Below are 115,343 nucleotides of genomic sequence, written 5' to 3' on the forward strand. Positions count from 1 at the left end.
GGTGACTGGGCAATTGGCGGCAACCGGCTGGCCGCTGCCGACGTCCATGCGCTGCAACGCGGCGAAGCTGCCTGATTAATTACCCAAGGAGATCTATCATGCCCCTCGTAACTATCGATGTAATTAAAAACGTATTCACCCCAGACCAGAAGGAAGCCCTGATCGAGAAGGTCACGGAAGCCATGGTCGCGGTTGAAGGTGAAAACATGCGCCCCGTAACCTGGGTTCGTATCCAGGAATTCGAAGGCGGTGACTGGGCAATTGGCGGCAACCGGCTGGCCGCTGCCGACGTCCATGCGCTGCAACGCGGCGAAGCTGCCTGATTACCCAGGATTGTGTCGCAGGGATACCAGTACCAGCCCCAACAGGGGGGCGGTACTGGAGACCTGTCCGTCAATTTCCGGAGACTCCATCAACAAGGCCCTGAATAGCCGGCCAAGGCTGGTTCCCGTTATCGATCTACCGCTGTCGCGACCTGTTCGCGGCGCGCTTCAGCCTGTACCTCATCCATCACCCGCAGCAGGTTACCGCCCCAGAGCTTCGCTATGGCCGACTCGCTGTAGCCGCGTTCCAGCAGTTCGCGGGTGACTGCCGCGGTCTCCGAGGCATCGTTCCAACCGCTTACCCCGCCACCCCCATCAAAGTCAGAGGAAATCCCGACGTGATCCTCACCCAGCATTTTTACCAGGTAGTCGATGTGGTCGACAAAGTCCGCCACATCCACCGGCGGGGCGACCGGGTCGACCTCCTCATGAATGACCGGTTGCGCTTTGGCCCGCAGGGCGCGATAGCGATCCAGGTAGTCCGTGCGCTGCTCTGGCGTGAGGTCTTTCAACGCACTCCATTCGCGTAGTTCAAGGTCTTCCTCTGCGGCCAGCCGGGCGAGAACCTCCCTGGCTTTGGCCTCCCAGGCCGCGTTCTTGGCAGTGTTGAGATAGGAGCGGAAGGCCGTCGCCTGCACCACACCACCATTTTCCTTCACCGCCAGCAGTTCCTCGTCCGAGAGATTCCTGCTGACGTCGTTGAGGGCGCGCGCCGAGGAGTGCGAGGCAATCACTGGCGCCTTCGACAGCGCAATCGCCTGCAGATTCGCCTGTTTGGAGGGGTGGGAGATATCGATCATCATGCCCAGGCGGTTCATCTCCACGATCAGTTCCCGCCCCAGCGGCGACAGTCCGCCATGTAGCCACTGCCCGTCCGCTTCACCGGTGTTGGAGTCCGCAAACTGGCTGTGCCCGTTGTGCGACAGCGACATGTAGCGGGCGCCGCGCGCGTAGAACTCCCGCACCATGCTCACATCGGTACCCAGTGGATAGGCGTTTTCAACCCCGATCATGGCGACTTTGCGACCGCTGGCACTGATCTCCCGGGCCTCTGCCGCACTAGTGGCCAGGCCGATCCGCTCCGGCGCCAGTTCCTGGGTCAGGCGCTCGATGGCGGCGAACTTGGCCTGCGCGTTGTCCAGCGCCGCGGCATAGCCTTCCTCGGACAGTTCCCCCTGGGCGGTATAGACGATCAACCACACCACATCGAGCCCGCCCGCCTCCATTTTCGGCAGGTCGACCTGGGTGGTGAGCGACTGGGTATAGTTGCTCTGCTCGGTAAAATGATTGACGTCGATGTCAATGTGGGTATCGACGGTCAGCAGCCGCTCATGCAGGCTGGCGACCGCATCCCCGGCCTGTGCCGATACCGCATTGGCAAGGACCAAGGCAAGCAGAGGGGCCGCCAGGCGGCCCGGAGAGTAGTATCGTGCTTTCATGCGATTCCTGTAACGGTCGTTAAAAATCGAGGGTCAGTGTTGCCTGGAAGGTGCGCGGGCTGAGCGGCCGGAAATACGGCGAGCCCGCGTAGACAAAGGACAGAACCTCCTCGTCGGTCAGGTTGTCGACATTGAAGCGCAGGCTCGCCATATCCAGACCCAGCAGGGAACCGCTGACGTCGACGTAGGCGGAATACACCGTGTAGTCTTCCATCTGGTATTGCTCGGCATAGTCCGCGTAGCGCTCACCGGTGTATTTCACTGACAGGTTGGCTACCAGCCACTCGGTTGGCTCCCAGGTCACGCCACCGGTGAACAGCCACTCCGGACTGTCCGCGATCTGGCTGCCGGCGGGATTGTTGTCGAAACCGTCTTCCAGCTCGGCCTGGTTGTAGCTGAGGTTGGCATTCATGTAGAGCTTGTTGTTGAAGATCTCCGGCTGGAAGACGCCGGAAAGCTCGACACCCCAGGCTGTGGTTTCACCGGCATTGACATAAAACGTCTCCGGTTGCTGGGTGGCGGGGTTCAGCACATTGCCAGGCAGAAGCCGGTTATCAAAGGCGGTGTAGTACAGGGAAACGGCGCCATTGAAGGTTGGACGGTTGGTCCGGATACCAATTTCGTAGTTCTCGGCCTCTTCGCCGTCGGGCGCCTGTGTCGTGAAACTGGTGGCCGTCGAGAAAATGTCGTCCGCGCCCTTGGGCAGGGCGTATTGCTGCGACCATGAGGTAAACAGCTGATCGTGGTCGCTGAGGTTGTACACCGCGCCGATCATGGGCAGGAAGCCCTTCGAGTAATCCGCCTCTATTTGCTGCGGACCGTAGCCGGGCTGGCTATCGATCTCGTAGTCCGCATAGTCGCGGTAACCGTCCAGGCTGTAATCCACGTTCAGGCTCTTGAAACCCACTTGCAGGTTCAGGCGGTCATCCATCAGGAGAATACTGTCCTTCAGGTAGAACTGGGTGGTTTCCCGGACACTGGTGTAGTCGCGGCGGTAGTAGACGGTTTCGTCCCGGATCACCTTGCCGTCGGCACTGCCTTCGGTCTTGTTCAGGCGCTGCTGGGTGCGGTTATAGGTCTCGTCTTCATACCAGCCACCGAGGGACAGCACATGGTTGCCCACGCTCCACTCGAGCCCCGCCACAATGCCCTTGCGGTCGCCCCCGACCCCGGACAAGCCGTACTGCACGCCACGCGGATGCACAACGTCCAGCCCGGCGGCCGCCTGTTCCGTGTAGATACCCAGTGAGTTCGGGTAGCTGTCCGGCGAGACGCCGTAGCCATCCTTGTCCTCGTAGTAGGCCGTGCTCTTCAGGTAGAGACTGTCCATCAGGTCCGTATGGAAGGACAGCGAGTACAGCTTGTCATCCCGGACGTTGATCCGGTCCTCGTAGTAGGAGGTACAGTTTCCGCCGGTATAGATCGGCGTAAAGTCGGCCTCGTCGATAGCGCCATCGCCGTTGAAGTCATAAACAGCCGGCTGTGGATTGGCGCAGCCTTCGGGAATCGCCGGCAAATAGCCGTACTCGTAATTGTCCGCGAAGGTGGAAGCAGAACCCGAGGGCGAGTCATAGTCGAAGAATTCGTTGCTCACGTAGGTGGCCTGGATGAAGGTATCGCTGTCGAATTCGTAACGCGCCTTGCCCTCCCAGTGTTCGCGGTCGATGGTGCCCGGACCGCGCCACAGGTCGCTGTCGGTTTTGGAACGCGCCAGGTAGGCGCTGAAGCCACCGAGATCCCCCGTATCCAGTCGCAGGAAACTGCGTTCCAGGTTGTGGTCTCCCATGGTATAGGCGACCTTGGCGCCGAACTCCTCCGCCGGCTGTGTGGTGTTGTAGGACACCATCGGCCCCAGCGAGGCGTAGCTCGGCAGCGAGACATCCCCGGCACCGGGTGATGCGATAACCGACGCGAGGTTCTCGTTGTCCACATAGCGGAAAATCGGGCTGCCGCCAAAGGCGTCGGAGCGCCCCATCGGCACCCCATCCAGCACGAATCCGATCTGGTTGAGCTGGAAGGCGCGGACCTGGACCGAGTTGCCGAATTCATAAAGACCCAGTGCGCCATCGGTCTGCACGTTGAAGCCCGGCAGGCTCTCGAGCATTTTCAGGCCCGAGATGCCGGCTGGCGCCGACAACAGTTCTTCGCGGGTTACACCCACAGTATTGGCTGCCTGCCCCTCGCCGATCGCCAGGTCGGTCTGGGATATGCGACGGCCCGAGACAAGGACTTCCTCGAGGGTGGCCGCCTCGCCGGTTTGGTCCTGCGCCACCAGGGGCAGGGCATTGATGGTTGTGGCAATAGCTACGGCCATTGCCAGTTTCTTGCTGGAGGGAGTTATCACACCTGAATCCTCGGTCAATCCACTGGAATGCCGCGAATGCACTGAAAACTGGTTATTTTATGTTCGTTTTGAAGGGCTTACGCAACGTCGCCAAGAGCAGAGCAATATATATGCCAGCCTGCGAGCATCGCCGGCGGTATAACGCACCAGCGTTTTGTGACGCTGGTATTACAGCGTTGGTCACTGGTTTGAACCGGCCGCACAGTGGTGTATACCCCGGTGCGACAGTGTCAATTTTGGTGCATTCGCGAGGCAGGTGATGGCCATAGTGCACCGAATCCGTGTAGGCGGTGCATCGCCGAATGTCGCCGCTTCCAGCGAAAAATCGCTAATCCCGCCCTGGGGAGTCTGGCGATCGCGACTCCCTACCTCGCCCGGGCACAAGCCACACTTAGGTTATCTGGCCAGCAAGGGCCAATGTGGACAATTTTTAACCTCCGAGGTCCAGTATTCCCATGCACGGAGTGTTAAAAACTCTTCGTGAGCTGTCATATCTTTCGCGGCGAAATCCAACTAAATTAAGCGCCGATAAGTAATGGCAGGCAAAAAGCCCCTACTGGAAGAGACAAAAGGTCACCAGGACATGAATTCAATAAGCGAAATGACGATAACCGATCCCGCCATCGCCCGGGATCCATACGAATACTACGAGCACCTGCGCAGTGAAGACCCCGTTCACTACGACGAAAAGCTCGGCGCGTGGCTGGTAACCCGCTATAACGATATCGTCGCAGTCGCCCGTGACACCGAGCTGTTCTCCGACGAAATGCGGGTCTCGGACGCCATTCGCTCACCCTACCAGGACGAAGCCAACGACTATATCCGGAGCAAGGGCTACTACCTGCTGGATCCCTCAGACAGCTTCAAGGTGGATGGAGAGTTGCATAAACGGCGCCGCAAGCTGGTCGCCCATGCCTTTACCGCCCACGCGGTAGCTGCGATGGCTGACCGCGTGGCGGAATTGTGCCGCCAGCAGCTCGACACCTTCAGCGAGGGTGGCGAAGTAGACCTGCTCAGGCAATACGCGACGCCGGTACCACTGAATGTCATCTGTGACGCCCTGGGCCTGCCGCTTGACCGGACCGAAGACGTCAGCCGCGCAGCCTATTCCATGGTCGCGCGCGCCGGCACCGGCGCGACCCGCGAGGAAGCGTTCCAGCACGCCGACAACATCATGAAGCTGCAGGAGTTTGCCCGTGAGGCCATTGAAGTGCGGCGCAAGGAACCCCGCAGCGACCTCATTTCCCAGGTTGTACATTCCGGTGCTGACCAGCCTGCAGAGGAACAGCTGACCGAGCAGGAACTGATTTCCATCGTGTCGGTGTCCATTGCCGGTGGCGTCGATACCACGCGTAATTCCATTGCCTATGCACTCTACACCCTGGCAACCCGGCCGGAACTGCTAAAGCGACTGCAGGAGTCCGAGAACCAGGACAAGGATATCGCCGCCCTGTGTGAAGAAACCATGCGTTTCTACTCGGCAGTTCCCGCCCTGCCTCGCGTAACCACGCGGGATACCGAACTCGGCGGCAAGGCGATTCCCAAAAACTCCCTGGTCTTCCTGTGCTGGGCATCGGGCAACCGCGACCCCGAGCGCTTCGAAGATCCCGATGTATTCAACATCGACCGGCCTGCATCGGCCCAGCATCTCGGTTTCGGCACCGGGGTCCATATCTGCCTCGGCGCCATGCTCGCCCGCAACGAGATGAAGGCGGCCATCAAGCAGTTCGTCAATGCCGTGGAGTCCGTTGAACTGGCGGTTGCCGAAGACGACCTGGATTACAGCGAGAGCATCGTGATCCTGCGCGGCCTGAAAAGCCTGCCGGTGCGCCTGAAAATGAAAGCGCACTGAAGCCCTCCTAAGGCACCTGGAAAAAGGGCCGCCGGTTTACCGGTGGCCCTTTTTTGTGCGGGATGTAAGGGAAGTCAGGGACTGGCCAAGCGGCGAATATCTACCTGACCCCGCCCACGGCGGGCCCTGCTAACGGCTGCCTGCGCGGCCGGTCACTCCCACTCGATGGTCGCCGGCGGCTTGGAACTCACGTCATAGGTCACCCGCGAAACACCGGAAATCTCGTTGATAATCCGGTTGGAAACCTTTTCCAGCAACTCGTAGGGGAGATGCGCCCAGCGGGCGGTCATGAAGTCGACCGTTTCCACCGCGCGCAGTGCGATCACGTACTCGTAGCGACGGCCATCGCCGACCACGCCCACGGATTTGACCGGCAGGAAGACGGCGAAGGCCTGGCTGGTTTTCTCATACCAGCCGGCCGCGCGCAGTTCACTGATAAAAATGTCGTCGGCCAGGCGCAGCAGGTCGGCGAACTCCTTTTTGACCTCGCCGAGGATGCGCACACCGAGGCCGGGACCCGGGAAGGGGTGGCGGAACACCATGTCGTAGGGCAGGCCCAGTTCCAGGCCGATCTGGCGCACCTCGTCCTTGAACAGCTCGCGCAGGGGCTCCACCAGCTCAAAGCTCATGTCCTCCGGCAGGCCGCCGACGTTGTGGTGGGACTTGATCACGTGGGCCTTGCCGGTCTTGGCGCCGGCGGATTCGATAACGTCCGGGTAGATGGTGCCCTGGGCCAGCCACTTCACATCCTGGAGCTTTGCCGCCTCGTCGTCGAACACCTCGATGAAGGTATTGCCGATGATCTTGCGTTTCTGCTCGGGGTCGTTGACGCCGGTGAGCTTGCCGAGGAACAGGTCCTCGGCGTCGGCGCGGATGACTTTCACCCCCATGTTGCGGGCGAACATGTCCATCACCTGGTCGCCCTCGCGCAGGCGCAGCAGGCCGTTGTCCACGAACACACAGGTGAGCTGGTCGCCGATGGCCTTGTGCAGGAGAGCTGCCACCACCGAGGAGTCGACACCGCCGGAAAGGCCCAGAAGCACCTTGTCGCTGCCCACCGTCTCACGCACGCGAGCAATCGCGTCCTCGACGATATTGGCCGGAGTCCACAGCGCCTGGCAGCCACAGAGCTCGAGCACGAAGTGTTCGAAGATGCGCTTGCCCTGCAGGGTATGGGTGACTTCCGGGTGGAACTGGATGCCAAAGAAGGGCTTGTCCCGGTGGGCCATACCGGCGATGGGACAGGAATCAGTCTCGGCGATCAGCTCGAAGCTCTCCGGGAGCTCGACCACCTTGTCACCGTGGCTCATCCACACGTCCAGCAGGCCGGTGCCATCGGTGTCCAGGTGATCGCGGATGTCGTGGAGCAGGCCCGTGTTACTGACCTGGCGAATCTGCGCGTAGCCGAATTCGCTGACATCGGAGCCCTGCACCCGGCCGCCGAACTGCTCGGCCATGGTCTGCATGCCGTAGCAGATGCCCAGCACCGGCACCCCCAGCTCGAACACCAGTTCGGGGGCGCGCGGCGAATTCTCTGCTGCGACCGACTCGGGGCCGCCGGAGAGAATAACCCCCTGCGGCGCGTAGTCGCGGATTTCCTCGTCGCTCATGTCCCAGGCGCGAATCTCGCTGTAGACGCCGACCTCGCGTACCCGGCGGGCAATCAGCTGGGTGTACTGCGAACCGAAATCGAGGATGAGAATTTTCTGGGCGTGGATATTTGTGCTCATGGGTGGTCCTGTGGAGCAAAAAAGGGGTCAGAGCCCTTTTTCCTGTGTCTAGTTCGCTGCTTACACTGTGTCCGCAAAAAAGGGCTCTGACCCCTTTTTCCTTTTCGTTCAGCTGACCGGGTAGTTCGGCGCTTCCTTGGTAATCGCGACGTCGTGCACGTGGCTCTCGGACATACCCGCTGCAGTCACCCGCACGAACTCGGGCCGGGTGCGCATGGTCTCTATATCCGGGCTGCCGGTGTAGCCCATGGCTGCGCGCACGCCGCCCATCAACTGGTGGACGATGGCGGACAGCGGGCCCTTGTAAGGCACCCGTCCCTCGATACCCTCGGGTACCAGCTTTTCAGTACCGCGGCTGGCGTCCTGGAAGTAGCGATCCGAGGAGCCCATGTTCTGGGCCATGGCGCCGAGGCTGCCCATGCCGCGATAGGCCTTGTAGGTCCGCCCCTGGTACAGCTCCACCTCGCCGGGGGCCTCTTCGGTGCCGGCAAACATGCTGCCCATCATCACCGCGTGGGCGCCGGCGACCAGCGCCTTGGCGATATCGCCGGAGAAGCGGATACCGCCATCGGCAATCAGCGGCACACCGCTACCCTCGAGCGCCTTGGCGACATTGGCGACGGCGGAGATCTGCGGCACCCCGATGCCGGTGACGATACGCGTGGTGCAGATGGAACCGGGACCGATACCGACCTTGACCGCATCGGCGCCGGCTTCAAGCAGTGCAGTGGCCGCAGGTGCCGTGGCGATATTGCCGCCGATGACCTGCATGTCCGGGAAGGCCTGCTTGATGCGCTTGACCCGGGCAATCACGTTGCGGGAGTGGCCGTGGGCGGTATCGACCACCAGCACATCCACCCCGGCCTCGACCAGCGCAGCCACGCGGTCATCGGTATCCGGGCTGGTGCCCACGGAGGCGCCGACCCGCAACTGGCCGTGACTGTCCTTGCAGGCGTTGGGAAAGCTCTCCGCCTTGTCGAAGTCCTTCACGGTAATCATGCCGCGCAGGTCGAAATTGTCGTTCACCACCAGGATCTTCTCGATCCGGTGCTGGTGCAGCAGGCGCTGTACCTCCAGCGCGCTGGCGCCTTCCTTGACCGTTACCAGCTGGTCGCGCGGGGTCATGATGTCGGACACCAGCTTGCTGTGATCGGTCTCGAAGCGCAGGTCGCGACGGGTGACGATACCAACGAGATCACTGCCGTTGAGTACCGGCACGCCGGAAATCCCGTGGGAGGCAGTCAGCTCCAGCAGTTCGGCGATGGTGGCGGATTGCTGGATGGTGATCGGGTTCTTGACCACCCCGCTCTCGTACTTCTTGACCTTGCGGACCTGGTCGGCCTGTTCGTAGATGGTCATGCTCTTGTGAATGATGCCGATACCGCCTTCCTGGGCCATGGCAATGGCCAGGCGGGCCTCCGTGACGGTGTCCATGGCAGCGGACAGCAGCGGGATATTCAGCTCGATTTCACGGGTGAGGCGGGTCTTCAGCGAGACGTCGGTAGCCACCACCTCGGAGTATCCGGGCAACAGGAGGACATCGTCGAAGGTGAGGGCTTCCTCGGCTATACGCAACATGTGGCGATCTCCGGCTGGCAGGTTCAGGGTAAACGTGCAATTATAATTCTTTGGTCCACCCGCAGTAAATATAAGTTCCTGTGCACGATTCCCTCTCTCCAGGCCCCGATACCGCCACCCTCAGCGTCACCGAGCTCAATCGCAAGGTTCGCCTGCTCCTCGAGGGGCATTTCGACTTCGTCTGGGTGGAGGGGGAGATCAGCAATTTCGCCGCCCCCTCCTCCGGGCACTGGTACTTCTCCCTCAAGGACAGTGCCGCCCAGGTGCGCTGCGCCATGTTCCGCAACCGCAACCAGCGGGTGCGGTTCCGGCCGGCGAACGGCGACCATATCCGCCTGCGCTGCCGGGTCTCGCTCTACGAGGGCCGCGGCGAGTTCCAGCTCATCGCCGAGTACATGGAACAGGCCGGAGCCGGAGCCCTGCAGGCCGCCTTCGAGGCCCTGAAAACCCGGCTGCTGCAGGAGGGGCTGTTCGATCCGGCGCGCAAACAACCCCTGCCGGCCAGCGTTTCCCGGCTCGGCGTGATCACCTCGCCTACCGGCGCCGCCATTCACGACATCCTCACCGTGCTGAAACGGCGCAGCCCCGCCATCGAAGTCTATATCCTGCCGGTGGCGGTCCAGGGCGAGGGCGCGGCCGCCCAGATCGTCGCGGCCATCGAGCGCGCCAATCGCCTTGCCGCCAGCGGAGCAGTTCCCCTGGATGCGCTGATCGTCGGCCGCGGGGGCGGATCGCTGGAGGACCTGTGGGCCTTCAATGAGGAAATCGTCGCCCGGGCCATCGCCGCCAGCGCCCTGCCGATAGTCAGCGCGGTCGGCCACGAGGTGGATTTCAGTATTGCCGACATGGCCGCCGACCAGCGCGCGGCGACCCCCTCGGCGGCGGCCGAGATGCTGAGCCCGGACCAGCGCGAGCAACTCGCCCTGCTGGCGAAAATGGAGGCCGACCTGCGCCGCGCCGTGCAGCGCAAGCTGGCGGAGGCGCGCACCCGCCTCGACCACCTGCGCAGCCGCCTCAAACATCCCGGCGCCCGACTGCGCGAGCAGTCCCAGCGCCTCGACGAACTCGAGCAGCGTCTGATCCGCGCCCAGGGCAACCTGCTGGCCCGCAAGCGGGGCGAACTGGCCCTGCTGGAATCGCGCCTGCTGGCAAAATCGCCGGCACCGCGTATCCAGCAATGGCAACGCGACATGCAGCGCCTGCAGCAACGGATGGAAAGCGCAGTCCAGGTGCGCCTGCAGGGCGCGCGCCGGCAACTGGCCCACCTGGCCCAGATGCTGGACTCCCTCAGCCCCCTGAGCACCCTTTCAAGAGGCTACGCCATAGTGACAGACCAGTCCGGCAAGGTGTTGGCGGACGCGGCGCAGGTGGAGCCAGGCGATACAGTAGAGGCGCGACTTGCCCGCGGCAGCCTGCGGCTCAATGTGCTGGAGACGCGGCCGGCGGCGGAAGGGGAAGACAGGGAGTAAACGGCGACCGCGCGGCCGCCGCCGAAATCAGTACTTGGCGGGCAGCCGCGTGTTGATAATGATGTGCCGGCCCTCGAAGCGGATATACTCACCGATCGTCAGGTCCTTGAGGATACGCGCGACCATCTCGCGGGAGGCGCCGACGCGATCGGCGATGTCCTGCTGGGTGAGTTTTTCCGGGATGTACAGGGTGCCGTCACCGCGTTCCTCGGAGAGGTCCATCAGCACGTTGGCCACCCGGCCGTAGACATCCTGCAGCGCCAGGCTCTTCACGTCCGCGGTGAGCTTGCGCACCCGCTGGGCGAGGTTGCGCACCAGCTGCCGGGCGATATTGGGATGCTCGTCCAGCACGCGGTTGAAGTCTTCTTTGTAGATGATACAGAAACTGGACTTTTCCACGGTGCGCACGGAGGCGGAGCGGGTGGAGTCATCCAGTAGCGCCAGTTCGCCGAAGTAATCGCCGGCGCCCTGGGTGTTCATGATGAACTCCTTGCCGTTCTTGTCGGAGCAGTAGACCTTGACCTTGCCGCTCTCGATAATGAACAGGGAATCCGCTGGATCGTTTTCGTGGATCACCACGGTATTCTTTGGAAATGCACGACTGGTACTGCTGGCCGCCAGCGCTTCCAGCTCCTCTTGGTTGAGGCCCTGGAAGAGTTCTACTTGCTGCAACATCAACGCACCCGATCCTTTTTCTGATCCCTTTGGAACTCTGCCAGCAATAGTAACCCAAAGTTTCGCGGTTTCGCACCTTTGTGCGGGAAAATATGCCGGCGCCAGTTTTTTCATCGGCCCTATCGACCCTGTCGGGCAGCGCGAGTTCCCCGGGATCACAAGTGGCAACCTCCCTGGTGAACGCTCGCGCGCTGCCGTTTCCGCCACCCCTGCGGCGATCGCCTTGGCCTGCCGACAGCGGGAGTCCCCGCACAGGTGCCACGCGAGTGCATACCACTCCCAGCACGGTGCCGCTATACTCCCCGGATGCCCGCCGACGAAGGACAATCCGCGCCCGTGAGTTCCACTCCCTCAGCCAACATGGCCCTCTGGAGCGACCTGTTGCTGCGCGCCGTGGCCGAGTTGCGCGATGCCTACCTGCGCCACCAGGATGAACTGCAGGCGCTGGTGCAGGAGGATTTCGCCCAGCTCTTCGACAGCGCCCAGCGGCTGGACCAGATGTTGGCGGAGGAACCCCTCGACCGGCACGGACTGCGCAATGTGCTCTCCGCCCTGCTCGGTTACGGCGAGATGCTGCGCGAGGACATCGGCACCACGCAGCCGGAACTGGACGCCGCCCTCGCTCGCCTGCTGCGCGCCGCGCAGGCGGCCAACGAAGGGGAGAGCGAGGGCGAGGCGACCGACCAGGACAGTTCGCGACAGATCGCCAGTGAACCCGGCTTTATCCTCGCGGTAGACGACCTGCAGGAAAACCGGGAACTGGTAGCCCGCTACCTCTCGCGCTCGGGGCACATGGTGGTGACCGCCTCGGGGGGCGGCGAAGCCCTGCACACTCTCGAGCAGGCCGACGTGGACGTGGTGCTGCTGGACCTGATGATGCCGGACATGGACGGCCGCGAAGTGCTGCGCCGCATCAAGGAGCACCCGGACTGGCGCGCGACGCCGGTCATCGTCATTTCCGGCCGCCAGGACATGGAGGGTATCATCGAGTGTATCGAGGCGGGCGCCGACGACTACCTGTTCAAGCCCTTCAACCCGGTACTGCTGCAGGCCCGCATCAAGGCGGGGATCGAGCGCAAGCGCTGGCACGACCGCGAGGAACTCTACCGGCAACAACTGGAGCGCAACGAGAAATTCATCCGCGCGACCTTTGGCCGCTACCTCTCCGACGAAATCGTCACCGACATCCTGGAGCGCCCCGAGGGCCTCGAACTCGGCGGTGACCTGCGCCGGGTAACCATCATGATGGCGGATATCCGCGGCTTTACCACCATCGTCGAAAACCTCGCGCCCGACCAGGTGGTGACCCTGATCAACCGCTATCTCGCCGCCATGACCGACATCATCATGGCCCACCAGGGCACCATCGACGAGTTTATCGGCGACGCCATCCTCGCGGTTTTCGGCGCACCCCAGCATCGCGATGACGACGCCGACCGCGCGGCGCGCTGCGCACTGGCCATGCAGGCGGCCATGGCGGAGATCAACCGGCAGAATCGTGCCGATGGGCTTCCGGTGATCAGCACGGGCATCGCCCTCAATACCGGCGATGTCATTGCCGGCAATATCGGCTCCGAACGCCGCAGCAAGTACGGTTTCGTCGGCCACCCCATGAACGTGACCTCGCGCATCGAGGACGCCACCGCCGGCGGCGATATCCTCATCGCCGACAGCACTTTGGAAGCACTCGGCGATACCTACCACACCGAGGCAGTCGCGGAACCCCTGCGGGTCAAGGGGATCAACGAGGAACTGGTGGTACACCGCCTGCTGGGAGAAGAAACATGAGCAACGCGATCCTGCTGGTCGAGGACAACGAGCTCAACCGGGACATGCTGGTCCGGCGCCTCACCCGAGCCGGTATCGAGGTGATTACCGCGGGCAACGGCGAAGAGGCCCTCGAGCAGATGGTCGCGGAAAAGCCCGCCGTGGTACTGATGGACATGAACCTGCCAGTCATGGATGGCTGGACTGCCTGCCGCCGGGCCCGGGAGGACGAGCGTATCGCCCATATCCCGATTATCGCGCTCACCGCGCACGCCTCGGAGCCCGACCGCCAGGCCGCCCTGCAGGCCGGTTGCTGCGAATACGCCACCAAGCCAATCGACTTTCCCGGCCTACTGGCCAAGATAGCCAACCTGCGGGGAGATCTCTGAGAGCCTGGCTCTCCACCCGCGCCATGAGTTTACGCCGCCGCCTAACCCTCTCGCTGGTCACCATCCTGGTGCTGTTCGCGATCAACGTCGGCACCCACTTCTGGGGCAGCGTGGCGCGGAACGAGAGTATGGATTCCTACCGCAAGTCGGTGACCGCGGCGCAGCTGTCCACGGACATCGAACAGCTGCTCAACGACCAGCGGCAGACCATCCTCGTACTGTCGACGATTCGCGACAACACCGGTGACCAGCTGGACCCGGAGGAATACGCCCAGGCCAAGGGGCAGATCGAAGCCGCCCGCGCACTGATCGCCAAACTGGGCAACCTCAGCCGCAACGTCACCCGCCTGCACTACGAACGGCTGCAGGACGCCAGCACCACCTTGCTGGACCAGTGGGAAACCTTTTACGACAATTACAACGACCCGGAATTCAAGGCTGATGTCGACGACCCGCTGCCCTACCTGGAAGCGGCGCAGAAACTGAAGGAACTGGAACAGCACCAGGCCTTTATCGCGGTGCAGCGGGCCAACATCATCGACCGCACCATCGCCCTCACCGACCGCATCACCCTGCTCGGCTTCATCGCCTCTATCGTGCTCACCGCGATCCTCGGCTTCATTCTCGTACGCTACACCAACCAGTCACTGAAACGCCTGAAAAAAGGCGCCCAGCGACTGGGCAGCGGCGACCTCAGCTACCGCATCGACATCCTCGATGACACCGGTGAGCTCGGCGACCTGGCCAAGGCCTTCAACGAGATGTCGGACAAACTGCGCAATGCGATGTTCGAGGTCAGCCAGGCGCGGGATGCGGCGGACGAGGCCAGCGCGGCGAAGAGTATCTTCCTGGCCAACGTCTCCCACGAATTGCGCACACCGCTGAACGCGATCATCGGCTACTCGGAAATGCTCCACGACGAGTTGTCCGATCCCCACGAGATCGACCGCGAGCAGTTCCAGCAGGACCTGGAAAAGATCATCCGTTCCGGACGCCAGTTACTGGTGCTGATCAACGACATTCTCGACCTGTCGAAAATCGAGACCGGGAAGATGTCCCTGCACTGCGAGCACTTCTCCCCCGCCGAACTGCTGGAGGAGGCCTGTGACGTCATTGCGCCGCAGTTGCGCGAACGCAATAACACACTGGAAAAAAGCGACTTTTCCCAGCTGCCCGCACTCTACAACGACGCCAGCAAGTTCCGCCAGATTTTCACCAACCTGCTGAGCAACGCCTGCAAGTTCACCGAGGGTGGCACCATCTCGGTACAGGCGAAACCCCTGAAAAACCGCCCTGACTGGGTCGAGGTGGCGATCAGCGATACCGGGATCGGCATGAACCGGGAACAGCAGAGCCGCGTCTTCGACGCCTTTGTCCAGGCCGACGCCTCCACCAGCGCCAATTACGGCGGCACCGGGCTGGGCCTGGCGATCTGCCGGGATTTCTGCGAGTTGATGGGCGGGACTATCCGGGTACACAGCGTACCCGACGAGGGCTCCACCTTTACGGTGACACTCCCTTCTGACCCAGGGTCAGCTCACGCAGCCGTTTGATGGTTTCCTCGCGCTTGGCGAGGTCCGCGCGCAGCGCCTGGTTCTCCGTCTGCAATTCATCCACCCGCCGGGCATCGCCGAGGAAGTTTTGCAGCGCCTGGCGCATGAGCAGCACCTGGGGATGGGGATTCAATCCGCGCCAGTCCTGCTTGTCGAGGGATTGCAACGCGGTCCTGGCGCGCGCCAGGTTGCGCTCGGGATTGACCGCCAGCGCATCGATATAGGCCTGTGCAACCGCACTTTCCCATCGCGCGACCGGGGTATCTTCCAGGCGCTGGTAGCGCTGGAAGTACTGCCGCCCCTCGACGATATTGCCGGCGGCGAGCGCCGCCATGCCCTTTTCCAGGAAGGTGTAGTCAGCCGTACTGGACGGCAGCTGGGAGCAGTTGCAATCCGGACCCTGGTCCAGGTTGAGCTGGATGTCCGGCGTTGCCGCAGGCTCGGCACTCGCCGGGGACTCCGCCTGGGGCGCCTGGGCGCAGGCCTGCAGCAACAGCACGCAGGCCGCCAGACGACACCAATCAGGGATTCTCAGGGGCAAGGTCCGCTCCTCGCATTCAGGTCTAAAGGGATTCTAGCGCAATCGCCCCAAGGGCGGCATAGCGCCATACCCTGTTTAACAAAGCTTTACTCTGGACGCATATGCGGGAACAGCAGCACGTCGCGAATGGATGCTGAATCTGTGAGCAACATCACAAGTCGGTCGATACCGATGCCTTCGCCAACCGTCGGGGGCATGCCGTATTCCAGCGCGCGGATGTAATCCCCGTCGTAGTGCATGGCCTCTTCGTCGCCGGCATCCTTCTCCGCGACCTGGGCGCGGAAGCGCTCGGCCTGGTCCTCGGCGTCGTTGAGCTCGGAAAAGCCGTTGGCGATTTCGCGGCCACCGATAAAAAACTCGAAGCGTTCGGTGACGAAGGGGTCCGCATCGCTGCGCCGGGCCAGCGGCGACACCTCGGTCGGGTATTCCGTGATGAAGGTCGGCTGGTCCAGGCGGTGCTCGACGGTCTTCTCGAAAATCTCGATCTGCACCTTGCCCAGGCCCCAGCTGTCTTTCAGTTCGATTCCCAGTCCTTTGGCGATAGCGCGGGCAGCGGACTCGTCCGCGAGCTGGCCGGCGCTGATCTCCGGGTTGTATTGGAGGATGGCATCGAAGACCGACAGCCGCGCAAAGGGCTGCGAGAAGTCGTACTCGCTGCCCTGGTAATTCACTGTGGTGCCGCCCAGCACGGTGCTGGTGAGTTCCCGCAGCATGTCCTCGGTGAGGTCCATGGCATCGTGGAAACCGGCATAGGCCCAGTAGAATTCCAGCATGGTGAACTCGGGGTTGTGCCGGGTGGAGAGTCCTTCGTTGCGGAAGTTGCGGTTGATTTCGTAGACCCGCTCGAAACCGCCCACCACCAGCCGCTTGAGGTACAGTTCCGGCGCGATGCGCAGGTACATGTCGAGGTCCAGCGCGTTGTGGTGGGTGACGAAGGGCTTGGCCGCGGCGCCGCCGGGAATTACCTGCATCATGGGCGTTTCCACTTCCATGAAGGCACGCCGGTTCATGTAGTCACGAATGAAGGTGATGATGGCCGAGCGGGTACGGAACACGTCGCGGGACTCGGGGTTCACGATCAGGTCAACGTAGCGCTGGCGGTAGCGCATCTCCTGGTCGGCCAGGCCGTGGTACTTGTCGGGCAGCGGACGCAGTGCCTTGGTCAGCAGGCGCGCCTCGCGCATGTTGATGTAGAGGTCACCCTTGCCGGACTTGTGGATCGGGCCGCTGGCGGCGACGATGTCGCCGAGGTCCCAGCTCTTGATATCGGCGAGGGTCTCTTCGTCCAGGGCCTTGCGATCGACGTAGAGCTGGATGCTGTCCGAGCCGTCCTGGATCAGCAGGAAGGCGCCGCGATTGCGCACCAGGCGACCGGCAACGGCGTACTGCTTGTCCGCAGCTTCCAGGGCCTCCTTGTCCTCCTTGCCGTAACGCGCCTGCAGCTCGCCGGCTTCCGCGCTGCGGCGGAAGTCGTTGGGGAAGGCATTGCCGCGGTCGCGGATCGCCGCCAGCTTGCCGCGGCGCTCAGCAATCAGTTTGTTCTCGTCCCGGGCTTCGCCCGCTTCATGTTCGCTCATGGTCTCTCCTGGTTCGCCCCCGCGCGCGGGCTCCCGGTCTGTGGGGAGCTGCCGCGGGAACGATGCGCGCTCGGGGCGCGCTCCCTCCTGGCATGGTGTCGGCCCGCGCAAAGGGCCGCCGGCCGGCGGCACCTGCGGTTCAGGGCCGGTGATTACAAACCGCTTTTCAGCGAAGCTTCAATAAACAAGTCCAGGTCGCCATCCAGCACCGCCTGGCAGTTGCTGGTCTGGACACTGGTGCGCAGGTCCTTGATGCGCTGGTCATCCAGCACGTAGGAGCGGATCTGGCTACCCCAGCCGATGTCGGACTTGCTGTCCTCCATGGCCTGCTTTTCCGCGTTACGCTTGAGTATTTCCTGCTCGTAGAGCCGCGCCCGCAGCATCTTCCAGGCCTTGTCGCGGTTCTGGTGCTGGGAGCGCTCGCTCTGGCAGGCCACCACGATACCGGTTTCGATGTGGGTAAGGCGCACCGCCGAATCGGTCTTGTTGATGTGCTGGCCGCCGGCGCCGGAAGCCCGGTAGGTGTCTTCACGCACCTGGGACTTGTCGACCTCGATCTCGATGTTGTCGTCGATCTCCGGGGATACGAAGACCGAGCTGAAGGAGGTATGCCGGCGGTTGCCGGAGTCGAAGGGCGACTTGCGCACCAGGCGGTGCACGCCGGTTTCGGTGCGCAGCCAGCCGAAGGCGTACTCGCCCTGGAAGTGGATGGTCGCGCTCTTGATGCCGGCCACGTCGCCCGCGGAGGCTTCCTCCAGGGTGGTCTTGAAGCCGTGGGCCTCGCCCCAGCGCAGGTACATGCGCAGCAGCATCTCGGCCCAGTCCTGGGCCTCGGTACCACCGGAGCCGGCCTGGATGTCGAGGTAGGCGTTGTTGGGGTCGTTTTCGCCGCTGAACATGCGGCGGAACTCGAGTTGCTCCAGCTGTGCTACCAGCGACTGGATATCAGCGGCGATCTCCTCGACGGAGCCTTCATCGTCCTCGGCGGCGGCCATTTCCAGCAGGTCCGAGGCATCGGCGGCGCCGCTGTCGAGCTGCTCGATGGTGTGGACGACGCTCTCCAGCGAGGCGCGTTCACGGCCCAGTTCCTGGGCGCGTTCGGGGTTGTCCCAGACGCTGGGTTCGGCGAGTTCGAGCTCTACTTCGGCCAGTCGATCCTTGCGATTGGCGAAGTCAAAGATACCCCCTGAGCACGTCAGTACGCGCTTCGATGTCCTTCAGGGTCTGTACAAGGGGGTTGATCTCCAGCATGTCCGGGGGCTCGTGTGTAAATTCTGGGGCGCGCATTTTACCTTAGCGGGGGCTTTGGCTCTAGCCTCGATATTGGGCTTCCTGAACAGGTGGTTACATGCCACTTTACGCGAACATCACAACTCAGGCCTCGGCCCCGGAGCACGGCGCGCGACAGGATTTGCCCCGCCGGAACACGCCAAAAAGCGCACATCCCTGTGCAGGCTCGGTCGGCGACGTCCTGTCGCCTCACGGTTCCTGCGGGGCAAATCCTGTCGCACGCCCCCTACTTCATCGCGAGATTCAGGCTGGCAATCGCTCTGGGTGATCTACAGATACGAACACCAGTCGCTCCAGCTGCCAGGGTACAGGATCGCATCCTCCCTCCCCAACTGGACCAGGGAGAACAGGTTGACGCAGGCGGTGACCCCGGAGCCGCAATAGACGACAAGGTGTTCCGCCGTCAGGGTGTCGCCCCAGTGGGCGCGCAGGGCGGCTTCGTCCAGCAATTTTCCGGCGGGGTCGGTCACGCCCTGCCAGGGGTGGTTGACGGCGCCGGGGATATGTCCGGCGACCGGATCGATGGGCTCGATCTCTCCGCGGTAGCGCGCATTCTCCCGGGAGTCCACCAGTTGCGCGCCGGCGGCCAGCCGGCCGGGCAGGTCGGCGAAGTCGGCGCGCAGGCGGAAATCGGTGGGTGCAGGACTCTCAACCGGGCTGGCGGCGGGCGCCTCGCCCTGCTCGACGGCCCTGCCCGCGGCCTGCCAGGCTGCGAAGCCGCCGTTGAGCAGGCGCGGCTGGCGGTAGCCGAGGCTGCGCATCATCCACCACAGGCGGGCGGCGTAGGCGAAGCGGGAATCGTCGTAGGCGACCACCGGGGTGTCCGGGCCAATGCCCAGCTGTGCCAGGGTTGTGGCGAAAACCGCGGGGTCGGGCAGCGGGTGACGTCCGCCGTGGGTGCCGAGCGGGCCGGACAGGTCGCGGTTGAGGTGCAGGTAGCGGGCGCCGGGGATGTGCCCGGCCAGGTAGGCCCGCTGGCCGGCTTCGGGGTCGCCGAGATCGAATCGGCAATCGACTATGACGGCATCGTTATCCGACGCCAGTTCCTCTACCTCGATCACTGCATTAGCTGTCATGCTCCGCCCTCGTTCCCGGATAGGGGGATGCTAGTCGACCCGCGGAATTTTCACTAGACTTTCTCCTGCAGGGCTGGCCCCTGCCGGGGAAGGGTATCGACACAGCAGCGGCAAACCGCGGAGGGTTCCGGCATGGTCTCAAGCTCCCGCTCGAACAATCGCCTGGTCATCATCGCCCGGCCCAACCAGTCCCAGAGCTGGCGCGCCAACCTCTATGTCCTGCTGGCCCTCAGCGTACCCTGCCTGGGCGCCGGCATCGGCTTTACCCTGCTCGGGGCCTGGCCGATCCTGCCGCTGGCAGGCCTGGAAATGCTCGCCCTGGGCTCCGCCCTCTACTTCGTCCAGTGGAAGCTGCAGTACCGCCAGGTAATCACCTTCAGTGCGGACAAGGTGCAGATCGAGAAGGGCTACTATTACCCCCGCCGCAGCTGGCTGTTCCCGCGCAAATCGACCGGCCTCGCGGTCGAGTCGGAGCGCCACCCCTGGGATGGCCCGTCACTGGCGTTGCACGATGCCGAACAGCAGGTGCGGATCGGCGAGTTCCTCAGCCGGGAGGACGCGATGGCGCTGCTGGAGCTGTTGCGGGGAGAATTGCGAATCAACAGTCACGCACCCAGTCAATCCAGGAGCTTTTGACCTCCCCCAACTACCAATTAGTGCAATGCGGATCGAAGCTCCATAGTTATGGATTGGGTAGCGTGCAGGAGCCTTGCCCGCTGAAACCGTGAGGCGACAGGACGTCGCCGACCGAGCCTGCACATCGATGTGCGCTTTTTGGCGTGTTTCAGCGGGCAAGGCTCCTGCACGCTCAGACGCGAAAAGAACTATTTCAGCAAACAACGTGGCATTGGCACGTATTTCCCCGTATGCGCCGACCCCGGCAGTCCAGGGTCGACGCATACTCGAGTCCTGTGCGTAATTCACACTCCCTTGGCGACCCAAGTACCTACTGCTGTATAATTGAGGGCCTTCCCTCCCCCCAATCAGCAACATGACAGACTCTCAACGACAGAAAGTGGGTTTCATCAGCCTCGGCTGTCCCAAGGCCCTGGTGGATTCCGAGCGCATCCTCACCCAGCTCAAGATGGACGGCTACGAGATCGTGCCCAGCTACGAGGACGCGGAAGTCGTGGTGGTGAACACCTGCGGCTTCATCGACAGCGCCAAGCAGGAATCCCTGGACGCCATCGGCGAGGCGATGAGCGAGAACGGCCGGGTGATCGTCACCGGCTGCATGGGCAAGGGCGATGACGCCGCCTCCATTCGCGAGTTGCACCCCAAGGTGCTCTCGGTGACCGGCCCCGCGGCCTACGAGGAAGTGGTCGGCGCGGTTCACCAGTTCGTGCCGCCGAGGGCCACCCACGACCCCTTTGTCGACCTGGTGCCGCCCCAGGGTATCAAGCTGACCCCGCGCCACTACGCCTACCTGAAGATTTCCGAGGGCTGCAACCATCGCTGCAAGTTCTGCATCATCCCGGCCATGCGCGGTGACCTGGTCAGCCGCCCGATCGGTGAGGTGATGGACGAGGCGGAGCGCCTGGTGAAGGCCGGGGTGCGCGAGCTGCTGGTCATCTCCCAGGACACCAGCGCCTATGGCGTGGACCTGAAGTACCGCACCGGGTTCTGGCAGGGGCGGCCGCTGAAAACCCGCATGTACGAGCTGTGCGATGCGCTCGGCGAGTTCGGCATCTGGGTGCGCCTGCACTACGTCTACCCCTACCCCCATGTCGACGACATCATTCCGCTGATGGCGGAAGGCAAGATCCTGCCCTACCTGGACATCCCCTTCCAGCACGGCAGCCCCGAGGTTCTCAAGCGCATGAAGCGCCCCGCCGCGGCCGAGAAGTCCCTGGACCGCATCCGCGCGTGGCGGGATATCTGCCCGGACCTGACCCTGCGCAGCACCTTTATCGTCGGCTTCCCCGGCGAGACCGATGCCGAGTTCGAGATACTGCTCGATTTCATCCGCGAGGCCCGCCTCGACCGGGTCGGCTGCTTCCAGTATTCGCCGGTAAAAGGCGCCGCCGCCAACGACCTGCCGGACCACGTACCCGAAGAGCTCAAGCAGGAGCGCTGGGAACGCTTCATGGCCCTGCAACAGCAGATCAGCGCGGAGAAGCTGCAGGAGAAAATCGGCAAAACCATCGAGGTACTGATTGACTCGGTGGACGAGGAAGGCGCCATCGGTCGCTCCACGGCCGACGCCCCGGAAATCGACGGCAAGGTCTACCTCGACGGCGCCACCGACCTGCAGCCCGGCGATTTCGTCGAGGGCGAAGTGACCGGCGCCGACGAGTACGATCTCTGGGTCGGCTGAGCCGGCGGTGAACCTCCTGCTGTTCGAAGCCGGTGAACGGGACGGCGCCGGCCTGCTGCGCATCCGCGGGCCGCGCCTGGCCCACATCCGCGAGGTTCACGGCAAACAGGCGGGCGACCGCATCCGGGTCGGCGAAATCGGCGGTCTCATCGGCGAAGCCGACATTCTCGCCTGCGATGAGCGCGAGGCCGTGCTGGCGCCGCAATTGCAGTTCCCGCCGCCGGAAAAGCTGCCGGTGATACTCGTGCTGGCCCTGCCGCGGCCGAAAATGCTGCGCCGCGTCCTGCGCAGCGCGGCCGAAATGGGCGTGGCCGAACTGCACCTGGTCAACACCTGGCGGGTGGAAAAGAGCTACTGGCAGACGCCGGTACTGGCCCCGGCCACCCTGCGCGAGTACCTGCTACAGGGGCTGGAGCAGTCCCGCGACACTATGCTGCCTTCGGTTCACCTGCAGCGCCGCTTCAAGCCCTTTGTGGAAGACCAGCTCCCGGCGCTGCTGCAGGGGCGCCGCGGCATCGTCGCCCACCCCGGCAATCACCCGCCCTGCCCGCGCGGTATCGAGGGCGAGGCCCTGCTGGCCATCGGGCCGGAGGGCGGATTCATTCCCTACGAAATAGACCTGCTCGGGAAGGCCGGCTGCGAGGCCGTCAGCCTGGGCCCGCGCATCCTGCGCGTGGAAAACGCCGTTACCGCACTGCTGGCCCGGCTTTTCTGATCCCCCGCCCTTGCCGGGCAGTCAATCAGGGCTCAGGACAGTACGCCCCGGGGACAACTCACCCCGGTGCCGCCGAGGCCACAGTAGCCGCCGGGATTCTTGGCCAGGTATTGCTGGTGGTATTCCTCGGCATAGTAGAACGGCGGCGCGGGGACAATCTCGGTGGTAATCTCGCCAAATCCGGCTTCGGACAGGGCCAGCTGGAAGGCCTCCCTGGACGCTGCGGCCTGGGTTGCCTGCTCATCGCCAAAGGTATAGATACCCGAGCGGTACTGGGTCCCGAGGTCATTGCCCTGGCGCATGCCCTGGGTGGGGTCGTGCCCCTCCCAGAACACATTGAGCAACTCGGCATAGCTGATTTGCGCGGGGTCGAATACTACCTGCACGACTTCGTTGTGCCCGGTCATCCCGCTGCACACCTCCTGGTAGCTGGGGTTCGGGGTAAACCCCCCGGCGTAACCGGCGGCCGTAGTGAACACGCCCGGGAGCTGCCAGAATTTGCGTTCCACCCCCCAGAAACAGCCCATACCGAACATCGCGGTCTGCAACGACGCCGGAAACGGCCCGCGTAGGGGATTGCCGTTGACGAAATGGGTTGCCGGCACGGGCATTGCCTGCTCCCGTCCCGGCAGGGCATCCTGCTCACTGGGCATGAGGTGTTTTTTGCGGATATCGAACAGCGACATGGTGTTTTCTCCAGATGACAGGGGCCGAACGTTGCATTCGCACGCGGCTCGGATACAGTAGACAGCTCAGGGGCCGGGAATTCAAGAGTGCCCCGGCGCGCGGACCGAGCAGAATTTGGCCGCGGCGTTGAACGAACAGCGTCACAACGCTGTCACAGAGGAAAGCTAGGCTTTCCTCACTGGCGCCGGACAGTTGCGCCGCAAATGGAACAAGAAGGATATGACACTGAGAACAGAACAATTCAATGCAAGCGAACTGTGCAGCCGCAAACTCTGGCAATTGATCAGCAGCGAGGAGCGGGCGGCAATTTCCGCACAGGAACTGGAACAGGCCATCGACGAACTGGCCAACCGTCGCCACTATCTGGCGGAACTGGCGCAAATCGGTAAACTGGACGCTTTACGGAAACACTGAAGGCCGCCCCACCGCGGCGCCACGCAATGCCCAAGACCCCAGCGCGCCGATCCTCAAGTACAGAAATCACCCGCTTCCTGCAGAAAAGCAGGGCTATCACCCGTTTCCAGGCCGGCAAAGCGCGCCTGCTCTTCAGCCTCGACGCCACTGCCAGCCGCCAGCCCACCTGGGATCACGCCAGCCACCTGCAGCAGGAGATGTTTCGCGCGGTACAGGACAACAACGCCCTGAGCGTCCAGCTGTGCTACTACCGGGGTTTCGGCGAATTTCACGCCAGCCGCTGGACCGGCGATGCACAGGAAATCACCCGCGCCATGGCCCGGGTGCACTGCGAGGGGGGGCACACCCAGATCGAGCGACTACTGCGCCACGCCCTTGCCGAGCACGGCCAGGAGAAAATCCGCGCCCTGGTGTTTATTGGCGACGCCCTCGAGGAAAATCCCGACACACTGTGCCAGCTCGCCGGCCAGTGCGGCCTGCTGCAACTGCCCTTGTTCGTCTTCCAGGAGGGCCGGCAGCCGGCGGTGGAGCAATGCTTCCGCGCCCTGGCCAGGCTCAGCGGCGGCGCCTGGGCCAGCTTCGACCAGAGCAGCGCCGCCACCCTGGCCGCACTGCTGCGGGCCGTCGCCAGTTACGCCACCGGTGGCGTCGCCGCACTGGAGAAACAGGGCAACGAGAGTGCTAAACTGCTGCTGCAACAAATCAAGCACTGACTGAAGCACAGACTGACTTAAGCACAGGGAGCACCGTGCCCCGATTGATTCTTCTGGTGGCGATTGCCGCCGCACTGTACATCCTGATCCGCCGCGCGCAGGCCGCGCCTCCCCACAAGCGGCGTGGCGAGTACCTCAAGCTCGCACTCGGCATTACCGTGGGTGTGGTCGTGGTGCTCGCGCTGACGGGTAAAATGCACTGGATCGGCCTCGCCATTACCGGCCTGCTGGTGGCACTGCGCCAGCTGGCACCGGTCCTGATCCGCCTGTTTCCCATGCTCTCCCAGCGATTGGGGCAATCCGGCCCGCGCCCGGGGCAGACCTCCACCGTAGCGACCGAGCTGTTGCGCATGCAACTGGACCACGACAGCGGCGCGCTCAGCGGCGAAGTCCTGCAGGGGCATTTCCAGGGCTGGCGGCTGCAGGACATGAACCGCGAGCAACTCGATGAACTGCTCGACTGGTGCCGGGGCCAGGATGAGGATTCCGAGAACCTGCTCCTGAGCTACCTCGAACAGCGTTTCCCCGGCGCCGGCACCGGTGGGAACCGGAGCAACACCGACCCCTCATCCGGCGACATGAGCCGGGACGAAGCACTGGCCATCCTCGGCCTGGGCAAGGACGCGAGCGACGAGGACATCGTCAGCGCCCACCGGAAATTGATGCAGAAACTGCACCCGGACCGCGGCGGCAACGACTACCTTGCCGCCAAAATCAACCAGGCGAAGGACTTCCTGCTGGGTTGAACTGGCCCGAAATGGCCCCATTCACACTGTAACCCTATTTCGCCGCAGCGCGGCCCACGAGGAACTGTACGCACCATGAGCGATGTATATGTCATCCGCAATCAACACGGCCACTACTGGGGCAAGGCAAAGGAATGGGTGAGCGGCCAGGAGGCCAAAGCGGTACACCGCGCAAAGCACGAAGACGATGCCATCAACACCCTGTTCGAACTCTCCTCCAAGGACGTCGAGTTGCGCGGCAAGGTGGTCGCCGCCGAGCTGTCGGAAAGAGGCGAGCCGATTATCGAGTCCAGCCAGGTGCCCCTGCCCGGACTGGACGCTCCTGCGGAACCGGAGAGCGAGTCCGGGGTCGAAACCGCCGATCAATCCAACTGAGGCTCAAGCCCGATGCGCATCCTGTTATTCCTTGCCACCAACCTCGCGGTACTGGTACTCGCGGGCCTGGTGTTCAACCTGCTCGGCCTGGAGGGCATCCTCGCCGCCAACGGCGTGGACCTCAATCTCTCCTCCCTGCTGGTGTTCTGCGCCCTGTTTGGCTTCGGCGGCGCCTTTGTCTCGCTGTTCCTGTCGAAATGGATAGCCAAGCGCGGCACCGGCGCCTACGTAATCGAACAACCGCGCAACCGTACTGAACAGTGGCTGCTGCAGACCGTGGAGTCACTCTCTCGGGAGGCGGGCATCGGCATGCCGGAGGTGGCCATTTTCCCCTCCCAGGCCTCCAACGCCTTCGCCACGGGCTGGAATCGCAATGCCGCGCTGGTCGCCATCAGCGCGGGTATGCTCGAACGCTTCAGCGAAGATGAAATCCGCGCTGTCCTTGGCCACGAGATCGGCCACGTGGCGAATGGCGACATGGTGACCCTCACCCTGATCCAGGGCGTGGTGAACACCTTTGTCATGTTCCTCGCCCGCATCATCGGCCACACCGTGGACCGCGTGGTGTTCAAGACCGAGCGCGGTTACGGCATCGGCTATTACGTCGTCACCATCGTCGCCGAGCTGGTCCTCGGCTTCCTAGCCAGCATGCTGGTCTGCTGGTTCAGCCGGCGCAGGGAGTTTCGCGCCGACGAGGCCGGTGCTCGCCTCACCCGCCCCCAGCATATGATCGCCGCCCTCGACCGGCTGCGCCAGGAGCAGGCACTGCCCCAGGATCTGCCCGGCGAGCTGACTGCCTTTGGTATCAGCGAGCAGCTCAAGCAGGGGCTGTCCGCGCTGCTGCGCACCCACCCGCCGCTGGATGTCCGCATCCGCGCCCTGCAGCAGCTGGCCTGAGTAACGCGCAATGGGTGAGCGTTCACTACAACGCCGACTTCGTTGCTCCCTGCTGCTGGTTCTGCTGGGAGCACTTTTGCTGCCGCCGGCGGCAGGGGCGGTGGACTACCTGAGTTTCGCCACCGAGGACGAGGCCAACTCCACCGAGATCTTCAGCCGCGCCAGCCCTTCAGTGGTGTATGTCACCAACACGGCTCTGCGCCGGGTTCCGTTTACCCTCAACGTGCAGGAAATCCCCCGGGGCGCCGGCAGCGGTTTTATCTGGGATGACAGCGGCCTGGTGGTCACCAACTACCACGTGATCGCCGGCGCCGACCGGCTGATCGTTACCCTGGCGGACCGCAGCGACCACGATGCCCAGGTCATCGGTGTGGCGCCGGAAAAGGATCTCGCCGTCCTGAAGCTGCAGGACCCGCCGGAAGACCTGCAGCGCCTGCCGCTGGGGGATTCCTCGGAGCTGTCGGTCGGGCGCAAGGTGCTGGCCATCGGCAATCCCTTTGGCCTCGACACCACGCTGACCACCGGGGTCGTCAGCGCACTGGGACGGGAAATTCGCGCCCCCGGCGGGCGCACCATTCGCGGGGTCATCCAGACCGACGCCGCCATCAACCCCGGCAATTCGGGCGGCCCGCTACTCAATTCCCTCGGCCAGCTGGTCGGGGTCAACACAGCCATCTACAGTCCCTCCGGCGCCAGCGCCGGCATCGGCTTCGCCATCCCGGTGAACACGGTACAGGACGTGGTGCCCCAGCTGATTGCCTACGGCAAGGTGCTGCACCCGATCATCGGCGTGGAACTGGCGAGCGACAACTGGATCAAGCGCAACCGCATCGACGGCGTGCCCATCGTTCACGTCTATCCCGGCCTGCCCGCCGCGAATGCCGGCATGCAGGGCGCGCGCCAGGTATCGGCGCGCAAAATCGAACTCGGCGACGTCATTACCCACGTCGCCGGAGAGCGGGTTCACGATAGCGACGACTACTACTCCGCCCTGGAGCAGTTCAACCCGGGCGATACGGTGACCATAAAAACCCTGCGCGGGGATGAGGAAATCAGCTTCAAGGTGCGCCTGGTAGAATCGCAATAAGCGCCACGGTCGACGCTGGACGCGGCCCTCAGAACGAAGCCCCGGCGGACCCCACCGCAACCTCCTCGGCATCGAGTTTCTGCACGAAATCCGCGTAATGCCAGGGAGTCAGCAGGGCTTCCAGCTCTTCCGCGGGCACCGGCTTGCTGAACAGGTAGCCCTGGATGACATGTGCGCCGTTGCGGGTCAGGAAGAGGAACTGTTCGCGATCCTCCACCCCTTCCGCAACCGGCTTGAGTCCCAGGCTGCGCGCCAGGGCAATGATCCCCTTGACCAGGCTGGCGCCCTGGGGGCTGGCGACCGCATCGACAATAAAATTGCGGTCGATCTTCAGTTCGTCGAGGGGGAACTGGCTGAGGTAGCTCAGCGATGAATAGCCGGTACCAAAATCATCGATTGCGAGGCCGATCCCCATATCGCGCAACTCCCTGAGCGCCGCGATGGAGGTTGTCACGTCACTCATCAGCACGCCCTCGGTCACCTCCAGTTGCAGGGCTCCGGGGTTGATACCGGTTTCCTCCAGCACCTCCCGGATCATCTGCTGGAAATCCGGGGTGAACTGCAGGGCGGACACATTGACGGAAACCCGCGGCAACTTGATACCGCGGTCGGCGAAGGCCTTTACCTGGTGGCAGGCCCTGCGCACGACCATCTCGCCGATGTCGGTAATCAGCCCCATCTCCTCCGCCACCGGTATGAACATCTCCGGGGAAATCACCCCCAGGGTCTCGTCGGACCAGCGCACCAGCGCCTCCACACCGACCACCGAGCCGCTGTTGGTATCCACCTGCGGCTGGTAGTGCAGTTCCATGGCACCGCGCTCCACCGCCTTGCGCAACTCGTTTTCGAGGGTCAGGCGCTCGATACCGGTGTTCTCCATGGACTTGTCGTAGACCATGTAGTGATTGCGCCCGCGCCGCTTCGCCCGGTACATCGCGGTATCCGCGCAGCGCAGCAGGCCCTCGACGTCCTCGGCGTGCAGGGGCGCAACGGCGACGCCAACGCTACAGGTCACCACCAGTTCGTGGTTGTTGATCAGCAGCGGCCGCGAGAGCTCTTCCATCAGGCGCTCCGCCACCAACTTGGCCGACTCCAGGTCATCCACCTGGTTGAGCACGACGGTGAACTCGTCGCCGCCAATCCTCGAGACATCGATCTGCGCAGCCGGATCGACGTTATGGGCAACGATATCGCTGCTGCGGACGCAGCCGGTGAGCCGTTCGCCCACTTCGCGCAACAGCAGGTCGCCGGCGCTGTGCCCCAGCGAATCATTGATCCGCTTGAAATTGTCGAGGTCGAGGAACAACACCGCCAGCGACTGGTTGTTGCGCTGCATCAGCTTGAGCAACAGACCCAGCTGCTCGGTGAACAGGCGCCGGTTGGGCAGCGCGGTGAGGCCGTCGTAATAGGCGAGGTGATGCAGCCGGTTGCGGGCCCGGGTCACCTGCTGGACCGCGCGATTGAGTTCTTCATTGCGCTTGGACAACTGCGCATTGCGCTCCTCGACCTTCATGCTGAGCAGGTGATGGTCCGCGTCCATACGCTGCTTATAAGCACTCACACCGGTAATCACCCCGTTGAATATCTTGGCGATTTCCTGCACCTCGTCGCCGCCGCTGACCTTGACCGGTTCCTGCAGGCCACCGGACGCGATCCCGTCGGCAACCTCGGCCAGCAACGCTATCGGCGCGGTGATACGCCGGGTCAGCCACAGGCTCAGGCCCAGGGCTACGACAGCCACGCCCAGGCAGGCGAGGAACACCGCCAGCAGGCCCGGGAGGATTTCCAGTAACAGGGCGTGCTGGTTTACCGCGATCTGGATATAGCCGGTAACAAAACTGCTGTGATCGACGGCGCCGGACCGCGGCAGGAAGTCGCCGGCCTGCACCCCCCGGCTGACCGGGTTAACCGGCGAGGTCACCGGCAGTATGATCTGGATAAACCGGTCGCGACCGGCGATTGCGGAAAGCAGGCCGCTGCCGGTTTCCATCCCGTTGCGGTCCACGTTGACGATGCTGCGCTCGGTATCCGCGCTCTGTCCGCGCAGGCTGGAAAATGGCAGCAGACCGCCCGCCGCGGATTGCGGACGTACCAGCAGGCGATTGCGCTGGCTGTCGAAGAGCACGGAATAGCTGACAGCGGCCGCCGCATTCAGCCTGTCGAGCGTCGCGGCCAGCCCCTCGCGATCCTCGAACTGCAGGTACATGGGCAGTTCGCGGCTCTGCCGGACCTGGAAGACGAGTTGGTCGATCAGGCTGTCCCGGGCGACCCGGTAATCCCGAATGCCGGCCATGCCGCTGAGCAGCATGCTCATGCCGACAACCAGAACCACCACCAGTGTGTTTATCTTTCCTGCAATTGTCATAGCTGGCGTCCGGCCTTTCTGCGTTCACGCTCCGTCAACTGGAATTCAATCACAGAATACCGTGCGCAGGTCACGAAATCTCCACAATTGTCTGGTTTTCACTAGTGAAGACTCGGCTTGCTGTGCTTGAATTTCAGCAAGCAGAATTACAAACAGGCAGGGCACGCCAGGATGTCCGAATTTCAGATGACACACGTTGCACTGGTCGGTGCACGAATGGATGCGTTCACGGCGCTGGGTTACCACAGCCGCAGTGAACTGGCGTTGCGCCGTGCCCTGCCCAGGTACCCCGGCAAGCTTGCCGGCCTGAGTAAACCGGATCAACGCAAGTTATTGGCGAAAGACCTGCCTGTGTGGGTGCACAACGCGATCACCGACCCGGATTTCCCCGGGCGCGACCAACTGGTCATGCCGCTGCGGAGGTTTGAAGGTGAGTTGCGCGACAGTCGCGATAATGAAGTGATTGCAGCGGTGCTCAACGCCGGTTTTCGCAACCGCCCACTGGACCCGTTGAACCTGCCGGACAATATGCCACTGCGCCAGCGCTGCAGCATGTTGATGCATGTGGGACCCTGGCAGGAAGCCTATCGGCAACTGGAAGCGAAGCTGGTGGAAACCCTGCAGCAACGCCTGGATGAACTGGATCACTGGCTGGCGACTGCAGAGCCCGAGATAGACCCTGCTATCGCCGTCTGAATAGCGCCAGGAAAATACGCAACGGACTCAGTCCGCCGGACGGCGCTCGGCGCACTGGCCGCCGCTGACCATGCGCACGGTGCGCTGGCAGGTGTCCAGCCAGGGCAGCACCGTATCGGTTCTCAGGGCCCGCACAAAGCCACCCTCGCTGCGACAGGCAATGCTGGTCTTGTTGGGAGTCCAGTCACCCTCTTTCGGGCGCGGCTTGCGCTTGCTGTAGTACCAGATTCCCCGACGATCCTGCATCACGTAATTCGCTTCCGCGGGCAGGTAGATTTTTTTGCCCTCGATCACCGCGAATACTTCGATATCCCCACCGGGGTTTTCCCCGACAACCGCAGTTGGCGTAATCGTTAACATGACTGACTCCCCATATCCATTTTTCTGATCTTGTCGGCAGCAGCGGGTAATCCCTTATCCCTTCTTATCGCGCCCACTTCTCCGTCCCCTGGCCACTAATATCTGGCACTGGATTAGTTATATGCCGAGAAAGCCAATGCAGCAATGCCAAAAACGCCAAAATTTTGGTCGTTTTCACAAATATGGCAAATTTTGGTCAAATTTTTTCATTGAGGTCAGCACGCAAACTGGAATTTGGTTCACAGTTTGCCAATTTTTTGCATCCATTTTAAAAGGTTGGACAAAACCCGCGACAGAACTGTGCTGGGCTGCACACAAAACGGCCAACCGCGCGCCCCGACTGCGGGTGTTCGCGGGTTACCCGGGACTGGAAAGGAGGGCGTTTGGGGCCCCGGTTACCACACCGGGGCAGCCTAATTGCGGACGAGGTGAATGTGTGGCGGGGTATCCGGGTCAATTTCCAGCGGAACCAGCTCATCCGGCTTGCCCTGGGCGAGCAGTTCCGCGGCGTCCTCGACGGAAGTCATCAACATATGCAGCGAGATGGCGGCCCGGGACTGCGGGGTCGCAACGAGGTCATCCAGTGACAGGAGGTCTTTTTCGGCAATGAAGCCCAGCACTAACGCATTGGTCAGGTAGTCGCGAATAATCTGGCAACTGACCTGGTCCTGCAGGAACAGTTGGTAGGCCTCGTCGCCGAATACCCGGGTCAGGGTTTCAATATCGCCCGGCGACAGGGGATTGGCGGGAACCGGCGCAACCGACCCGAAAGCCGCTTCAATACGCTGTACGATGGTGTCGAGTTGCACGTGCACTCCCCGGTAGTGATTCAGTTCGCAGTCAGGCCGTAGCCCGTTCCGCAGTCCGGCAGGCAAAGGCCTGCAACGCCGGCAGGTCCGGCACCCCGTACAGCTCCCCGTCCAACTCAAAGGTCGCGAGGGCAAACTCGCTGCCATTGTCGGTCTCGACACAATCCGCAAAATCGATCCGGCGGACGCCGAGCCCTTCCCCGCGCAGTGCAACAGCCCAGTAGTCGGGTGACCGTTCGCGCAATCCGAGAAAGACTGCAACCAGGCCGGTCTGGCTCTTGGGATCGCGCCACTCCGCAGCGCCGGCTGACGCGAGATCCAGCACCGGCACCGACTGGCCGCGCCACTCGACCAGCGCCGGAACCCGGTTGTCCGCTGCCGGCACCGTCACCAGTTCTGCCAGGCAATTCTGTGGCACTGCCCAGCGCATGCCAGTGGCGACCGGCAACAAGACACACATCCGTTCAGTGGCCGGCATGTCTATTCCTGTTGCTCCAGTTCCAGTCGGTGCCCCGTGAGGTCATTGATCTGGCCGATCAGCATACGGAAATTGAAGGGCTTGCCCATGTAGCCATTGCAGCCTGCTTCCTCCGCCAGGGTGCGGTGCTTGATCCCCGTACGCGAGGTAATCATGATCACCGGCAAGTCACTGAAGCGCGGCGACTTGCGAATTTCGCGCAGGGCCTGAATACCGTCTTTCACCGGCATTTCAACGTCCATCAGGACGATGTCCGGCAGCCGCTCAGTAGTATTCAGCCAGTCGATGGCGACGGCGCCGTTTTCGGCGGTTGCTGTCTCCAGCCCCACGGTTTCCAGCTGGCTGGTGGCGACCATGCGCTGGGTACGTGAGTCATCCACCACCAGCGCCAGCAATTTCTCCTCGCGTGGCTGGTCGATGGCGATCACCGTGCCCTGCCCTTCGGCGACACTGCCGACCAGCACATTGAGGTCGAGTGCCACTACCGCTTCACCGTCGGCGGTGGTGGCGGCGCCGGCGACACCGGGAACGGCGGCGAACTGGGCGCCGAGGGTACGGATCACCAGTTCCAGCGCTTCTTCTACATCATCGACGGCAATCGCCATGCGCCGCTCCTCGCCGCCGGCAATCAGCACCGGGATGGTTCCCCGCCAGGCAGCCCGTTCCGGCAGGTTGCCGCACTTGCAGAGGGTGCCGAGGTAGGCGGGCTCACATTCCATGGCGGAAAGTCTCAGTGACACTCCCTGTTCCACGGCGTCAAAGAAGGCATCCACGGGCACCTCGTCGACTGCGATCAGGCCACCCAGGGGAATCGCGAAGTAGCTCTCCCCGGCCTTGACCAGCAACGCGCCATTAACCGCAACGTTGGTGGGTACCTTCAGGTGGAATGAGGTGCCCTTGCCAACTTCCGAGCTAATACGGATTTCACCGCCCATTTTCTGCAATTCGCTGGCGACGATATCCATGCCCACGCCACGGCCGGAAATCTGGCTGACCTCCGAGGCGGTGGAAAAGCCCTTGTGGAAAATCAGGTTCAGCGCCTCTTCGTCGGAAAGTGCATCGAGGTCACCTTCGACGCCCTTGCGACGCGCAGTTTCGCGGATTCGGGCCGGATCCATACCGCGCCCGTCGTCGGAGATCACGATGATCGAATCACCCCCGGATTTGCGCAGGTCCAGGGTAATCTGGCCAACGCTGGTCTTGCCGGCGGCCTGGCGTGTCGCCGCATCCTCTAGACCGTGGTCAAGGGCATTGCGCACCATGTGCTCGAGGATGGTCTGGCAGCGGGCGTAATCATCGCGGTCGAGGGTGCCCACTTCGTTGAGCACGCGGAAAGCCACTTCCTTGCCGAGGTCCGCGCTGACGGTGCGGACCAGGCGCCGCAGTCCCGGGGTCAGGCGCGACACTGGCACCACCCGCGCGGCGCGAATCGACGAACCGATCGACGAAATCACCGTGGCCTGCTGCTTGAGCAGCGCTTCAGACTGGCTGTTGTGCTTGCTGACCAGTTCGATCAGGTCGGCCAGGTCCTCAACCCCCTCGCGCAGGATATTCGCCGCCTCCTGGATTTCCGAATAGCGGTCCATTTCCAGGGCGTCGAGGTTCTCCGCCGACTGGCTGCCGCTGGAGGAAACATTGAACATCGCCCCGCTGGCAATATCGGCGATATGCGCGCGTACCGAGGTCAGGCGGGCCTGCAGCTCGGCGGTGGATCGCTTCGTCCGGCTGGCGCTCTGTGTGGTACGCACGCCGAGCTGTTGCGCCTGGTTGGTCAGGTTGAGCAGCAGGTCGAGCTTTTCCGAGGTAATTCGCACCGACTGCTGGGCGGCCAGCGCCCGCGCGCCCTCGTCGGCGAGCCGTTTGTCCTCTTCCCTGCGCCGCGCCTCCTCGGCACTTGGCGTCGGCAGCACGAACGCGGGCTCCGCCGGGAACCGATCCATGGGCTCTGCGGAGACCTCGGGGTCGCTTGCAGCGTTGGCGCTTTCCAGTTCTGGCGCGCTGTCCCCGGTGTGCGACCCTGGCGGAGCACCGGGCAGTTCATGCTCCACGTCTCGACGCTGTTCCTGCACAAAATCGATGCCGCGAATCGCGGCGTCGAGCCAGGCACCGACAATCCGGAAATACTCAGCGGAGGCCCCCTCCTCCGGACCCGGCAACTCCTCCAGCAGGGTCTCAAAGTTGTGGATCAGGGTGCCGTAAAAATGCAGGCCGACGCCCTTGGCGATACCCTTGACTGTGTGCAGAACGCGACCGACTTCCCGCTGGTGTTCCGCATTGGCCGGGTCGGACTCCCAGGCACTGATCGCATTCTCGAGTTTCTCCAGTTCGGTGGAGCCTTCCTCGATGAATGCGTCGAGAAATTCGGTAAAAATTTCACCGCCGCTGGGACTGCTGCAGGAAAAGCTGATGTCTGCGGGAATGCACCACGACCAATCCTCAGCCGACGCCGGCTCCCGGTTTTCAGCCACGGCGGGTTCAATCTCGTCGATCGAGAAAGCGTCCCCAGCGCCGATCCCCGGCAGCTCCTCGAACACGGGGGCGAAGGGGTCGGGATTGCCAAGCCCGTCGAAAATCGCATCGATTTCCTCGCTCCCCAGCTCCCACTCGGGTTCTCCGCTGGCATCCGCGAAGGCTCCCTCCAGCAAACTGTCGTTATCCAGCAGATCTTCCTCGAAGACCCGCGATTCGACCAGCCGCAGGCCACCCGGCACGGGCCGTGCCGCTTCCGCTGCCTGCCCCCCGTCTGTGACCAGGGCGTCCGTGAGCCCGTGCAGCGACTCCGCCATTTCCACTTCATCCTGCGCGCCCTCGGTCGGCAGGTCTTCGTGGAAAATTCGGTTGCACAGCCCACCGGACTGCTGGTCGCTCAAACGCAGGTAAATCGCCTCGACCTGTTGGGCATCGAGGTCCAACAATGCTTCCGGCATGACCGAGCAGACCTCTGCCACAGTGGCATAGCCCTCGCTACGGGCGGCAGCCATTTCCCCGGGGGTCCCGGCGATCGAAACCTCGGCCAGTACGGAATCGGCGGGACGTCCCATGGCCACCAACCGGGCAGACAGGGCGGTTTCCAGTTCGGTCATCAGTCCCGCCACCCGCGGCATCACCACGCTGTGCAGCGACGGTTCTTCCACCAGCTCGCGAAAATCCTCGTGGTAATCCCCGGGATCGGCCGCGCTGACCGGGGAATCGACCGTCGAAAAATCGATTTCCTCGATCTCCGGTGCGTGCTGCCCGGCTTCGCTGGCGCCCAGGAAATCCTCAAAACGGCCAACGCTGGCAACCGGCTCCGGCAGCTCAAACAACCCTGCCGGCAGGTCGGGTTCCCCAATAGCGGAGGCTTCTGCGGTGGCTTCCATCTCCGCGGCCAGCGCGGCGAGGTCGAGACCATCGAAATCAGCGGAATCCGTCGGGCTGTCATCCGCGGCAAGTGGCAATTCAGTCTCGGCCTCTGTGGACTGCAGAGGCTGCTCCGGCGCGAGGTCCGCCGCAGCGGCCTCGAAGCCATCCGCAGTCAGCTCAAGTCCCAGGTCTTCATCCAGTTCATCCGCTGCGACCGGCACGGCAGGTTCGTACGCTTCATCTTCCTGCGTTTCGGTGAGCTCGAGTTCAATCGGTTCGTCCCGGGTAAACTCCAGCGGCTCGAGTCCACTGTTCAACACCGACGTTTCGTCCAGCTCCAGGCCTTCGCCAGTTTCCCCGGCTACACTCTCAGCGAATGCTTCCCCGGCAATAAATCCGCTGTTGCCTTCCGGGACAGCTGTTGCTACCGCCAGCGGAATCTCTACTGCACTCGCGGTCAACGTGAATTCTATTGGCTCGTCCGCGGCCGCAACCGTGGGCGCAAGCTCAGCGGGTCCGCCCTGTACCTGCCCACCCAACGGCTCGGCCGGCGCTGCATCGGAGCCCGCCTGGCGCTTGACCCGCTTGACCACCAGGTACTGCTCGCCAATATCGTCTTCTTCCTCCAGCCCGAGAATGTCGCTACCTTCCTCTACATCCAGCAGGCCCTCTTCCATCTCCTCGAAACCGCGGGAAAACTCTACCGCCATGAGGGCTTCAACTTCGGCATCACTGAAGGCATCGAGGTCGCCATTGCCACCGCTGGCGCTGCTGCCCTCCTCGCCGAGTACGATCTCCTCGCCGACATAGGAAGACAGGTCGTCGGCATCGGCGCGGCCGCGAATCATGGGTCGCGCAGCGACTGCAGCCTCCTGTGCACTCAGGGAAAAGTCTGCCGCACCGGCACCGGCGACAATGAACACCCTTTCCTCGGGTTCATCCCGGTTCAGTTCCAGCAACCATTGCATGGTCGCTTCATGGGACTGTTCCTCAACGCCGGGAGTGGCGTAGCCGGAATCGCTGACGGCGCCGCTTTCCTGATCGTCGCTGGATGACTCTTTATTGGTCTGCACAATAGTTCTCCATGCGGAATGCTATTCAGCGCCCCAGTTCATCGGAAATTGCGCCGCCGGCGGAACCCTGGGAGCTCTCGTCAACCTGCGGCATACCGTCCGCGAGATCCCCGCCGGCACCCTCCGCCATGCGGAAGCAACGGTCTGTGAGTTCACGCACCCGGGTCACATCGAAGGCCGTCGCATCCTTGTAGGAGGCGATCAGGGCCGGCAGCGCGTCCACCACGTCCTGCAGCAGGTGCACCAGGGTATTGCCCGGATCGAGATCGCCATCGAGCACCCGGTCGAGCATATCCTGCGCCGCCCAGCCCAGCTCGCCGAGAATGTTCGCGCCCACTGCGCGCCCGTTGCCCTTGAAGGTGTGGAAGTGGCGACGGATCTCCCGCAGGGAAGCGCTGTCGCCGGTATTGGCAGCCCATTCCGGGGCGAGGCGGGTAATCTCCGCGACGATCTCTTCGGATTCCTCGAAGAACACCTCGCGAAACTCCACGGGTACTTCGGCATCCTCGACATAATTGCGCGGCTCGGACCAGTTGCCCTGGGCCACCTCCGCGCCGCTGGAGAGGCCTTTCGCCCGGTCCTCCAGCTCGGTCACCCGCTGCTCGGCAATCGCCAGCATGTGGGTGGTATCTTCCAGCGGATCGCTGATCGAGCGCTGCAGGTGCAGTTCCAGCTGGGCGAAGGCCTCGGCGAAGCAGCGGAAGGCGTCATCCTCGCGCACTTCGCCGGCCTTGCTGGCAGCGGCCAGCCAGCTGTGCAGCCGTTCGATGATCTGGCTCTCGCGCTCCATGCCAGCAAAACTCAGGGCGCCGGCGATTTCCGTCAGCAGGCCAAGCGACAGATCGATGGCCTTGCGGTCGGCAATGGTTTCCTGCTCGTTGAGGAAGTCCTTGGCCAGGTCGAACAGCAGGTCCAGGTCCGGATCACCGGCGTCTGCGTCGCGAACCGCCTTACGCAGCGCCTCGTAACCCTGGTCGGTCTTGTTGAGGTAGCGGTTGAGCGCAACCGTCAGGCGCAGCGTCGACTCCAGGTCATTGGGCTTGCGCGCCAGTGCACTGGCCAGCGACTTGCGGCGCAGGATCTGGTGCATGTAGTTCTCAACCAGCGCCATGTGGTTGAAGGTCGCGGTAACCACGCTCTCCCTCAACTCGAATTCACGGCTGGAAAAGGAGCTGGAAAGCCCGTGCTCGAGCTTGTGCTCGATATCCAGTTTCACATCGACAATGCCGCGAATAATGTCGTTGATCGCCTGGCCCTGCTGGTCCGGCGAATCCTTGTAGCCACCGGTGTAAACACGCTCGAGGCGGCCCTGGACCGTGTGCAGGGAATCCGCATGGGCGAACTGGCCCGCGGCTTCGAGTCGGCAGGTCGCGGCTTCAATGGCATCCAGCGACTTGCGGTTGACTTCCGCGCCGCCGCTGCGGGCGATTTCCTTGAGGTCCTGGGAGTTCAGTACTTCGACGGCGCTGTTCAGCTGTTCCAGTGCGGCGCTCAGCGCGGTCACCAGTGCATCCGTATGGATGAGGCCCCGGTTGGCTTCTTCCAGCGTGTTGTCGCTGATCGAGAAGGCCTCGCGAATCCGCGCGATATGCAGGGGCCGGGCCTTGCACGACGCGATATAGAACAGCATCTGCTGCTGCAGGGCGTCGTAGTCGACACCCGGGTCAACCACCGCCCCGTTTTCGCGGGCGTACTTGATCATGAAGGCGCCGGTCTTGAAGATCTGGGCGATACATTCGTCCGGCACGATAAGGCCACCGGCTACTCCCTCGCAGATACCGATCAGCGTCATCCAGTAGCGTTCGGGCAGTGTACCGGCCGACAGGTTCTGCATCCGCCGGGCCACGCGGGCCACGGTTTTCATGCTCTCGCCGACCTTCTTGCGGCGCAGGGCCAGTTTTACCATCTCGAGATACAGGGCCAGCATCACGTTGGCCTTGGTGCGCACCTCGTCATCCGGGGCAGGTGAAGCACCCTTGCTGATACCGGCTCCCTCGGGGATTTCCATGTTGAAAAAATAGGCGCGGGGACGGGGGCGCTCTCCCACCCAGCGGCGCAGGTCGTTGACATGCTGCTCCAGGCCCTGGCCGGTATCCGCACGGGCGTTCTGGGCATGGGCGAAATAGGCCGGCAGGACTTTCAGCGCCTGCATCAGGCCGCCCATGGTCAGTTTGCGGCGCTCGCCTTCCACCATGTCCTTGTACAGGCAATTCAGGCTGCGTTCCATTTCCAGGGTCAGCATTTCGCCCTTGCGCATGCCCAGGGCACGCAGGGTGGAAGTGATCTGGTGAACCGCCCACATACACTGGAGCAGTGGCCGCTTCTGTGTCGGGTCGTTACTGTATTCCACCAGCGACGCCTCGGCGTTTTCGGCCTGCTTGTTCATCAGGCCGACCACCCACTTGAGCGCTACGATGTCGGTTTTGCTCGCCACTGCATTTCCTCCGGTTTCAGATCACGCGGGAACGGTTGCACCGCCGTCTCCCTTCCAGGTTTTATTATGAAATTGCCCGCTTCTGTTCCTTGCCCACCGACTCGGAGATACCTCCCTCCCGGTATGCCTGGGTCGCCGCACGGAAAGATTCCAGGTCTTCCACATCCCCCGCCGGTTCACCGCTGCCATACGCCGCGTCCGCGTCAGTACGGAACTGCCCCATGCCACGCGCGGCCTCACGGATTGCTGCCTGCAGGGCGGTGACGCCACGCTGGGCGGATTCGTTGAGTTCGCTTATTTCGATATTGCGGTCGCGAATCTCCGCCATGGAACTGCTCATATGCAGCGCGTTGGCGGCGGAGCGGCCAGCCGCTTCATCGACGCCGGAAATGATCTGGCCGATCGCCGTGGACCCGGAGTTGATTTCCTCCAGCGATGAATCTAGGCGTTCGATATAGCCGAGAATCGTCACCACGGTACCTACCGTGGTCTCCATGCTGGAGAGGTTGTCCGCTGACATGTTCTGCAACATGCGCACCTCGGTAATAATCTTGCGTCCCTCTTCTTCCGCTTCGCGCAGCAGGTCGGCGATAGATTCCGCGATACCGAGGAAGGGCCGGCCGTATTCCCCGGCCTTTTCCGCCTCGATGCGCGTGTTGATCGCGACAACGGAAATCTTGGTGTTGAGGGTCTGGATATATTCCGCCGCTGCGGTGACCGACTGAATCAGTTCACTCTGGCGCTTGGCGGACTTCGAGGTTTCCTGTACCGACTCCCGCACCGCGGCAGAGGCCCGCGACATGTCCTTGGTCAACTCGTAACCCTGCGCCACTTTTCGGCAGTTGCGGTCGGAGGTTTCCGCCGCCTGCGCCGTCGCCGACTTGATACCTTCGCTGGTACGGACCATTTCGGTGGCGGTATCCGTGGACTCCACCACTGAGCGGGTCAGTTCGAGCCCTTTCTGCACCTGTGCCCGGGCACTGTTGCGGATCTCGCCGATGGAAGCAACCGCGGTTTCAAACGGCGTACGGGTTTCGCGCACCAGTTCACACTGGCGGCGCACGGCGGTGTTCAGGCTGCGGGCAATTTCGCCGGTAACCGGGTTTTCCTCGGAGGCAGTGACCGTTAGGTCACCGCGGGAAATACGCTCCAGCACCCCGTTGAGTTCCGCCATGCCGCCTGTTGCCAGGGAGGCACGGCGCTGGTAACCGAGGAACATCATCGCCAGCATGCACAGGGCCAGCAGGGCCGGAACCACGAACAGGATCAACAGGTTTCCGGTACCGTAGAGGCGGCCCGCCGCGGCGCTGTTGACGGCGCTCTGCAGGCCGGCGATCGCCGTGTTCAGGGCGATGCTGTTCTCATCGATACTGGCGCGCGCAGTGGCCGCCTGGCGCAGGTCGGCGGCGGCGGCGGCAATCCGGTCAACCGAATTGGCGATGGGCGAGAACAGGCGGTAGGCCTTGCTGAGCGATTCGATCGCGGCAGGATTGGCCACTTTCTGGATCCCGGTCAGCTCGTCGCCCCGGGTCAGGCCCTGGACGATACGGATAAAATCGGTGGTGTCGGAGCGGAATTCATCGGCGGCGACTTCGTTGCTGGCACTGCCGGCCAGGATGCGATCGATATTGCCGGCCATCCGCTCGAGCAGCCAGGGCGTCTTTTGCGCGGCAACCAGTGTTTCCGCAGAGGCGGAGCTCTTCTGCAGCATGGCAACCACGGTATTCAGCTCCTGCTGCATCGGCCGCACATTCGCCGCCAGATCACTGCGGATCCCCTGCAGGAAGACGGCGCGAGGCGCCGCGTCGGAAAGCGTCTGGACAGCGCGTTTTACCGGCTGCCAGTTCAGGTCAACCATGCTCAGCGCTTCGTTCAGTTCGGGAGAGTCGACGCTGGACAGGCGCTGCTCGAAAGCCGCCCCCTTGGCCTTCAATTCGGCAAAGGCCTGCTCCTCGCCGCTGGCGGTTCCGCGCGCGGCAATCGCGACCTCCCTGGCCAGTCCCGCCAGTTCGTCGGTGAGCGCGTTGTATTGGCCTTCCCTGCCCCCTTCCCGGTCGATCACGAGAAAGCCGTAGCCGATGACGGCGAAGCAGGCCAGTGCGCCGAGCGCAAACAACAGGTGTCGCAGCTTGGTAGCGTGCGCTTTTACCGGGCTAGTCATGTTTAACCACCTCATGTGTGATCGTTTCACTTTCCGCGGCATTGGCGAAGTCGCTGTCCGCCAGTAACCGCTCAATGTCGAGAATTGCCAGATTGCGCTCGCCGTCCACGAATCCACCCAGCGTGTAGGCGGCGAAGTCGGGGTCGACTGCCAGGGCCATATCGCGCGCCCCGACGGGGAATTTCAGGTCCCGCTCCAGGCCGCTAAGGGTCACGGCGAGGTAAAAACCGCGCTGCTTCAGCAGCATGCAATATTCCCGGGGGCGGCCCGCATAGGGCTTCTTGCGGAAAAAGACGTCCCCGCTGATCACCGGTATCGGTCCACCGAGGTGGGAACCGACGCCCTGGACCCAGGGTTTGGTGCCTGGAATCCGGGTAACTTTCGGGGTTTCGATGATTTCTTCCAGTTCGCCTTCGGCGACCAGCAGCGGAACCCCGGCAATACTCAGGCAGGTACCCACCCAGAGCTCGACTTGGAGGTCGCGCGCAGGCGCGGCCACAGCCCCGGCGTTGTAACGCCGCTCCAGTTCATCGAATGACTGCAGCAGGCGGGCGCTCATCTGCAGCCCCTCAGGCGACCTTGCGCTGTCGGGTGTGGTTGAAAATGAGCTGTCGCAGCACACTCTCCGGCGGAATCTTGGTCACGTGGGCGGTAGCGCCCCGGGCCTGGCCCTTGGCGATATCGAAAATTCCATCCGAGGACGACAGCATGACCACCGGCGTATCGCGGGTGTCCTCCGCGTTGCGGATCAGCGTACAGGTCTGGTAGCCGTCCAGCTCCGGCATGGTGATATCGAGGAATATCAGGTCCGGCTTGAACCGCCTCAGCAGGCCCAGGGCCTTGTACCCGTCCTCGGCACACTCCACTTCACAGCCCATCCCGCGAAGGGTGTGGGACATCATCATCCGGATAGTCTTGGCATCATCAACGATGGCAATTTTGACGCCGCTTATATCCATTTCCTGCTCTTGCTCACTCATGCTCGCCCTCAGTTCATGTCAGTATTCTGAGTCGGAATACCCCACGGTATCCTCGGACAGTATTTCGGGCGGCCCGAAGAGCAGCAACAAAAAACTGGAGTTTTCCCCAGAAAGCACACCCTTTTGTGACAGACACCTCATTGCGCCCCACCCAAACGGGTTGCAGGCGGCGAAACAGGCGCTTACTCGCTGGGGAACATGTAGTTTTTGAAAGGCTCGAGATGGCCCGGCTGGAAGTCCTGCAACTCGTAAATGTTGAATTTGTGCATCAGGGCGAGGCAGCGCTGGAAGGCCTTGTCAGCATCGTAGGAGGCCGGCGGGATGCCGTACTCATCGGTGACCTGGGCAAATATCAGGGAGGCGATTTCCCGCCGCACCTGGTCTTCCCGGTACATGGCATTGTTGACCGGCGAGGAGACCACCGGCGAGCCATAGATCAGGAAGGCTTCCCAGCGCCGGGCATCCTGAGCCTGGTCGAGCTGGGCGACCAGGAAGCGGACCATGTTGCGCAGGTCGCGCAGCGGGGGCAGCACATCCTTCTGCAGCCACTTGCGCACTTCGGCCTCGCGCCACTCGGGGTTGATGGCAATGATACCCAGCACCCGCCCCTCCATCAGCGATGGCGCGACCCCTGCCAGGTCCCAGAGCATGTTCAGCCGCGAGGAAAAACCCAGGCTGGTCGGGGCCGCGTCTTCCGCCAAAGCGGCAAATTCAGCCGCATGTTTTGCCACACTTCGCTCCGGGTTGTCGCCAGCCATGCTGTCCTCGTCAGTTGTCCTGCTGATACTGCTTCAGCCGTTTCTGGTAGGTGGGCGTGGAGACCCCCATGATCATGGCGCGCTCCGCGACGCTGAGCCCCTCACACTCCTGCAGGACCAGCGCCAACAGCGTATCCTCGGCCAGTTGTTGCGGCGACTGTGCCAGCGGCGGCGTATCCATGATCCACTGGCGCACCAGCTTCCGGGTATCCTGCCACAACATGCTGCCATCGCGCTCCGCCTGCCGTTCGCGCACCCGCGGCAACCAGCGGCCGATATTGCGCGGCCGGGTGTGCAGGAACTCGGCCACAGCGCGCGCGTCATCGCCGAAGCGGGAGCAACTGGCCTCGACGATCTCGTCGTCGAGCCACAATCCCAGGGGACGCAGCACGCCGGTGGCCAGCGACGTGGAGAGCGCCTCGCCCAGGGCCAGGCGCAGTTCGTCCTGGGAAGAGGGCACGTACTGGGGCTGCACCTTGCGCTTTTCCTGCAGCAGCTCGAGGAACGAGGGCTCGCGGCTGGCCGCGGCGCGGCCGTCCGGTGAAATACCGAGGTAGAGGCCGAGGTCCACCGGGGTCAGCCACTCCTTGTCGGTGCGGGTGAGCGCGTTGCAGATCAACTGGCGCATTTCGCTGATATTGCCCGGCCAGTCGTGCTCGCGCAGGGCGCGCTCCGCATCCGGCGTGAACCCGAGCATCCGCCGGTCGGTAGCGGCACTCTCCTGCTCCAGTATCTTGTGCGCCCAGCGCAATACGGCCCGGCGCCGCTCGCGCAGCGGCGGCACCAGGATGGGAAAGCCGGCAAACACACCGGCCAGGCGCTCGTCCAGGTCGCCGCGTTTCAGCAGTACCGCCGGCTCCGCAGGCAACAGGGCGATAAAGCGGTTGGGAGCGATATATTTGCTGCCACCCTGGTCGTCGCTGACCGTGCGGGTCGCCAGGATGCGGCCCAGCCGGGCCTGCAGGTCGACATGCAGCATCTGCAGGGACTTGAACACCAGCGTGCGTCCCTGGCCCTGCTGCAACTCCGCGATGATGCGCGCCCAGGCCTCCGACCGGTTGCGAAAGCTGCTGCAGTCAACCGGGATAAACTGGTTCGCCTCACCACCGGCTTCGTTGTGCACAATTCGCGCGACATACAGCTTCCCGGTACCCTGCTCGCCGATGACGGCCACCGGAATATCGACCCGCGAGAGAAACACCGCCTGGTCGATGGCGCCCTCCATGTTGTCCAGCACGTAGCCCTCAATACCCTTTTCCATTTCCCGCACGGGTATCGGGTGGTCGTCGGTTGCGGCTATCCGCAGGCTCGCGTGCAGGCGCGGACCGAGGAATTGTTGCGCCCCGGAACCGGGGCGGAAACCGGGCTCGGTGAGATGTTCATCCACCAGCAGGATCTGCCCCCAGACACGCTCGGCCTCGAGCAGGGGAAAAACGGCGAAGCCGGAATCCGCATAGGCCTGGCCCGGGTCCAGCGCCAGCTTCTCCAGCCGCCGCTGCGCGGCCTGCACGTCCCGGGGCGTTTTCCCGGGGCCGCTGACCCGCAGTTGCCCGGCGGCCCTGACTGCCGCCGCCAACACCTCGGGCGCGCCATCCGCCTGTAGCCGCAGGATCGCCACCGCCCGCAATCCGGGCTGGCTCAGGGTGTGCCGCAATACCGCCTCGGTGTATTCCGGGTCGCGCCTGAACGGCAGGTTGACCAGCGACTGCAGATAGCTGTGGGCGGTAGCGTCGATCACGCTGTCGCGAAAGGCGCCCGAGGCATTCAGGGAACGCGCCGCGAGGGCCTGGGGGTCCCAGGGGCTGGAGAAGCGGATGCGCTCCTCGCCGCCGGCCTGGGCCTGCAACAGGGCGGTATTGGCCGCCACCAGTGCCTCGAGGGCCGACTGCCCCTCCAGCCGCTGCGACAGGCCCACACAGGCCCGCGCGTACTGAGCGCCGCCGCCGCGCCCGCCCAGCCGCTGGTGCAGGTGGGACAGCAGGGCGCGACTGATATCCAGCGCCGCCTCCGGTTCGATGGCCCGCAGCACCACGGTGATTGTCGCCCCCTCCGGCAGGCCCAGCAGGTCCTCCTCGCGGAGTATCTGCTGCATACCACTGCGCAGGTCCATCATCAGTCGCTCGGTCTCGGCGGCGCCCCAGGAGGGACTGAACTCCAGCAGGTGGACACCGAGGACCGCGATGATGTCCTGCTCGCGGATATTCGACTCCAGGTCGGGTTCCAGCGGCAGGGCCAGTTCGCGCAGGAACAGCAGCACGGCGCGCCGCCCCTGCCAGTCCTGGGGTACCAGCATGCCGCCGACCACGCAGTCGCGTTCGCCGTCCCGGCCAATAATGGTGGGTGGAATCGGGGTGGCCACTTCCGCCGCCAGGGCCTGGCTAATGACCGCGGTGCCGTCGGCGGGTATGCCCAGGGCGTCGCGCCAGTCACGCTCCAGCAGGCCTTCGCTGGCGGACAGGGGCAGGCTGCCGAAGCTGTCCACCACGGTCCCGCTGGCCCGATCGATGACGAGCAGGCAGGTGTCGATATCCCGGTAGTGTTGATCAAGGCTGTGCACGGCTGAAGTATAGGGACAAGCAGTGTCTCGCTGTAAAGCAAAGACTGGAGATTCCGGCAGTGCACCGTTTGCAGGTCGGTGCTATTCTCGGCACAGGAACCTGACCAATGCACAGCATGTCGAAAAAGACCCTTTACTGGTGCCTGTTCGCAATTCTCCTGCTCGCGGTAGCGGTGATCCAGTTCATCCCCGCCGCAGGCGACCAGCCGCCCGGGGAGTCGCCTCCGCCGCCACAGTCTCCGCCCACCGACCTCCCCTCCCCGGCGCGTGGATAGCACACTCCTCACCCAGCTGATCGCCATTGGCTTCGCACTGCTGTACGTGGCGGCGATTTTCTGCGCCATCGAGGCCATACTGCAGGCCCGCACGCCACAGGGCGCGGTGGCCTGGACCATGTCACTGATTACCCTGCCGGCGGTCAGTGTGCCGCTGTACCTGGTATTCGGGCGCAGCCGCTTCGACGGCTACCAGGACAAGCGCGAGGAAGTCGAGCTGGAGTCACGCAATTTACTCCAGCGTGTCAGCGGCAGCGTCAGTGATCACCTGGTACCCCCGGGCGATGCTCCGCCGCTGTTCGCGAGCCTCGCCAACCTCGCGCGGATGCCCGCCACTACCGGCAATGCGGTGGAATTACTGGTGGACGGGCAGCGCACCTTCGACAGCATCCTCGCCGGCCTGGCACAGGCCCGCAAGTACATCCTGTTCCAGTTCTACATCATTCGCGACGACGGGCTCGGCCGGGATCTCGGCCGTATCCTGGCCGACAAGGCCCGCGAAGGCCTCAAGGTCTACCTGCTCTACGATGAGATTGGCAGCCGCGCGTTCTCCAAATCCCGCCTGTTGCGGCAACTACAGATGAGCGGTGTCCACGTCGCACCGTTCAATACCACCCAGGGCCACCGCAACCGCTTCCAGCTCAACTTCCGCAATCACCGCAAGGTCGTTGTGGTCGACGGCCAGACGGCCTGGGTGGGTGGCCACAATGTCGGTGACGAGTATCTGGGCAAGGACCCGCGCATCGGCCACTGGCGCGACACCCACCTGAAACTGAGCGGTCCCGGCGTTCTCGGCACCGAGCTGGCTTTCGCCACCGACTGGTTATGGGCAACCCGCAATCACCTGGAAATCGACTGGGATTTCAACGTCCAGGCGCAGGGCAATTGCGAAGTACTGGTTTTTCCCTCCGATCCGGCGAGCGAGTACGAGGAAGCGGCGCTGATGTTCCTGCAGATACTGGTGGCCGCGAAACGCCGTATCTGGATAACCACCCCCTATTTCGTACCCGACCGCGGCATCGTCGCCGCCCTGCAACTGGCGGCCCTCAACGGTGTGGACGTGCGAGTGCTGCTGCCGGATGAACCCGACGGCCCCATCGTGGGGCTGGCAAACTGGTCCTTCACCCGGGAGCTGCTGCCCGCCGGGGTAAAGATCTATCGCTACCGGGGGGGATTCCTGCACCAGAAGGTCGTGCTGATGGACGACCAGCTCGCCGCAGTGGGCACCGCCAATTTTGACAACCGCTCATTTCGGCTGAATTTTGAAATCACCCTGCTGGTCCACGACAAGCATCTGGTCGGGGAAGTGGAAGAGATGCTGGAGGCGGATTTCAAGCACGCCCGGGAAGTGGGTCCGGCGGACTTCAGTCACCGCTCGATCTGGTTCACCCTCGGCATGGCCGCCGCCCGCCTGCTCGCGCCGGTACTCTAGACCGGCGTCGCGCGCCTAGGTAATGCCCATCAAAAAGATCAGCAACAGCGCCGGTGGCACGACGAAACGCACCAGGGTACGCCACAGGGCAAAGCCCCCGGGACCGAGGGTTTTCAGCTCATCGCGACTGTCATCGCGATGCATTACCCAGCCGGCGAACAACGCGATCAACAGCCCGCCCAGCGGCAACAGCACCAGGTTGGAAAAGTCCTCCAGCAGGGCGTTGAAGTTGCGTCCGCCAACAGACAGTTCGCCGATGACGTTGTAGGACATCAGGCTGAGCACGCTGAGCAGCGCGATCGAGGACACCACGACCAGCGAGCTGTTGCGGCGGGCCATGCCGAATCGTTCCTCCACCCAGGCGTTGACGGTTTCTACCAGGCCCACCATCGAGGTAATCCCGGCGACGGACAGGATCACGAAGAAGACGACCGCGAACAGGTGCCCGCCCGGCATCTGGGCAAAGGCGACCGGCAGGGTCTGGAAGATCAGGCCGGGACCCGCGGCGGGATCGAGACCGAATTTGAACACTGCGGGAAATATCACCAGCCCCGCCAGCAAGGCGACGAAGGTGTCGGCAAGGACCACGATCAGCGCGGAACGGGCGATGGAGATGTCCTGGGGCAGGTAGGAACCGTAGGTCATCATCCCGCCCATGGCGACGCTGATGGAAAAGAAGGCCTGGCCAATGGCGGCGAGCACACTCTCCCAGCCGAGCTTGCTGAAATCGGGTGTGAACAACCAGCGTACCGCGTCGCCGAAACCGCCGGCGAAGTAATTGTAGACAGCAAGGCCCAGGAGCAGCAGCAACATGACCGGCATCATCACGCTCACTGCCCGCTCGATCCCCTTTTGCACGCCCGCGTGAATGATCACCCCGGTAATCGCCAACCCTACCAGGGTCCAGAACAGCATACCGGGGTTGTCCTGCAGGACGGCGCCGAAGGTGGCCTCGGCGGTGACGACATCCATCCCGGCGAAACCGGTCACCAGAGCCTTGAACAGGTACCAGAGGACCCAGCCGACCACCACGGCATAGACGATTTCAATGGTATAGGCAGCCAGCAAGCCCATCCCGCCGATGACCTTCCAGTTGCGGGAGCGCTGGGTGCGCGCGGCGACATTGGCGACCGCGGTGGGCGGGCTGGCCTGGCCGCGGCGCCCGATCATCAGCTCGGCCATCAGTACCGGCAGGCCGATGGCGAAGGCGCAGGCCAGGTAGACGAGAACGAAGGCGGCGCCGCCGTTCTCTCCGGTGATGTAGGGAAAACGCCAGATGTTGCCCAGCCCGACGGCGAAGCCGACCGAGGCCATGATGAATGCGAATCGCGAGGACCAGTGCTCCCCAACCGCTGCTACCATGCGCCGCTCTCCCCCTGAGTGTTGGCAGGCCCTGTATGATTATTGCGGGCTTTGCACGCAGTCTACAGGGGCTGTGTGGCCTGTTCCAGCCACGCGCGGTCCGCGCCCTGCAGCAGCGGGCCAATGGTGTCCCGCACCCGGGCGTGATAGCGGTTGAGCCAGGCGACTTCGTCGCCGCTCAGGAGGGACTCTGCCAGCAGGCGCCGGTCGAAGGGCACCAGGGTCAGCACCTCGAATCCGTAGACCGGGGTCTCCCCCACGGTGTCGCATTCGCGCACCACCACCAGGTTCTCGCAGCGGATGCCGAATTCGCCGTCGCGGTAGTAACCGGGCTCGTTGCTGACGATCATGCCGGGCGCCAGCGCGGTCGGGTTCCAGGCCCGGGCAATGCGCTGCGGCCCCTCGTGCACGCTGAGAAACGCGCCGACGCCGTGCCCGGTACCGTGGGCAAAGTCGTAACCGTGCTGCCACAGGAACTGCCTGGCCAGCGCATCGAGGTGGGTACCTGAAGTACCCGCGGGAAAGCGCGCCTGGTCGAGGGCGATATGCCCCTTCAGCACCAGCGTGAACAGCCGGCGCACTTCCTCTGCGGGATTGCCGATGGCCACCGTGCGGGTGATGTCCGTGGTGCCGTCGGTGTACTGGCCGCCGCTATCCACCAGGTACACCGAATCCATCACCAGGCGTCCCGGCGACTCCGCGTTGCGGTGGTTGTAGTGGCACATCGCGGCGTTGCCCCCGGCCGCCGAGATGGTGTCGAAGGAAGGGCCGTGGTAGTGGTCGTTGGCGGCGCGCAGCGCACCCAGCTGCGCCGCGAGGGTGTCCTCGTCGTGCAGGCGTCCGGCGGCGACCTCCGCGTCCAGCCAGGCGAGAAAGCGTACCTCTGCAACCGCATCCCGGCGGTGGGCCTCGCGCGCACCCTGCACTTCAACAGCGTTTTTACAGGCCTTGGGCAGCAGCACCGGGTCGGTGCGCGGCACCAGGTGTGCGCCGGCCCGCTGCAATTCCAGTTGGGTCCAGGCATTGGCGCTGTCTGGGTCCGCGAGCACGCGCTTGCCGGCGAGCCCGGCAAACCGCGACAGCGCTTGCGATTCGGGCAGCACCTGCACGCCCTCTCCCACGTGGGCACTGAAACCCTGCGGAATCCGCGCCGGGTCGACAAACAGGTCGACTGCGCCGCTGGCGTAGAGCAGGGCGAAGGACTGCAATACCGGCAGGCAGGGTATATCCGTGCCGCGCACATTGAGCAGCCAGCTGACCGAGTCGGGGGCGAAAATCAGTGCCGCATCGGCGCCGGCGTTCACCAGGCTGCGGGCGATTTCCCCGCGTTTCTGCTCGCTGGAGGCACCGGTAAAGCGCGTATCGAGCAGCAGGGCGGGGGCAACCTGCGCGGCGGGCCGCTCGTGCCAGCAGCGGTCGACCAGGTTGTCCGTATCGGCCACCAGTTGCTGGTCCGCCGCCTCCAGGGTCTGCGTCGCGGCGCGGAACCAGGCCAGCGTATGCAGGCGCGGGTCACAGGCAACCCGTGCCCCCGGGGAAAGTTCGCCGGACAGCCACTGCACGTGGGGCTGGTTGACCAGGTCGAGGATCCCGAACAGCGCGCCGTCCACTTCCCGGCGCACCTGCACGGTGTAGCGCCCGTCGACGAAGATGGCCGCCGAATCGGCCAGCACAATGACCACCCCCGCGGAACCGGTAAAACCGGAGACCCAGTGCATGCGCTCATTGTGCGCGGGCAGGTACTCGCCGAGATACTCGTCGGCGCGCGGTACGATCAGGGCAGCATAGTCGCGCTCGCGCATCAGGGTGCGCAGGGCGGCGAGACGGTCGGCAATCGGGGACATGGCAGTTCCGGTGAGGGTTGGGCAAAAAAGCGCATTTTAGCGGAAATGCGCCCCGCCGGCTCGCCCCTGTGGGGTTAGCGGGCCGGCGATCAGTCGGTCGCCGGCAGGGCCCCGTTGAATTGCAGGCGGAAGCCATCACCTTCCGGCGCCGCCATCAACTGCAGTGCCTGGCGCAACTGGGGATCGTCGATGCCGGGGCCCTGCAGGGTGATATCCACGCCGTACTCGCCGGCCCGCCAGCGCAGCGCACCCTCGGCCTGGACATCGCCGGACAGTGTCAGCACGGCCCCGGTTATCGTGGCGTTGTCCAGGGTCTGGAGGTCCGCCGCATAACTGCCCAGCGGACGCATACCCTGGGGGGATTGCCAGCCGGCACCCTGCCAGACCAGCCTGCCGGTCGCCGTCTGCGGCATCCCGTCGCGCAGGACCAGCGCCTCGATTTGCAGCGCAATTTCGCCCTCCAGCCGCACCGGCAGGAACCTGCCAAGGACGGCGGCATCAAAACGCCCCTCTGCGTCGTCGATATGGAGGTTGCCTGCCAGGGTGCGTCGCAGCTCGCCGCTGAACTGTTGACCACCCCAGGCGGAGTCAATGACGACGGCAGGCGAGAGCAGCAACAGCGACAGGGGTTTCATGTGCCACTGCAGGTGTCCCAGGTGCAGGTAGCCCGCATCGGTGGCGATCATCGCCCGGCTCGCCGCGCCCCGCCAGAGGGTGCCCGTGAGGCCCTGCAGCACGACCTGGTCCGGGGGCAGGAATAGTGAGAACAGCCTTGCCGGCGCACTGGCCAGCAACACGACCAACAACAGCAGGCCCGCCAGCCCGGCGGGTATCAGGCGGGCGCGCATCAGCCCGGGGGTCCCAGTCTTACCGTGGCATTGACCTGGCCGTCACCACCGCCCTGGGTGATGGAGACCTCCTGCACCACGATATTTTCCCGGTATTCCAGCTGGTACAGCCAGCCGGCGAGGGCGTCGAAACTGACGTCCTCGAGTCGCACCTGGACTTCGCCGCGACTGTTGGGCTGCAGGCGGGCCACCGCGAGCCCCTGTTCGGCGGTGGAGCTGTTGACCAGGCTGGTCAGGTTGCGCGGGGCGTCGCTGCGGGCGCCGCTCTCGCGCAGGGCGAGAATCTGCGACACCATGACATCCACCCGCTGCAGGGAGTCCGCAACCGCGGAGTTGCGCTGGGCCATTTCCTCCCGCGCGGTCCCCAGGGGTCGCACCGCCAGCAGGTACACGAGGTATAAACCCAGCGCCAGGCCGAGTACCAGCAGGCTGAGCTGCTCGCGCTGGGTCAGGCCGGAGAACCACTGTTTCATGACCGCCCCCCCACGCGCAGGCGGGCCCGCACCTGTTCGCCCTGGGTACTGCTGTTCTCCAGGGAGGCTTCGAGGCCCGCGGCGACAAAGCCCGCGCGGATGCGTTCGACTTCGGCGTAATCGGCGGCGAGAATATTCAGGCGCATCTCCGCTCCGCGGTCGTTGTAATTGAGGCTGACCAGTGAACTGCCCGGATTGTCGCCGACCACCGCGCCCACCTGCGCCAGCAGGCTGGTAAAGCCACTGCCGCTGGCCGTGCCACCCAGTTCATCCAGTTGCCGCCGCAGTTGCCGCTCCGGTTCCGGCACCATGCCGCGGGGAATCACCCGCCGGTAACTCTGCTCGATGTCCGCGCGCAGGGCCAGGTTCTCGGACTCCATCTGCCGCAGGTCCGCCCAGCCGGCGACAAGGTGCACCGCCAGGGCGCCGACAAACAGCGCCGCGACCGCGCGCCACTGGCGCCACCAGCGGTCGAGGGGCAGGCGCTGGGAAAATTCACCCTGGCGCAGGTTGAGCAAGGGCGCGGGCTGCTCCGACACCAGCAGCGAGGTATCAAAGCCACCGCGGCGCCACTGTGGTTTGAGCCCCGCCGGTGCGGGCAGCAGGGCGAGGTCGGCGTCCTGTTGCTGGCCGTAGACGATGACCTGTTCCGGCACTTCGACGCTCTGCAGCAGCGATTCGAGCAGCAGCGCGAGCAGGTCGCGCTCCACGCAGAAACCCTCGCAGAAGCCATAGCGGACGATTGCGCGCTCTCCTTCCAGCACCACGCACCACTCGCCCTCCTGCCAGGGCAGCAACAGTGGTTCGGGCAGCCACAGGTTGATCGGTGGCAATACCGCCAGCGCCTCATTGAATGCCTGCATCCGTTCGCGGGTACACACCGCCACGGCCACATCGCTGGCGTCGAGCGCCACGCGGGCAAAATGCAGGCCGTCGATATCCTCGGCGAGTTCTTCCTCGAGCATGAAGGGCAGGGATTTACCGAGGTGCCGGCGCTCTTCCGGCGCGATATTGACGCGCAGCAGGCGCAGCTCCTCACCGGGTACGGCAAATACCGCCGCCTGGCGACGCTGGCCGATCGCGGCCACCAGGGCGGCGCGTTCTTCGTCCGTCTCCAGCCAGTGCGGACCGTCCGCGGCGCCCGGCGGGTTCCACGCCAGGCGATCGCCGACAAGACGGATAATGGCTACCTCTCGCAAGGATCTTCCCTCTTCAATTCCGGTGGGGTCACGCGTTGGTCGATGGTCCGGCTGAGTATGCTGACCTGCCGGTTCTGGCGTTGCAGCACACTGTACAAGCGCCGCTGCCTGCCGGCAACTTCCGCCTCCGCGCGCAGCAGGAAATAGGCGGACTGCTGGCCGAGCAGTTCCCTGATCCCGTTGACATTGGTTTCCTCGCCGCTGCCGAAGGGCGTCAGCAGCAGGAAGGCTTCCACATTATCGAAGGGTCCGTCGCAGCGCAGTTGCGCCAGGGACAGCGCCTCGTCGTGGCTGAGCGGCTGCAGGCTGTCATCCGCGCCCAGTGAGCGCAGCACCGTCACCGGTGCTGTTTCAATATTGAGCCTGCCGTTCTCCTGCGGCCAGACTGTCACCCAGGGTTCCAGCGCAGCATACAGCTCGGGTGTTACACCTTTTATTGCGCGCAATTCGCTGACCGCCTGCAGCGGTCGGTTGGCGGCGCGGTAGGCCGGCTCCCGGGACAGGTAGAAGTCGTCCTCCGCGCCATCGGGCCGCGGAATGGTATCCTGGTCGACCCAGTCGCCGATCGACCTGGCCAGCGACAGGGCTTCTGATTCAGACGGAGCCGGGTCGGTCACCGCCAGGACCAGGCGCACAAACTGGGCCTGGGGCACCGTGAATCGCGGCCCCTCCTGCTGCTCCGGGTCGGGCTCCTCCTCGACCAGCAGGTTGAGGTTGAAGCGCCCCTGCAAATCTTCCAGGCCGCCACTCAGCCAGCCTTCGTCGAGCGCATAGGGAACGGTTTTCCGCGCCCAGAAATCATCCAGGGTGTCGCGCCGGTCCTCGCCTTCACCCTTGTCGGCATCGTAATCGACCTGCAGCGCCAGCGTCGCCAGGCCCTCGGCGCCGCGCAGGTAGGCGCGGGACTGTTCGGCAATGAACAGACTGCTGGCCTGCTGGTAGACACGGTCAAAATTCGCGCGCATGGCGACGATGAGGGCGGCGCTGATGGCAAAAATCAGCAGTGCAAGGATCAGCGCCGCGCCGCGCTGGCGGGCCGGGGGACTAGATCGGGGGCAGTACATACACCCGCCTCATCTCGCCCCAGTCCTCGAGCTCCAGTACGACCTCCAGCGCAGCCGGCGGCTCGGGCAATTCACCGGGCCGGCTGGTGTCGATCACCCAGTTCTCGGCCCACTGCCGGGTATCCAGTTCACTGCTGTTGCCCACACTGCGCGCCGACGACGCGTTGTCGAGGAACTGGACCCGGAAGGCGACCACGCCCTCCAGCAGTTCGGCCTCCCGCGGTTCGGTATTGCCGGCGCGATCGAGCACCGCGTAACTGTCGCGGTACAGGGCGTCACCGGCGATCCGGTAGTTCACGCGCTCCAGTTCGGCGCGCGGGTTTCCCACCGGGTTATACCATCCCGAACGGGTCAGGCTGAGGGGGAAACGCGCCACCTCGCCGCCCTGCAGCGCCGGTTCCATTTCGCCAAATTCATCGCGCACCGGCCGGTTGGCGAACTGTTCGATATCCCGCGAGATGAACAGCCACGCCCGGTTGACGGCGTAGGACCGCTCGGCGTTGGCCTGGGTGCTGTCCACCCCGACCAGTACGGTGTTGAAGCTGGTATAGGCCAGTGCCGCCACCACCGCCGTAATCGCCATCGCAATCAGCACTTCGATCAGGGTAAAACCGCGTGCCCGCCTATTCACCGCTGCCCTCCCCGGGGATTGTATCCTGGCGGAAATCCGCCGAGAGATAGGCCGTCAGGGTATACAGCGGTGTGTCGCGGGTGGTTTCGCTGTCCGCCACGCTAATTTCCACCCGGTAGAACTGGGCGACATCGGTCACCGTGCTGGTCACCCACCAGTACCAGTCGCGTCCGGCCATGCGCGATACGCCGCGGTCCTCACCCTTGATCAGGTCCCCCTGGGCCCTTGCCAGCAGGCGGATTTCGGACAGCCGGTTGGCGCCCACCGCATAGGCGATGGACTTGTCCCGCAGGTAGCCGGTGGCGTCGGCCTGCTGGGACAGGGCAAACAGCAGCGCCGGCAGCGCCAGGGCGACTACCGCCAGGGCAACCATGACTTCGACCAGGGTGAATCCGGCCGCGCGGGATCTCGAGCGGATCACGGATTGTCCTCCACCGGGGGCAGGCCGCGCTCCAGCAAACGGAAATTGCCCAGCAGGTCCCACTCGATCCGCCAGAGCAGTTCACCGCCCTGCTTCGCCCGGATATCGATGGCCCCCGGCTGGGTCTCACCGCTGGCATAGAAAATCAGCTGGGGTTCCGGGTTTGCCGAACTCAACAGGAGGGTATCCCGCGACTGGATGACTTCGTCGATTTCCAGCTGCAACTCGAGCCCCTCGGGCAGGGCGCCGGCGGCGAACACCTCGCGCTCGCCGGTGGTCTCGCGCCAGCCCTGCGGGTCGCGCTGGCGCCACTGCCAGGTGTAGCGTTCCTTACCCCGGTCCAGGTCGAGCACCAGCAGCAGGCCATAGTCGGTGCCGGAGAACTGGGCCTCGTCGAGGGCGAAGGTGGCGGCATCGGCGAGCTGTTGCAGGGTCGACTGCAGGCGCACATCGCGGTCGCCGCCGCCGATATTGAGGGTCACCAACGAGGTCGCCAGCACGATTACCAGCAGCGTAACCAGCAATTCCAGCAGGCTGAAACCCCGCTGCCGGAGTCCGGTCATGGCGCTTATTCGTCCGTGGCTTTCCAGTTGCCGATATCGGCGTTCTGGCCCTCACCGCCGGAGAGTCCATCGGCGCCGAGGGTATAGATATCCACCTCCCCGTGCTCGCCGGGGGACAGGTACAGGTAAGGCCGCTGCCAGGGATCCAGGGGCACCTCCGCGAGGTAACCGCCCTGCTTGAAATTGCGCGGCTCGGGCTCGATGGTGCTGGGTTCCACCAGCGCCATCAATCCCTGTTCCGTGGTGGGATAGACATAGTTGTCGAGGCGATAGATTTTCAGCGCGGTTTCAATCGCCTTGAAATCTGCCCGGGCCTTTTCGATACGGGCATCATCCGCCCGGTTCAGCACGGTGGGCGCCACGATGCTGATCAGCAGACCCATGATCACCAGTACCACCAGGATTTCCACCAGCGAGAAACCCGCAGTTCTGTAGTTACGCATTTGTCATTTCACCATTGTGTTCAAATCAAATATCGGCAGCATGATCGCCAGCACGATCAGCAACACCATACAGCCCATCACCACCACCATCAGCGGTTCGAACAGGCTCATCATAGTACCCAGCGTCATTTCCAGCTCCCGCTCCTGGTTGTTCGCCGAGCGTTCGAGCATGGTTTCCAGCTCGCCACTGGCCTCCCCGCTGGCCACCATGTGTACCATCATCGGCGGGAAGCGGCCGCTGTGCTGCAGGGCACGATTGAGACTGCTGCCCTCCTGCACCAGTTCCGCGACAGCTTTACTGTCCTCCCGCAACACCAGGTTGCCGAGGACCTGGCCGGCGATACGCAGCGACTCCAGCAACGGCACGCCACTGGCCATGAGAATACTGAGGGTAGAGGCAAAACGCGCGGTGTCCAGGGCAATCACCAGCCGCGAGAGGCCCGGCAGGCGCAACAGGAAGCGGTGCCACTTGCGCTTGCGGCCCTCGTTGCGCAGCAACTGGCGCACGCCGAGCGCCAGCGCGACGACAGCGAAGAACAGCCAGATGCCGTAGTCGCGGAAGAAGTCACTGGTCGCAATCAGTGCCTTGGTCAGGATCGGCAGTTCCTTGTGGGACTGGGAAAACACGCCGATCAACTGGGGCACGACGAAGACCATCAGTGCCACCACCACGGCGATTGCCACCCCGATCAGGACAAAGGGGTAGATCATCGCCATCTTGAGCTTCTGCCCGGTGTACTGGCGCTGCTCGGTGTAGTCGGCGAGCTGGTCCAGCACCGGCCCGAGGTAGCCCGCATGTTCGCCGGCATTCACCATCGCCCGGTACATTTCGTTGAACACCTGGGGAAACTCGCCCATCGCATAGGCCAGGGTATAACCCTCGGCGACCCGCGAGCGCACCTGCAGGAGGATCGCCTTGATCCGGCTGGAACGGCTCTGCTGCGCCGCGGCCTGCAGGGCCTCGTCCAGCGGCAGGTTGGACTGCACCAGCGTTGCCAGCTGACGGGTGACCATGGCGAGGTCACCGGTGGAGATGCGCGGCCGCAACAATTTGCGCAGCGGCGTGGCACCCTTGTTCTCCTGCCGGTTGGCCTGTTCGACCTCGACCGGCCGCAGGCTCTTGGCGCGCAACTGGCCGCGCACGTGGCGCTCCGAGTCCCCCTCGATAAAGCCTTTGACGAGCTTGCCCCGGGTATTGAGGGCGCGATAGCGGTAGGCGGTCACGGCAGTTCCCTCAGGTGATCGAGGTGACGCGCATCACTTCGGCGAGGCTGGTCTCACCGGCGAGGATACGGCGGCGTCCATCCGCCTGCATTGCGGGATAGAGCTTCCTGGCGTGGGCCAGCATCGCCTGTTCACTGGCGCCCGCGTAGATCAGTTCGCGCAGGGTCTCGTCCACTTCGATCAGTTCGTAGATGCCGGTCCGGCCGCGATAGCCGGTGTGATGACAGGACTCGCAACCGCGGGGGTGGAACAGTTCCAGCGGGCCTTCCAGGCCGCCCGGGTAGAGCATGTCGCGCTCCGCCTCGGTAGCCGGTGATGCCTCGCGGCAATCCCTGCACAGCAGGCGCACCAGGCGCTGGCTCATGACGGCGAGCAGGCTGGAGGATATCAGGAAGGGTTCGATGCCCATGTCTGCAAGGCGGGTGATGGCGCCGATGGCGGTATTGGTGTGCAGGGTCGACAGCACCAGGTGGCCGGTCAGCGAGGCCTGCACCGCTATCTCCGCAGTCTCCAGGTCGCGGATCTCGCCCACCATCACCACGTCCGGGTCCTGGCGCAGGACCGCCCGCAGGCCCCGCGCAAAGGTCATGTCGACCTTGGGGTTCACCTGGGTCTGGCCGATCCCCGGCAGCATGTATTCCACCGGGTCCTCGATGGTGAGGATATTGCGCGAGGTCTCATTGATGTGGGTCAGCCCCGCGTAGAGCGTAGTGGTCTTGCCGGAACCGGTGGGGCCGGTGACCAGAATAATGCCGTGGGGGCTGTGCAGGTGCCGCCGGTAGGCTTCGGCGACCTGCTCGTTCATGTTCAGCTGGGTCAGCTGCAACTGCCCCGCCGCGGTATCCAGCAAGCGCAGCACCACCCGCTCGCCGTGGGCGGAGGGAATGGTGGACATGCGGATATCGACTGCGTGGCCGGCTATCTTTACCGAGATGCGGCCATCCTGGGGTACCCGCTTTTCGGCGATATCCAGCTTGGCCATGACCTTCAGGCGGGAGACCAGCAGGGGCGCCAGGGCCCGCTTCGGCGACAGTACTTCGGCCAGCACCCCGTCCACCCGGTAGCGCACGCTGAGGCGGTCCTCGAAGGTTTCGATGTGGATGTCCGAGGCCTGTTCGCGCACTGCCTGGGAGAGGATGGCATTGATCAGGCGGATGATCGGCGCGTCGTCCTCGGCGTCCATCAGGTCGCCGACCTCGGGAATCTCGTCCGCCAGCCGCGACAGGTCGACGTCCGCGCTGATGTCCTCGGCCATCTGCACCGCCTCGTTATTGTCCCGCTGGTAGGCGAGGGACAGACGGCGCTTGAATTCCGGCTCGCTGACGGCCTCCAGCGCGAAGGGGCAGCCGAGATGGCGGCGCAACTCGGTGAGCACGCCGATGGTCGGCGCCTTGCAGTGCAGGACCAGGGGACCCGTCTCGCCCTCCACCAGCAGTACGCCGCGCTGCTGGGCGTAGGTGAACGGCAGGCCGCGGCGCCCCGCGACGGGCGCCGCCTCCAGCGATTCCGCCGCGACCTCGAGGTCTTCCACGTTCACTGCGGCTGGCTCCCCGCGGCGCCGGGCTGGTCTTCATCCGGGGTCATTTCCCCACCGCGCATGAGATCGAGCTGGCGCATGTCGTCGCGCCATTCCGGCAGCAGGGGCAGGTTGCCGTCGTCGAGGAATTGCAGGCCGCGCTGGCGGCGCAGCAACTGCTGGTCGCGAATATAGCGGTATTTCTCGGCGGTGGCACCGGCGAGCTGTTCGTCGTCGCGCACAATGGTGGGGCGGATGAAAATCAGCAGGTTGGTCTTGTCGACACTGACGCTGTCGTTGCGGAACAGGCGACCGAGCAGCGGGATATCACCCAGCAGGGGAACCTTTTGCGTGCTGTCCTGCACGTTGTCCTCGATCAGGCCACCCAGCACCACCACCCGGCCGTCGGAGGCCAGCACCTTGGTCTGGATCTTGCGCTCGCTGGTAATCAGGTCCGAGGCGTTGGCCAGTTGTTCGCCGCCGATGAGGATATTGGAAACCTCCTGCTCGATATCCAGCACCACCGAATTGCCCTCGTTGATATGCGGAGTCACTTTCAGGGTGATGCCGACACTCTGGCGATCGATGGTCTGGAAGGGATTGGAGGCGCCGTCGGCCGATCCGGTACTGGTATAGGAACCGGTGATGAACGGCACTTCCTGGCCGACGGTGATATAGGCCTCCTGGTTGTCCAGGGTCAACAGGCTCGGCGTGGAGAGGATGTTGGCATTGACGTTGTCCTTGAAGGCGTTGAGGATCACCGTCATGGTCAGGTTGTCATCCACCTTGCCCCAGCCCAGCGACAGGCCAGGGGTGCCGGCCAGCGCCGCGGCCAGGTCCGCGACGTTGAAATCGCCGTTGCCGGTGTCTTCCTCATCGTCGCCCGGGTTGAGGGCGCCGGCAAAATTCGACGCCTGGTCCACGCTGTCGATGTTGCTGCCATAAAAACCGCTTTTGGTATTGGCGAACAGCCACTGCAGGCCGAGGTCCTGGCCATCGCTGGCGGTCATCTCGACGATGATCGCCTCGACCAGCACCTGGGCGCGGCGGATGTCCAGCCGGTGTATCACCGCTTCCAGTGAGGCCATTTCGTCGGTATCCGCAGTGATGATCAGGGCATTGGTGCCCTCGTCGGCCTCGATGGTGGCGTTCTTGTCGGCGGACCTCGACGGCTTGCCATCGGCGCTGTCGAGGCGGCTGATATTCTGCATGACCCGGGTGAGTACTTCGGCGATCTCCTTGGCCTGGGCGTATTCGAGGTATACCACCTTGACGTTGCCGCTCTGCTCCAGCGGCGTGTCGAGGTGGGCGATCAGATTGCGCATCCGCGCCCGCTGCATCTCGTCGCCGGTCACGAGGATGCTGTTGGTCCGGGTATCCGGGACCAGCAGGACCTCGTGCTCCGAACCACCGGCCTGCTCGGCCTCGGACTTGTTGAGCTTTTCGAGCATGTCGACGACATCCTCGGCCACCGCGTACTTGAGACGAATGATATCCGTGTCCTGCACTGCGGTGCGGTCCATCCGCTGGATGATGTCCTCGATACGGACAATGTTGGCGGCAATGTCGGAAATGATAATGGCGTTACTGGGCGCGTATGCCGCCATGTGCGCCTGCTGCGGCACCAGCGGCCGCAGCACCGGAATCAGCTTCGCGGCAGAGATATTGTCGAGGCGGATAACCTGAGTGACGTACTCGTCGCCGCCGGCGACACCCTCATCCCCCACCGATACCGGTGCGGAGCGCGCGTCCTTGTTCTGGATCACCCGCACCACGCCGCCGGATTTCACCGCGGTATAACCGTGCACTTCGAGGATCGACAGGAACAGCTGGTAGAGCTCGTCCTTGGATACCGGTTTGCTGGAAATGACCTTGACCTTGCCCTTGACCGCCGGGTCCACCACGATGGTCGTACCGGTCACTTCCGCCACGAACTTGATCAGCTCCTGGATATCCGTTTCCTTGAGGTTGACGGTGTAATCCTGGGCTGCCACCGGCGCCACCTGCAGGCCCGGGGCCAGCATGAGAGCGATGAGCGCTGCGCGCAGGCCGCGGCTGAATCTGTTCACTGAATAACTTCCTCTGGAATATAGATGTGGCGTCATACGGTCAGCCCTCAGCAGGCGCGAGGCTGACACTGACGGACACGGGCTGGTCACCGCGCTGCAGGTCGAACACCGCTTCGCTGGCGGTGCGCATGGTCTGGTAGATACGCATCGCCTGCGAGGGATCGTCCAGGGCGATACCATTGATACCGGTCACGATATCACCGGTCTTGAAACCGAGCCGGGAGAACTGCTCCGCGTCGGAACCTGGCGCGATCCGGTAGCCGCGCAGCTGACCGTCTTCACGCACGGCACTGATACTCACCACCGAGGCCAGCGACTGCGGGTTGCGGTAGAGCTGGTCGCGGTAGCTGCTGGCCAGTTCGGTTACGCCGCTGTCGGTGCGTTTGTCGATCACCGCCCCGGAGCCTGCGGGCGCCGCTTGCCGGGGTTTGGCTGCCGGTTTGCTTGCCGCCCGCTCCAGTTGGTCGTCCAGTTCGCTGTCGTCGTAGAGCGTCAGTAACTCGTAGGTCCCGTTGTTATCCAGCACAACCTGGTGCGGCATGACCTTGGCCAGTACGACCTTGCCGGAGACCGGTAGTTCATCGTCCACCGCGTAGACATCCTGCTTGTTGCGGTATTCGATAATCGCGTGGCCGAGTCCGTCTTCCCGGGCGGACACCACACCGCGCAAGGTCAGTTGCAGGCGGGTTTCCCGGGCGCCTTCTTCAATACCCTCGCGCTCGCTGGCGGGCGCAGCGGCAACCGTCTCCGGGGTTTCGGCCAGCCCGGCCAGGCTGGCGTCACCAAACAGGTGCCGGGCGCGCAATGCGTCGATATCGACGGGTTTGCGGCCGGCGGCCGCCTCGCTGCGCACCGCGGGATTGATGACGGTCACGGGTTCGCCAGCGGGGGTGTCGGCCGGCAACAGGGCCCACAGCAGCTGTGCGAGTGAAAGTACTATCCACAGGCACAGAATACCCACCAGCAACCGGCGCAGGCGCCGCAGTCGTTCGGGTTGTGACAGGTAATGCGCCGCTGCGGTCAGGTGGCCTGCTGCTTTCGCGCTGATGTCACTGGTATTACTTAGCCATTGGGCTGGCAATTGATACTCGCTGTTATCCGGGGAAACCGAAAACCGGCACCAGGCCGGAAATTTCAAGACGCCCCGATTATAGGTGCGGAATGTGAAAGTTGAAACCGCCGCTGAAAGTGGGGTTCGGGGAGGCGTTTGTGGCCCCTCACTGCCAGAAATAGCGCAGCGCGGAGAGCACCAGGGCGAGTCCCGCGAGGGGATAAATCCAGCGGGTCAGGCGCCGGGTACGCTCGGGATCGGGGTCCGGACCGAAACGCTCCAGCGCCCAGGCCAGCAGGGCGACACCGGCGAATATAAATAGCAGGACCAGCAGCAGGTTACTCATCGCCGTAATCCTCCCGGGGGGCGCTGCCGTCCTGGACACTGGCGTTCCAGCCCACCGGGTCGGCGATTTCACCCTCCGCATCGAGCGGCGGGTAGGCCAGTCCGCGCTGCCGGCAGAAATCGCGCACACCCGGGTGGCCCCACTCGAAAAACAGCCGCTCGCGGGTCGCCCCATCAAGGCGGGAGCGGTCGTACATGCCGGCCAGTTGCCGTTGGCGCTGGGCCTCCGACAGGATAATACCCGCCGCCACCGATACATTGAGCGATTCCACCATGCCCACCATCGGGATCACGATATGCCGGGCGGCGGACCGGGCGAGCGGCCCCGGGCCCCGGCGCTCAGCGCCGAGGATGAGGGCCGTGGGAGGGGTGTAGTCGATGTCGCGATAGTCGACAGATTCTGCCGAGAGATGCGCCACGACCAGTTGGTATCCCGCCTGCTGCAGTGGCGTCAGGGCATCCTCCAGCCGGTTGTGGCGCCGCACGCCGACCCACTGCTGGGAACCGCGGGCGGTGCCGCGGAACGCCCGGTAGTCGCTATCGCCCAGGACAGCGTGCAACTGCAGCACGCCGGCGGCGTCGCAGCAGCGCAGGATGGCGGAGAGATTGCGCGGTTTGTGAACGAAGTCGGAGACGACTGTCAGGTCCGGCTGGCGCCGCTCGAGAACCGCCTGCAGTCGGGCAATGCGTTCCGGAGTCACCGCTCTACGCGGTAGGCGTTGGGAATTTGCTCCTGTCCATCCACGGTACATTCGAGGTTGCGCAGCAGCCCGTCGCGCAGGCTGTAGACCCAGCCGTGCACCGCCAGTTCCTGCCCGCGGGCCCAGGCATTCTGTACGATGGTGGTTCTGCAGACGTTGTCGACCTGCGAGATGACATTCAATTCACACAGGCGCGCCAGGCGGTCTTCCTTGTCGGGAATGGCCTCCAGTTCCGCCTCGTAGCGGTACTGCACATCCTTGACGTTACGCAGCCAGTTGTCAGCGAGACCGGTGTCGGCATTCTCGTAGGCCGCCTGCACACCGCCGCAGCCGTAGTGGCCTACGACCAGGATGTGCTTCACCTTGAGCACTTCGATGGCGTAGTGCATGACCGTGAGGCAGTTGAAGTCGGTGTGCACGACGATATTGGCAACGTTGCGGTGTACAAACACCTCGCCCGGCAACAGACCAATGATCTGGTTTGCCGGCACGCGACTGTCGGAGCAGCCTATCCAGAGGTAATCGGGACTCTGCTGGGCCGCCAGTTTCTCGAAAAACTGGGGATCGCTGGTTTTGACGCTGTGCGCCCAGGCACGGTTATTGTCGAACAGGTTGTTCAGTCGGTCGCTCAATGGATTACCTCGAAATACTTCAGACCAGCAGGGGAGCGAGACGCGAAACAGCGGTGCAGTTGCCGCCCCTCGCGCGCGCATCGCCCAGCGCTTTCTTGCTTACCGTTTCTATCTGTTTTGCCAACTGCTCCATATCCACAGCGGGGTAGTGCTGCGGCTCCCAGGTGACCATGCCGACACTGAGGGTAACCTGCAGCACTGCGCCGCGACCGTCGTCGATGGCGAAGTCGTCGATATCCTGGCGGATACGCTCGGCGATGTCTTCGCCGCGGGACTCATTGCAGGCTGGCAGGAGCACCGCCAGGCGGGCCCGCGCCAGCCGCGCCAGCATGTCGGTGGCACGCAGGTCGGAGGAGATACGCTCGGCGACTTTCTTCAATACGAAATGACCGCGCACCTCGCCGTAGTGATCGTGCAGTTCGTCATACTCATCGACGTCGATGAGCAGCACGCTGACCGGCTGGTTGGCGCGCCGTGCCCGGGCAATTTCCCGCGCGATGTCGCGCTCGAAGCCGCGCAGGTTGGAAATTCGCGTAAGGGGGTCGAGCAGCGTTAGCTGGGTCACCTGCTGGTGGAGGATGGCGCGGGAAAGACAGCGGGCGATCAACAGTGACAGGTGCGCGAGGAGGTCTTCTTCCTCGTCACCGAAGGCCAGGCTGTTTTCCTCCATACCGATATGCAGGCTGCCGAGCAGCCGCCCATCAACGAGCAAAGGTAACAGCAGGGCCTGGTCGATACCACGCTCGAATTTCAGCACCTCGAACATGCGGGAATCGGTGGCGTCGATCAACTGGATATCGGGCTCCAACGGATAGAGTTCCTGCATCTCAAAGGCGTCGCGATGCAGTTGCAGATAGGGCCCGTAGCGCTCGCCGCCGACGATCAGTTCAGCCAGTGACTCCTCCGGATCCAGCAGCCACAGTTCGGCAATCCGGAAGCCGTAATGCCGCGGCAGGCTGACCAGCAGCACTTCGAGAAGCCCCTGCATGCTGTCGGGTTCAAGCAGCATGTGCTCCATCTGCAAGGTTTGCAGGTAGAGATACCGATTGACCGAGACTTGTTCTGCCAGCCGTCTCGCGTGAAATTCAACACTGGAACGAGCCGGAGGAGCGCCTTCTATTTCTTCTTGCATAAAACCACCGCGGCGGTTTTCGTTTCCCATCGGCAGGCCTTTCTGACCGGGGCGGGTTCCATCCCGCAAGTGCTAAGGTTGGCTAGGCAGTTTAGGCTTCCTATAATCCCGATGCAATACACCCTTCGCCCCCGGCATACACGCAACACCATGGGAGTCGCCATCGTGAAACTCACCGCCGAACTCAGCCTTTATCCACTGCAGGACAATTACATCGGAATCATCAAGGATTTTATCGAATCCGCCCGCAGCTCTCCGGATGTGACCTTGATTACCAATGCCATGAGCACCCAGGTCTGCGGCGAATGGGATACCGTTTTCGACCTGGTCAACACCTGTCTGCGGCGCAGTCACGAGCAACACGGCAAACAGGTCCTGGTATGCAAGCTGATACCCGGCGAGCTCGACATCGCCCGGTGACCGCCCACGATACCCGAACTGCGGAGCACCGCCTGGGCAAGGCGCTCGGCCAGTGGCAGCACTGGCAAACCAGCTCACCGCCGGGTGCAGCACCGGAGGTCGAACAGGCGCTCGACGGCGGGCTGAGTAATTTCAATTTCCTGGTGCACAGTGCCGGGCAACGCTTTGTGGTGCGCATTGACGGCGTGCACCCCGGCCGGCACGGCCTCAGTCGCTCGGCGGAGTGGCAGATTCTGCGTTCGGCCTGGCGTGCCGGCATCGCCCCGGAACCCTGTTATTTCAATCCGGAACTGGGTGTACTGGTCTGCCGCTACCTGCCCGCAGACACGCTACAGGCCCACTCACTTGCCGATCTCGCAATACTGTTGCGCTGTATTCACGCCCTGCCCGCGCGCCACTACCGACTGGATCTCGCCGAACGGGTAGCGCGCTACCACGGCCAGTTGCGGCACGGGGACCTTCCCGCACTTCCTGCCGGTCACCTGCACGCCATCGAGCACTGCCTCGCGCAATCCAGCGGCCACGCGCGCCGGGTGCTCTGCCACAACGACCTCATCGCCGCCAACCTGCTGCGCAGCGGCGGCAGGCTGTATGCGCTGGACTGGGAATACAGTGCGATGGGCGACCCCTGGTTCGACCTCGCCGGCGCGGCGCTCGGCCAGGACCTGGCCGCGGGGGAGGACACGGATTTTCTCGGCCACTACCTGGGGGCTTCGCCTGATCCGGCGCAGCGCGCGGCCCTGCAGGGTCGCCGCGTCCTGTGCCGCTATATCGAGCTGTTGTGGTACCTGCTGGAAGCGCCGGAAAGTGACGCCAGCGCGGTACTGGCGCTGCGCCTGCCCCTGCTGGAGCAGGAACTCGCCCGGCTCACCTGATTGCGAGACTAGTCGCGGAAATTGGTGAACTGCAGGGGCGCTTCGAATTCGGCCTCGCGCAGCAGCGCGATCACCTGTTGCAGGTCGTCGCGCTTCTTGCCGGTGACCCGGACCTGGTCGCCCTGAATCTGCGCCTGGACCTTGAGCTTGCTGTCCTTGATGCGCTTGACGAGTGACTTGCACTGGGCGGAGTCCAGCCCGTGCTTGAGCACCACAGTCTGTTTCACCAGCTTGCCCGACGTAACCGGATCGCCGATGTCCATGGCGGCGGGGTCGATATCGCACTTGATCAAGGCACTGCGCAGCATGTCCTCCATCTGCACCACCTGGAACTCCGCCTCCGCGTGCATGACCACGGTGCGCTCCTCGCGCTCGAAACCCGCGTCCACTCCCTTGAAGTCAAACCGGTTGGTAACAATACGGCCGGCCTGGTCGACCGCGTTGGTCAGCTGGTGCAGGTCCACTTCCGATACGATGTCGAATGATGGCATAGTGTTTTTTCCTCATAACTGGCGCAGGGCAAGGGCAACATGGTAATCCGCCACAGGCTTTTTTCAATGCGGAACCGCAAGCCTTGACCGCGCGGCACTGGCACATCCTGGGCGCGGGAGCGATGGGCTGCCTGCTGGCCGCCCGCCTGCGCGCCGCCGGCCGCCCGGTCACCCTGCTCCTGCGCGACCCGCCGGCCTCCGCGAACGGGATCGTTAGCGTTGAATCCGCGACGCAGCGGCACGACTTTGACGTGCACCTCGGCGCGGCCGAGCAGCCGGGCGCGATCCGGCACCTGCTGGTGGCCACCAAGGCGCCGCAGATTGTAGCGGCGCTGCAGCAGGTTGCGCATCGCCTGCAGGAAGATACGCAGTTGGTCCTGGCCGCCAACGGCATGGGCTATATCGAGGCGGCGCTCGCCGCCAGCGGCGTCAACAGCCTGTACTGCTGCACGACCACCGAGGGCGCCTACCGCATCGGCGCGTTGCACATCCGCCACGCCGGCCACGGCCAGACCCTGTTCGGGCACAGCGGCGGCGGCAGCCCGCCGGACTGGTACCAGGACTGGCAGGCCACCGACCTGCAATGCGCCTGGCTGGACCCTATCGAACCCGCCCTGTGGCATAAACTGGCGATCAACTGCGCCATCAACCCCCTGACCGCCGAGCATCGCTGCCCCAATGGCGCGCTGGTCGAGCAGCCGGCGCTGCGCCGGCAGATGCTGGAACTGTGCGCGGAGATCAGCGCGGTGAGCCTCGCTGCAGGCTACCCGCAAACCGCGGCGCAGATCGAGGCGGATGCGCTGGAGGTGGCCCGCAAGACCGCCCACAACCGCTCATCCATGCTGCAGGATGTCCTCGCAGGCAGGGCGACCGAGATTGACTTCATCACCGGCCACCTGCTGCAGGTAGCGCGGCGACGGGGCGTGGCCACCCCGCACAACACTGCGCTGTACCAGCGCATCAAGCACCTGGAGCGCGGTGCGCCGGCGGCGGGTCCAGCGCCCTCAGGGGAATAGCGCCGCGGTACTGTCGCGCACCACCGCCTCCCAGTCCCGCCGCGGCAGCTCCGGCGGAATCAGCGCGTGCTGGTAGCGAAAGCCCTCGCCATCGCGCCGGGAGACAAAAAACAGGCAGACCACTTCGCTGCAACGCAAACTGCTACTGATGACGATCTGTGGCGCCCGGCCCGCCAGTTCCACGAAGTAGTATTTCGGCTCCGCCTGGCCGCTCACATGAATCGGGCCGATACGCGATTCCACCGCCGACTGCACCGCCTGCATCAGCCAGCGCTGGCCGAAATCATCGACGTCGGACGGCACTTGCGGCGCCACGATTTCCGGGGCTTCGAAATGTACCCGCCGGGGCAGGTGCAGGGTGGCGAGTTCAAACACTATCGCGGCCAGCAGCGGCATGGCCGTGACCACCAGCAACCGGGTACTCAGGCGCAAACGCTGGAATTTCTGCAGCCAGGACTCCAGGCCCCGCCGCACCAGCCGGGAACGGCCATGCTTGCGCAGGTCCCCCGGTATGTTTGGCGGAATTTCGGCTTCGGTCTCCGGACGAAAATACGCCTCGGCCTGGCGCACCAGGGCATCTGCCGGGGAGAGCGGAAAATCGCGTTTCGCAGCGCGCAGCAAACTGCGCACCCGGTGCATATCCCGCGGGCGTTGCTCCGGATCCTGTTGCAATAGTTCACCCAGCAGCAACGCCAGGGCCCGCGGAACCACCTCGCCACCCGGATGAACCGTCGCCAGTGCGGGCGTATCAGCGTGCAGCAGGCGCTCACTGTCGGGCACGCCGTCGCTGGCGAAGGGGTGTTCTCCGCTGAGCAGGCGGAACAGCAGGCAGCCCAGGCAGAACAGGTCACTGCGCTGGTCCGCCGGCATGCCGCGCAATTGTTCCGGCGCTATCGCCGCGGGACTGCCCGCGCTGCCGCCATCGACACCCGCCTCCCGGGCAATACCGAAGTCCGCCAGTTTCAGCCGCCCCTCCCGGGTTACCAGCACATTGCCCGCCTTGAGATCTCCGTGCACGAGCTTTTCCTGGCGAGCGGCGTCGAGCGCGGCCGCCAGGTCGATGCCCACCCGGATCACCGCGGGAACGGACAGTCGCTCGCGCCCGATCAACTCCTCCAGGTCGCAGCCCGGGACGTATTCCATCACGATAGCCAGGAAACCCCGCGACTCGATAATGTCGTAAATCTGGACGATGCGGGTGTCGCTGATTTTTGCGGCCTTGCGCGCCTCGGCCAGGGCCCGGCGGCGCTGCTGCCGGCTACCGGGCATGGCGTGAATCTTGATCGCCACCTGCCGGTTCAGGCGCTGGTCGTAACCGAGGTATACACGGCCCTGGCCGCCCTCGCGGATCAGGCGGCGGATGCTGTAGGGACCAATCCGGGAATCCAGCGCCAGCGCCTCCTAAACCGGTTGACCGGCACTACGCAGGCGAGCGCGCAAAGCCGATTCGGACACCGCGAGGTGCATCGCCACGGCATGGATATCACCGCCGTTGCGCGCCAGTTCCGCGCGCAATTCATCGTCCCCGACCTGCGCCACGAGACGGAACTCCTGCGAGCTGTGTATGCGGCGGTAGACTGACTGGCGGCTCACCCCGAGCGCCTCGGCTACCGCTGCAACCTCGAACCTGCAGTGAATCATCACCTCGCGGAACTCGTCCTCGCTGACAGCGCCCAGGCGCGCCAGTGGGCCGTTCACCGGTATATCGGCAGGCACAGGTGCCGGAGCAGTCGCCGGCGCTGCAAACACCTCGCGGATTCCCGCCGGCAATGTCGGCGATGCGACCGAGGCCAACACCGTCTGGGTGGCGTAATTGACCAACTGGCGGACGTTACCCGGCCAGTGGTAGCCGAGGAAAGCGCGAAAAATCCGCGCCCAGGCGACGCTCACCTGCAGGTTGTCGCGGCAAGCGCTGAAAACAGAATCGCCGAGCCCCTCCCGGGCCGCGGCTTCGCGAATGAAATGCAGCAGCAGCTCACCAATATCCTCGGGACGTTCGCGCAGCGCCGGCAACACCAGCTCCACCGTCCCCAGCCGGTGCCGCAGGGCGGACCTGAAATTGCTGCCAGCAGTGTCGATCGGTACATCGGTCGCGGACACAATACGCAAGTCGACGCGCTTCACAACACCACCGACACACTGGATCTCCCGCTCCTGTAACGCGCGTAGCAGCAAGGGCTGAACCTCGACCGGCGTATCGCCCACCTCATCGAGAAACAGGGTGCCACCGGCCGCCTGCTGGAAATACCCCGCCTGCGCCTTCGCCGCGCCCGTGAACGCGCCTCGCGCACTGCCGAACAGGGAGGCTGCGGCCAGCGATGGGGGGATTGCCGCCATGTTGACGGCGACAAAGGGGCCCTGTGCACGACGACTGAAACGGTGAATCGCCGCCGCCACAAGCTCCTTCCCGGTGCCGGTTTCACCGCGCAGCAGGACATCGTGATCGCAGTTGGCAGCGCGGGCAATGCCCGCCCGAAGGTGCTGCATGGCGACACTGGAACCCACCAGGCCACAGTGCGGCACTTCGCCGGTTGGCGGCTTGATCTCGCTGCGCCGCAGGAGCAGGACCACCGCATGGGAGAGGGTCAGGGCCACCCCGGCGTCCAGCGCGGCATCGTCCAGGGAATGGGTCCCGAGCAGCTCCCGCCCGGCCACGCTACAGCGACTCGCCTGTTGCGGGCGGCGCAGCACCAGTCCACCTTCGACAGGATTGAACTGCAGGGCCCGGCGGCTGACATAGGGGTCGTCCAGCGCCCGCCCGGAGCTGAAACAGGGCGTATTGCGCCCGACAAGACCGCTGTCCTGGCCGGCAAGATCCAACTCCGCCCACTCGCCTATCCGGCTGCTGTCGGGGTGAAAAACAATCGTCAGGTAGTAATGAACGACAGGTTGGTAGTCCGCCGCGAATTCGCGCAGGCTGGGCAGGGTTTCATCACCCCGTTTCAAATCAGGCATTCCGCGGGCCCATCCATGGCCATATTATTTGGGTTACATAGTAACAGGGCGGTCAAGCCCGGCTCAACCGATGATCACCAACAGCGCGATCACCGCGATCCAGCACACCGCCGCCCGGCGCACCAGGGCCGCCTGCGCCTCATTCTGCAGGGCCGCGGCCTGGCCGGACAGATCCGCTTCCGCGGGCGCATTGCCCAGCGCGGCGGAGGACACCCGCCACAGCACCTGGCTGGCCGGCATGGCCGCTGACCTGCAGGCGGCCCAGGCATCGTCCACGCTGGCGGAAAAATCACCGGTCAGGGTAAAGGTTGCCGCCAGGGCGCGGGACGGCAGCCAGTCCAGCCAGTGCAGCAGCACACCGTGGCCACCCCCCTCCTCGCCCAGCAACTGGCAGAGCCGGTAGGTGAAGGCGCCCAGCGGGCCGAACACCAGGAAATAGAACAGTACCGCGAACCAGCGCTGGTAACTCTCGTAGAGGAAGGCCCGCTCGATGGCGATGTGGACCTGCTGCGCATCCTGCTCCAACTCGATAGACAGGCCCGGCAGGGCGGCCTCCGCCTCCAGCCAGGCGCCCTGGAAATCGCCGCGCCGGCAATGCCCGCGATAGCGCTCCTGCAGGGCGCTGAGCGGCAGGCGGCCAAAGCTGTAGAGCAACAAGAGTCCCGCTGCGGCTATCCAGGGCAGGCCGAACAGCACCGCGGCCAGCAGGTGCAGGGCAACACCGGCCGCCAGCACCGGAATCACCACCGCCAGCAGCAGGGCCGCATTGCCGGAAACCCCGAGCCCTGCCAGCAGGGACTGCCAGTGAGCGAACCAGCCATCGCGGCGCAGCCTGTCGCCAAAGGTGGTCAGCTGGTCGAGTACCAGCGCCAGGATCAGGGCAAGAAAGGTCACGAGGGCATCTCCTCCAGCAGGTGCGCGAGGGCGAGGCGGTAGCGGGACCAGTCGAAGGCCGGCCCCGGGTCGGTCTTGCGCTGCGGCGCGATATCGCAGTGGCCGACGATCCCGCCCCCCGCGATGCCCGGATAGGCTCGCAACAGGGCGCGGGTCACCGCGTCCAGCTCGCTATACTGTGCATCCGTGTAGGGTTCTTCATCGGTGCCTTCGAGTTCGATGCCAATGCTGAAATCGTTACAGTTCTCGCGCTCGCGGTGCCGGGATTTGCCGGCGTGCCAGGCGCGATCGAGGAAATTCACGAACTGTACGAGCTGGCCGTCGCGCCGGATCAAGAGGTGGGCGGACACTTCCAGACCGCGGATTTCAGCGAAAAACGGATGCGTGTCCCAGTCAAGGCAATTGGTAAACAACTGCTCGATACACTCCCCGCCGAACTGGCCGGGGGGCAGCGAAATATTGTGGATGACCAGCAGTTCGGGCAACTGGCCGGCCGGACGCTGGTCGTAATTCGGCGAGGGCCGGCGAGCTACGCCGCCCAGCCATCCGTCTTCAACGCTGTAGTTTTTTTCCTTCCACATGCGTTTCATAGTATGCCGAGGGGGCTGTGCGGCTCAACCGGTCGGGGGTGTTCAGGCGCGCTCCGGCGAGAGCCCCCTGGCGAGCGCCGCGCCGGGCGGGCACCGGCAGTCGTCAGCCACCCGGCGCGCTGCTACAATTCGCAGCCCCTGAAACCGCTGGACCCACGCCATGAGCCCCGCAGCACTCATCCCGCCCCCCGCCGACGTCGTCCTGGCGAACGTGCGCACCGCCCTCGCCGAAGACATCGGCGACGGCGACATCACCGCGGCACTGATCCCCGCTGGCGCGGCCGCCAGAGGCCGGGTGATCACCCGCGAGGCGGGCGTACTCTGCGGGCAGGCCTGGGTAGACGCGGTGTTTGCCGCAGTCGACCCGGCCATCCGCCTGCAGTGGCAGGCCGGTGACGGCGATAACATTTCCGCAGACCAGGTGCTGTTCACCTTCGCAGGCCCCGCGCGCGGCCTGCTCACCGGGGAGCGCAGCGCCCTCAATTTCCTGCAGCTGCTTTCCGGCACCGCGAGCACCTGCCGGCGCTACGCGGACCTGGTGCAGGGCACCGGGGTGCGCCTGCTGGATACCCGCAAGACCATTCCCGGCCTGCGCATCGCGCAGAAATACGCGGTGAGCTGCGGCGGCTGCCACAACCACCGCATCGGCCTGTACGACGCCTACCTGATCAAGGAAAACCACATCAACGCCTGCGGTGGCATCACCCAGGCGGTGGCGACGGCGCGGCGTAATGCCCCGGGCAAGCCGGTGGAGGTGGAAGTGGAATCGCTGGCGGAACTGGAGCAGGCACTGGTGGCCGCGGCCGATCGCATCATGCTGGACAATTTCAGCCTGGGCAACATGCGCGAGGCCGTGACCATGACCGCCGGTCGCGCCGAACTGGAAGCTTCGGGCAACGTCACCGATGCGACCTTGCGGCCTATCGCGGAAACCGGCGTCGACTTTATTTCCATCGGCGCCCTGACCAAGGATTGCAAGGCGCTGGACCTGTCGATGCGGCTGCTGTGAGGCGCGCGAAGGCCACTGGCAAGTAGCAGGAGACAGCGGCGCACCGAGCCTGCGCGGTGACGCGCTGCCCCAGTACGCGGTAACGCGCTACAGCAACGGCTGCGCGCTGACGATCACCCCGTTGTTGTCGGCGTAGACGTAGTCCCCGGGGTTGATGGTAACCCCGCCGAAGCTCACCGCGATGTCGCGCTGGCCCATGCCCAGTTTCTCGGTTTTCAGCGGTGTCGTGCCCAGCGCCTGCACCCCCAGGGCGGTGGCGCCGATCTCATCGACATCGCGTATCACGCCGTGGATGACCAGCCCCGCCCAGCCGTTGCGGGCCGCCTCCTCGGCGAGCATATCCCCGAGCAGCGCCCGGCGCAGGGAACCGCCGCCATCGACCACGATCACCCGCCCCTCCCCGGGCTCGGCGACGCAGGCCTTCACCAGCGAGTTGTCCTCGTGGCACTTGATGGTCACGGCGGCACCGCCGAACTGCTTGACTCCGCCAAAATTCCGCAGTTGCAGTTCGATGGCCCGCGCCCCGGGGTGTTCATCGGTAAGGTCGGGTGTGGAAATCCTGCTCATGGTCCTGGCCTCCGGCGATCAGATGCTGTCCACGGGGTAGTCCGCCAGACTGCTGCCCGCGGAGGTGGCACAGGCCGCATAACCCTGGCAGCGCGGCAGGATCTGCTCCGCGTAATAGCCCGCCGTGGCTATTTTGGTGGCATAGAAAGGGTTGTCGGAGCCGGCGCCAATCTGCCGGTGAGCCGCCAGCGCGCCGCGCGCCAGCTGCCAGCCACCGAGCAGGAAGCCGGTCTGCATCAGGTAATCGAAGGATGCGCCCAGCGCGCTGTCGACGGACTCGGCGAGTGACTGCAGGATGACTGCGGTGGAGCGCTCCTGGGCCGCCAGTGCGGTTTGCAGCGCCTGTGCGATCAGCCCCAGTCCGGCGTCACCAGTGGCTTCCAGCTCGCCGATGAATGCCGCGATCTGCGCCAGGATTGCGTTCATGGTCGCGCCGCCATCACGCCCCAGTTTGCGGGTGACGAGGTCCGCCGCCTGGATGCCGTTGGTGCCCTCGTAAATCGAGGAAATCCGCACGTCGCGGAAATACTGCGCGGCGCCGGTCTCCTCGATATAGCCCATGCCCCCGTGCACCTGTACGCCCAGCGAGGTCACTTCCTGCCCCACCTCGGTCAGCCAGGCCTTGATCACCGGGATCATCAGGTCCACCCGCGCCTGCAGGGCCGCGCGTTCCGCCTGCGGGCCGCGGTGGGCGAGGTCGAGGGTGATCGCCTCCGCGTAGGCCAGGGCGCGCATGGCCTCGATCATCGACTTCATGCTCAGCAGCATGCGCTTCACGTCCGGGTGCTGGATAATCGGCACGCCGCCCTGCACGCGCTCGCGGGCATAGGCCGCGGCCTGCTGGAAGGCGCCCTCGGCCAGGCCCAGGCCCTGCACGCCGACCTTGAGCCGCGCCTCGTTCATCATGGTGAACATGCAGGCCAGCCCGCGGTTTACCTCGCCCAGCAGGTAGCCGATGGCGCCGCCATTGTCGCCGTAGGCCATGACACAGGTCGGGCTGCCGTGGATGCCGAGCTTGTGTTCCGTGGACACGGGATAGACATCGTTGCGCTCGCCCAGGCTGCCGTCGGCGTTCACCAGGTACTTGGGCACGATAAACAGGGAGATGCCGCGGCTGCCCTCCGGTGCGTCCGGCAGCTTGGCCAGCACCAGGTGGACAATATTGTCGGTGACCTCGTGGTCGCCCCAGGTAATGAATATCTTCTGCCCGGTAATCAGGTAGTGGTCACCCTCGGGCACCGCCCGCGCCTTCATCACGCCGAGGTCGGAGCCGGCGCCGGCCTCGGTAAGGTTCATGGTGCCCATCCACTCACCGCTGTGCATTTTTTCCAGGTAAGTGGCTTTCTGCTCCTCGCTGCCGTGGGCGGCGATGGCCAGGGCCGCGCCACTGCTGAGCATCGGCGCCAGCGCCAGCGCCATGTTGGACGCGTTCCACATCTCGTGGCCGGCGGTGGAGTAGATCTCCGGCAGGCCCTGGCCACCGTAGGCCGGGTCCGCGGAGATGCCGATCCAGCCACCCTCGGCCAGCTGCCGCAGGGCTTCGTCGAAGCCCGGAGACACCGTGATCCTGCCTTCACTGCAGGTTGCGGGGTGCAGGTCGCCCTCCCGGCGCAGGGGTGCAAATACCCCGCCGGCGAGCTTGGCCGCTTCATCCAGCAGGGCCGCGCTCAACTCGGGCCCCACGCCCAGCTCATCGAAGCCCTCCAGTTCACCCAGCACACTGCCGGCTTCCAGTACCTCGTCGATCAGGAATGCCATGTCCTCGACGGGGGCGCGATACGTTGTCATCTCGGGTTACCTCTCTGCTGTGGCTGGTCCGCAGTCACTGTTGTCTGTTTGCATGCACGCACCGTGCCTGAAAACCGGCGCGAGGGCCGGTCTGTAATACCTGGGATTAATAGGCTAGTATTTTTCATTCATCCGGTGAATACGATACTGCCATGAACCTCAACCGCATCGATCTCAACCTGCTGGTCTACCTCGACGCCCTGCTGCGGGAGCGCAATGTGACACAGGCCGCCCACCAGCTCAACCTCAGCCAGCCGGCCATGAGCAACGGCCTGCGCCGCCTGCGGGACCTGTTCGACGACCCCCTGCTGGTCCGCACCAGCGAGGGCATGACCCCCACCGAGCGGGCCCTGGAACTGGAACCCCTGGTGCGCGAGGTCCTCACCAATATCGAGCGCGCGGTGCAGCCGCGCTCGGAATTTGAACCGGAAGAGGCGCGCCGGGTATTTCGCATCATGGCCAGCGACTACGCCGAGGCCACACTGTTCCCGGCGGTGCTCGCCAAGCTCCGTGGCGTGGCCCCGGGTATCACCCTGGACATTATGACACCCTCGGACGTCAGCTTCCTCGATGTGGAGCGCGGCAAGGTGGACATGGTAATCAATCGCTTCGACTCCATGCCCCAGTCATTCCACCAGATTCTGCTGTGGAAGGACAGTTTCTCCTGTGTTCTCAATGCCGAGCATCCCATGCTGGAGGACTTTTCCCTGGAAAACTACCTTGCCGCGGACCACGTCTGGGTGAGTAAAACCGGGATGGGCGTGGGTGTAGGCGTCAATCCGGACGACGTCCAGCGTCTGGGATGGGTGGATGTGGCCCTCAACAAGCTGGGCAAGAAACGGCAGATACGGGTGTTCACCCGCCACTACCAGGCGGCGATGACACTGGCGGAACAGAACGACCTGATCGTAACCCTGCCGACCCGGGCGGCACTGCTGAAACGCAACAACCCGCGGGTGGTGTTGCGCGAGCCGCCACTGGATATTCCGCCGCTGGAGCTGAAAATGGCCTGGTCGCCCCTGCTGCAGCACAACCCGGCCAATCGCTGGATTCGCAAGCTGGTGACGGATACGGCGCGGGAACTGGACGGGCAGGCGCCCACCCTCTAGCTGCCTGCTTGTGCAGGATCCCGGTGCGCTGGCGACACCAGCGCCGGACGGGCACAGGTATCCCGGTAGCAGGAATCTCCCGCGGCTGCGGGAGATGCCGCTCCCCGGCCACCGAGCGCAAAAATTCACACCAATGATGCCAGTGATAAAAGCGATAAATTAGCTAAATCTCACCCCGACTCCTAGAATCCGCAAAATCCGTCGCGCCATGCGACTATCGCCCAGAGCCAGACAACAGGACAGACAGCATGACCCAGCGCATCCAGCAGGGCGGCCTGCAGGTCGCCAGCGTACTCAACGAGCTGCTCGAGAAGGACATCGCACCCGGCACCGGCATCGCGCCGGCGGAATTCTGGCAGGCGCTGGAGGCCATCGTCACCGATTTCGCCCCGCGCAACCGCGCCCTGCTGGAGACCCGCGATCGGCTGCAGACGCAGATCGACGCATGGCACCGCGCCAATCCCGGCCCGGGTTACGACCGCGCCGCCTACAAGGCCTTCCTGCAGGAGATCGGATACCTGCTGCCCCAGGGCGAGGATTTCAGCATCACCACGGAAAATGTCGACCCGGAAGTGGCACAACTGGCAGGGCCGCAGCTGGTGGTGCCGGTGATGAACGCGCGCTACGCCCTGAATGCCGCCAACGCCCGCTGGGGCAGCCTGTACGATGCCCTCTACGGTACCGACGTCATCCCGGAGGACGGCGGCGCCACCCGCGCCGGCGCCTATAACCCGGTTCGCGGTGAGCAGGTCATCAGCTACGCGCGCCGTTTCCTCGACGAGCACTTCCCCCTGGCCATGGGCCAGCACGCGGATGCGGCTGCCTACCACATTGCCGACGGCCAACTCGCGGTAGAACTGAAGGGCGGCGAAAGCGCCAGCCTGGCCGATCCGGCACAGTTTGTCGGCTACAACGGCCCCGCCGACGCGCCGACCGCCGTCCTGCTGCGCCACAACGGCCTGCACGCGGAAATTGTCATCGACCACGCGCACCCGGTGGGTAAAACCGATGCCGCCGGGGTCGCCGATGTCATCCTGGAAGCGGCGCTGACCACCATCCAGGACTGCGAGGATTCGGTCGCCGCAGTCGATGCCGAAGACAAGGCGCTGGTTTACAGGAACTGGCTGGGCCTGATGCGCGGCGACCTCGCGGACAGCTTCCAGAAGGGCGGACAGACGCTGAGGCGTACGCTGAACCCCGACCGCGAATACAGCGCGGCGGGTGGCGGCAAGCTGGTACTGCCCGGCCGCAGCCTGTTGTTCGTACGCAATGTCGGTCACCTGATGACCAATGAGGCCATCCTCGACGCCGCGGGCGATGAGATCCCCGAGGGCATCATGGACGGGATGTTCACCGCCCTGATCGCCCTGCACGACCTGAACAAATCCACCGACCAGCCGCGCAACTCGCGCTGCGGCAGCGTGTACATCGTCAAACCGAAGATGCACGGCCCCGAGGAAGTCGCCTTCACCTGCGACCTGTTCGACCGCATCGAGGACGCCCTGGGGCTGGCCCGCCACACCCTGAAAGTCGGCATCATGGACGAGGAGCGGCGTACCACCGTCAACCTCAAGGCCTGTATCCGCGAGGCGCGGGAGCGCCTGGTGTTCATCAATACCGGCTTCCTCGACCGCACCGGCGACGAGATTCACACCAGCATGGAAGCAGGCGCCATGACGCCGAAGGGCGCCATGAAGCAGGAGGCCTGGATCAACGCCTACGAGGACGCCAACGTCGACGTGGGCCTGGCCTGCGGCCTGCCCGGCAGGGCGCAGATCGGCAAGGGCATGTGGGCCATGCCGGACATGATGGCGCAGATGATGCAAGCCAAGGTCGGCCACCCGCTGGCCGGCGCCACTACCGCCTGGGTACCCTCACCCACCGCGGCCACCCTGCACGCCATGCACTACCACCAGGTCGATGTCGCTGCGCGGCAGGAGGAACTACGCCAGCGCACGCTAGCATCCCTTGACGACATCCTGTCGATTCCGCTGAAAGGCGCCGCTGGCCTGGACGCTGCAGACATCCAGCGCGAGCTGGACAACAACGCCCAGGGCATCCTCGGCTACGTGGTGCGCTGGATCGACCAGGGCGTGGGTTGTTCCAAGGTACCGGACATCCACAATGTCGGCCTGATGGAAGACCGCGCCACCCTGCGGATTTCCAGCCAGCACCTCGCCAACTGGCTGCGCCACGGCGTGTGCAGCGAAGCCCAGGTGCGCGAGACCCTGGAACGCATGGCCGCCGTGGTCGACCAGCAGAACGCCGGCGATCCCGCCTACCGCAACATGGCGCCGGATTTCGATTCCAGTGTCGCTTTCCAGGCGGCCTGTGACCTGGTGTTCAAGGGGTGTGAGCAACCGAACGGGTATACCGAGCCGGTGCTGCATGCGCGGCGGCGGGAGGCCAAGCGGAGCTGATTTCTCACCGGGGTTGCCCAACACCAACAACAGCAGACACCCCGGCACTCCCCCAACTGATCAACTGCGGCAATTGGGCGGAATATACTGATTCTGAATCGGGTTGTCTGACGCCGGCTCACAGGTCCAGATGACATAATCCCCGGAGGTGTCGGGCACCAGTTGTAACTTGCGGCCATCGACAACCGTATTCGGGAGCTTGAAGGTCACCACGATGGTACCCGGTCGCGGCACCGTGGACAGGGTAAGCCGGCTGATGTAATCGTAACGGCTGTAATTGGCTGCATCCGGCAAGCCGGCCTGGGCGTTACTGGTCGGCATGTCGTAATTGGAATGGTAGTACTCCGAGACAGTGGTCTTGGCTTCCGCCACAAATACCATTCCTTCCCCGATTTTGGATCGCGTTACGTAGTCGAGATAGGCCGGGAGCGCGATTACCATCAGGATACTGACGATGGCGACAATCACCATCAGTTCCACCAGGGTAAATCCGGCCTGCGTGTCAGAACCTTTTCTGGAAGTAATGGCTGCCAGAACTACATTGTGCCTACGCATTGGCTCAGCCCTCCTGACGATTGGCCTGGTTTCCCGGCTCCGCCCCGGGGTCTCGCCAGGGACTCTCCGAGCTACCACCCGCTATGGATTCAGGATTTCCCCGCAGCCTTTCCAGCTCTGCCTGTAGCTTATCGAGACTCGCGTTGATCGCGGCCGCCTCGCTTTGAAATACATCCCGCTTGCGCAAGCGGATTCTGGCAGAGCGGTCGCCAGCTGCAAAAAGCTCGATTTCCCTCTGTATCACATATACCGGTCCAACTACCCGGTGACTGAGGCGTACACATGAATGCCAGACGGCGGCGATCAGTATGAGCTCCGCTATCCCGATAGCGGTGGTCATGCCCGAGGTAAACAGGGGCTCTTCCCGACCCGGTACCATGACAGCAACAAGAATGCCTATATTGACCGCCAGCACCATAATGCTGACAACCAGTAGCGCATACTGGAACTGCACCTTTTTATTGATTACGTACTGTCGCCGCCGATTTTCCATTGTTATGCTCTCCCGCACTCCCTGAGTGCACCCGGATAATGGTTAAGTGGTCACGGGAATCAGAGTCCCCGGCTGCCTATCGCCGGGCCCAGGCCACGGCGACGGATATTGACGCCCCTTTCGTTAATGTTCATCTTCCGCTTCCCGGTACTGCAGGTTCGTCAACTGCTCGGAAAGCAAGCCGATGAGGAATACCACCATGCCGGAAAGCATCAACAAGGTACTCATATTGGTAAAGCGGGCCCCGCCGGATACAAAACTGCTGATCAGGTAATTCAGCAGCCCCAGCCCGAACATCAGCACCGCGAGGGGAAAATATACCTTCAGCGGTGAATAGAGAGTGCCGATCTTGAAAATAATGAGGAAAAAGCGCACACCGTCACGCAACAGGTTGATATGGCTCTTGCCGATCCGTTCGGCCACCTTGATCGGGATAAAGCCGACCGAATAGCCGGCGCGAAAAAAGGCCATGGTCGATGTCGTGGGATAACTGAAACCATTGGGCAGCAAATAGAGAAAGTTCAGGAACCGGCTGCGCTTGACCGCACGGAAACCCGAGGTCAGGTCGTCAATACGCCGGTTGACCATCCAGCTGGCGAAACGGTTGTAGAAGGTATTGGCGCCCCAGCGTGCCATGCTGGCCTGCGAGGCGATGCCGCTGCGCGCACCGATCACCATGTCGTAACCGTTTTCCAGCTCCCCGATCAGGCGGGAAATGTCCGCGGGGTCATGCTGGCCATCCGCGTCCATGAACACGAGGTATTCGCCGGTTGCTGCCCTGGCTCCCGTCTTGATTGCGGCGCCGTTGCCCTTGGAATAGGGGTGGGGTACCACCATGACTCCATGTGCACGACAGACCTCGACCGTGGCGTCTTGCGAACCGTCGTCAACGACCAGTATTTCATTCTCTGGATACAGTTCGCGTAAACGCGGCAGTACGATTGCAAGCCCCTGTTCTTCATTTTTTGCGGGGATAACGATGCTGAAGTCCAATAGTTAACTCTCCGTGTACAGGGCCAGGGTCTCTTTTTGCCGGTTACTTAGCTTACCTGCATCAGCTTGCGATCGCAGCATTTCAATCAACTGCTGCGCCTCTTCGTCTTTTTGCAGCGTCCTCGCGAAATGCAACTGCATCAGCAATCCACGCGGGTTCCCGGGGGAAAGCGCAAGGAAACGCTCGGTGAAGGCGTAAGCCTCGGCGGGACGCCCCAGCGCGTTTTCCAGCGTTGCAAATACAGAGAACAGGTTACTGGCAGCCTTGTGCTCATAGTCCTGGACGAGATAGAGAACCTCAAGTCTTCGCGCAAGGTAAGTCCAGTCCATCCCCGGACAGACGTCGTCCTGCGCCAGTCGCACTACGGTCAGCATCGTGGTGAGGGAACTGATCGGCCTGTCGGGTGATTCCACACCTATCTGGTCGACAATAGCACGAATATCTGTCTCGCCGGCTATACAGCTGAGCGCTACGTCGCGCAAAAGCCGGTCTGAATCGCGCTCCACCCGGCTGTAACGGTGGGCGCGAAGGGAATATTCCCGAGCCCTGGGCGCATCGCGCAACTGCGCCATTTGTACTGCCATATCGGTATTCGCCCTGGCGGACTGCGGGTGCCCATTGAGCTGGGCCAGTATCAACAGCGGGTGACTGGACCAGATGGTGACCTGTGAAGAGGTAACCACAGCAAGCGCAATCACGGCAATCGCCAGCCATGCTGAAACTGCCCCTCCTATCTCCGGAAGCCGCCGAAGCGCTTCGGCAAGAAGGGCACCAACAACAATCAAAATGCCCACTGCCGGGAAGTAGTTGCGGTGTTCGAAGTAAAGTTCAAGTGGCCAGACCGTCGATTCCATGCTGTGGCCAATGGCAAACCAGGCGACGCCAAAAGCAACGTAGCGCCCCCAGGAGCGCTTCACCAGCCAGAAAAACAGCAGGCCCATCCACAGCAGAGCAATGAGCGAGGGCAGCGTAGTACTCGGCTCCAGCAAAGACCGGGAAATAACGATATCGTCGTGGTAGATACCCATGCGCCCGGGCTGGGGCCAGAACCACTGGCCGAGGTAATCCCAGAGTATCCGGCTCTGTGTCAGCAATCTCTCGACCAGGGAAAACGGCCTGAAGTGATAACTCGTTTCCAGCCAGCGCCAAAGCGCTACAAGCGCCACGACTACCACCAGGCCACCCGCCGTAATCAATCCATATACTGACCGAGCGAGCCAGGGCAGGCGTCTGCCCTGGGCGTCCTTGCAGCCAAACCAGAGCACTTCCATCACCAGCAATACAGGAACGAGCAACAGGCCATTTTCCTTGGAGAAAATCGCCAGCAGTAAACATACCGGCACAGCCAGGGCCCAGGCGAGCGCCTGCCAGGTACCGGACCTGGCCATCCGCGCCTTGCAATAGGCAATACAGCCGAGGAACATGAACGTCGCGGTGAGCATCGCCATGCGCTGCACGACGTACAAGGTGGTGCTTACCAACAGTGGATGCAGAACCCAGGCCAGGCCGAGCAGGATTCCCAGGGAACGGTGGGAGGGAAATCCGGCCTGCCGGAACAGTAACTGCAGCAGATAAATGACCAGAGCCCCGTTGAGCAGGTGCAGGAGGATATTTACCTGCTTCGAATGGCGAACTTCGTCTCCGAGAAGGATCCGCTCCAGGACGAAAGTGGACATCGACACTGCGCGACCGAACATGCCGGAGTTATCGCCCAGCACATAATCCAGCGCCCGCGAGGCGGTGTTTTCATCCAGTTCATCGATAACCCCGACACTGGAGCGGTCATCGAGCAGGATCGGGCCATCAATCCCCGGCCAGTAGATCCACAGCGCAATCAGCAGGCCCAAAATGACCCAAGCAATAGAGCCGAGCTGACCGACATTCCAGCGCGTGACTGTCATTGCGTAAACAGCCCCTTGATTTCCAGCAACCGCACCCGTAGGGTATCGGTCGCCATGTATTTTCCCAGGCGCTCATAAATCAGGCCCTGCTGTTGCGCGTCGTCCATTGCCACCATGAGGTCTCCGGCAACTGGTTCACAGCTGCTACCGGAAGAAGGACAACCGGCTTGCGTTACCTGCTCGCCTTCCCACCCCAGGTTGTGCGCCGCCGCGCGCAGGAGGGCATCACCGGGGTAGCGCCCGAGTAATTCTTCATACAAGGACAACAACCTCGATCGGTCTCCCTCCATCACTGGCAGGTCCGTAGTTGAGGCCAGGGCTTCCAGCGCGGTCCTGTCCGAGGCCTGCAGGCGCCGGTCCTGCGCCAGCACCTGCATTTTTCCGAGCCAGTCGGGGGGCTCCGGTATCGCGGAGAAATAGCGCCGATCCAGGCGATAGAGATAGACCATGGGGGCAAATTCCCGTGGGGCGAACTGGTGGCCGCGCTCAAAAAACGTCCGTGCGGCGACCACGTTATTACGCACCGCTGCCTCCGAACTCACCTGGCCACTGTACACCTGTTCCAGCAACACCTGTCCCGCGTAAAAATTGGCGCGAGCGGAATGCGGGTGATTGCGCACATCGGTCAGTGCCAGGCCCTCGGCACTCGCCCAATTGAGACTGCGCAGGCAGGTGACGCCGGCCAGCACCAGCACCAGAAGCCCCCCAGCCATGCGGAAATCACAGGGCGGAAAACGGCGTGACAACTGCATCAAGGCCACCGCTATCGCGAAGAACACGGCACAGGAAGGCAGGTAATTGCGAAATTCGTAGACCATCTCCAGCGCGATAAAACTGGATTCCATCGATTGCCCGACGAGAAAAAAAAGCAGCGCGAAGGCCAGAACGGGAAAACGCCGGCGTCCCAGCCAGGCAAGCAAGGCCAACAACAACCAGCCGATCAGGGCGAGCAGGGTTGTGTAGGGCTGGTACCATCCCATGGACACCTGAATATCGTCGTGGTGCAAACCGTAGGCGCGAATATCCGGCCACAGCAACCAGCCGACGTAGTGCCATAGAACACGCAACTGAGTCAGCAGGCGCTGCTCCAGGGTGAATTCCCGACCGGCATAACTCACTCCCAGTATCGCCGGGTCGATCAACAACACCAGGACGCACAACACCGCGGGCAAAACCAGCAGAATGGACGCAACCAATCGCAGGGGCGCCAGATTCCTGCCGCTCCACTCCCCACGGAAAAAACACACTTCGATTACCGGCAGCAGCCAGAACAGCAGCAGGCCATTTTCCTTGCTGAGGGCCGCCAGCAGGCCGCACAGTGCAATCCAGAGGCCAGCCGCCAATATCTCGCCCGCAGTCCCACCATATTCCGCCCAACGCACGCGATAGCGGACGAAAACGGCAAGGCCGAGCAGGACAAAAAAGGCCGAGAGCAGGGCCATGCGCTGTACCACATAGAGCACCGCGGAGACCTGCAGGGGATGGAGGGACCACAGCGCCGCCGCCAGGAGGGCCACCGCCTGTGACTGGCCCGGGGTAAAACCCAGGGTACGCATGGCCGGCGAGCGCAGGAGACCGACAGCCAGCCCATAAAGGGCGCAGGCGCAGCCGAAATGCAGCAGCAGATTGGTCGATTTAAAGGCGAAGGCATCGAATCCACCCGTCAGCACAAAATTGGCCGCGAAAGACAGCATGGCAAGGGGGCGGTGCAGGATGCCGGCGTGGGAACTCAGGGCCGCGACACGCCACTCATCGGACAGGCTACCGGTGATCTGTAGCTGCTGGTTTGCAGTGAGGTTGGGTACGTCGTCGAACAGGAAGGGGCCATCGAGACCCGGAAAATAGATGACAAGCAAACCCAGCGCGAGTGCAGCCAGCAGCAGGAATGATCGATTTGCCGGGCTGGGCTGATGGATGCGTGCAGGTGTCACCAGGGTAAAAATTCTTTCGTTGATTATGTTTGGCAAGAAAAAAGCCCGGCGCATGGCCGGGCTTTTAACCGCTTTTCAGCTAAGCAAACTCAATTAGCTGCGGCAATTTGAAGGCAGGTATTTGGTTGGGACTGTGCCTGCGGCGCCTGTTGCTGCAGTACCAGGCTTACACTGCCAAGTCATGGTACCGTCTGCGTTTGTAGTGCCTGACAGGCCGAAAGAATAGAGATCGCCTGAGTTGTCACCCCAAGTGCTGGCTTTAACCAGCGCATAAATAAACGCACCGCTGTTCGCTCCACCAGCAGTGGATACATCGATATTGTTGAGAATTTCGGAATTGCGTGTCGCAGTGTTCAAACCGAAAGTATCCGCGTCAGCTGCAGCCGGCCAATCAGCCAAAGCCGGGTTGGAGGCGTAGTATTCCGCGATAGTGGTTTTCGCTTCCGCCAGGGCCGCAGTCGGCTCAGACATTTTCGAGCGAACGATGTAGTCCTGATACGCCGGCAGTGCGATGGCCGCCAGAATGCCCACGATCGCGATTACGATCATCAGTTCGATCAGGGTAAAACCCTTTTGTACGTGCTTGTTCATAGTGTCCCTACTCCAGTAGTTGTTTTGCAAAGCGCGTCCGCAAGCGTCCGCGTCGCCTGGCAAAGTTGCCTGAGGGGTAGAGTGCAGGGAACGGGCCAACTCCGAGAAAAAAAGCCCATAAAAATATATCTAATTAAAATTCAATAGGTTAACTACATACATCCGAAAATACCGGTTCCGTCTGGACCCCTGAGCCGGAATTCTTCAAACGTCACCAACTGACAAAAAATGTCAATTGCTGCCGCCAACCGCAGGATTGAGCCATGATCAGGACCTTGTCGACATAACAACCGGGATGCCCGTACCCACACGGCAAATCCTGCCAGCGCGCAGCACACCCGACCCACCTCACAAAAACACGAGTTTTCCGCAATCTCTTTGGCCCAGAGCCTATGCCCCTATGCTATGCAATGTTTATACTGTGGCGAATCAGGAAGTTACGGACCACAACTCATATTCCCCTGAATCCGGGGTGGGGCAGATGAACGATAAAGGCATAGGACAACTCAGCGGTCTCGCCGGCCGGCTTGTCGCCGAGGGCCTGATATCCTCCGAGGCGGCGGTAGAAGCACAGCGCGAGGCCTCCATGCAGCGCGTGCCCTTTGTCACCTGGCTGGTGGAAAAGTGTGGGGTGGACAGCCTGCGCCTGGCCGCCGTGGCCTCCCAGGAATTCGGCGTCCCGCAGTTCGACATCAGCAGTTTCGACATGGCCACCATGCCCGTGGGGCTGGTCAATCCGGATCTCGTCGTCAAGCACCACGCCATTCCCCTGTACCGCCGGGGCAACCGCCTGTTTATTGCTGTATCCGACCCCACCAACCTGGCCGCGCTGGACGAGATCAAGTTTCACACCGGGGTCAACACCGACGCGGTACTGGTCGAAGAGAACGCCCTCGCCCGGCTGATCCACAAATGGGTGGAAGCCCAGGATACCCTCGGCGATGGCCTCAAGGACCTCGACCAGGAAGAACTGGAAGGCATCGACGTCGGCGGATTAGACCGGGACGATGGCGACGACAGCAGCGACGCGATCGACGAGACCCCGATCGTACGCTTCGTCAACAAGGTGCTCATCGACGCCATCCGCCAAGGCGCGTCCGATATTCACTTCGAGCCCTACGAACACGACTACCGGGTTCGCTTCCGCACCGACGGCGTGTTACGCGAGGTGGTGAAGCCGCCGCGCAACCTTTCCAGCCGCCTCTCGGCCCGCCTCAAGGTAATGTCGCAGATGGATATTTCCGAGCGCCGCATTCCCCAGGACGGTCGTATCCAGATGAAGCTCTCCCGCAACCGGGCAATCGACTTCCGTGTGAACACCCTGCCCACCCTGTTCGGCGAGAAAATCGTGCTGCGTATCCTCGATCCGACCAGCGCGCAGATGGGTATCGACGCCCTCGGCTACGAGGAAGACCAGAAGGCGATGTACCTGAGGACCCTGAACCAGCCCCAGGGCATGATCCTGGTAACCGGTCCAACGGGTTCCGGTAAGACCGTATCGCTCTACACCGGCCTCAACATCCTGAATACCGCCGAGCGCAATATCTCCACTGCGGAGGACCCGGTGGAAATTAACCTCACCGGCATCAACCAGGTACACGTGAACCCGAAGGTGGGCCTGAATTTCGCCGAGGCCCTGCGCTCCTTCCTGCGCCAGGACCCGGACGTCATCATGGTGGGCGAGATACGCGACCTCGAAACTGCGGAAATCGCGATCAAGGCCGCCCAGACCGGTCACCTTGTACTGTCCACCCTGCACACCAACAGTGCGGCGGAAACCGTGACCCGCCTGCTGAATATGGGCGTCCCCGCCTTCAACGTGGCCAGTTCCGTCGACCTGATTATCGCCCAGCGTCTCGCCCGACGCCTGTGCAAGGAGTGCTCGGAGCCCGCGGACATACCCCACGACATCCTGCTCAAGGAAGGCTTTACCGATGAACTGCTGGAGGGCGCAAACATCCGCAAGGCAGTGGGCTGCAACGCTTGCATCGATGGCTACAAGGGCCGGGTAGGCATTTACGAAGTGGTGCGTATCACCCCGAAAATCTCCACCCTGATCATGGAAGAGGGCAATTCGCTGGAAATCCAGAAAGCTGCCACCGAAGAGGGCTTCAACACCCTGCGCCAGTCAGCGCTTCTCAAGGTGGCCCGGGGCATGACTTCCCTGGAAGAGGCGAACCGGATTACCGTGGATTAAAACTAACAAAAGCAAGCAGTATTAAAGGGACAGCAGACAGGGGTTCAGGCAGGTATGGCAACGGCAACCGGCAACGATGTATTCACATGGAGCGGCACCGACAAGAACGGCCGCGCCTCCAAGGGAGAGATTTCCGCCTCCAGCAGCTCCATGGCCAAGGCGCAGCTGCGCCGCCAGGGCATCGTGCCCAAAAGTGTCAAGAAAAAGCCCAAGCCCCTGTTCGGCTCCGGCCAGGGCAAGCCGATCAAGCCCGCAGATATCGCCATCTTCACCCGCCAGCTCGCCACGATGATGAAAGCCGGTGTTCCTCTGGTACAGAGTTTCGAAATCGTGGTGGACGGGCTGGAAAAACCGCGCATGCGCGAGATGGTCAACAACATCAAGAACGACGTTTCCGCGGGTAACGGTCTCGCCCCGTCCCTGGCCAAGTACCCTCGGCACTTCGACGATCTTTTCTGTTCCCTGGTGGCCTCCGGTGAGGACTCGGGTACTCTCGAGGTCATGCTCGACCGGGTGGCCACCTACAAGGAAAAGACCGAGGCGCTGAAAGCCAAGATCAGGAAGGCCATGACCTACCCACTGGCGGTTATCGCGGTCGCAGTTATCGTGACCCTTATCCTGCTCCTCAAAGTAATCCCGGTGTTCGCAGAAACCTTCCAGAGCTTTGGTTCAGACCTGCCCGCATTCACCAAGTTTGTCATGAGTATTTCGGAGTTTGTCCAGGAATGGTGGCTGATCGGCCTTATTGGAGCCGCCGCTATGGTCTTCGCCTTTCGCGAGGCCAAGATTCGTTCAGTGCGCTTTGCCGAGTGGCTGGATCAACTCTACCTGAAAATGCCCATCGTCGGTGACATCGTCCACGATGCGGTGGTAGCGCGTTTTTCACGCACGCTCTCCACCACCTTTGCCGCCGGTGTGCCACTGGTGAACGCCCTGGACTCCACCGCCGGGGCTGCCGGTAACTCGGTCTACGCCAAGGCCATCCGGCAGATCCGCGATGACGTTACCACTGGCTCCACCCTGTATAGCTCCATCAAGACCACCGGCCTGTTCCCGCACATGCTGCTGCAGATGGTATCCATCGGTGAAGAATCCGGCGCCCTTGACGAGATGCTGGGCAAGGTGGCGGACCACTACGAACAGGCCGTGGATGACGCGGTGGACAACCTGAGCTCACTGCTGGAACCGATGATCATGTCGATCCTTGGGGTTCTGGTGGGTGGCCTGATGATCGCCATGTACCTGCCAATCTTCATGCTGGGTTCGGTAATCTAAGGAATCTTCCCGGCGCTGTGACACAACCCGCTACTATCGACGCCCTGGGCCAACAATTCTGGTTGTTGGCCATCGCCCTCCTCGCCTTCGGCCTGGTAGTCGGCAGCTTCCTCAACGTGGTGATCTACCGCTTGCCACTGATGCTGGAAGCCCGCTGGCGCCGGGATTGCTGCGAGCTTCTGGAACTGCCCGCGGAAAAGCAGGAGCGACCGCTATCCCTGGTGACTCCCAATTCCCACTGCCCCCATTGCCTGGCACCGGTCAAGCCCTGGCAAAATGTTCCGGTCATCAGCTACCTGTTCCTGCGCGGCCGCTGCGCCAACTGCGGCGTGGCCATCTCGCCGCGCTATCCGCTGGTGGAACTGGCTACCGGCCTGCTGACCCTGGCCCTGGCCTGGCAATTCGACGTCGACCTGGCCCTGCTGGGTGCCATGTTGCTGACCTGGGCGCTGGTGACACTGAGCATGATCGACTTCGACACCCAGCTGCTGCCCGACGACATCACCCTGCCGCTGGTGTGGCTGGGACTGGCTTTCAACCTCAACGGCACCTTCGTCAGCCTGCACGACGCCGTCATCGGCGCGATGGCCGGCTACCTGCTGCTGTGGAGCGTGTTCTGGGCATTCAAAATACTCACCGGCAAAGAAGGCATGGGCTACGGAGACTTCAAATTACTCGCTGCGCTGGGCGCGTGGCTCGGCTGGCAGTCGCTGCCCTTGATCATTCTCCTGTCATCACTGGTCGGCGCCGCTGTCGGAGTAGTCCTGATACTGCTGCGCCGCCGGGGCAAGGACGTGCCCATCCCCTTCGGACCCTACCTGGCTGCAGCAGGCTGGATAGCGCTGCTGTGGGGAGAGGAAATCATCCACGCCTACCTGCGCTCCTCGGGGCTGGCCTGACATGTGCCGCGGCTTGCAATGAGCCTGGTCGTCGGCGTCACCGGCGGTATCGGCAGCGGCAAATCCGCACTGACCGACTACCTGGAACAGCAGGGCATCACCGTGGTCGACGCAGACAAGGTCGCCCGGCTGGTTGTGGAGCCTGGCACCCCGGCCCTGCGCGCGATCAGTGAACGACACGGTAGCGGCATCCTGCTCGCCAATGGCAGCCTGGACCGCGCCGCCCTGCGGCGTATCGTGTTCAGCGATCCACAGGAACGACTCTGGCTGGAGCAGCTGACCCACCCGCTGATCGGCGAGGAGATCAAACGCCAACTCACCGCCTCAAAATCCCCCTACACCGTGCTCAGTTCGCCCCTCCTGCTGGAAGGCGAACAGGTAGCAATGACCGACCAGGTGGTCGTGGTGGACGTGCCGGTGGAAGTTCAGGTGGCGCGCACGATGCAGCGCGACAACAATGACGAAGACCAGGTGCGGCGCATTATCGCCGCGCAAATGCCCCGCGAGGAACGGCTCGCCCGGGCGGATTTTGTGGTCGACAACAGCGGCACGCTGGAACAGTTGCAGGAACACGCCGCGGCATTACACCGGCGACTTCTGGCATTGGCCTGACCGTTAGCAAGGTGGGAGCACGAGCATGCCGTCCCGCCGCGAAGCCCAGCCCAGCCCAGACCCAGGGTATCGTGACACCCAGCCGATCCATGCAGCGAACGTATTTAATGGAAAGCAAACATGGATTGTGGGCGTCCACACACCTATCCTGATAATCAAGTCACCGGCAGGATAACCGGCCGAAGGGACCCTGAATCAGCTGCACAAGAGCAAACTGATCCGGGATACAGCCCGACCAATAGCACGAGGTAATCCGGGCCTTATTGCCTGAATGGTCTGACGGGTCTGTCCCAACTCCCAACAGGGTGGCTCAACGACTGGTGACAAGCGAATCTGCAGGAACGCAGATAAAACTGGCGGGCACACCGCCAACTTTCAAATGACATTCGGGAGAGATAGTCATGCAAGAACTTACCAACTATGAAATTGAGCAGGTAAACGGCGGGATTATCCCTGTCATCGCAGCAATTGTAGCGACAGATGCTGCCTTGATTGGAACAATGTTCACCATGATTTCGGTATTCAAAGACACATCCAAGTAACTCTATGTTCAAAAGGAGGTTCGGAAGCAAAAGGGCTTTCGAACCTCCATCTCACCGACGGATGTTTCTATGCAAGCAAAAAAATTTGTTGGACTTTGCCTCTCTTCACTGCTTCTGCTCGCAGCTGGAGATTTGATTACAACATACATCGCACTGACGACCATAGATTCAGCTGTGGAATTGAATCCAGCATTGAATAAAGGGATAACATTCCTCTCTTTCCACTATGCCTTAGCAGTGCTATTCCTGGGGTCAATTATCTACGCCGGCGTCGCGACAAAATATTCAACACCGGAACACTGGAGCAAGCGACTAGCTGGAAATTTTCTTATGGCAATATTTTTCTCCTGCCTGGCGATTAATCTCTTGGCAGTGGTCAACAATTCCATGGTGATTATGGGTATAATAAGCCCGGTACAGTTAGGCATGGAAGCGACGTTCCCCGCAGAAGTGATTCGGCCCGAAACCCTAGGATATATGTACATCCTCCTGAAAGCGGCACTGTTTTTAACGCTTTTCTTTCCTACATTTATAGCACTACAGTTCAAGCTCTTTCGTGTACAAAAATTTGAACTGGTGGGCGGAGATGCGCTGTTCCTGAATGGTGCATTATTTACAGCTCTTGCCTTGGCTTTCACTTATGTTTGCTCGTCGGCAATCTCAATTACATAAGAATAGCACTACCGAAATGCAAGCAACTTGCCGCAGACTACAATTCCGCTTAGAGCCAATTTGTAGAGAGAATATGCCGGGGAGACGCCAGCAATCTTGCAATCACCAACAGTATTGAAGCTCTGGGAAGGGAGAATTTCGCATAGTCCAGAGAAGCGAGAACTGCGCGTGTAAATCTTTACGCGGTTAAGCCCCATCTGGCTTGCACGACCCGCACAATAGGCACATTGGCAGCCGGAAAATCATAATCGTCCAACCCCGCCACCTGCACCCAGCGCATGGGCTGTCCTTCCTGGGGAACCGGCTCACCGCTAAACGCGGTCACCACGTGCACATCGAGCAAAACCTGCTTGTCACCATAGTCGTGGTGAATTTCGATCAGCGGTTCCGTCGCCACGGGATCGATACCCAGTTCCTCCAGCAACTCGCGGGCCAGCGCTTCCAGCACTGGCTCGCCTGCCTCCACCTTGCCGCCGGGGAACTCCCAGAGCCCGCCCTGGTGGGCGTCATCGGCCCGGCGGGTCAGCAGGATGTTGTTTGCGCCGTCGAGTACCACCCCGACGGCTACATGCACTTGCGCCATCAGGTGCGGTACTCGGCGTTGATCTTCACATAGTCGTAGGAGAAGTCGGTGGTCCAGACCGTAGCCTGCGCGTCACCGCGTCCCAGTTCGATGCGGATAGTGATCTCCTCCGGCGCCATGGCGGCCACACCCTGCTCCTCGGTATAGGAGGCAGCGCGGCAACCGTTTTCGGCAATCAGCACCTCATTGAGGAACACACCCACGCGATTGACGTCGAGATCCTCGAGGCCGGCGCGGCCGATCGCCGCCAGCAGTCTCCCCCAGTTGGGGTCGGAGGCGAACAGGGCCGTTTTCACCAGCGGTGAATGGGCGATGGTGAAGGCCACGTCCAGGCACTCCTGCTCGCTGCGCCCGCCGCGTACGTCCACTGCGACGAACTTGCTGGCGCCTTCACCGTCCCGCACCAGGCCCTGGGCCAGGCCCACGCAGACCGCTTCAATGGCCTCGTACAGCGCCTGGTACAGGCCGGAATCGCGGTTCGCCAACTCGTCATTGCCTGCGGCACCTGTGGCCACCAGTACACAGGCATCGTTGGTGGAGGTATCGCCGTCTACCGTGATGCGGTTGAAGGACAGGTCCGCCGCCCGGGAAAGCATTTCCTGCAACAAGGACTGGTCGACCCGGGCATCCGTGGCGAGATAGCCGAGCATGGTGGCCATATTCGGGCGGATCATGCCCGCGCCCTTGGCGATGCCGGTCACCACGTAGTCCCTGCCCTCACAGGTAAACTGCACGGACAGGCCCTTGGGACGGGTATCGGTGGTCATGATGCCGCTGGCGGCCGCGGTCCAGCCATCGCTGTCGAGTGCAGCCACTGCGTCGGGCAGGGCCGCGAGGATCTTGTCCACTGGCAGCGGCTCGCCGATGACACCGGTGGAAAATGGCAGGACCGATGTGGCCGCAACCCCGGTAGCCTCCGCCACCGCGTCGCAGCAACGCCGTGCGTCCGCCATGCCGCGGGGTCCGGTGCCGGCGTTGGCGTTGCCGGTGTTAACCAGCAGGTAGCGCGCCCCGCCGGCGCTGCTGGCGAGATGCTCGCGGGCAACGGTCACCGGCGCCGCGCAAAATGCGTTGCGGGTAAATACCGCCGCGGCGCGTGAGCCAGGAGCAAGCTCAAACAGCACCAGGTCCTTGCGCCCGGGCTTCTTGATGCCGGCAGAAACCGTAGAAATTTTCACGCCAGGTACCGGCAACAGTACCGGCAATTGATCCGCTCCCACCGCCATTGGATGGCCTCCTCACTGGGTTTGTCTGGAAATACTAGCAAAACTGCCGGTTACGCAAGTAACCGGCAGTGGCGAATGATAATGGAGTGGCTCGCGGTGGGCGAGCAGAACCGCAAGCGCGGTTTAGTCAGGGTCGGCTGGTCACAGCTGGCCGTGGCACTGCTTGAATTTCTTGCCGCTGCCGCAGGGACAGGGGTCGTTGCGGCCGACCTTGGGTTCCTCGCGAATATAAGTCTCCGGGCGCAGGGCCTGTTCGGAATCGAGTCCCGGGGGAGCCTGGGCCTGAGCCGCTTCCTGTTGCGGCGCCATGCCGGTGGCTTCGGCGTGCTGGAAGGCGAGCTTTTCGCGCTCCGCCGCCTCCCGGCGGCGCTGTTCGATCAGCTCGGACTCGTCCGGCCGGGCAATCTGGACGTGGCTGAGGAAGCGGATCACCTCGGTTTTCAGGTTCTCCAGCAACTGCTGGAACAGCTCGAAGGACTCGCGCTTGTATTCCTGCTTGGGGTTCTTCTGGGCGTAGGCGCGCAGGTGAATACCCTGGCGCAGGTGATCCATGGTGGCGAGGTGCTCTTTCCACAGGGTGTCCAGCACCTGCAGCATGATCTGCTTTTCGACCTTGCGCATGTCCGGACCGACCATCTCGCACTTGGCGTCGTAGGCCTTCTGGATCTCGGCTACGATACGTTCGCGCAGGGATTCCTCGTGCAGGCTCTTGTCCTCTTCCAGCCACTGCTGCAGGGGCAGCGTGATGGCGAATTCCGACTCCAGCAACTTCTCCAGTCCGGGAACGTTCCACTGCTCTTCCACGCTCATCGGCGGAATGTAGCCGTTGATCGCCTCGTTCACCACGTCCGCGCGGATAATGGTGATAGTCTCTGAAATATCGTCCTCGGTGAGCAGTTCATCGCGCTGGTTGTAGATGACCTGGCGCTGGTCGTTGGCCACGTCGTCATATTCCAGCAGCTGTTTGCGGATATCGAAGTTGCGCCCTTCAACCTTGCGCTGGGCTTTCTCGATGGCATTGGTCACCATGCGGTGCTCGATGGCCTCACCCTTCTCCATACCCAGCGACTGCATGATTTTCTTCACCCGGTCCGAGGCGAAGATGCGCATCAGGTTGTCTTCCAGCGACAGGTAGAAACGGGATACGCCCGGGTCGCCCTGGCGACCGGCGCGGCCACGCAGCTGGTTGTCGATACGCCGGGATTCGTGGCGCTCGGTGCCGAGGATATGCAGGCCGCCGGCATCCAGCACCTGCTGGTGGCGCAGTTCCCAGGCGGCGCGGAGTTCCGCGCGACGCTCGTCGCTGATCTCCCCGGCCGCGGCAATCTCCGCCTCGAGGTTGCCGCCGAGGACGATGTCGGTACCGCGGCCGGCCATATTGGTGGCCACTGTGACCACGCCGGGACGACCCGCCTGGGCGATGATCTCCGCCTCCTGCTCGTGATACTTGGCGTTGAGCACCTTGTGCTCGATTTTCGACTTGCGGAAGCGCGCTGAAAGCTCCTCGGAAGTTTCCACCGAGGCGGTGCCCACCAGCACCGGAGCCCCGTTTGCGATACAGGACTTCACGTCCTCGACGATGGCGTCGAATTTCTCGTCGCGGGAGAGGTACACGAGGTCGTTGAGGTCCTTGCGCACCATCGGCTTGTTGGTGGGAATTGCCAGCACTTCCAGGCCGTAAATCTGCCGCAGTTCGAACGCTTCGGTGTCGGCGGTACCGGTCATCCCGGAGAGTTTGGCGTAGAGGCGGAAATAATTCTGGAAGGTGGTGGAAGCCAGGGTCTGGCTCTCGCTCTGGATGGCTACGCCCTCCTTCGCCTCGATCGCCTGGTGCAGGCCCTCGGAGAGGCGCCGCCCGGGCATGGTGCGTCCGGTGTGCTCGTCGATCAACACCACCTGGCTATCCTGCACGATGTATTCCACATCGCGGTGGAACAGTACGTGGGCACGCAGCCCGGAATGCACGTGGTGCAGGAGATTGAGATTGGTGGGTGCGTAGAGGCTCTCCCCTTCCTGCAGCAGGCCCTCGCGGATCAGCAACTCCTCGATGAATTCGTGGCCCGCCTCGGTCATCTCCACCTGGCGGTGCTTTTCGTCCACGGTGAAATGGCCGGGCTGCTCTGCCATGCCCTCATCGGACTCGACCTGCAGTTTCAGTGAGGGGATCAGCTTGTTGATGGCTTTGTAGAGCTCCGAACTGTCCTCGGATGCTCCGGAGATGATCAACGGCGTGCGCGCCTCGTCGATCAGGATGGAGTCCACCTCGTCGACGATGGCGAACGCCAGTTCACCCTGCGCGCGGTCGGCGAGACTGAAAGCCATGTTGTCGCGCAGGTAGTCGAAACCGAACTCGTTGTTGGTGCCGTAGATGATATCCGCGGCGTAGGCTTCGCGCTTCTGCTGGGGGTGCTGGCCGGAGCGGATCACGCCGACCCGCATGCCGAGGAATTCATACAGCGGCTGCATCCAGGCCGCGTCGCGGCTGGCGAGGTAGTCGTTGACCGTCACCTGGTGCACGCCGCGACCGGTCAGGGCGTTCAGGTAGGCGGGCAGCGTGGCGACGAGGGTCTTGCCCTCACCGGTCTTCATTTCCGCGATCTTGCCCTCGTGCAGGGCGATACCACCGATCAGCTGCACGTCGAAATGGCGCATGCCGAGCACCCGCTTGCCGGCCTCGCGCACCACCGCAAACGCTTCGGGCAGCAGGGCATCGAGGCTTTCACCGGCCTCCAGGCGCTGGCGGAACTCGCCGGTTTTGGCCGACAGGGCCTCATCGGACAGGGCGCCGATGTCCTCGCCCAGGGCGTTGATCTGTTTTACCACCTTGCCAATTCGTTTCAGCTCACGGTCATTGCGCGTGCCGAAGATCATTTTCAGTGTTTTTTCAATCATTTGAATTCAGGCTTTACTGGATGCGTGTATACCCGCCAGACCGGAGGACGGGCGGGGGCATTGTAATCGGAATGGCGGTGGAAATCAGCGGTAGGTGCGCCGCACGTAACTCGCGGGGTCGACCGAGCGACCGTTCTTGTAGACTTCGAAATGCACATGGGAACCGGTCGAACGCCCGGTGGAGCCCATCTTGGCGATCACTTCGCCCTTGCGCACCAGGTCGCCCGGGTTGACCAGGGTTTCCTTGTTGTGACCGTAGCGGGTAACGAAACCGTCTTCGTGGGTAATTTCCACCAGGTTGCCATAGCCGGACTTGTCGCCGGCCCAGGTCACCACACCACCGGCGACGGCCAGGATATTGCTGCCGGGCTTGCCCGCAAAATCGATTCCATTATGGAATGCAGGCTTGCCGTTGAAGGGGTCGGTGCGCCGCCCGTAATAGGAGGAAATCCAGCCTTTTTCTACCGGACGACCGGAAACCACCGCCTGCTCATCGAGCTTGCGGTTGGTCAGCAGGCTTTCAAGGATATCGAGTTGTTGTTCGCGGTCGGAGAGGCGGGCCTGGAAGAGGCCGAGTTCGGAGAGTAGGTCTGAGGTGTTGTATTCAACATTGAATTCGCCACCTATCGGACCGCCCACCCCCGCGGGCTGGCTGAAGTCGAATTCACCGTCCTCCAGTCCCGCCATCGCGGTGAGATGTTCACCCAGGGCGTCGAGTCGTGTCAGCCTGGCCTGCAGTTCGGCGAAATTCACTGTCAGGGCCTGGATCTGGCTTTCGGCCTGGGCCTTCAGTGACGCCAGTTCCGCGTTCTGCTGCTCCAGGTCGTCCTGCATGCCCTCGAGGGCTTCACTGTGCAGGTTGTCCACCGCGTTCTGCTGGCCCAGCAGGAACCCACCACCCGCTATTCCCAGGGGCAACCCGAGACAACACAGGGAGAGCAGTGCACGGGACCAGCGCCCCAATTCAACCGATCGAACGGAGCGAGAGCCCCCGTGCTTGCGGCTGACGAAAACTACTTTCATTCACGCGGACACGAGGTGAGTCGGCCGCTACTATGCCATAGAAGCCAAGCAAACACCATGCCTGACGAACCTGGATTGTGAAATGCTGCACATTGGCCCGGCGGCAGCCCAGAGACCGCCGCCGCGCCTGGCGGGCGCGGAGCAAAGTTGCGGGGACGGGCGGACTCATCGCCAGCCCGCCCCGGAGCGTTCGCTGGCCTCAGGCCGCGACGAGTGGCGGCAACGCCCAGCCCGCAGAGACCGGGTCAGCCGTATCTTCGAAGGTCACGATCTCCCAGGCATCGGGCTGCGCCAGCAGGGCGCGCACCGAGGCATTGTTGAGGGCGTGGCCGGCCTTGTAGGCACGGTATTCTCCGATCAGGTTGTGGCCGAGCATGTACAGGTCGCCAACCGCGTCGAGCACCTTGTGGCGCACGAACTCGTCGTCGTAACGCAGGCCTTCCTCGTTGAGGATACGGTACTCGTCTACCACGATGGCGTTGTCCACACTGCCGCCGCGGGCGAGGCCGCGGCTGCGCAGGGCTTCAATCTCGTGCATGAAGCCGAAGGTGCGCGCCCGACTCACCTCCTTGATGAAGGATTCGGGAGTGAAGTCCACGTCGACATGCGGGGAGCGATCGCGAAAAACCGGGTGGTCAAAATCTATGGTGAACGAGACCTTGAAGCCGTCGTAGGGGAGGAAACTGGCTACTGCGTCGCCGCTCTCCACCGTGACCTTGCGCTTGACCCGGATAAATTTTTTCGCGGCGTTCTGCTCCACCACACCAGCGGACTGGATGAGAAACACGAACGGACCGGCACTGCCGTCCATGATCGGCACTTCCGGCGCACTCACATCGACGTAGGCATTGTCAATACCGAGGCCGGCAAAAGCCGCCATCAGGTGCTCGACGGTCGAAATCCGCTGGTCACCTGCACCCAAGCCGGTGGACAGCACGGTGTCGCTTACGCCGTGTGCCCGCGCAGGGAATTCCACCACCGGCTTGAGATCAACCCGGCGGAAAACGATACCTGTATCGGCAGGCGCGGGCGCAAGCGTCAGGTAGACCTTCTCGCCCGTATGCAGGCCGACACCCGTCGTCCTGATCGCATTTTTCAGTGTTCGCTGTCGAATCATTGTCACTCCAACCGTATCCGTTTCGCGCCGCGCGGATACGGTGGGTGACGGGACTTCCCGTACTTCCTTCCGTTAATCCGCCTGGCGGCGCAGGAACGCAGGAATATCGAAATACTCCTCGTCCGTTTGTGCGATCGCTGCCGCGTGGCTTGCACTGCGCTGCCTGCGCTGAATTGCGGGGCGATCCAGTTCCGCGTAATCGGGCTCACTTTCAGGTGTAGTTGCGGGAGCTGGCTTGGGCGCGGTGTCGACCACCTGCAGGGTGGACCGTGCGGCTTGGGTGCCAAGCCCGGTAGCAACTACCGTGACCTTGAGCTCATCGGTCATCTCTGGTTCGATAACCGTACCAACCACAACTGTCGCTTCGTCGGATGCAAATTCCTCGATGGTGTCGCCCACTTCGGCAAATTCGCCGAGTGCGAGATCGAGGCCGGCGGTGATATTAACCAGAATTCCGCGTGCACCCTGTAAATCAATGTCGTCCAGGAGGGGGCTGTTTATAGCTCGTTCGGCGGCTTCGCGGGCGCGATTCTCGCCGCGCGCACTGCCCGTTCCCATCATCGCCATACCCATCTCGGACATCACGGTCCGTACATCGGCAAAATCGACGTTGATCATACCGGGCCGGATGATCAGGTCGGCGATCCCCTGAACTGCGCCCAACAATACATCATTTGCCTCCTTGAAGGCATCGATAAGGCTGGTATTTTTGCCCAGAACTTCCAGTAATTTTTCATTGGGAATAGTTATCAAAGAATCGACATGCTGCTGCAGTTCGTCGATGCCTTCGAGGGCAATTTTCAGGCGTTTTTTGCCTTCGAAGGGAAATGGGCGAGTGACTACTGCAACCGTCAGGATACCCAGCTCGCGCGCCACTTCCGCGACGACTGGCGCACCGCCGGTACCGGTACCGCCACCCATGCCCGCAGTGATGAATACCATATCGGCGCCGCGCAGGGATTCGGCAATCCGCTCGCGATCTTCGAGTGCCGCAGCGCGGCCAATTTCCGGGTTGGCGCCAGCGCCGAGCCCCTTGGTGATGTCGCTGCCCAGTTGCAGCACAGTCTTCGATGAAATGTCCGACAGCGCCTGGGCGTCGGTGTTCGCGCAGATGAAATCCACACCCTCGACATGGCAGTCGATCATGTGTTTCACCGCGTTGCCACCGCCACCGCCGACCCCGATGACCTTGATTACCGCATTGGATGGAACGTTATCTATCAGTTCAAACATGGTCTTGCTCCCCTTTCCTCGTTTGCCGTTGTGACACGGCGATTGATTTCGTAATTTGCTTGTTGTTAAAAATTGCTGGCCAGCCAGGTCCTGACCCGGCTCAGCCAGTTTTCACCGGGTACCGCCGCCCGTGTGGGTGCGGCCCCCATCTGCTCGCTGTGATCCATGCCGTACAGCAACAAACCCACACCGGTGGCGTAGATCGGGTTGCGCACGATGTCGTTAAGCCCCTGAACCGTTTGCGGATAGCCCACCCGCACCGGCATGTGGAAAATTTCCTCGGCCAGTTCCACCACGCCTTCCATTTTCGAGGTACCGCCGGTCAGTACGATGCCCGCGGGCACCATGTCCTCGTAACCGGAGCGGCGCAGTTCCGCCTGCACCAGGGTAAAGAGCTCGTCGTAACGCGGCTCCACAACCTCCGCCAGTGACTGCCGCGACAGGTCCCGCGGCGGACGGTCGCCGACGCTGGGCACCTTGATGGTTTCGTTCTCGCCGGCGAGCTGGGTAAGCGCGCAGGCATACTTGATCTTGATCTCCTCGGCGTGCTGGGTCGGCGTGCGCAGCGCCATCGCGATATCGTTGGTTACCTGGTCGCCGGCAATCGGGATGACGCCGGTGTGGCGTATCGAACCCTCGGTAAAAATCGCGATATCCGTAGTGCCGCCGCCGATATCCACGAGGCAAACGCCGAGCTCGCGTTCGTCCTCGGTGAGCACGGAATAGCTGGAGGCGAGCTGTTCGAGAATGATCTCCTCCACCTCCAGGCCGCAGCGCCGGATGCATTTTTCGATATTCTGTGCCGCGTTCACCGCGCAGGTGACCAGGTGCACCTTGGCCTCCAGGCGCACCCCGGACATGCCCATCGGCTCCTTGATGCCCTCCTGGTTATCGATCACGTATTCCTGGGGCAGGATGTGCAGCACTTTCTGGTCGGCGGGAATCGCCACCGCCTGGGCGGCGTCGATCACCCGTTCGAGGTCCGCGGAAAACACCTCCTTGTCCTTGATCGCCACGATGCCGTGGGAGTTCAGGCTGCGAATGTGGCTGCCGGCGATACCCGCATAGACCGAGTGAATCTGGCAGCCGGCCATCAGCTCCGCCTCCTCGATGGCGCGCTGGATGGATTGCACGGTAGATTCAATATTGACCACCACGCCTTTTTTCATGCCCTTGGAGGGGTGGGAGCCGATGCCGACAACCTCGACTTTGCCGTCCGCGCCAATCTCGCCGACAATCGCCACCACCTTCGACGTTCCGATGTCGAGGCCGACTATCATTCGTTTTTCCTGCGCGCTGCCCATGGCAGTCTCTCCCCTGGCCTATACGTTGCCGGCGTCGCCGGCTGCTGTTTCTGTTGCTTCTTCCACCGGCGCCGCGAACGCTACCGCCACACCGTGTGCGTAGCGCAAATCGATGCGCTCAACCCGGGGCATCTGCTCCGCCAGTTCCGCCCGGTAAACACTGCCAAAGCGCTGTATCCGTTCCAGGAAATCCTGTCCCCCGATCAGCAGGCGCTGGCCGCCCTGCAGCTGCGCCTCCACTTCGCCGCGCTCATCCACCACCAGTTCCTTCACCCCCAGCCCCAGTGGAGCCAGCAGGTCGACCAGGCGCTGGTAAGTCCGCATCAATGCGGGAGCGCCGCTGTCCGGTCCCTGCAGCAAAGGCAGGCTTTCCCAGCGCGCCGCGTTGCTGGGACGGAAAATCTGTCCCTGGTGATTGAGGAAGCCGTTGTCTCCCCAACGGGCGATCGGCAGCTGTTCGTCGATATGGATCTCCAGCGAGTTCGGCCACACCCTGCGCACCGAGGCGGTGTACACCCAGGGCAGCGCCTCCAGTTGCTGGCTCAGCTCCGCCAGGTCGGTACCGATGAATCCGTGCACCAGCTGCGGCTCCACCATCTCGCGAATCGCGTTGGTGCGGATGTGTTCCAGCTCGCCAGTCACCGTGATCTGCTGCACCGGCAGGCTTTCCAGCGCGATCCAGCCCTTCAGCGCACCGGCCAGCACCACGCCGGCGCCGAGCAGGATCATGATCCGTTCCAGCCAGCGGAAGCGCGACCGCGACGGGCCGCCTTTTTCGCTCCCGGCCGCTTTGCGTGTCGCCCCCTGCAGGGGGGCGCGCCCCTGCCGGGCCACAGTCCCGGAGCGGACCTTGTCACTGCGCTCGTTGCGCGCGCTGCGGGGCGGCTCGGCACGCCGTCTCGCGGGCAGGCGCAGTGCACTGGTCATGAACGCCACCCCGCAACGCTCAGTTCCAGGATCCGCTCGACCAGCGCGGGCACTTCCAGCCCTACCTTGCGCGCCGCCATCGGCACCAGGGAGTGGGAAGTCATGCCCGGTATCGTATTGACTTCCAGCAGGTAGAAACGCCCGTCGCGATCGCGCATCGCATCCACCCGGCCCCACACGGCACAGCCCAGTGATTCGAAGGCGGCCACCGACAGCGCCGCCAACTCCGTCTCCTCTTCGGCGCTGAGGCCGCTGGGGCAGTGGTAGCGGGTGTCGTTGGAGATGTACTTCGCTTCGTAGTCGTAGAAAACGTTGTCGGTCTCCAGCCGGATCGAGGGCAGCGCCGCGCCGCCGAGAATGCCGACCGTATATTCAGGTCCGTCGATAAACTGCTCCGCCAGGACACCGCCGCTGTAGTTGCGAGCACCGGCGTAGGCGGCCTCGAGTTCCTCCGCGCTGTGGGCCGGCGCCATGCCGATACTGGAGCCCTCACAGGCCGGTTTTACAAAGACCTTGCCGAAGCGGTCGATCACCGCCTGCCAGTCGGTATCCTCGTCGAGCATGACAAACCCGGCGGTGGAGAGCCCGGCACCCAGCCACAACTGTTTGGTGCGGCGCTTGTCCATGGCCAGCGCAGAGCCCAGCACGCCGGAGCCGGTGTAGGGAATGCCCAGCGCCTGCAGGGCGCCCTGGATGGTGCCGTCCTCCCCGCCGGGGCCATGCAGGGCGTTGAAGGCGAAGGCGCACTCGCGCAACCGGGCGATCCAGTCGCTGTTGGCGGGGTCGATTTCGCAGATCCGGTACCCCAGTGCGACCAGCGCATCCGCCACGGTGCGACCACTTTGCAGCGACACCTCGCGCTCGGCGGAGGTACCGCCCAACAACACGGCCACGGTCTTGTCCCGCAACGCTTCGACCTTCACGTACGTATCTCCTGAGAAAAATCAACATTCAACAGCTCGCGCGACAGGCCGCCGATATTGCCTGCGCCCTGGGTAATCACCACGTCGCCGTCGCGCACTACCGCGCGCAGCAGCTTCGCCACATCCTCGGCGCGCTCGGCAAAAATAGGTTCCAGCTCGCCGCGCTGGCGAATGCTGCGCGCCAGGCTGCGGCCGTCGGCCCCGGCAATGGGCTCTTCACCCGCCGGGTAGACGTCCAGCAGGACCAGAACGTCGCACTGGGAAAGCACGGCGACAAAATCCTCGTAAAGGTCGCGGGTGCGGCTGTAGCGGTGCGGCTGGTAGACCATTACCACCCGCCGTCCCGGCCAGGCCTGGCGCGCCGAGGCCAGGGTCGCGCGCACCTCGGTGGGATGGTGGCCATAGTCGTCCACCAGCAGCGCGCTACCCTGCGCCAGCACCAGTTCGCCCATGTGGGTAAAGCGCCTGCCGACACCGGCGAAATTCGCCAGCCCCCGCTGGATCGCCGCGTCTTCCAGGCCCTCGTCGCAGGCCACCGCGACCGCGGCGGTGGCGTTCAGTACATTGTGCTGTCCGGGCATGGCCAGGGTGACCTGCAGCGGCGCGCCGGAGGGACGCTGCACCGTAAACACGGTGTGCAAACCCTGCGGCTGCAGGTCGGTGATCCGGTAGTCCGCATCCTCGGAAAAACCGTAGGTAATGACGTAGCGGCTGACCTCGGCCTGCAGCTCGCGGATGACCGGGTCATCGACACAGAGCACCGCTACACCGTAAAAGGGCAGGTTATGCAGGAATTCGAGGTAGGTGCGGCGCAGCACGGCGAAGTCGCCGCCGTAGGTTTCCATGTGGTCCGCTTCGATATTGGTGACCACGGTCACCATCGGCTGCAGGTGCAGGAAAGAGGCATCGCTCTCGTCGGCCTCGGCGATCAGGAAACGGCTGGCGCCGAGCTGCGCGTTGGTACCGGCGCTGTTGACCAGGCCACCGATGACAAACGTAGGGTCGAGACCGGCCTCGCCGAACACCGAGGCGATCAGGCTGGTAGTGGTCGTCTTGCCGTGGGTCCCTGCGACCGCGATACCGTGGCGGTAACGCATGAGTTCCGCCAACATTTCCGCCCGCGGCACCACCGGCACGCGGTTTTCCCGGGCGCAGGCCACCTCCGGATTCGAGGCCTTGACCGCGCTGGAGGTCACCACCACGTCAGCGGTGCCGACATTTTCCGCGCGGTGGCCGATAAACACTTCCACGCCCTTCGCCACCAGGCGCTGCGTTACCGCGCTTTCGCGCAGGTCTGAACCGGAGACCTCGTAGCCGAGGTTGACCAGCACCTCGGCGATGCCGCTCATGCCGGAACCACCGACGCCAATCATGTGAATGCGGCGGATACGGCGCATTTCCGGCACTACGTAATCATTGCGCTCATGCAGCATGGGCAAGTTCCTCCACCACGTTGACAACACTCAGCGTGGCATCCGGCGCAGCAGCGGCATGGGCCGCACGCGCCATGTTCTGCAGGCGCTCGGGATATTTCGTGTAGGCAGTCAGGGCGCTGGTCAGCGACTGCACCGTCATCTCCTGCTGGCGCAGCAGCAGGGCGCCGCCACAGTCAGCCAGGGCACGCGCATTGGCGGTCTGGTGGTCGTCGATGGCGTGGGGCAACGGCACCAGGATCGCGGGTCGGCCCATGATGGCGATTTCCGCCACGGTCAATGCCCCGGCGCGACAGATCACCAGGTCCGCCCAGGCGTAGGCGGCAGCCATGTCCTCGATAAACGGCGCCACCCTGACGTCAGCGAGTTTCAATCGGGCATATTCTTCAGCCACGGCGCCGGCGTGCGCCTCGCCGGTCTGGTGCCAGACCTCGAAATCGGCCTCGGCGGACTCGCGCAGCGCGCGCAGCACCGGGGGTATCACCTGGTTGATCGGCTGGGCGCCGAGACTGCCGCCGAGGACCAGCAGGCGCAGGGGGCGCTGGCCGCGGTAGTCATACCCGGCCTCGCGGGCGGCGGCAAGCAGGTCCGAACGCACCGGGTTGCCGACCACGGTGACCTCGCGGCCGTCGCTGAAAGCGCCGGCAAAACCCGCCAGGATCCTGCGCGCGAGGGGCGCAAGCAGGCGGTTGGTGGTACCGGCAACGGCGTTCTGTTCGTGGATGACCAGCGGCCGGCGGCACAGCCAGGCGGCGAGACCCGCCGGTCCGGCGACGTAGCCGCCCATACCGACCACCGCCGCAGGCCGCAGGCGCAGCACCAGCCACAGGGCCTGCAGGCTGGAAAATCCCAGCATGCACAGGCCGAGAACGCGGTCCAGCAGGCCCTTGCCGCGGACTCCGCGCACCACCAGGTGGTGCAGGGGAATACCCGCCGCGGGTACCACCCGCTGCTCGAGGCCGCGCCGGGTTCCCACCCAGTCCACCGCGTAACCGCGCTGGCGCAATTCGCTGGCGACGGCCAACGCCGGAAACACGTGACCGCCGGTGCCCCCGGCCATGATCAGGATGCGTTTGGCGGAAGAGCCGCTCATGGGCGCCCTCCCTGCATACGCAGTTCGCGGTCGATGCGCATTACGATGGACAGCATCACGCAGCAGACAATCAGGCTGGTGCCGCCGTAACTGACAAACGGCAGGGTCAGGCCCTTGGTGGGCAGCAGGCCGCTGCTCACCCCCATGTTGACGAAAGCCTGGCCCGAGTAGACCAGGGCCACGCCATAGCAGACGTAAGCGCCGAAGGGGTAATTGGCGAGACTGGCGGCGCGGCCGACCCACAGCACGCGGCCGATCAACGCCACGTAGAGCGCGATCAGCGCCACCACGCCGATAAACCCGGTCTCCTCCGCCCAGATGGAAAACACGAAGTCGGTGTGCGCCTCGGGCAGGTAGAACAGCTTCTGGATGCTGTTGCCAAGGCCGAGGCCGAACCATTCGCCGCGGCCAAAGGCGATCAGCGACTGGGTCAGCTGGAAGCCGGTGTTGTAGGGGTCCGCCCAGGGGTCGGTGTAGGCGGTGAGGCGCGCCACCCGGTAGGGTTCGCTGACCACCAGCACCAGCAGTGCGCCCAGCGCTCCCGCCAGCACCAGCAGGAAATGTCCCAGCTTCACGCCGGCGAGGAACAGCATGCCGAAGGCACTCCCGGCAACGATGACCGTGGCGCCGAAATCCGGTTCGACCATCAGCAGCAGGGTGGCGGCAAACAGCACGGCCATGGGCTTGAGGAAGCCCTGCCACTCGTGGCGCACTTCGTGTTCGCGGCGCACCATGTAACCGGCGAGATAGATGATCATCGCCAACTTGGCAAACTCCGAGGGCTGCAGAGTGAACGGTCCCAGCGGCAGCCAGCGCTGGCTGCCGTTGACCTCGCGGCCGACGCCGGGAATCAGTACCAGGATCAACAGCACGAGGGCGAGGAACAGCCAGACCCAGCCGCTGGCCTCCCAGAACGCGCTGGGCACCCGGTAAACCGCCAGCGCTGCCAGCAGGGCCACGGCGAGGTATATCAGGTGCCGGGTCGCGTGGAACCAGGTGCTGCCGTGCTTGACCTCGGCGTACTCGATGGACGCCGAACTGATCGCGATCAGCCCCACCAGCAGCAGAGCCAAGCCCGCCGACAGCAGGCCTGCATCCGGCATCAGGCGGGGTTCCGCTACCGCAGCGCGGTTCATGCCCCACCTCCCAGTACGTTGACCGCGGCCACAAAGGCGTCACCGCGGGCCGCATAACCGCGGAACATGTCGAAGCTGGCGCAGGCCGGGGACAGCAGTACCGTATCACCGGCCCGGGCCAGCACTGCGGCGCGTTGCACCGCCTCGGGCATGTCGCGGACGCGCTCCACGGGCACGATATCGTCCAGTGCCAGGGCGATGGCGACCGCGTCCTCGCCCATCACCAGCAGGTGGCGGCAGTGACGCTGCACCGCCGGGCGCAATTCGCGGAAATCCGCCCCCTTGCCCTGGCCGCCGGCGATCAGCACCACATTGCCCTCGCCACCGAGGCCGGCGAGTGCGGCGATGGTGGCGCCGACATTGGTGCCCTTGGAATCGTTGACGTAGCGAACCCCACGGATCTCCGCCACCGGCTGGCAGCGATGCGGCAGGCCGCCGAACTCCCGCAGTGCCTGCAGCATGGCGGGCGCAGGGAATCCCGCGGCGTGGCCTATCGCCAGCGCGGCGAGGGCGTTGCCGAGGTTGTGACGGCCGGCCAGGCCGATATCCTGCGCCGGCATCAGGAGTTCGAAGCCGTGGGCAATGTATTCAATACCCTCGCTGTTGCGCAGACCGAAGCCCTTGAGGTCCGGTTCGCCCAGCGACCACTCGATAATCTCCATGCCCTCGACCTGGGGCGGGACCGTCAGGGGGTCGCCGCGATGCACCACGGCCTTGCCGCAGCCCTGGAATATCCGGTGCTTGGCCTGGTGGTAGCGAGGCATGCTGCCGTGGCGGTCCAGGTGGTCCGCACTGACGTTGAGCACCGTCGCCACCGCGAGGTTCAGTTTCCCGGCGCGCTCCAGTTGGAAGCTGGACAGCTCCAGCACGTAAACCTCCCGCGCGGGATCGAGTAAATCCAGCGCCGGCGTGCCGAGGTTGCCACCGACACCGGCGTTCAGCCCTGCGGCAACGGCCATCCGCCCCACCAGTTCCGTCACGGTGGATTTGGCATTGGAGCCGGTGATACCTATCACCGGCGCCGCCGCCTCGCGCATGAACAGGTCGATATCACCGAGCACCTGCACACCGGCATCCCGGGCGGCCGCCACGGACGGTGAATCCAGGGCTATGCCCGGGCTAACCACGAGTTCCGATGCCCCGCTGAGCAGGTCTTCCGGCCACTGCCCTGCGTATACCGGCACTTCCGGCATTTCCGCCTGCAGGGTCGCCAGCTCCGGCGGATGCTCCCGGGTATCGACGATCACGAAGGGCAGGCCTCGCGCGTGCAGATGGCGCGCGCAGGACAGCCCCGTAGCGCCGAGTCCGAACACCACGCGGTTTTCACTGCTTGCGATCAAGCCCTGTGACACAGTTGCCTGCAACTCCCTGCCTAGCGCAATTTCAATGTGGCCAGCCCGAACAGGACCAGCATGACGGTAATAATCCAGAAGCGCACAATAACCCGCGGCTCCGGCCAGCCTTTCAATTCGTAGTGGTGATGGATCGGCGCCATGCGGAATATCCGCTTGCCGGTCAGCTTGAAGGATGCGACCTGCAGGATGACCGACACCGTCTCCAGCACAAAAATGCCGCCCATGATGAACAGCACAATCTCGTGGCGGGTAATCACCGCCACTGTGCCCAGCGCCGCGCCGAGCGCCAGTGCGCCCACATCGCCCATGAAGACCTGCGCGGGATAGGTGTTGAACCAGAGAAAACCGAGGCCCGCCCCGGCGATGGCGCAGCAGAACACCGCGAGCTCACCGGCGCCCGCTACGTAGGGAATGTGCAGGTAGTGGGCGAAGTCCACGTGCCCGGTGAGGTAGGCGAAAATACCGAGCGCGCCCCCCACCATCACGGTGGGCAGGATCGCCAGCCCGTCCAGGCCGTCGGTCAGGTTCACCGCGTTGCTGGAACCGACGATCACGAAGTAGGCGAAGGGGATGAACAGGACGCCCATCGCAATCGACACGTCCTTGAAGAACGGCACGTAAAGTTCCGTGGTCACCGGAGTATCGATAGCGAAGTACAGGTAACAGGCAGCGGCCAGGCCGGCGACGGACTGCCACAGGTATTTCCAGCGCGCCGGCAGGCCCCGCGGATTCTTTTCCACCACCTTGCGGTAGTCGTCGACCCAGCCGACCGCGCCAAAGGCGGCGGTGACCAGCAGGGCAATCCACACGTAGGTGTTGCGCAGGTCCGCCCACAGCACCGTCGCAATCGCGATAGCGACGAGAATGAGCGCGCCCCCCATGGTCGGGGTGCCCGCCTTGCTGAGGTGGCTTTGCGGGCCGTCGTCGCGCACCGCCTGGCCGACCTGGTGATAGCTCAGGCGACGGATCATCCATGGACCCACCAGCAGGGAGATCGCCAGCGCGGTTCCCGTGGCCAGAATGCCGCGCAGGGTAAGGTACTGGAAAACCAGGAAAGCACTTTCATATTGGCCCAGGTACTCGGCCAGCATAAGCAGCATCAGTGATTTCCTCCGCCCGCTGCCGGGATTAATGCCTGGAGGACGCGCTCCATGCGCGCGCCCCGTGAACCCTTGATCAGGATGGTGTCGCCCTCCGTAAACTCGTCCAGGGCAGCCGCCGCGGCAGACGCGCAATCGGCGAACCAGCGCCCGCCGTCACCGAAGGCCGCGACCGCTTCGCGCAATTCGTCGCCCACACCCCAGAACCCGTCGAGCCCGGCGGTTGCGGCGTACTCCCCCAGTTCCCGGTGCATCTGCGCGCTGGCTTCACCCAGTTCGCGCATCGCGCCCATCACCAGCGTGCGCCGGCCTTCGCCAGTGGCGAGCAGGTCGATGGCAGCGTGGACCGAGGCGGGATTGGCGTTGTAGCAGTCGTCGACCACCACCGCGCCACTCGCCGCCCGATGACTGGAAAGTCGCCCCGCGGTGGGGGCGACTGAAGTGAGGCCAGCGCTGATTTCTTCCGGTTCGAGCCCGCAGGCAAGACCCACGGCGATCGCCGCCAGCGCATTGGCCACATTGTGCCGGCCAGCGAGTTGCAGCCGCACCGGGAACTCCGAGGCCCCGGTTACCGCGGTGAAGCTGCAACCCGCCAGTCCCCCGGCTTTCACGCCCCTGGCGCAAACTGTTGCATTTCCCTCGAGGGAAAAGTCGATGATTCGTGCTGAACCGGCGCGCTGCCGCCACTGTGCCGCCCAGGGCTGGTCGGCGTTGATCACCGCCGTATCCCCCGCGCCGAGGCCGTCGAAAATCTCGCCCTTGGTTTGCGCCACGCCCTCGAGGCTGCCGAAGCCCTCGAGATGTGCCGGCATGGCGTTGAGCAGGACAGACACCGTGGGACGTCCCAGTGCGCAGAGATAGGCGATATCGCCGCGTTTCGCCGCCCCCATCTCCACTACCGCGAAGGCGTGGTCGGGCTGCAGGCGCAGCAGGGTCAGCGGTACTCCGATTTCGTTGTTCAGGTTGCCCCCGGTGGCAAGTGTGTTGCCGCGCTGTGACAACACTGCGTGGATCAAGTTCTTGGCGGTGGTTTTTCCGGCGCTGCCGGTGATCGCTACCAGCGGTCCCCGATAGAGCGCGCGGTTGTAGGCGCCCAGGTCGCCGAGCCCCCGCAGGGTGTCGGCGACCTGCAGGCAGGGCAGCGCGCAGCTGCCGGCCTCGCTCACCAGTGCCGCCGCGGCCCCCGCCCCGGCAACCTGTTCCAGGTAATCGTGGCCGTCGAAGTTCTCGCCCCTGAGGGCGACGAACAGGCCGCCCTGCAGCGGTTTGCGGCTATCGGTAAAGACGTCATCGAAGGCGACGTCCTCCCCCAGCACGGATCCCTGCAACGGCCCCGCCAGTTCGCCCAGGCGCATGGCGCGCATCATGTCCGCGCCCTCCCCTGCAGGGCCTGCAGCGCGACCGCTTTATCGCTGAAGGGCAGGCGCTCGGCGCCGATGATCTGGTAGTTCTCGTGGCCCTTGCCGGCGATCACCACGCAATCGCCGGAGCTCGCCTCGGCGATGGCCCGATGGATGGCGCCGCTGCGGTCTGCTTCCACGGCGTAGTCGCCACTGCAGCCGGTCTCGATGTCGGCGATGATAGCCAGCGGCTCCTCGCCCCGGGGGTTGTCGCTGGTCAGGACCACCCGATCGGCCAACTGGCAGGCCACCCGGCCCATGATCTGGCGCTTCTGGCGGTCGCGATCACCACCACAGCCGAACACCACGACCAGCGCCCCGCTGACATGGGGCCTGAGCGACTGCAGCACCTGCTCCAGCGCGTCCGGGGTATGGGCATAATCGACGATCACCCGTAAACCCAGGCTATTCGGCAGTGACTGCATACGACCCGGCGCCGCCGCCAGGCCGGAGGTCGCGGCCAGTACCGACTCCAGGCTGAGGCCGGCTAGCACAGCGGCACTCACGGCCGCGGCGAGGTTCAGCAGGTTGAAATCCCCGTGTAGCGGCGCCGAGAACGCGCCACTGCCCCAGGGCGTGCGCAGGACGCCCCGGACACCGAGGGTGGAAAATTCCGCGCGCTCCACGAAGACGTCGGCAGCGGGATCGCGCATGGAGTACGTGATGACTTCCACCGCGGGATCGATCACCTGCAGGATACGCCGGGTAAACGGGTCGTCGAGATTGAGCACCGCCCGGCGCAGTCCTTCCACGGTGAACAGCGACAGCTTGGCGCGGCCGTAGGACTCCATATCCCCGTGGTAATCGAGATGATCGTGGGACAGGTTGGTGAACACCGCGGTGTGGTAGGGCACGCCGTTGACCCGCCCCTGCACCAGCGCGTGGGAAGACACCTCCATGCATACCGCGGGAATCCCGGCGTCGCGCCACTCGGCCAGCAGCGCCTGCAGGGACACCGCGTCCGGAGTGGTATTGCCGCCCTGGGCGACGTCCTCGGCGAGACTCGCCCCCAGAGTGCCAATCACCCCACAGGCGCTGCCGCAGGCGCGGAACAGCTGTGCCGCCAGCCGGCTGACCGTGGTTTTACCGTTGGTGCCGGTAATCCCCACCATGTGCAGCTGGGCGCCCGGCTGGCGATAGAAGCGCGCGGCGATAAAACCGGTTTCGTCGCGCAGGTCCGGCACCTCCACCAGGGGTACGGACAGGGCGTCGACAAATCCCTCCACTGGCGGTTCCGCCGCCACCGCGGCGGCGCCACTGGCGACCGCCTGTTCAATGAACTGGCGGCCGTCGTGCAATTCTCCGGGCATGGCAAGGAACAGGTCGCCGGGCACCACCTTGCGACTGTCGAGCTGCAACCCGCGGATCGGGGTGTCCGCGCCGCTGCAAGCCGGCATGGCCAATACCTGGGCCAGGGACATGCTCATGCGGCACCTCCCGGGCGGGCTTTCACCGCGGCAACTTCCTCGGGGAATTCGGTCGGCGTGACACCCAGCAGGCGCAGGGCGCCGCGGGTCACCGCAGAGAATACCGGCGCCGCGGCCGAGCCGCCGCCGTGTTCTTCACCTTTCGGCCCGTTGATCACCACCACGGAAACCACCCGCGGCTGGTCAACTGGCGCCACCCCGGCAAACAGGGCCACATACTCGTCGTCGAGATAGCCCTGGGGACCGATTTTGTGCACGGTGCCGGTCTTGCCGCCCACCACGAAGCCGGGCACCCGGGCGCGGCGCCCGGTGGCATCGTCCTCGGTAACCGCCCGCAGCATGCCGCGGATTTCATGGGCCAGCCGGGGCGACAGCACCCGTTTGCCCGGCTCCGCCCCACCCTCCTGCGCCAGTAAGGTAACCGGACGCAGGATGCCGTCGCTGGCAAAGGCGCTGTAGGCCCGCGCGAGTTGCAGCGGGGTGGTGTTGATGCCGTAGCCGAAGGCCAGCGAAACCTTGTCGGTCGCGTACCAGCGCTTGCGGTCGGGGAGCAGGCCGTTGCTTTCGCCGGGGAAACCGGTGTTCATCGGTTCGCCGATACCGAAGCGGTGAAAGACCTCGCGGATGGGTTCGTGGCCGAGGTCCTCGGCGATCTTGGTCACGCCCACCTGGCTGGATTTCTGCAGGATGCGGGTCAGCGTCGCCTCGCCGTAATTGCGCGGGTCGCGGTAGGTTTTCGGGCCCACGCGAATGTAGCCGGGGGAAGTATCGATAACGGTTTCCGGGGTGTAGTGGCCGCTTTCCAGTGCCGCCACCATAGTCAGGGATTTCATGGTGGAACCGGGCTCGTAGGTATCGGTGATCGCCCGGTTGCGCATGAACTCGGGCAGCAGTTCCTTGCGGTTGTTGGGGTTGCCGGCGGGGTAGTTGGTAATCGCCAGCACTTCCCCGGTGGCGGCATCCAGGGTCACCACACTGCCGGACTCCGCACCGCTGGCCATCACAGCCTTGCGCAACTCCTGGAACTGCAGGGTCTGCAGGCGCAGGTCGATGGACAGGCGCAGGTCCTTGCCGGGCTGCGCGGGCTCGACGACGCCGATATCGCGCACCATGTTGCCCTGCAAGTCCTTGATATAGCGCTTGCGGCCGGGCTTGCCCATCAACCAGTCGTTGTACTCCATCTCGATTCCGGCAATGCCCTGGCCATCGAGGTTGGTAAAGCCCACCAGTTGCGCGGCAGCAGCGCCGGCGGGATAGAAACGCTGGTATTCGCGCTCCCCGTAAACACCGCTGAAGCCCTTGCCCAGCACCTCGCGCGCCTTGGCCGGCGACTGGTGCCGCACCAGGTACATGAAACGCTTGCCCTCGTAGCGCGCCAGCTTCGCCTGCAGTTCCGCCAGGGGCAACTCCAGCGCCTGCGCCAGCCGCGGCAGCTGCTCGGAGCCCGCAAGCAGGCGCGGGTCGGCCCAGATCGAAATCACCGGCGTACTGACCGCCAGCGGCTCCCCGCGGCGATCGGTTATCACCCCCCGGTAGGCGGGAATCTCCGCGCTGCGCAGGGCCCGCGCCTCACCCTGGTCCTGCAGGAAGCTGTAGCCGTGCTCGGAATCGATGATCTGCAGGGACAGGATACGGCCCACCAACAGCGCCAGCAGCGACACCAGCAGGGCGACGACGACGTAGAGGCGCCACATGCCGGCGCCTGCGGGCTTCACTGTTTGCTGCCGCCGCGGCCTCACGGCGCCACCACCCGGTAGCTGGAGAGGTCCGGCTCGACCATGTGCAGTTCGCTGCGCGCGACCTTTTCCACCCGCTGGTGCGAGGCCCACACGCTCTCTTCCAATACCAGCCGGCCGTATTCTTCCTGCAGGTGCCACTGCCGCGCCTCCAGTACCTGGAGCTCGGCGTAGAGCGCCCGGCAGGCGTGGGTGGTATGTATCACGCCAAACGCGGACGCCACCACCAGCACCAGGGTGGCGAGATTGAGCCACAGCAGCCGGCGGCCCGGCGCGGGCGCGCCCAGAGTTGCGGTAGGCATGGTTGTTCCGGCGAGGCGGGCGGTCATGGCAGCTTCTCCGCCACCCGCATGATGGCACTGCGGGCGCGTACGTTAGACCCCACTTCCGCGTCGGATGCTCGCAGCGCCTTGCCGACCAGCTTCATGCGCCGGTTGAGGTCGCTGTCCAGTACCGGCACACCCGGCGGCAACTGTTCGCCACGCGCCATGTCGCGCATGTAACGCTTGACGATACGATCCTCCAGGGAATGGAAGCTGATCACCACCAGGCGGCCGCCCGGACGCAGCAGGTCCAGGGCCACGGCCAGCAGGTCCCGCAGGTCCTCGAGCTCGCGATTGACCTTGATGCGGATCGCCTGGAAGGCGCGGGTAGCGGGATGCTTGTGCTTTTCCCACTTGGGGTTGGCCTCGCTGACCAGTTTCGCCAGATCCCCGGTGGTGGTAATTGGCCGTTCCTCACGCCGCTCGACGATCGCCGCGGCGATACGGCGGGCAAAGCGCTCCTCGCCGTACTCCTTGAGTACTTCCGCGATATCTTCTTGGCGCGCGTGCGCCAGCCACTCGGCAGCGGTTTCACCGCGACTGGTATCCATACGCATGTCCAAGGGGCCATCGTGCTGGAAGCTGAAACCGCGCTCCGCCTCGTCCAGTTGCGGGCTGGATACGCCGAGGTCCAGCAGGATACCGTCTACGGCCTCGATACCGCGCTCGCGCATCACCTGGGGAAGGTCGGCGAAGGAGCCATGATAGAAGCTGAACCGCGGGTCCTCGGCGGCCAGGGACTCGGCGACGTCGCGCGCTACCGGGTCCTTGTCGGTGGCCAGCAGGCGGCCATCGGCGTCGAGACTGGCCAATACCGCTCGGCTGTGCCCGCCGCGGCCAAAGGTACCGTCCACGTAAATACCGGAAGGCGCCGTTACCAGGGCGTCCACCGCTTCCTGTAACAGTACTGTCTGGTGCATGGCGGCCACCTACAGCTTCAGCGACAGTAATTCGTCGGGCAGCGCCGCATCGGCGCCGGAATCGGCCAGCGCCTGTTCCTGCTCGGCCTGCCAGAGCGTCTGCGACCAGATCTCCAGCTTGTTGCCCTGCCCTACCAGCATCACCTCTTTTTCCAGCGCCGCGTAAGCGCGCTGCGCCGGCGGCAGCAGCATGCGCCCGCTGCCGTCCAGCTCGATATCCGTGGCATAACCGAGAACCAGCCGCTGGAAGCGCTTGATGCCCTGGTTGAGGGCGGGCAGGTTCTGGATGTCTTTCTCGATCCGCTCCCATTCGGGGAGGGGGTAGACGACCAGGCACTTGGCCTGGGTATCGATGGTGACGACGATGTGGCCTTCACACTGGCTCAACAGACGCTCCCGCTGGCGCGCTGGTATTGCCAGCCGCCCCTTCGCATCCATATTGACCTGTTGAACCCCACGAAACACGCCGGTTCTCCCCACCTGTATCTATCTTCTCTCCACAAAAAGACAGATATATCCACTTATCACCACTTTTTTGCACTATAGGCTTGTGTCTGGGACGCGTCAACACGGGGCGATCAGAAAAAATGCTGTAAATTCAGAC

The 115,343-nt window shown here is 63.6% G+C and carries 102 protein-coding genes; 30 read left to right on the forward strand and 72 right to left on the reverse strand.

From position 1 onward, the window contains the following. Positions 1-98 precede the first annotated feature (98 nt). On the forward strand, positions 99-323 hold the full coding sequence (locus ACNKU3_RS10520; protein WP_418259421.1) for a tautomerase family protein: 225 nt from the start codon (positions 99-101) through the stop codon (positions 321-323). Between the two features lie 128 nt (positions 324-451). Here the strand turns inward: ACNKU3_RS10520 and ACNKU3_RS10525 are convergent, their stop codons facing one another. Both ACNKU3_RS10525 and ACNKU3_RS10530 read right to left on the reverse strand, forming a co-directional pair. Next, entirely contained in the window at positions 452-1,762 is a 1,311-nt protein-coding gene (locus ACNKU3_RS10525) for a dipeptidase (protein ID WP_418259422.1), read from the reverse strand. A gap of 19 nt (positions 1,763-1,781) precedes the next feature. Further along, positions 1,782-4,076, reverse strand: a complete 2,295-nt coding sequence (locus tag ACNKU3_RS10530; RefSeq protein WP_418259423.1) for a TonB-dependent receptor — start codon at positions 4,074-4,076, stop codon at positions 1,782-1,784. Between the two features lie 613 nt (positions 4,077-4,689). Here ACNKU3_RS10530 and ACNKU3_RS10535 point away from each other — a divergent pair. Beyond that, positions 4,690-5,958: a cytochrome P450 gene (locus ACNKU3_RS10535; RefSeq protein WP_418259424.1), complete on the forward strand. Its 1,269-nt coding sequence runs from the start codon at positions 4,690-4,692 to the stop codon at positions 5,956-5,958. Positions 5,959-6,110: 152 nt separating this feature from the next. On the opposite strand, the gene guaA is transcribed toward ACNKU3_RS10535, so the two are convergent. Together guaA and guaB are read right to left on the reverse strand one after the other, a co-directional pair. Beyond that, positions 6,111-7,688: a glutamine-hydrolyzing GMP synthase gene (gene guaA, locus ACNKU3_RS10540; RefSeq protein WP_418259425.1), complete on the reverse strand. Its 1,578-nt coding sequence runs from the start codon at positions 7,686-7,688 to the stop codon at positions 6,111-6,113. A gap of 108 nt (positions 7,689-7,796) precedes the next feature. Further along, positions 7,797-9,266: an IMP dehydrogenase gene (guaB, locus tag ACNKU3_RS10545; RefSeq protein WP_418259426.1), complete on the reverse strand. Its 1,470-nt coding sequence runs from the start codon at positions 9,264-9,266 to the stop codon at positions 7,797-7,799. Between the two features lie 80 nt (positions 9,267-9,346). On the opposite strand from guaB, the gene xseA reads away from it, so the two are divergent. Further along, positions 9,347-10,735 (forward strand): exodeoxyribonuclease VII large subunit, encoded by a 1,389-nt coding sequence (xseA, locus tag ACNKU3_RS10550; RefSeq protein ID WP_418259427.1) that lies wholly within the window; start codon positions 9,347-9,349, stop codon positions 10,733-10,735. A gap of 27 nt (positions 10,736-10,762) precedes the next feature. On the opposite strand, the gene ACNKU3_RS10555 is transcribed toward xseA, so the two are convergent. Further along, positions 10,763-11,410, reverse strand: coding sequence for a Crp/Fnr family transcriptional regulator (locus tag ACNKU3_RS10555; protein ID WP_418259428.1), 648 nt, complete (start codon positions 11,408-11,410; stop codon positions 10,763-10,765). A gap of 336 nt (positions 11,411-11,746) precedes the next feature. On the opposite strand from ACNKU3_RS10555, the gene ACNKU3_RS10560 reads away from it, so the two are divergent. Genes ACNKU3_RS10560 through ACNKU3_RS10570 form a run of 3 tightly spaced genes read left to right on the forward strand, consistent with a single transcriptional unit; the run spans position 11,747 to position 15,119 of the window. Continuing rightward, positions 11,747-13,198 (forward strand): adenylate/guanylate cyclase domain-containing protein, encoded by a 1,452-nt coding sequence (locus ACNKU3_RS10560; RefSeq protein ID WP_418259429.1) that lies wholly within the window; start codon positions 11,747-11,749, stop codon positions 13,196-13,198. Then, positions 13,195-13,566, forward strand: a complete 372-nt coding sequence (locus tag ACNKU3_RS10565; protein ID WP_418259430.1) for a response regulator — start codon at positions 13,195-13,197, stop codon at positions 13,564-13,566. Before ACNKU3_RS10560 ends, ACNKU3_RS10565 begins: the two co-directional genes overlap by 4 nt. Positions 13,567-13,589: 23 nt before the next feature. After that, a complete protein-coding gene (locus ACNKU3_RS10570) occupies positions 13,590-15,119 on the forward strand; it encodes an ATP-binding protein (RefSeq protein WP_418259431.1) in 1,530 nt (509 codons plus the stop codon). Here ACNKU3_RS10570 and ACNKU3_RS10575 read toward each other — a convergent pair. The 4 genes from ACNKU3_RS10575 to ACNKU3_RS10590 form a co-directional block, all read right to left on the reverse strand. Beyond that, the gene (locus ACNKU3_RS10575; protein ID WP_418259432.1) at positions 15,070-15,660 is read right to left on the reverse strand and encodes a hypothetical protein; all 591 of its coding nucleotides are present in this window, start codon (positions 15,658-15,660) and stop codon (positions 15,070-15,072) included. The genes ACNKU3_RS10570 and ACNKU3_RS10575 overlap by 50 nt on opposite strands. Before the next feature lie 86 nt (positions 15,661-15,746). Further along, complete coding sequence (gene lysS, locus ACNKU3_RS10580; protein WP_418259433.1) at positions 15,747-17,237, reverse strand: lysine--tRNA ligase; 1,491 nt, start codon at positions 17,235-17,237, stop codon at positions 15,747-15,749. Between the two features lie 152 nt (positions 17,238-17,389). After that, positions 17,390-18,488, reverse strand: a protein-coding gene (gene prfB, locus ACNKU3_RS10585; RefSeq protein WP_418259434.1) for a peptide chain release factor 2 whose coding sequence is annotated in 2 segments (ribosomal slippage) — positions 17,390-18,412 and positions 18,414-18,488 — 1,098 coding nt in all. Because the reading frame shifts where the segments join, the coding sequence is not laid out codon by codon here. A 308-nt stretch (positions 18,489-18,796) separates the two neighbouring features. Beyond that, positions 18,797-19,603 (reverse strand): sulfurtransferase, encoded by an 807-nt coding sequence (locus tag ACNKU3_RS10590; protein WP_418259435.1) that lies wholly within the window; start codon positions 19,601-19,603, stop codon positions 18,797-18,799. Between the two features lie 132 nt (positions 19,604-19,735). On the opposite strand from ACNKU3_RS10590, the gene ACNKU3_RS10595 reads away from it, so the two are divergent. The 3 genes from ACNKU3_RS10595 to ACNKU3_RS10605 all read left to right on the forward strand — a co-directional run bounded on the left by ACNKU3_RS10595 (position 19,736) and on the right by ACNKU3_RS10605 (position 22,635). Then, on the forward strand, positions 19,736-20,239 hold the full coding sequence (locus tag ACNKU3_RS10595; RefSeq protein ID WP_418259436.1) for a DUF2244 domain-containing protein: 504 nt from the start codon (positions 19,736-19,738) through the stop codon (positions 20,237-20,239). 355 nt (positions 20,240-20,594) lie between these two features. Beyond that, entirely contained in the window at positions 20,595-21,920 is a 1,326-nt protein-coding gene (rimO, locus tag ACNKU3_RS10600; RefSeq protein ID WP_418259437.1) for a 30S ribosomal protein S12 methylthiotransferase RimO, read from the forward strand. A gap of 7 nt (positions 21,921-21,927) precedes the next feature. Next, the gene (locus ACNKU3_RS10605) at positions 21,928-22,635 is read left to right on the forward strand and encodes a 16S rRNA (uracil(1498)-N(3))-methyltransferase (RefSeq protein WP_418259438.1); all 708 of its coding nucleotides are present in this window, start codon (positions 21,928-21,930) and stop codon (positions 22,633-22,635) included. Positions 22,636-22,667: 32 nt separating this feature from the next. Here ACNKU3_RS10605 and msrA read toward each other — a convergent pair whose 3' ends face one another. After that, positions 22,668-23,321, reverse strand: coding sequence for a peptide-methionine (S)-S-oxide reductase MsrA (msrA, locus tag ACNKU3_RS10610; RefSeq protein ID WP_418259439.1), 654 nt, complete (start codon positions 23,319-23,321; stop codon positions 22,668-22,670). 220 nt (positions 23,322-23,541) lie between these two features. Here msrA and ACNKU3_RS10615 point away from each other — a divergent pair, with 220 nt between their 5' ends. The 6 genes from ACNKU3_RS10615 (at position 23,542) to ACNKU3_RS10640 (ending at position 27,554) form a co-directional block, all read left to right on the forward strand. Beyond that, positions 23,542-23,736: a hypothetical protein gene (locus ACNKU3_RS10615; RefSeq protein ID WP_418259440.1), complete on the forward strand. Its 195-nt coding sequence runs from the start codon at positions 23,542-23,544 to the stop codon at positions 23,734-23,736. A 26-nt stretch (positions 23,737-23,762) separates the two neighbouring features. Continuing rightward, the gene (locus ACNKU3_RS10620) at positions 23,763-24,449 is read left to right on the forward strand and encodes a VWA domain-containing protein (RefSeq protein WP_418259441.1); all 687 of its coding nucleotides are present in this window, start codon (positions 23,763-23,765) and stop codon (positions 24,447-24,449) included. 35 nt (positions 24,450-24,484) lie between these two features. Then, on the forward strand, positions 24,485-25,195 hold the full coding sequence (locus tag ACNKU3_RS10625; protein ID WP_418259442.1) for a DnaJ domain-containing protein: 711 nt from the start codon (positions 24,485-24,487) through the stop codon (positions 25,193-25,195). A 75-nt stretch (positions 25,196-25,270) separates the two neighbouring features. Beyond that, entirely contained in the window at positions 25,271-25,570 is a 300-nt protein-coding gene (locus ACNKU3_RS10630; RefSeq protein ID WP_418259443.1) for a hypothetical protein, read from the forward strand. Positions 25,571-25,582: 12 nt separating this feature from the next. Further along, the gene (gene htpX / locus ACNKU3_RS10635; RefSeq protein WP_418259444.1) at positions 25,583-26,467 is read left to right on the forward strand and encodes a protease HtpX; all 885 of its coding nucleotides are present in this window, start codon (positions 25,583-25,585) and stop codon (positions 26,465-26,467) included. 10 nt (positions 26,468-26,477) lie between these two features. Further along, positions 26,478-27,554, forward strand: coding sequence for a S1C family serine protease (locus ACNKU3_RS10640; RefSeq protein ID WP_418259445.1), 1,077 nt, complete (start codon positions 26,478-26,480; stop codon positions 27,552-27,554). Positions 27,555-27,582: 28 nt separating this feature from the next. Here the strand turns inward: ACNKU3_RS10640 and ACNKU3_RS10645 are convergent, their stop codons facing one another. Next, on the reverse strand, positions 27,583-29,919 hold the full coding sequence (locus ACNKU3_RS10645) for a putative bifunctional diguanylate cyclase/phosphodiesterase (protein WP_418259446.1): 2,337 nt from the start codon (positions 29,917-29,919) through the stop codon (positions 27,583-27,585). Between the two features lie 186 nt (positions 29,920-30,105). Here ACNKU3_RS10645 and ACNKU3_RS10650 point away from each other — a divergent pair, with 186 nt between their 5' ends. After that, positions 30,106-30,615 (forward strand): hypothetical protein, encoded by a 510-nt coding sequence (locus tag ACNKU3_RS10650; RefSeq protein ID WP_418259447.1) that lies wholly within the window; start codon positions 30,106-30,108, stop codon positions 30,613-30,615. A 27-nt stretch (positions 30,616-30,642) separates the two neighbouring features. On the opposite strand, the gene ACNKU3_RS10655 is transcribed toward ACNKU3_RS10650, so the two are convergent. The 10 genes from ACNKU3_RS10655 to ACNKU3_RS10700 all read right to left on the reverse strand — a co-directional run bounded on the left by ACNKU3_RS10655 (position 30,643) and on the right by ACNKU3_RS10700 (position 45,567). Further along, positions 30,643-30,975: a hypothetical protein gene (locus ACNKU3_RS10655; protein ID WP_418259448.1), complete on the reverse strand. Its 333-nt coding sequence runs from the start codon at positions 30,973-30,975 to the stop codon at positions 30,643-30,645. Between the two features lie 413 nt (positions 30,976-31,388). Beyond that, positions 31,389-31,784: a hypothetical protein gene (locus ACNKU3_RS10660; RefSeq protein WP_418259449.1), complete on the reverse strand. Its 396-nt coding sequence runs from the start codon at positions 31,782-31,784 to the stop codon at positions 31,389-31,391. A gap of 31 nt (positions 31,785-31,815) precedes the next feature. Further along, complete coding sequence (locus ACNKU3_RS10665) at positions 31,816-32,262, reverse strand: hypothetical protein (RefSeq protein WP_418259450.1); 447 nt, start codon at positions 32,260-32,262, stop codon at positions 31,816-31,818. A 2-nt stretch (positions 32,263-32,264) separates the two neighbouring features. Next, positions 32,265-36,677, reverse strand: coding sequence for a hybrid sensor histidine kinase/response regulator (locus ACNKU3_RS10670; protein WP_418259451.1), 4,413 nt, complete (start codon positions 36,675-36,677; stop codon positions 32,265-32,267). 25 nt (positions 36,678-36,702) lie between these two features. Beyond that, positions 36,703-39,111: an Hpt domain-containing protein gene (locus ACNKU3_RS10675; protein WP_418259452.1), complete on the reverse strand. Its 2,409-nt coding sequence runs from the start codon at positions 39,109-39,111 to the stop codon at positions 36,703-36,705. Positions 39,112-39,175: 64 nt separating this feature from the next. Next, positions 39,176-41,272 carry a methyl-accepting chemotaxis protein gene (locus ACNKU3_RS10680; protein ID WP_418259453.1) on the reverse strand — a complete coding sequence of 699 codons (2,097 nt, stop codon included), beginning with the start codon at positions 41,270-41,272 and terminating at the stop codon, positions 39,176-39,178. Next, positions 41,265-41,831, reverse strand: a complete 567-nt coding sequence (locus tag ACNKU3_RS10685) for a chemotaxis protein CheW (protein WP_418259454.1) — start codon at positions 41,829-41,831, stop codon at positions 41,265-41,267. Before ACNKU3_RS10685 ends, ACNKU3_RS10680 begins: the two co-directional genes overlap by 8 nt. A gap of 10 nt (positions 41,832-41,841) precedes the next feature. Next, a complete protein-coding gene (locus ACNKU3_RS10690; RefSeq protein WP_418259455.1) occupies positions 41,842-42,252 on the reverse strand; it encodes a response regulator in 411 nt (136 codons plus the stop codon). A gap of 182 nt (positions 42,253-42,434) precedes the next feature. After that, on the reverse strand, positions 42,435-42,983 hold the full coding sequence (locus tag ACNKU3_RS10695; RefSeq protein ID WP_418259456.1) for a hypothetical protein: 549 nt from the start codon (positions 42,981-42,983) through the stop codon (positions 42,435-42,437). Positions 42,984-43,020: 37 nt separating this feature from the next. After that, positions 43,021-45,567, reverse strand: coding sequence for a sigma 54-interacting transcriptional regulator (locus ACNKU3_RS10700; RefSeq protein ID WP_418259457.1), 2,547 nt, complete (start codon positions 45,565-45,567; stop codon positions 43,021-43,023). 107 nt (positions 45,568-45,674) lie between these two features. Between ACNKU3_RS10700 and ACNKU3_RS10705 the strand changes: the two genes are divergently transcribed. Further along, positions 45,675-45,842, forward strand: a complete 168-nt coding sequence (locus ACNKU3_RS10705; RefSeq protein WP_418259458.1) for a hypothetical protein — start codon at positions 45,675-45,677, stop codon at positions 45,840-45,842. Continuing rightward, entirely contained in the window at positions 45,835-47,274 is a 1,440-nt protein-coding gene (gene cls, locus ACNKU3_RS10710; RefSeq protein WP_418259459.1) for a cardiolipin synthase, read from the forward strand. Before ACNKU3_RS10705 ends, cls begins: the two co-directional genes overlap by 8 nt. Before the next feature lie 15 nt (positions 47,275-47,289). Here the strand turns inward: cls and ACNKU3_RS10715 are convergent, their stop codons facing one another. From ACNKU3_RS10715 to ACNKU3_RS10800, 18 genes are all read right to left on the reverse strand, one after another. Then, complete coding sequence (locus ACNKU3_RS10715; RefSeq protein WP_418259460.1) at positions 47,290-48,636, reverse strand: sodium-dependent transporter; 1,347 nt, start codon at positions 48,634-48,636, stop codon at positions 47,290-47,292. A gap of 62 nt (positions 48,637-48,698) precedes the next feature. Next, positions 48,699-50,480: an aminopeptidase P family protein gene (locus ACNKU3_RS10720; protein ID WP_418259461.1), complete on the reverse strand. Its 1,782-nt coding sequence runs from the start codon at positions 50,478-50,480 to the stop codon at positions 48,699-48,701. A gap of 89 nt (positions 50,481-50,569) precedes the next feature. Further along, the gene (gene gspN, locus ACNKU3_RS10725) at positions 50,570-51,328 is read right to left on the reverse strand and encodes a type II secretion system protein N (protein ID WP_418259462.1); all 759 of its coding nucleotides are present in this window, start codon (positions 51,326-51,328) and stop codon (positions 50,570-50,572) included. Then, positions 51,328-51,801, reverse strand: coding sequence for a type II secretion system protein GspM (gene gspM / locus ACNKU3_RS10730; RefSeq protein ID WP_418259463.1), 474 nt, complete (start codon positions 51,799-51,801; stop codon positions 51,328-51,330). The genes gspN and gspM overlap by 1 nt, the downstream gene beginning before the upstream one ends. After that, positions 51,798-53,000 carry a type II secretion system protein GspL gene (gene gspL, locus ACNKU3_RS10735; RefSeq protein ID WP_418259464.1) on the reverse strand — a complete coding sequence of 401 codons (1,203 nt, stop codon included), beginning with the start codon at positions 52,998-53,000 and terminating at the stop codon, positions 51,798-51,800. The genes gspM and gspL overlap by 4 nt, the downstream gene beginning before the upstream one ends. After that, the gene (gene gspK, locus ACNKU3_RS10740; protein WP_418259465.1) at positions 52,988-54,064 is read right to left on the reverse strand and encodes a type II secretion system minor pseudopilin GspK; all 1,077 of its coding nucleotides are present in this window, start codon (positions 54,062-54,064) and stop codon (positions 52,988-52,990) included. The genes gspL and gspK overlap by 13 nt, the downstream gene beginning before the upstream one ends. Further along, the gene (gspJ, locus tag ACNKU3_RS10745) at positions 54,045-54,695 is read right to left on the reverse strand and encodes a type II secretion system minor pseudopilin GspJ (RefSeq protein ID WP_418259466.1); all 651 of its coding nucleotides are present in this window, start codon (positions 54,693-54,695) and stop codon (positions 54,045-54,047) included. Before gspJ ends, gspK begins: the two co-directional genes overlap by 20 nt. Further along, entirely contained in the window at positions 54,688-55,116 is a 429-nt protein-coding gene (gspI, locus tag ACNKU3_RS10750) for a type II secretion system minor pseudopilin GspI (RefSeq protein WP_418259467.1), read from the reverse strand. The genes gspJ and gspI overlap by 8 nt, the downstream gene beginning before the upstream one ends. Then, positions 55,113-55,679, reverse strand: a complete 567-nt coding sequence (locus tag ACNKU3_RS10755; protein ID WP_418259468.1) for a GspH/FimT family pseudopilin — start codon at positions 55,677-55,679, stop codon at positions 55,113-55,115. The genes gspI and ACNKU3_RS10755 overlap by 4 nt, the downstream gene beginning before the upstream one ends. A 5-nt stretch (positions 55,680-55,684) precedes the next feature. After that, a complete protein-coding gene (gene gspG / locus ACNKU3_RS10760) occupies positions 55,685-56,122 on the reverse strand; it encodes a type II secretion system major pseudopilin GspG (protein WP_418259469.1) in 438 nt (145 codons plus the stop codon). 3 nt (positions 56,123-56,125) lie between these two features. Next, a complete protein-coding gene (gene gspF / locus ACNKU3_RS10765) occupies positions 56,126-57,346 on the reverse strand; it encodes a type II secretion system inner membrane protein GspF (protein ID WP_418259470.1) in 1,221 nt (406 codons plus the stop codon). Between the two features lie 10 nt (positions 57,347-57,356). Then, positions 57,357-58,877 carry a type II secretion system ATPase GspE gene (gspE, locus tag ACNKU3_RS10770; RefSeq protein WP_418259991.1) on the reverse strand — a complete coding sequence of 507 codons (1,521 nt, stop codon included), beginning with the start codon at positions 58,875-58,877 and terminating at the stop codon, positions 57,357-57,359. A gap of 2 nt (positions 58,878-58,879) precedes the next feature. Then, positions 58,880-60,967 (reverse strand): type II secretion system secretin GspD, encoded by a 2,088-nt coding sequence (gspD, locus tag ACNKU3_RS10775; RefSeq protein ID WP_418259471.1) that lies wholly within the window; start codon positions 60,965-60,967, stop codon positions 58,880-58,882. A 4-nt stretch (positions 60,968-60,971) separates the two neighbouring features. After that, positions 60,972-62,012 carry a type II secretion system protein GspC gene (gene gspC / locus ACNKU3_RS10780; protein ID WP_418259472.1) on the reverse strand — a complete coding sequence of 347 codons (1,041 nt, stop codon included), beginning with the start codon at positions 62,010-62,012 and terminating at the stop codon, positions 60,972-60,974. Positions 62,013-62,148: 136 nt separating this feature from the next. After that, positions 62,149-62,328 (reverse strand): hypothetical protein, encoded by a 180-nt coding sequence (locus ACNKU3_RS10785; protein ID WP_418259473.1) that lies wholly within the window; start codon positions 62,326-62,328, stop codon positions 62,149-62,151. Further along, positions 62,321-63,028 (reverse strand): tRNA (guanosine(18)-2'-O)-methyltransferase TrmH, encoded by a 708-nt coding sequence (gene trmH / locus ACNKU3_RS10790; RefSeq protein ID WP_418259474.1) that lies wholly within the window; start codon positions 63,026-63,028, stop codon positions 62,321-62,323. Before trmH ends, ACNKU3_RS10785 begins: the two co-directional genes overlap by 8 nt. Continuing rightward, a complete protein-coding gene (gene can, locus ACNKU3_RS10795; RefSeq protein WP_418259475.1) occupies positions 63,025-63,660 on the reverse strand; it encodes a carbonate dehydratase in 636 nt (211 codons plus the stop codon). The genes trmH and can overlap by 4 nt, the downstream gene beginning before the upstream one ends. A gap of 19 nt (positions 63,661-63,679) precedes the next feature. Continuing rightward, positions 63,680-64,792 (reverse strand): diguanylate cyclase domain-containing protein, encoded by a 1,113-nt coding sequence (locus ACNKU3_RS10800; protein WP_418259476.1) that lies wholly within the window; start codon positions 64,790-64,792, stop codon positions 63,680-63,682. Between the two features lie 111 nt (positions 64,793-64,903). Here ACNKU3_RS10800 and ACNKU3_RS10805 point away from each other — a divergent pair, with 111 nt between their 5' ends. Then, positions 64,904-65,212: a YkoF family thiamine/hydroxymethylpyrimidine-binding protein gene (locus tag ACNKU3_RS10805; protein WP_418259477.1), complete on the forward strand. Its 309-nt coding sequence runs from the start codon at positions 64,904-64,906 to the stop codon at positions 65,210-65,212. Further along, positions 65,173-66,087, forward strand: a complete 915-nt coding sequence (locus ACNKU3_RS10810; RefSeq protein WP_418259478.1) for a choline kinase family protein — start codon at positions 65,173-65,175, stop codon at positions 66,085-66,087. Before ACNKU3_RS10805 ends, ACNKU3_RS10810 begins: the two co-directional genes overlap by 40 nt. 8 nt (positions 66,088-66,095) lie before the next feature. On the opposite strand, the gene ACNKU3_RS10815 is transcribed toward ACNKU3_RS10810, so the two are convergent. After that, positions 66,096-66,578: a YajQ family cyclic di-GMP-binding protein gene (locus ACNKU3_RS10815; RefSeq protein WP_418259479.1), complete on the reverse strand. Its 483-nt coding sequence runs from the start codon at positions 66,576-66,578 to the stop codon at positions 66,096-66,098. An 83-nt stretch (positions 66,579-66,661) separates the two neighbouring features. Here ACNKU3_RS10815 and ACNKU3_RS10820 point away from each other — a divergent pair, with 83 nt between their 5' ends. Beyond that, positions 66,662-67,594 (forward strand): ketopantoate reductase family protein, encoded by a 933-nt coding sequence (locus ACNKU3_RS10820; protein WP_418259480.1) that lies wholly within the window; start codon positions 66,662-66,664, stop codon positions 67,592-67,594. Here the strand turns inward: ACNKU3_RS10820 and ACNKU3_RS10825 are convergent. From ACNKU3_RS10825 to ampD, 4 genes are all read right to left on the reverse strand, one after another. Further along, positions 67,583-68,989, reverse strand: a complete 1,407-nt coding sequence (locus ACNKU3_RS10825; RefSeq protein WP_418259992.1) for a serine/threonine-protein kinase — start codon at positions 68,987-68,989, stop codon at positions 67,583-67,585. The genes ACNKU3_RS10820 and ACNKU3_RS10825 overlap by 12 nt on opposite strands. 6 nt (positions 68,990-68,995) lie before the next feature. Beyond that, positions 68,996-70,549, reverse strand: a complete 1,554-nt coding sequence (locus tag ACNKU3_RS10830; protein WP_418259481.1) for a sigma 54-interacting transcriptional regulator — start codon at positions 70,547-70,549, stop codon at positions 68,996-68,998. 63 nt (positions 70,550-70,612) lie between these two features. Next, positions 70,613-71,443 (reverse strand): regulatory signaling modulator protein AmpE, encoded by an 831-nt coding sequence (gene ampE, locus ACNKU3_RS10835; protein ID WP_418259482.1) that lies wholly within the window; start codon positions 71,441-71,443, stop codon positions 70,613-70,615. Further along, complete coding sequence (gene ampD, locus ACNKU3_RS10840) at positions 71,440-72,024, reverse strand: 1,6-anhydro-N-acetylmuramyl-L-alanine amidase AmpD (RefSeq protein ID WP_418259483.1); 585 nt, start codon at positions 72,022-72,024, stop codon at positions 71,440-71,442. The genes ampE and ampD overlap by 4 nt, the downstream gene beginning before the upstream one ends. Before the next feature lie 169 nt (positions 72,025-72,193). On the opposite strand from ampD, the gene nadC reads away from it, so the two are divergent. After that, on the forward strand, positions 72,194-73,042 hold the full coding sequence (gene nadC / locus ACNKU3_RS10845) for a carboxylating nicotinate-nucleotide diphosphorylase (RefSeq protein ID WP_418259484.1): 849 nt from the start codon (positions 72,194-72,196) through the stop codon (positions 73,040-73,042). Positions 73,043-73,129: 87 nt separating this feature from the next. Here the strand turns inward: nadC and rraA are convergent, their stop codons facing one another. Continuing rightward, the gene (gene rraA / locus ACNKU3_RS10850) at positions 73,130-73,609 is read right to left on the reverse strand and encodes a ribonuclease E activity regulator RraA (RefSeq protein ID WP_418259485.1); all 480 of its coding nucleotides are present in this window, start codon (positions 73,607-73,609) and stop codon (positions 73,130-73,132) included. Between the two features lie 18 nt (positions 73,610-73,627). Continuing rightward, positions 73,628-75,397: an acyl-CoA dehydrogenase gene (locus tag ACNKU3_RS10855; protein ID WP_418259486.1), complete on the reverse strand. Its 1,770-nt coding sequence runs from the start codon at positions 75,395-75,397 to the stop codon at positions 73,628-73,630. 152 nt (positions 75,398-75,549) lie between these two features. Between ACNKU3_RS10855 and ACNKU3_RS10860 the strand changes: the two genes are divergently transcribed. Further along, on the forward strand, positions 75,550-76,506 hold the full coding sequence (locus tag ACNKU3_RS10860; RefSeq protein ID WP_418259487.1) for a LysR family transcriptional regulator: 957 nt from the start codon (positions 75,550-75,552) through the stop codon (positions 76,504-76,506). A gap of 248 nt (positions 76,507-76,754) precedes the next feature. Next, on the forward strand, positions 76,755-78,926 hold the full coding sequence (locus ACNKU3_RS10865) for a malate synthase G (protein WP_418259488.1): 2,172 nt from the start codon (positions 76,755-76,757) through the stop codon (positions 78,924-78,926). 60 nt (positions 78,927-78,986) lie between these two features. On the opposite strand, the gene ACNKU3_RS10870 is transcribed toward ACNKU3_RS10865, so the two are convergent. The 6 genes from ACNKU3_RS10870 to ACNKU3_RS10895 all read right to left on the reverse strand — a co-directional run bounded on the left by ACNKU3_RS10870 (position 78,987) and on the right by ACNKU3_RS10895 (position 85,391). Continuing rightward, positions 78,987-79,481: a pilin gene (locus ACNKU3_RS10870; protein ID WP_418259489.1), complete on the reverse strand. Its 495-nt coding sequence runs from the start codon at positions 79,479-79,481 to the stop codon at positions 78,987-78,989. Between the two features lie 4 nt (positions 79,482-79,485). Next, a complete protein-coding gene (locus ACNKU3_RS10875) occupies positions 79,486-79,974 on the reverse strand; it encodes a hypothetical protein (protein ID WP_418259490.1) in 489 nt (162 codons plus the stop codon). A 123-nt stretch (positions 79,975-80,097) separates the two neighbouring features. Then, positions 80,098-80,967, reverse strand: coding sequence for a glycosyltransferase family 2 protein (locus ACNKU3_RS10880; protein WP_418259491.1), 870 nt, complete (start codon positions 80,965-80,967; stop codon positions 80,098-80,100). Positions 80,968-80,970: 3 nt separating this feature from the next. Further along, entirely contained in the window at positions 80,971-82,869 is a 1,899-nt protein-coding gene (locus ACNKU3_RS10885) for a hypothetical protein (protein WP_418259492.1), read from the reverse strand. Beyond that, positions 82,866-84,800 (reverse strand): hypothetical protein, encoded by a 1,935-nt coding sequence (locus ACNKU3_RS10890; RefSeq protein ID WP_418259493.1) that lies wholly within the window; start codon positions 84,798-84,800, stop codon positions 82,866-82,868. The genes ACNKU3_RS10885 and ACNKU3_RS10890 overlap by 4 nt, the downstream gene beginning before the upstream one ends. 93 nt (positions 84,801-84,893) lie before the next feature. Next, positions 84,894-85,391, reverse strand: a complete 498-nt coding sequence (locus tag ACNKU3_RS10895) for a pilin (RefSeq protein WP_418259494.1) — start codon at positions 85,389-85,391, stop codon at positions 84,894-84,896. Positions 85,392-85,872: 481 nt separating this feature from the next. On the opposite strand from ACNKU3_RS10895, the gene pilB reads away from it, so the two are divergent. The 6 genes from pilB to ACNKU3_RS10925 all read left to right on the forward strand — a co-directional run bounded on the left by pilB (position 85,873) and on the right by ACNKU3_RS10925 (position 91,588). Further along, the gene (gene pilB, locus ACNKU3_RS10900) at positions 85,873-87,588 is read left to right on the forward strand and encodes a type IV-A pilus assembly ATPase PilB (RefSeq protein ID WP_418259495.1); all 1,716 of its coding nucleotides are present in this window, start codon (positions 85,873-85,875) and stop codon (positions 87,586-87,588) included. Between the two features lie 54 nt (positions 87,589-87,642). Beyond that, a complete protein-coding gene (locus ACNKU3_RS10905) occupies positions 87,643-88,863 on the forward strand; it encodes a type II secretion system F family protein (RefSeq protein ID WP_418259496.1) in 1,221 nt (406 codons plus the stop codon). 17 nt (positions 88,864-88,880) lie between these two features. Then, positions 88,881-89,762 carry a prepilin peptidase gene (locus ACNKU3_RS10910; RefSeq protein WP_418259497.1) on the forward strand — a complete coding sequence of 294 codons (882 nt, stop codon included), beginning with the start codon at positions 88,881-88,883 and terminating at the stop codon, positions 89,760-89,762. 18 nt (positions 89,763-89,780) lie between these two features. Next, a complete protein-coding gene (gene coaE / locus ACNKU3_RS10915) occupies positions 89,781-90,374 on the forward strand; it encodes a dephospho-CoA kinase (RefSeq protein ID WP_418259498.1) in 594 nt (197 codons plus the stop codon). Between the two features lie 401 nt (positions 90,375-90,775). After that, entirely contained in the window at positions 90,776-90,916 is a 141-nt protein-coding gene (locus tag ACNKU3_RS10920) for a class IIb bacteriocin, lactobin A/cerein 7B family (RefSeq protein ID WP_418259499.1), read from the forward strand. Positions 90,917-90,985: 69 nt separating this feature from the next. After that, positions 90,986-91,588 carry a hypothetical protein gene (locus ACNKU3_RS10925; RefSeq protein WP_418259500.1) on the forward strand — a complete coding sequence of 201 codons (603 nt, stop codon included), beginning with the start codon at positions 90,986-90,988 and terminating at the stop codon, positions 91,586-91,588. 178 nt (positions 91,589-91,766) lie between these two features. Here ACNKU3_RS10925 and mutT read toward each other — a convergent pair whose 3' ends face one another. The 20 genes from mutT to mraZ all read right to left on the reverse strand — a co-directional run bounded on the left by mutT (position 91,767) and on the right by mraZ (position 115,204). Then, the gene (gene mutT / locus ACNKU3_RS10930) at positions 91,767-92,171 is read right to left on the reverse strand and encodes an 8-oxo-dGTP diphosphatase MutT (protein WP_418259501.1); all 405 of its coding nucleotides are present in this window, start codon (positions 92,169-92,171) and stop codon (positions 91,767-91,769) included. After that, the gene (gene argJ / locus ACNKU3_RS10935) at positions 92,171-93,397 is read right to left on the reverse strand and encodes a bifunctional glutamate N-acetyltransferase/amino-acid acetyltransferase ArgJ (RefSeq protein ID WP_418259502.1); all 1,227 of its coding nucleotides are present in this window, start codon (positions 93,395-93,397) and stop codon (positions 92,171-92,173) included. The genes mutT and argJ overlap by 1 nt, the downstream gene beginning before the upstream one ends. Positions 93,398-93,538: 141 nt before the next feature. Beyond that, entirely contained in the window at positions 93,539-96,289 is a 2,751-nt protein-coding gene (gene secA, locus ACNKU3_RS10940; protein ID WP_418259503.1) for a preprotein translocase subunit SecA, read from the reverse strand. 84 nt (positions 96,290-96,373) lie between these two features. Beyond that, the gene (locus ACNKU3_RS10945) at positions 96,374-97,312 is read right to left on the reverse strand and encodes a peptidoglycan DD-metalloendopeptidase family protein (RefSeq protein WP_418259504.1); all 939 of its coding nucleotides are present in this window, start codon (positions 97,310-97,312) and stop codon (positions 96,374-96,376) included. Positions 97,313-97,511: 199 nt separating this feature from the next. Further along, on the reverse strand, positions 97,512-98,429 hold the full coding sequence (gene lpxC, locus ACNKU3_RS10950) for a UDP-3-O-acyl-N-acetylglucosamine deacetylase (RefSeq protein WP_418259505.1): 918 nt from the start codon (positions 98,427-98,429) through the stop codon (positions 97,512-97,514). Positions 98,430-98,501: 72 nt separating this feature from the next. Beyond that, positions 98,502-99,662, reverse strand: a complete 1,161-nt coding sequence (gene ftsZ, locus ACNKU3_RS10955; protein ID WP_418259506.1) for a cell division protein FtsZ — start codon at positions 99,660-99,662, stop codon at positions 98,502-98,504. 65 nt (positions 99,663-99,727) lie between these two features. After that, positions 99,728-100,966: a cell division protein FtsA gene (ftsA, locus tag ACNKU3_RS10960; RefSeq protein WP_418259507.1), complete on the reverse strand. Its 1,239-nt coding sequence runs from the start codon at positions 100,964-100,966 to the stop codon at positions 99,728-99,730. 18 nt (positions 100,967-100,984) lie between these two features. Beyond that, positions 100,985-101,893 (reverse strand): cell division protein FtsQ/DivIB, encoded by a 909-nt coding sequence (locus ACNKU3_RS10965; RefSeq protein WP_418259508.1) that lies wholly within the window; start codon positions 101,891-101,893, stop codon positions 100,985-100,987. Further along, the gene (locus ACNKU3_RS10970; protein WP_418259509.1) at positions 101,890-102,816 is read right to left on the reverse strand and encodes a D-alanine--D-alanine ligase; all 927 of its coding nucleotides are present in this window, start codon (positions 102,814-102,816) and stop codon (positions 101,890-101,892) included. Before ACNKU3_RS10970 ends, ACNKU3_RS10965 begins: the two co-directional genes overlap by 4 nt. Further along, complete coding sequence (murC, locus tag ACNKU3_RS10975) at positions 102,813-104,246, reverse strand: UDP-N-acetylmuramate--L-alanine ligase (protein ID WP_418259993.1); 1,434 nt, start codon at positions 104,244-104,246, stop codon at positions 102,813-102,815. Before murC ends, ACNKU3_RS10970 begins: the two co-directional genes overlap by 4 nt. Then, positions 104,239-105,342, reverse strand: coding sequence for an undecaprenyldiphospho-muramoylpentapeptide beta-N-acetylglucosaminyltransferase (gene murG / locus ACNKU3_RS10980; RefSeq protein WP_418259510.1), 1,104 nt, complete (start codon positions 105,340-105,342; stop codon positions 104,239-104,241). The genes murC and murG overlap by 8 nt, the downstream gene beginning before the upstream one ends. Further along, positions 105,339-106,478 (reverse strand): putative lipid II flippase FtsW, encoded by a 1,140-nt coding sequence (gene ftsW / locus ACNKU3_RS10985; protein ID WP_418259511.1) that lies wholly within the window; start codon positions 106,476-106,478, stop codon positions 105,339-105,341. The genes murG and ftsW overlap by 4 nt, the downstream gene beginning before the upstream one ends. Further along, entirely contained in the window at positions 106,475-107,830 is a 1,356-nt protein-coding gene (gene murD / locus ACNKU3_RS10990; RefSeq protein WP_418259512.1) for a UDP-N-acetylmuramoyl-L-alanine--D-glutamate ligase, read from the reverse strand. Before murD ends, ftsW begins: the two co-directional genes overlap by 4 nt. A gap of 20 nt (positions 107,831-107,850) precedes the next feature. Beyond that, the gene (gene mraY / locus ACNKU3_RS10995) at positions 107,851-108,933 is read right to left on the reverse strand and encodes a phospho-N-acetylmuramoyl-pentapeptide-transferase (RefSeq protein WP_418259513.1); all 1,083 of its coding nucleotides are present in this window, start codon (positions 108,931-108,933) and stop codon (positions 107,851-107,853) included. Next, the gene (locus ACNKU3_RS11000) at positions 108,933-110,300 is read right to left on the reverse strand and encodes a UDP-N-acetylmuramoyl-tripeptide--D-alanyl-D-alanine ligase (protein ID WP_418259514.1); all 1,368 of its coding nucleotides are present in this window, start codon (positions 110,298-110,300) and stop codon (positions 108,933-108,935) included. The genes mraY and ACNKU3_RS11000 overlap by 1 nt, the downstream gene beginning before the upstream one ends. Next, positions 110,297-111,760: a UDP-N-acetylmuramoyl-L-alanyl-D-glutamate--2,6-diaminopimelate ligase gene (locus ACNKU3_RS11005; RefSeq protein ID WP_418259515.1), complete on the reverse strand. Its 1,464-nt coding sequence runs from the start codon at positions 111,758-111,760 to the stop codon at positions 110,297-110,299. The genes ACNKU3_RS11000 and ACNKU3_RS11005 overlap by 4 nt, the downstream gene beginning before the upstream one ends. Next, positions 111,757-113,475 carry a peptidoglycan D,D-transpeptidase FtsI family protein gene (locus ACNKU3_RS11010; protein ID WP_418259516.1) on the reverse strand — a complete coding sequence of 573 codons (1,719 nt, stop codon included), beginning with the start codon at positions 113,473-113,475 and terminating at the stop codon, positions 111,757-111,759. The genes ACNKU3_RS11005 and ACNKU3_RS11010 overlap by 4 nt, the downstream gene beginning before the upstream one ends. A gap of 20 nt (positions 113,476-113,495) precedes the next feature. Then, the gene (gene ftsL, locus ACNKU3_RS11015; protein ID WP_418259517.1) at positions 113,496-113,798 is read right to left on the reverse strand and encodes a cell division protein FtsL; all 303 of its coding nucleotides are present in this window, start codon (positions 113,796-113,798) and stop codon (positions 113,496-113,498) included. Between the two features lie 23 nt (positions 113,799-113,821). Beyond that, positions 113,822-114,739 (reverse strand): 16S rRNA (cytosine(1402)-N(4))-methyltransferase RsmH, encoded by a 918-nt coding sequence (rsmH, locus tag ACNKU3_RS11020; protein WP_418259518.1) that lies wholly within the window; start codon positions 114,737-114,739, stop codon positions 113,822-113,824. Between the two features lie 9 nt (positions 114,740-114,748). Beyond that, on the reverse strand, positions 114,749-115,204 hold the full coding sequence (gene mraZ / locus ACNKU3_RS11025) for a division/cell wall cluster transcriptional repressor MraZ (protein WP_418259519.1): 456 nt from the start codon (positions 115,202-115,204) through the stop codon (positions 114,749-114,751). Between the last annotated feature and the right edge of the window lie 139 nt (positions 115,205-115,343).

It is taken from the genome of Haliea sp. E17 (genome assembly GCF_048323675.1).
Lineage (GTDB): Bacteria > Pseudomonadota > Gammaproteobacteria > Pseudomonadales > Halieaceae > Mangrovimicrobium.

Bases quoted from the DNA above. Each gene is read 5' to 3' on its own strand.
- ACNKU3_RS10665 (WP_418259450.1), bottom strand. From the start codon at position 32,262: ATGCCGGCCACTGAACGGATGTGTGTCTTGTTGCCGGTCGCCACTGGC.
- ACNKU3_RS10530 (WP_418259423.1), bottom strand. From the start codon at position 4,076: ATGGCCGTAGCTATTGCCACAACCATCAATGCCCTGCCCCTGGTGGCG.
- ACNKU3_RS10640 (WP_418259445.1), top strand. From the start codon at position 26,478: ATGGGTGAGCGTTCACTACAACGCCGACTTCGTTGCTCCCTGCTGCTG.
- ftsL (WP_418259517.1), bottom strand. From the start codon at position 113,798: ATGCCTACCGCAACTCTGGGCGCGCCCGCGCCGGGCCGCCGGCTGCTG.
- ACNKU3_RS10870 (WP_418259489.1), bottom strand. From the start codon at position 79,481: ATGCGTAGGCACAATGTAGTTCTGGCAGCCATTACTTCCAGAAAAGGT.
- ACNKU3_RS10630 (WP_418259443.1), top strand. From the start codon at position 25,271: ATGAGCGATGTATATGTCATCCGCAATCAACACGGCCACTACTGGGGC.
- ACNKU3_RS10715 (WP_418259460.1), bottom strand. From the start codon at position 48,636: ATGGTAGCAGCGGTTGGGGAGCACTGGTCCTCGCGATTCGCATTCATC.
- coaE (WP_418259498.1), top strand. From the start codon at position 89,781: ATGAGCCTGGTCGTCGGCGTCACCGGCGGTATCGGCAGCGGCAAATCC.
- ACNKU3_RS10875 (WP_418259490.1), bottom strand. From the start codon at position 79,974: ATGGAAAATCGGCGGCGACAGTACGTAATCAATAAAAAGGTGCAGTTC.
- gspG (WP_418259469.1), bottom strand. From the start codon at position 56,122: ATGCGTAACTACAGAACTGCGGGTTTCTCGCTGGTGGAAATCCTGGTG.
- ACNKU3_RS10655 (WP_418259448.1), bottom strand. From the start codon at position 30,975: ATGTTAACGATTACGCCAACTGCGGTTGTCGGGGAAAACCCCGGTGGG.
- ACNKU3_RS10535 (WP_418259424.1), top strand. From the start codon at position 4,690: ATGAATTCAATAAGCGAAATGACGATAACCGATCCCGCCATCGCCCGG.
- rsmH (WP_418259518.1), bottom strand. From the start codon at position 114,739: ATGCACCAGACAGTACTGTTACAGGAAGCGGTGGACGCCCTGGTAACG.
- ACNKU3_RS10555 (WP_418259428.1), bottom strand. From the start codon at position 11,410: ATGTTGCAGCAAGTAGAACTCTTCCAGGGCCTCAACCAAGAGGAGCTG.
- guaA (WP_418259425.1), bottom strand. From the start codon at position 7,688: ATGAGCACAAATATCCACGCCCAGAAAATTCTCATCCTCGATTTCGGT.
- ACNKU3_RS10925 (WP_418259500.1), top strand. From the start codon at position 90,986: ATGCAAGCAAAAAAATTTGTTGGACTTTGCCTCTCTTCACTGCTTCTG.
- ACNKU3_RS10965 (WP_418259508.1), bottom strand. From the start codon at position 101,893: ATGACCAGTGCACTGCGCCTGCCCGCGAGACGGCGTGCCGAGCCGCCC.
- ACNKU3_RS10705 (WP_418259458.1), top strand. From the start codon at position 45,675: ATGCACAGCATGTCGAAAAAGACCCTTTACTGGTGCCTGTTCGCAATT.
- secA (WP_418259503.1), bottom strand. From the start codon at position 96,289: ATGATTGAAAAAACACTGAAAATGATCTTCGGCACGCGCAATGACCGT.
- ACNKU3_RS10810 (WP_418259478.1), top strand. From the start codon at position 65,173: ATGCAAGCTGATACCCGGCGAGCTCGACATCGCCCGGTGACCGCCCAC.
- ACNKU3_RS10615 (WP_418259440.1), top strand. From the start codon at position 23,542: ATGACACTGAGAACAGAACAATTCAATGCAAGCGAACTGTGCAGCCGC.
- gspN (WP_418259462.1), bottom strand. From the start codon at position 51,328: ATGCGCGCCCGCCTGATACCCGCCGGGCTGGCGGGCCTGCTGTTGTTG.
- htpX (WP_418259444.1), top strand. From the start codon at position 25,583: ATGCGCATCCTGTTATTCCTTGCCACCAACCTCGCGGTACTGGTACTC.
- ACNKU3_RS10855 (WP_418259486.1), bottom strand. From the start codon at position 75,397: ATGACAACGTATCGCGCCCCCGTCGAGGACATGGCATTCCTGATCGAC.
- ACNKU3_RS10690 (WP_418259455.1), bottom strand. From the start codon at position 42,252: ATGAGTGAGCAAGAGCAGGAAATGGATATAAGCGGCGTCAAAATTGCC.
- ACNKU3_RS10920 (WP_418259499.1), top strand. From the start codon at position 90,776: ATGCAAGAACTTACCAACTATGAAATTGAGCAGGTAAACGGCGGGATT.
- ftsA (WP_418259507.1), bottom strand. From the start codon at position 100,966: ATGGGCAGCGCGCAGGAAAAACGAATGATAGTCGGCCTCGACATCGGA.
- ACNKU3_RS10565 (WP_418259430.1), top strand. From the start codon at position 13,195: ATGAGCAACGCGATCCTGCTGGTCGAGGACAACGAGCTCAACCGGGAC.
- ACNKU3_RS10685 (WP_418259454.1), bottom strand. From the start codon at position 41,831: ATGAGCGCCCGCCTGCTGCAGTCATTCGATGAACTGGAGCGGCGTTAC.
- guaB (WP_418259426.1), bottom strand. From the start codon at position 9,266: ATGTTGCGTATAGCCGAGGAAGCCCTCACCTTCGACGATGTCCTCCTG.
- ACNKU3_RS10570 (WP_418259431.1), top strand. From the start codon at position 13,590: ATGAGTTTACGCCGCCGCCTAACCCTCTCGCTGGTCACCATCCTGGTG.
- argJ (WP_418259502.1), bottom strand. From the start codon at position 93,397: ATGGCGGTGGGAGCGGATCAATTGCCGGTACTGTTGCCGGTACCTGGC.
- mutT (WP_418259501.1), bottom strand. From the start codon at position 92,171: ATGGCGCAAGTGCATGTAGCCGTCGGGGTGGTACTCGACGGCGCAAAC.
- ACNKU3_RS10800 (WP_418259476.1), bottom strand. From the start codon at position 64,792: ATGCAAGAAGAAATAGAAGGCGCTCCTCCGGCTCGTTCCAGTGTTGAA.
- ACNKU3_RS10905 (WP_418259496.1), top strand. From the start codon at position 87,643: ATGGCAACGGCAACCGGCAACGATGTATTCACATGGAGCGGCACCGAC.
- ACNKU3_RS10620 (WP_418259441.1), top strand. From the start codon at position 23,763: ATGCCCAAGACCCCAGCGCGCCGATCCTCAAGTACAGAAATCACCCGC.
- pilB (WP_418259495.1), top strand. From the start codon at position 85,873: ATGAACGATAAAGGCATAGGACAACTCAGCGGTCTCGCCGGCCGGCTT.
- ACNKU3_RS10860 (WP_418259487.1), top strand. From the start codon at position 75,550: ATGAACCTCAACCGCATCGATCTCAACCTGCTGGTCTACCTCGACGCC.
- ACNKU3_RS10885 (WP_418259492.1), bottom strand. From the start codon at position 82,869: ATGACAGTCACGCGCTGGAATGTCGGTCAGCTCGGCTCTATTGCTTGG.
- ACNKU3_RS10805 (WP_418259477.1), top strand. From the start codon at position 64,904: ATGCAATACACCCTTCGCCCCCGGCATACACGCAACACCATGGGAGTC.
- ACNKU3_RS10865 (WP_418259488.1), top strand. From the start codon at position 76,755: ATGACCCAGCGCATCCAGCAGGGCGGCCTGCAGGTCGCCAGCGTACTC.
- ACNKU3_RS10650 (WP_418259447.1), top strand. From the start codon at position 30,106: ATGACACACGTTGCACTGGTCGGTGCACGAATGGATGCGTTCACGGCG.
- ACNKU3_RS10815 (WP_418259479.1), bottom strand. From the start codon at position 66,578: ATGCCATCATTCGACATCGTATCGGAAGTGGACCTGCACCAGCTGACC.
- ftsZ (WP_418259506.1), bottom strand. From the start codon at position 99,662: ATGTTTGAACTGATAGATAACGTTCCATCCAATGCGGTAATCAAGGTC.
- ACNKU3_RS10945 (WP_418259504.1), bottom strand. From the start codon at position 97,312: ATGAAAGTAGTTTTCGTCAGCCGCAAGCACGGGGGCTCTCGCTCCGTT.
- ACNKU3_RS10830 (WP_418259481.1), bottom strand. From the start codon at position 70,549: ATGCCTGATTTGAAACGGGGTGATGAAACCCTGCCCAGCCTGCGCGAA.
- ACNKU3_RS10595 (WP_418259436.1), top strand. From the start codon at position 19,736: ATGGTCTCAAGCTCCCGCTCGAACAATCGCCTGGTCATCATCGCCCGG.
- ACNKU3_RS10680 (WP_418259453.1), bottom strand. From the start codon at position 41,272: ATGACTAGCCCGGTAAAAGCGCACGCTACCAAGCTGCGACACCTGTTG.
- ACNKU3_RS10520 (WP_418259421.1), top strand. From the start codon at position 99: ATGCCCCTCGTAACTATCGATGTAATTAAAAACGTATTCACCCCAGAC.
- ftsW (WP_418259511.1), bottom strand. From the start codon at position 106,478: ATGAACCGCGCTGCGGTAGCGGAACCCCGCCTGATGCCGGATGCAGGC.
- ACNKU3_RS10645 (WP_418259446.1), bottom strand. From the start codon at position 29,919: ATGACAATTGCAGGAAAGATAAACACACTGGTGGTGGTTCTGGTTGTC.
- ACNKU3_RS11005 (WP_418259515.1), bottom strand. From the start codon at position 111,760: ATGAGCATGTCCCTGGCCCAGGTATTGGCCATGCCGGCTTGCAGCGGC.
- lysS (WP_418259433.1), bottom strand. From the start codon at position 17,237: ATGAGCGAACATGAAGCGGGCGAAGCCCGGGACGAGAACAAACTGATT.
- ACNKU3_RS10755 (WP_418259468.1), bottom strand. From the start codon at position 55,679: ATGACCGGACTCCGGCAGCGGGGTTTCAGCCTGCTGGAATTGCTGGTT.
- rimO (WP_418259437.1), top strand. From the start codon at position 20,595: ATGACAGACTCTCAACGACAGAAAGTGGGTTTCATCAGCCTCGGCTGT.
- ACNKU3_RS10785 (WP_418259473.1), bottom strand. From the start codon at position 62,328: ATGAGTAACCTGCTGCTGGTCCTGCTATTTATATTCGCCGGTGTCGCC.
- ACNKU3_RS11000 (WP_418259514.1), bottom strand. From the start codon at position 110,300: ATGATGCGCGCCATGCGCCTGGGCGAACTGGCGGGGCCGTTGCAGGGA.
- ACNKU3_RS10525 (WP_418259422.1), bottom strand. From the start codon at position 1,762: ATGAAAGCACGATACTACTCTCCGGGCCGCCTGGCGGCCCCTCTGCTT.
- rraA (WP_418259485.1), bottom strand. From the start codon at position 73,609: ATGAGCAGGATTTCCACACCCGACCTTACCGATGAACACCCCGGGGCG.
- murG (WP_418259510.1), bottom strand. From the start codon at position 105,342: ATGAGCGGCTCTTCCGCCAAACGCATCCTGATCATGGCCGGGGGCACC.
- gspM (WP_418259463.1), bottom strand. From the start codon at position 51,801: ATGAAACAGTGGTTCTCCGGCCTGACCCAGCGCGAGCAGCTCAGCCTG.
- ACNKU3_RS10720 (WP_418259461.1), bottom strand. From the start codon at position 50,480: ATGTCCCCGATTGCCGACCGTCTCGCCGCCCTGCGCACCCTGATGCGC.
- gspD (WP_418259471.1), bottom strand. From the start codon at position 60,967: ATGACGCCACATCTATATTCCAGAGGAAGTTATTCAGTGAACAGATTC.
- msrA (WP_418259439.1), bottom strand. From the start codon at position 23,321: ATGTCGCTGTTCGATATCCGCAAAAAACACCTCATGCCCAGTGAGCAG.
- lpxC (WP_418259505.1), bottom strand. From the start codon at position 98,429: ATGATTCGACAGCGAACACTGAAAAATGCGATCAGGACGACGGGTGTC.
- ACNKU3_RS10590 (WP_418259435.1), bottom strand. From the start codon at position 19,603: ATGACAGCTAATGCAGTGATCGAGGTAGAGGAACTGGCGTCGGATAAC.
- mraY (WP_418259513.1), bottom strand. From the start codon at position 108,933: ATGCTGCTTATGCTGGCCGAGTACCTGGGCCAATATGAAAGTGCTTTC.
- gspK (WP_418259465.1), bottom strand. From the start codon at position 54,064: ATGTACTGCCCCCGATCTAGTCCCCCGGCCCGCCAGCGCGGCGCGGCG.
- nadC (WP_418259484.1), top strand. From the start codon at position 72,194: ATGAGCCCCGCAGCACTCATCCCGCCCCCCGCCGACGTCGTCCTGGCG.
- ampD (WP_418259483.1), bottom strand. From the start codon at position 72,024: ATGTGGAAGGAAAAAAACTACAGCGTTGAAGACGGATGGCTGGGCGGC.
- ACNKU3_RS10895 (WP_418259494.1), bottom strand. From the start codon at position 85,391: ATGAACAAGCACGTACAAAAGGGTTTTACCCTGATCGAACTGATGATC.